This window comes from Imperialibacter sp. EC-SDR9 (assembly GCF_902498805.1).
Lineage (GTDB): Bacteria > Bacteroidota > Bacteroidia > Cytophagales > Cyclobacteriaceae > Imperialibacter.
Genome location: NZ_LR701575.1, coordinates 115,344 through 230,686, shown reverse-complemented (window position 1 = coordinate 230,686; position 115,343 = coordinate 115,344). Strand labels below are relative to the sequence as shown.

The window sequence follows — 115,343 nt, the reverse complement described above, 5'->3', positions numbered from 1 at the left end:
AGGAGCCTTCTCTAAGAAGAGACGCAAATAGCTTCAACTGGCCTGTAGTACGTCCTGTTTCTCCCATGAGTCTTCCTTCAGGCAGTCGTGACTCCGTCATGGCGAGGGCTACTAGTTCGCTCTTGTTTTCGTCGATTAGCTGAGCGATGCGCTCAAGGAAAATCGCTCTTTCTACTCCTGAGGTGTTTTTGTAGCTGCCAAAAGCCTTATGGGCAATGTTTACAGCCTGATCGACTTCTCCGACTGTTGCTTCGTGGAATGCGATGCCTGAGTGCCCGCCGTGTCCTTTGAAGCTTTGGGGATTGAGACTTGATAGTTTATTTCCGACTAAATTCTTTCCTGTTAATTGCATGAATAATTGATGGTGTCTTTCGTAAGTAAAATTAGTTAAAACTATTGCGGGATTCCATTCAACACTATTTCACAAGGTCTTTGTAGCTGATAAGCCGAATGCCCTTTTTCTTTATTAACGCCTTGATTTCTTCGTCTATCCATAGGTCGGTTACACCCTGGCGGTCTTCGGCCACGTTCTCATAACCAATGTGAGAAATAGCCCTCAGTTCCGGCGTGTCGATGCCCGGATGTTCTACAAACATGTAGGTTTTGCCCTTTTCCAGCTTGTTGAGCATTTTACTGAAGCTTTCTTTCTTTTCTGCGAGTGTAGCATGATCCCCATCGTACCTGGCACCCTGCACGCCCAATTGCTGCGTATCAATATCGATATCATATTCAATAGCCAGCTTTTTGGCAATGGCGGCCGCTTCATCGTTCAGGTTTGTGCAGCCCATATGGCCCGAGATGTGACTGAGCCTGGGAATCATTTTTTTTGCAAGTTCTATCTGTGCTCTCCACTCTTTTTCAATTTCATCGAGGCTGAATTTATTTTCAAGCACTGCTTGTCCCGGATAGTTTTTATTGGGCCATATCATTGGGAAGAAGTATCCGTCCTTGTTTCGAAGGCTTGGTGCGTCGGTCAGTGGCTGCCATTTCACATTGTCCCACTCGCTGGTGAGCACCAGATGAATGCCGACGTCAATACCAGGGTTTTCTGCCAGCATTTTAACGGCTTCAGGAAACCATGGCGATGGAACAATCACTTCGATTGATGTTTCTATTCCCTCCTTAAACGTCTTTATCAACGCTTCATTGCCACTATGAGAGAATCCCATGTCGTCTCCACGAACAATAAGGCGCTGCGCTGAAAGGTGGATGCTGCCGGTAAAAAGAAGAAAAAGCAACGCTGGTTGAAATAATCTGATCATGCTCAGTTTTGGTAGGTTTAGAAATAAGTAATGCTAAGATAAAGTATTAATGAGGTGTAAAATAATGGAAGTTTATTAATTTAGAGAATGCGCTGACACACAAAAGTGTGAACAGCTCATTGAAGAATACCCCAGTCATGATAAATAGCATGAAAAGAAGACAGCTTTTGAAGGGTGCACTAGGCCTATCTGCGTTATCGGCAGTGAACTTTGCTTCAACGCCAACGCTTGTGGCACAGCATATTGCGGGCAGGTCTGCAAAAGCTTCTCAGTTGAAAATCAGTCTCAATGCATTTTCCTTCAATGCGCCACTTACCGATGGCAGTATGGATGTGCACGATATGCTGGAGTACTGTTCAGAAGTTGGTTTTGCGGCTGTGGATATTACTGCTTACTATTTCAAAGGCTACCCCAATGTGCCGCCAGATGACTACCTGTTTGAGATCAAGAGGCACGCTTTTCGGTTGGGGTTGGACATAAGTGGCACCGGTGTTCGCAACGATTTTACGCTGGCCGATCCTGAAAAAAGAAAGGAAGAAATAAAGCTGGTAAAAAATTGGATTGAAGCTGCCGCTAAGCTCGGGGCTCCTGTGATCAGGATTTTTGCAGGTGCTAAAGTGCCCGACGGGTTTTCATGGAACAACGTTGCCGCCTGGATGGTGAAAGATATCCAGGAATGTATTGATCATGGCAAGAAGTTTGGCGTCACAGTGGCCATTCAAAACCATAACGACTTTATCAAAACGGCCGAGCACGTGACCAGGATTATGGATATGATCGACTCAGAGTGGTTCGGGCTTATTTTGGACACAGGCAGTTACCGGGTAGGAGACCCCTACGAGGAAATTGAGAAGACTATTCCTTATGCTGTCAACTGGCAAATCAAAGAGCTCATTTTTGAAAACGGCGAAGAAGTGGAGACAGACCTGAAAAGGCTGGTGGACATTATTAAAGCATCGAGCTACAAAGGTTATTTACCCATCGAAACACTTGGCACCGGTGACCCAAAGCAGAAAGTAAAAGCGCTATACGATAAGCTAAATAAAGTTTTGTCAACCTAAGTCTGGCAAACTCACTTTTCCCTTCCAAATACCATAATCCGCTAACGCCAGCCATCAAAAGAAAAAGGGGCGGGTAATTACCGCCCTCTTTCGATGTATTTATACTCGTTTATGGTTCTTGTTCGTTTACACCCAACACCGCCTTTTCGTAAACTAAGCCGGAGAGGAAGCCCTTTCATATTTAAATGTGGAAATATTCTTTTTAGGTAAAAAAGCTTAACGTGGTTTAGGGCTTTTTACCACTTGGGAAAGTTACAAATAGCTTTGCCCGGGCATTGGTGTCAACTTAGCCTTCGCTGACCTGCTTCCTAGAAAATAAAATGTCCAGTTACATTGTTACATCCGGCATCCACTCATTGACCGAATTGTATCCACCTTTGCCAGAGCAGAGGTGTTCTTGACTACAGAGGACATTTCTTTAGCCACTCCAGATCTGCCTGGCAATAAATTTTAAGAACAACACCATGAAAATTAGGCTACTACTATTAAGCTTTTTGCTTTCACTTGGCATGACAAACGCCCAAAGTCCCGTCGGAATATTTTCTGACCACGTGGATGTTGGCAACCCAAAAAATAAAGGGGGTGCTACCTACAACGAGCAAACACAAACCTATTCTATCAAAGGTGCGGGGTACAATATCTGGTTTGAAAGGGACGAGTTTCACTTTGCCCACCAAAAACTAAAAGGAGACTTTATCTTGACAGCCAACTTTGGTTTCAATGGCGACGGAGTTGATCCCCATCGTAAAATTGGTTGGATGGTGAGAGAATCGTTGGATGAGAGTGCGGCCCATGTCAGCGCCACTCTTCATGGCGACGGACTAACGGTGCTACAATGGAGGGAGTTACGAGGAGCGTTTATGCGAGATCCTCAGGATGAGATTTTTCCGCCGAAAAGTAATTATACAATCATCCAACTTGAACGCTCTGGTAAGGAGTTGATCATGAGGGCCGCCCATTTCGGGGAGCCACTTCAGTTGATTGGCTCACACATGATGCCGGATATGCCTGATGAGGTGTTAGCCGGCATTTTCGTGGGCTCGCACAACCCAGACGTAGTAGAGGAAGGAATAGCATGGAATGTAAGAATAGACAAGCCGCTGCCAGCCACTTACAATCCTTATAGAGAGGGCTGGCTCGGTGCCCGCCTGGAGACAATGACAATAGCTGATGGTAAAAGAACCGTGATTTACGAAAAGGAAAAGGGCTTCGAGGCACCCAATTGGATGCCCGATGGCAGGGAGCTTCTTTTTAACATGGATGGTTCTATTTATACTATTCCGCTCACTGGCGGAGAGCCTCAGCAGCTAAATACTGGCGATCTGAAGCGCAACAACAATGACCACGGCATTTCCTTTGATGGTAAAATGCTGGCGGTAAGCAGCCACAGAGACGGGTTGCCCGGTGGTGGGTCGACTGTGTATGTGCTGCCCTTGACCGGTGGAATTCCGGATCTGGTTACCGAAAAAACGCCCTCTTACTTTCATGGATGGGCTCCCAATAACAAAGAGGTGGTATATGTGGCACAACGGGGTGAAACAAAAGGCTACAATATCTACAAAGCCAATATTAAGACAAAGGTAGAAACTCAGCTAACCAATTTCACTTATGGCCATGTCGACGGATGCGAGTACTCCCCAGATGGTAAATACATTTATTACAACGGGTCGCAGTCGGGTACTATGCAGCTTTGGCGCATGAAGGCCGACGGCACGGGACAGGAACAGCTTACGTTCGACGACAACAACGACTGGTTCCCTCACATTTCCCCTGACGGGAAGTGGATACTTTACATTTCGTTTCCTCCAACGATTCCTGTGAATGACCACCCACCGTACAAAAGAGTTGAGCTGAAAATTATGGCGGCAGCCGGTGGCCAGTCAAAGGTACTTGCCTACATGTACGGAGGGCAGGGTACTATCAATACACCATCGTGGTCGCCCGATAGTAAATCAGTGGCTTTCGTGAGTAACTCAGGAAAAAAGTAAGCATCGCAGTTCGGTGAAATTGTAAATTCATCAGCTACAATGTGCTACTAGTAAGTTTGGTAAACATAAAATGTCGTTAACAAAAGTGCCCGGCTAGTTTCCGGGCATTTTTGTTTCTCTACATTGATACATAATATACTCAATACAAAGTAAACTATTGCATTACCCAAACTTGCCTACACTTCTTTCAAAAGACCACGGTATTTGTAACCTTCTGAAAAAAGCACTTGAAGTGATGCTTTTATTGGGGATATTATAAATGTTTTAAAAAAAGGTGCCTTTATGGGTCTGGATTTTTCCTGATCTTTACAGAGTGGCGAATTTTTCAATAACGATAGCAATATTGAAGAGCATGGGGTGGATAAGGTATTTCGTTTTGATTGCTTTGTGTCAGGTTGCGACCAAATGGGCCAACGCCCAAAACAACTCTGCGCTGACGAGCAATATTAAGTTTGAACAGCTGACTGACGGTCTTTCAGAAAAGTCAGTAACGAGCATCATCCAGGATCAGCATGGCTTTTTGTGGTTTGGCACCCGAAACGGACTGAATCAATATGATGGGATTGAGTTTAAGGTATATGAGTATATCCATGGAGACAGCACCTCGCTGAGCAGCAGCTTTGTAAACTGCATGGCAGAGGACAAGGATGGCAATATTTGGGTGGGAACAATGGACGCTGGGCTGAATCTCTACAACAGAAACTCCGACAACTTCACCCGTTTCCAAACGAAACCCGACGATCCAGAAAGCCTCTCCGACAATTGGGTGACAGATCTGTTCATCGATAGCCACGACAATGTTTGGATTGGCACTGAGGGTGGGGGGTTGAATGTGATGTATGCCGACTCAAAAGCTTTCAAGCATTTTAAGAATGACATAAAAGACCCCCTGAGTTTGGCCAACAACCACGTAAGGTCAATTTGCGAAGATAGCAACGGCAATATTTGGGTGGCGACTTACGGTGGCGGACTGGACAGGTTTGACACTGGCGGACAAAGGTTTATTCATCACCGTCATGAGCCTGGCAATGTAAAGAGCCTTTCCAGTAACTACCTGAACTCATTTTTGAAAGACAGTGACGGGCAAATTTGGATTGGTACACGAGAGGGTCTCAGCCGCCTGGTGCCAAAAGATAATGGTGTAGAGTTTCAAAGACTGATGCCCAATATTGTAGATCCAACTGGCTTGGTGCACAACATTGTGCTTAGCATCAGCGAGGACAACTATAACCGGCTTTGGCTGGGAATGGAGAACGGTGGATTGTCGATCTACGACAAGCAAACCGGGGAGTTTTCCAACTTTTGGCCCAATCCACTCGACCCAACAAGTGTAGGTGCTAACTCGATTTGGGCAGTTTACAAAGACAATATTGGCACCATGTGGCTGGCTGCCCGCAACAGGGGTTTGAATAAATGGGATCAGTATCAGACAAAGTTCATTCACCATATTTTGCCGCCATCCGGTGGGCATAGCCTGGCCAACAATGACATCATCTGCTTTGTGGAAGACAAGGAAGGCAACCTGTGGATAGGTACCGACGGCGGAGGTCTCAACCATTTTAACAGGAAAACCAACCAGGTAAAAAGCTATGTGCACGACATCAATGACCCCAAAAGCATCGGGAGTAATTCCGTCATTTCTTTAGAGATCGATAGCTACGGAGATCTTTGGGCAGGCACCTGGGAGGGCGGACTCAATAGGTTTGATAAAAAAACAGGCACCTTTCAGCGATTTGAAAGTGATCCAGATGATGCTTCAAGCATAGGATCCAACTATGTGTTTTCGATTTTTGAAGACAGTCGGCGTAGACTGTGGGTGGGTGCATTCTATGAAGGACTGGATCTGTTTGATAGGAAGACGGGCACATTTTTGCATTACGAAGTGAATCCTGATGACCCCGAATCTTTGAGTCACAACAGGGTATTTACGATGTTTGAAGACAGTCGGGATAACATCTGGATTGGAACTGAAGGAGGAGGCCTTTTACAAATGACATTTGCTGGCGATGGAGAGCCGGTTTTTAAAACCTACACCAACAACCCCAAGGACTCTACCACCCTCAGCAGCAATGTGGTAAACGCTATTTATGAGGACACCAAAGGCACCCTATGGGTCAGCACCTGGGCAGGTCTTAACAAGTTTGACTACGAAAAAGGAACCTTCGAAACTTTACGCAAAAATGATGGGCTTGCCGATAATGTAGTCAACGGAATTTTGGAAGATGAGCGGGGCAAGTTTTGGATCAGCACCAATCAGGGAATCAGTGAATTCGATCCTGAAAGAAAGAGTTTCAAAAATTACAGCACTGCAGACGGGCTGCAGGAACAGGAGTTTGTAAGGGGCGCTTATTTGAAAAGCCAGTCTGGCGAATTCTTTTTTGGTGGGGTAAATGGTTTTAATTCATTCTATCCGGGAGAGGTAAAGGAGAATCCACACATACCACCCGTGTACATCACCAACTTTTGGATATACAATGAAGAAGTGAGGCCGGGAGCAAAGGGCTCAATTTTGGCACAAAACATTGTTGATACAAAAGAAATAACGCTGACCTATCACCAAAACGAATTTAGCTTTGAATTTGCGGCGCTTAACTATTCTCAGGCATTTAAAAACAGCTACTCTTATAGGCTGGAAGGATATGATGAGCACTGGCACGAGGCTGGCACTCAGCGCACTGCCAGCTACACCAAGGTGCCTCACGGCGACTATGTTTTTAGGGTAAAGGCTTCCAATAATGATGGTCTTTGGAATGAAGAAGGGGCTTCGTTGAGAATAATAGTAACACCCCCGTGGTGGGCTACCTGGTGGGCCTATGCTGTGTATGTATGCATTGGGATTGGGCTGCTTCTATGGTATCGACAAGTGCTTATCTACAGAGAAAGACTCAAAAGTGACTTGCGACTTGAGCACATGGAGCTGACCAAAATGCAAGAAATGGACGCTATGAAGTCCAACTTTTTTGCTAACATCTCTCACGAATTCAGGACCCCGCTCACTTTGATGCTAAGCCCACTAAAGTCGATGTACTCAGGTGCCTTTCGTGGCGACGTAAGGAAACAGTACGGCGTAATGATCAGGAGCGGAGAGAGGTTGCTAAGATTGATCAATCAGCTGCTCGACTTGTCAAAGCTGGGCAGTGGCAGCATGAAGCTGGAAGCGAGCCGAACGGACGTAGTCGAGTTTTTAAAGCCAATCGCAGCGTCTTTTTCGTCTTACGCCACCCAAAAAAAGCTTTCCTATTCCTACAACCATCCGAACGCTCCCCTGGAAGCATATATTGATCATGATAAAATTGAAAAGATAGTAACGAACCTGCTGTCGAATGCCTTCAAGTTTACCATTGAGGGAGAAATCTCGCTCAATGTGAGCCGGATTTCGATGGAAATGACTGATAGCGATGCAGGCGGGGAGTTTGTGCAAATCACAGTCAAAGACTGTGGCGTGGGAATTCCAAAGGAACATCTGCAATCAGTTTTTGACAGGTTCTATCAGGCAGATATTGACCATCACGGCGACCAGGAGGGCACTGGCATAGGTCTTTCGCTTACCAGGGAGCTGGTGGAACTGCACAGGGGAAGGATATCAGTAAAAAGTACGCTTGGTGAGGGTTCGTGCTTCAAGGTGCTCATCCCTTTGGGTAAAGCTCATTTGGAGGACAGTGAAATTGTAGAGCCGGAAAAGGTCGGAGCCGTGAGCATCGGTCATGTGGTGGAAGAGTTGGAAGAAAGAGACAAGCATAGCACTGGTGAGGCTGCTATTGTGAAGACCGACCCCAAAGAGGGTAAACCGCTGGTGCTGATAGTGGAGGACAATGCAGACTTGCGTACCTACATGAAAGAAAGTCTGGAGCACAGCTATGAAATTATTGATGCTCCAAATGGGAAAATAGGGCTGGAAAAATGCATCGAGCTGGTACCAGACCTTATCATTTCTGACATCATGATGCCATTAATGGATGGAGTGGAAATGTGCCATTTGGTAAAAACGGATAGTCGGATAAGTCATGTACCAGTGATCTTGCTCACAGCCAAGGCTGATTTGGAGGATAAACTCATTGGCCTGGAAACAGGGGCCGATGACTACATCACCAAACCTTTCGATTCCAGGTTTTTGGAGATAAGGGTACGCAACCTGATCAAGACGAGGGAGCTGATGAGGGAGCGTTTCATGGGCAGCAGGAAGCTGGTGTTGGAGCCTAAAGAGATTACCATTACTCCTCTGGATGAAGTTTTCATGAAAAAGGTGTTGAAAACCATCGAAGACAATATTGGTGATTCGGAGTTCAGGGTGGAGGATCTGGGTAGAGAGGTGGCCATGAGCAGAATGCACTTTTACCGAAAGGTGAAGGCGCTAACGGGCCAAACAGCGGTTGAGTTTATCCGAACCATAAGACTCAAAAGGGCAGCCCAAATGCTGAAGCAAAATCAGCTGACTGTTTCTGAAATTACGTATGCCGTGGGCTTCAATGACCTGCAATACTTCAGGAACAGGTTCAAAAAATACTTTGGGGTAAGTCCTTCTGAATACGCCAGCCAGTTTGCAACCGACAAGCCTGAGGTTGAAAGCGAGGCTCGTGACTCTTGATCTACTCAATAGGTGGTGTTGTCTGTCAGGGGACAGACCACGGATGCGAATGAGAATAGGAATGATGGAAAGGAAACTAGTATTATCTAGTAACCCCCTCCAGTACCCTGGTCTGTCCCCCTCCAATACCCCGGTCTGTCCCCCGACAGACCAGTATAGGAAATTGAAGCTCTTTAAAGATAAAGAATGAACATAATTGACAAACGACTACCACATTTCCAGACATGAGTTTTACCTTTAACCAGCAGTAAAAAAACTGCACAGCGCCCGTCGCTTCAACGGTCATTTGAATATTTCAAAAAACACACCAAACAAATATGGAAATACATGACAAATCAGGATTGACCACTTACTTGCCCAGCGAGAGCAGATACAAAACAATGAAGTATCGGCGCTCAGGTAAGAGTGGCATTCTTCTTCCTGAGATTTCGTTGGGCCTGTGGCACAACTTTGGCCACAAGGACAACCTGCTCAATGCTCAGCTTTTGCTTCGCAAGGCGTTCGACATGGGCATCAATCATTTTGACCTTGCTAATAACTATGGTCCACCATTCGGTTCAGCTGAGACCAATTTTGGCCGTATGTACAACGACGACTTCAAGCCTTACCGCCATGAGCTGTTTATTTCCAGCAAGGCTGGGTACGACATGTGGCCTGGCCCTTACGGTAACTTTGGCTCACGTAAATACCTGGTCAATAGCCTTGATCAGAGCCTTAAGCGAATGAACCTCGACTATGTTGATCTGTTCTACCACCACCGACCCGATCCTCATACACCGCTGGAAGAGACAATGGGTGCCCTTGATTTCATTGTCCGGTCGGGAAGGGCTTTGTACGTGGGTATTTCCAATTACCCTGCGGCGGAAGCCAAAAAAGCCATTGCGATTTTAAAGGAGCTTGGTACGCCATGTTTGATCCACCAGGCCCGCTACTCGATGCTTGACCGTTGGGTTGAAGATGGCTTGCTGGACGTGCTGACCGAAGGTGGCGTTGGCTGTATTGCCTTTAGCCCACTGGAGCAGGGCATGCTGAGCAATAAGTACCTGAACGGTATTCCAGCTGATTCAAGGGCGGGGCAGGGCATGACCTACCTGGAAAAGGAAACGGTGGAGAAAAATCTCCCCAAGATCAAAGAACTGAACAAGATAGCTGTTGAAAGAGGCCAATCGCTGTCGCAAATGGCGATTGCCTGGTTGTTGCATAACAAAGCAGTGACATCTGTACTTGTTGGCGTTAGCAAAATTGAACAGCTGGTAGACAATGCTAAGACTTTGGAGAACACTTCGTTTTCTGATGAAGAAGTAAAAAAGGTTAAAGCCATTTTGACCGCATAAAACCTAAGAAGCCACTTCCCAGCAAGTCTTGGGAAGTGGCTTCTATTCTTCTAATTGCAATAAAACTGACTTGTATCAGAGCCCCTGTGTGATTGCCTTTACTTTCGCCAACCCTGTCTTACATACTTCAAGGGTATCCTGCGCCCAATAGTCTTTGTTGAATACTTCTAGCGATAGAATTAGCGGCCTTTTTGGCGATTGAAATGCCTGGAGTATTTTCTTGGTGGGTGCCAGCCCTTCTCCGGGATATATCCTGTCTCCATCTTTCACAACATCCCTTGGAATGTCGGTGTAGTCATTCACATGCAGCACCTGAACTGACAGTGGATTGGCTATTTGCAGCGTGTCGTAGCTGGAACCTCCTTTGTACAAGTGGAAGATATCCAGGTTGATACACGCAGATGCGTGACCCGACTCTGTTGCAACAAACAATGCCTGGCTGAGCTTGTGAAGGTTTTTGGAATGCCCCCAAATCTCCAGTTGAGGAACAACGCCCGACTGATCTCCCATTTCCAGAATGGTTCGATACCGCTGAGCTGCTTTGTACAAATCGAGGCCCGCCTCGGCCGTGGCACCCGACGGTGGCGCTGCAATACGCTTGCATCCTAGCTGTGCCAGCATATCCATTTCTTTCTTTAGCTGTTCCAATCCTTTGTTTCGGGTAGCTTCGTCGTCCACTATCCACTGCGCAAAGCCGATGGTATTTTCAACACTGATGCCAAGATCTTTGATGATTTTGGCCGCTTCTTTGATCGTTCCGCCACCATCGAGGTACTTCTGCAGGGTAGGAATCCATATTTCTACAGCCCGGAAGCCGCCTTTGGACGCTGTTTCGAGTTCCTTGACAAAACCCAGATTATGCCCCATGATCGTGGCCATGTTGAGGCACGGAATGAAGTCGCCTGCGGCACTCTTCAGAATGCCGGTGGCGCTGTCTTCAATGAGAGATGTAGTGGGGCTGCTAAATCCAACGGACGGCAATGCCATGAGGCCGGCGGTGCCACCAAGATATTTAAGTGCACTACGGCGAGAATAAGTAGGTGTTTTCATTTAGCTAATTTAAAATATTTGGCGGGATCAGGATAAGCCGCTTATCTAATTATTCAGGATTTAGCGATGTGCATTGTACTTTGACCGGAACCAGGGATGGTTTTAGTGGCAAAACAAAAAAAGGAGACCTTTTGGCCTCCTTCACTTTCGATATGCCATCCTTTCAGATTAGCAGCATCCTGTAGAGCTACCGCCTCCGCAGCAACCTCCACCACAACAATCGTCTCCCATAATTATACATGTTTTGGTTTACATAGAAGAGACGAGGGCATGGGGAGAAGGACGCTCCTTGCAGCGGCAATTTTTTTGAGGGATCATGTCCAGGATATTGCCATACTTGTCGGCTGGAATAGCGCAGCATTCTAAAAACAAGTCTTTCAGGTGAAGCCTTGCTCGCTGCACCCTCGATTTGGCAGCCGTATAGCTAATGCCCTCTTGTTCAGCAAACTGTTTTTGTGGCATCCCCTCAATGTCTACTTTTTTAATGGCTTCTTTGTGCAGAGGAGAAAGGTTGTGGATAAAAGGTGACATGCATTGGGCAAACGTGGCATTGAACGGATTCTCCTCATGCTGCAATACGAGGTCATCAGGCAGCTCAGTGAATTGCTTTTTTGTTCTGAAATGATCCAGCACTGTATTTCGTGTGATTTGCCACACCCAGCTCACCAGTTTCCCCTCATCTTTCAGTGTATGCCGCCTGGTATGGATTTTCAGGAAAACATCTTGCAGAATGTCCCAACTCGTATCTTTGTCGCTGATAGCGTGGCTGATGAAGGCCAGCAGTTCTTTGTGAAACGCTGCCCAAATACTTTCTGTCGTTGTTAGCATAATCTGTCCGGTTAATAAAGGTAGACGTAGCTGACGAAAAAAAGACGCACCAAACAGCGGAAAATTAATAAATGGCTGGGCGGCTTATTATGATTGATAACAGATAAACAGCATAGAAAAATGGAATTTGAGCTCGAAAAAGCCATCGAAATACTGGAGCGCACACCGGGAGTGCTTAATAGCATGCTGAGCGGCCTCTCTGCCGACTGGACTTCCACCAATGAAGGAGGGGAGAGTTGGAGTGCCTATGATGTAGTCGGACACCTGATTCATGGGGAGAAAACGGACTGGATTCCCAGGGCTGACATTATTCTCTCGCCTGGGACAGATAAGCATTTTCAACCATTTGACCGTTTCGCTCAAATGGGACAAAGCGGGAAGAAGACGCTGCAGCAGCTTCTGCAGGAGTTCAGCACGTTACGCAAGAGCAATATTGAGCGACTTCGTGCGATGGGTATCAGCGACGAAGACCTTACAAAAACAGGCATTCATCCGGCTTTTGGGGAAGTGACACTGGCGCAGCTTCTGGCCACCTGGGTGGCACACGATTTGAATCATATTGGCCAGATAGCCCGAGTGATGGCCAAACAATATAAAGCCGAAGTGGGGCCGTGGGTGGAATACCTGAGAGTCATGCAATCTTAGTGTCCGACTGCGCTGCAAGACTTTGTGTCCACAGCTTTGCAGGGGGAAGGGTTTTACAGTTAAATGCTTAAATTGACGTTACTTGCTAAATAGAAGACAATGAAAGCTCCCTTGCTATCCGTGCTGTGTCTGTTTCTGTTTCAACTTGCCTTTGGGCAGGCAACGGAAAATGACAAGGCAATCAACAAGCTCATCGACCAATACTCTCAAGCCAGGGAAACCAAAGACACGGTGCTGCTGAAGGACATCCTTGCTGAGGATATTGACCAGCTTGTGTCTAACGGAGAGTGGCGGCGTGGAATCAGAACAGCCATTGATGGCATGATGCGCAGCTCCAGCAGCAATCCTGGTTCCCGTACGCTTACCATTGACAAAATCCGATACCTGGGCTCAGCAAGTGCTATTGCCGACTGTCGCTATGAAATAAAGAACCCTGATGGATCAGAGCGGAAGATGTGGAGCACTTTTGTAGTGGTGAAGCAAAAAGGCAAGTGGCGGATTTCAGCAATTCGGAATATGCTGCCAGCCCAGTAGCGCCTTAGTCTGACGCAGCCATTTCTTCTAACTTGTGTCTGCGGCCTTCCGTCTTCTCTCACCCCAACTTCTCCTTAAAAAACTCTACCGTTCTTCCCCAGGCCAGCACAGCGGCCTCCTTGTCATATCGTGGTGTTGAGTCGTTGTGGAAGCCGTGGTTTACATCAGGGTATATGTACACCTGATAATCAACTTTGTTGGCTTTCAGGGCAGCTTCGTAAGCTGGCCAGCCTTCATTTACCCTTGTGTCCAGCCCTGCATACTGAATCAGCATGGACGCTTTGATCTGCGCGGTTTCCTCCGCAGTTGGTTGTCCGCCATAGAAGGGAACAGATGCTTTCAGTCCTGGAATTTTCACGGCCATCATGTTCGAAATCCAGCCACCGAAGCAGAAACCTACTACGCCAATTTTCCCATTGCACTCCGGGTGACCTTTCAGGTAATCATAGGCTGCGATAAAGTCTTCCAGCATTTCGTCACGGTCTCTTTTACGCTGAAGTTCTCTGCCATCGTCGTCGTTGCCAGGGTAACCGCCAAGGGGAAACAATGCATCAGGAGACATAGATATAAAGCCTTCCAGTGCAGCTCTGCGGCCTACATCCGCAATGTGAGGATTGAGCCCCCTGTTTTCGTGTACTACTACAATGCCAGGAAGTTTGCCTTTAGCCTTTACAGGCCTCGAAAGCTGCCCCTGCATTTTACCGGCTCCTTTGGGGGAATCGTAGCCCACGGTTTCTGTCTTCAACCTTGGGTCATCGACAGGCACCTGTAGGGTTTGCTGGTACTTGGGCATCAAAAAGTTGAGCATGGCAGGCACAGTAAGGCCGCCTACTGCGTAGAAAGAGATTTTCTCTACGAATTCCCTGCGGTCGATTTTGTTGTGCACATAGTAGTCGTACAAGTCAAATACTTCCTGCTTAATGTCTTCCTTTTTGATTTCGTCCATGACTGTAGTTGTAGGTGAATGATAGACAATATAGGGTTTATTCGGCTTTGATCATAGAGCGTTTTACGGTTGCCGCTGGCGAGTGAAGACACTCACCAGAACAACGATTTCGTTTTTGTGCACTCCATCTAGAGCTCATGATCATCTGCAATTTAAATATGTGTAAACGCTACGACCGAGAAGGGTCAGCCCACCGGTCACAGATTACTTTACTACTTACCCGTCACTATCCATCACCCCTCATCAATCACATACTTTCTTCTGGCCGACTTCGACTGCCTGATGCGGTAGTTCAGCGTTAGGTTTACCTGCCTTCTGCGGAACTGGCTCCTTCCATCCGTGAAGAAGTTAGGTCCGTTGGTGGTGTAGCGGCTTACCCGGCTGTTGAACACGTCCATGATATTGAGGTTCAGCGTGCCGTTGCCTTTCAGCACTTCCTTGGCAAACGACAGGTCGATGTAGGCCAGGGCCTTCCGTGTGCCTTGTGTTGTTTTTTGTGGTGCTTCAAAGTTGCCTCTTAGCTGTATGTCGAGGTTGCCAGGCAAGGTGAAGCGGGAGGTTTGGCGGGCAAACCAGCTGTAGGTCGTTGGCTTGTAGGTGTCGATGATGTTGGTGCCGTCAATTTCAGCGTGAAAGAAGTTGAAGTTGAGATCCAGCTTCCACCAGTCGTACGGGTTGTAGTCGCTGGTAAACTCAAGGCCGAACGACTTTTGGCCGATGAGGTTTTGGGGCAGCGTACGGGCATTTCCCTGGTCGTCCACCACTCTGATGCGGTCGATGGTTTCTTTAGAGTCTCTGTAATAAAACGAAGAGGTCAGAGAGCCTTTTTCAAAATACTTCAGGTGTCCAATTTCATAAGCGTCGGTGTATTCAGGATTCAGATCGGGGTTGCCGCTAAAGAAGTTCCTGCCATCGGCCAGTGTTACAAATGGGCTCAGGTCATTGTAGAATGGCCTCCTGATCCGGCGGCTATAGCTCAACTGAAACGAGTTTTGGTTGGCAACGGCATAAGTAAGGTGAGCGCTCGGGAAGAAGTTGAGGTAGTCTCTTGGGTTTTGTTCGTTAGTTTCCACCAGCCTTGTTCTCACATCAGTGTACTCTACCCTAAGCCCGGCCTGGTAGGTGAACTTATTGCTCTTGTTGCCAAGAATGGCGTAGGCTGCCTGGATATTCTCATCGTACAAAAAGATGTTTTTCAAATCAGGATCTACAGTTTCGACACCAGCCTCGTCCACGTTTGTCACAACATAATTGTTTTCCATGTTCCGAAGGCTGCTTCTAAGGCCAGTTTCGAACTTACCTTCCTTGCCAATGGGCTTGGTGTAGTCAAGCTGGAGCAAGTATTGCTTTTCAAACTCATCGTTCAACGCATGTTGTTTCTGGTTTGAGCCATCTATGGCGACGTTATTCTCGTCGTAAGATCGTTGCGTAAAAATTTGATCCGATCTTTCCCAGTAGTCGATGTATTTTAGGGTAGTGAGTAGCTTATGACCTTTTTCCTCGAAAGATTTTTCCCAGGTGAGCGTAGTCTCTGAGTTGGGTTCCGCTTCGTTTTCATTTTGCCGACGAGCCGTGTAGCCAAGGTAATTGTTTTCGTCATTGAGATAATCCCTGTAGGTGAGGTCAGTTATTCGGTTGCCATCGCTGCGTGTAAACAGATACGACGCCGTGAGGATGCTTTTTTCACTAAAGAAAAAGTCGAGCCCACCCTGAATGTTATTATTGAATCCCTTCAGGTGGCCGTCTCTGTCCTGTCTTGAAATGAAAGTGGTGTCGCCAGAATAGACCTCCTGATAAAGAGAGGCCACATTGGGTTGCTTGCGCCAGGCAATACCGTAGTTAACAAACCAATTGATCTTTTTGTGGCGATAGTTGAGGTTGGCAGCACCTCCAAAGTTGTAAGGGTAGCCCGTGATGCCCTGAAAGGAGCCATTGAAGCCCTGGTTACGATCTTTTTTCAACACGATGTTGATAATGCCTGCCATGCCCTCTGCCTGGTACCTGGCCGAAGGGTTGGTGATGATTTCCACTTTATCGACCATGCTGGCCTGCATCTGCTGCAAACCGCTGGCACCTTTAAGGCTCACCAGTCCGGAAGGTTTGCCATCAATCAGTATCATCACATTGTCGCTGCCCCGCAGCTTTACATTGCCCTCCGGGTCGACGGCAATAGAGGGGATATTGGTAAGCAGGTCGGAGGCAGTACCACCGGCATTGGCCAGGTCTTGCCCCACGTTAAATATCTTTTTATCGAGAGAAAGCTCCATGGTGCTTTTCTCTGCACGAACTTCCACTTCTTCCAGTGTGCTGGACGAAGCACTAAGCTGGACAGTGCCGATGTCGGTATTCGATGATGCCTGGAAGCTCCCGGTGCGGTGCGCTTCATAACCCATGAACTCCACAAGGGCATAGTAGCTGCCAGCGGGCACCTCAACAGTGAAATTCCCTTTGTCGTCGGTGACGTTTCCCCCAACAAACTGATCGTCCGGCCCAAAAACTCTGATGGAGGCAAAACTCATGGCTTCCCCCGATTGGCTGTCGACTACCTTTCCCTTGATATTCACTTTCTTTCCACCCTGGGCAAAAAGTGTACTTGTTGAAAGAGCTAGCAGAAAAAACAGACTAAAAATTGAGCGATAGTAAAATGCAGAAGAATTATAATTCATGAGCTGAAAATGGAAGTCGGGGTGGTGTATTAATGATTAATAATGGAAAATATTCTACCGAAAAAAACGAGTAAGACCAGGCGGGAGATTGAAACTCAGACCTGGTATTGATGATTATATTTTGAACCTTTGTTTGAGGTAACTAATGGCTTTTGCGTAGGCCTGTTTCGACGATTCTTCGTCGTACTTTGGATTGCTCGGGTTGGCAAAGCCATGAACGCCCGGGTATATTTTATACATCAGTGTTTTGTTGGCAGCCTTCATATTGGCAGCAAACTCTTCAACCACTTCTTTGGAAATTCGCTCTTCAGTAGCAAAAACACCCAGCACGTCTCCGCTGAGCTGCTTCAGCTTTTCCACATCTTTCACTGGCATGCCATAGTACATAACGGTGCCAACGGTTTGCTTGCCTCCAAGCAGCCCTGACCGGAGCGACCAGCCGCCACCAAAGCACCAGCCGACATTGGCAATTTTAGCTTTCGGCCCTGCATAGGCCAGGCCACCTTTGACAATAGCTTCCAAACGAGCTTCCTGAGCGCCCTGCACCAGCTTACCTGCTTCTGCAGGCACATCGGTCACTTTGCCGTCGTAGAGGTCGAGAGCAAGCACATTTACTTCTCCATCCAGGTCGTTGTAAAACGTGTCCGATTGCCTGCGGATGTAGTCGTTCAGGCCCCACCACTCCTGATAAACAAAAAGCCATTTGTCAGACTTCTTCTTTGCTTTCACAAGGTAGCCCGTTGCGTCTGTGCCATCAGGTGCTTTGAAAGTCACTTTCTCTCCCATGGCGTCGTATTGAAGGGAGAGTGGAGCAGGGTGCAAGGCAACGAAAGCCGGATCGGTGGCAAAAGAAGCCATGCTATCGTCCGATGAAGCGGTATAGCACAACGTAATTGGCTTCTCTGTCTTCGTTTCAACAGGCGCAAACAAGTAACTGATGAGACTAGTAATTGCGATACTCGTGGTAAGTAAAAGCTTCACCATATGGAAAATTATTTAAGTAGTTTGGGGTTGCGCCGCTGCTGCATCGCTATGATTAGTGCATATGCATATTAGGCAATTGACATAAAGATCGGATTTGAAATGGTTGAATAGGCTAAGTTTTACACGAACTGTTGTAAAAAGTTGTCATCATCGGGAAGAGTGATGGCATCTATTGTGACGTTTTGACACAAAGAATTACTTTCACCAAAACTAAGTCGACGTCAAAATCTGATAGTTTATCCTGATATTCTACCGGATTTTCTATTCTTCTTAGACTTTCATTTCCCTTTTCATGACCTTACCATCATAAAGTTCTGCCGGATCATGATAGGCAACTGTCGCATCAGTGTTTATACAGTCGGCGGAACTGACAATAAATAAAACAATATACCTCGTTTACATGGCGCTTACTTTAAAAACAACAAGCCGGTCAGCTTTGGCCTGGGTGGCTGCAGTCCTGGTGCTTGTGCAATCGTGCAAGCAGACAGAAACCCAAAACACCAACGAACCATCTGAAGACAATCGCTTTACCAAAGTGGTGCTGACGGAAGGGATGGATGAACCAATGGAAATGACCTTCCTTCCCAATAGCCGTGTGCTATTTGTGGAAAGAAAAGGAGGAGTGAAAATACTGGATGAAAACACCGGCGAAGTGACGCTGGTGGCTACCATTCCGGTGAATACCAAGTATACTAACAAGGAAGGTAGAGTAAGGGAGGCTGAAGAAGGCCTGATGGGCGTAATAGCTCACCCCAACTACAAGGAAAATTCGTGGATTTACATGTACTATGCTGATCCCGACACGCCGAAACACGTGCTGGCCCGCTGGGAGCTGAGAGGCGACTCACTTTATGCATCCACCAAAAAAGTGGTGCTTGAAGTGCCGACGCAGAGAGAAGAATGTTGCCATACAGGCGGCGGGATGGTGTTCGACAAAGAAGGTAATCTCTTCCTTACTGTTGGAAACAATACCGTGAACCCGAGAACGGGGTCTTCCAATCTTGACGAACGCCCCGGCATGGAAAGCTCAGATGACCAGCGTGCACCGGGAAACACCAACGACCTGAGAGGCAAAATTCTTCGTATTCATCCGGAAGCCGACGGTAGCTATACGATTCCTGAAGGCAACCTGTTTCCTCCGGGCACAGAAAAAACCAGGCCGGAGATATACACCATGGGCCACAGAAACCCGTGGAGACCGACTTTGGACAGTAAAACAGGCTACCTCTACTGGGGTGAGGTGGGACCAGATGCTTCCGTTGATTCCGTTTGGGGTCCGAAAGGCTATGATGAATTCAATCAGGCGAAAGGCCCGGGCTTTTTCGGCTGGCCTTACTTCATAGCCAACAACCTGCCCTACAATCACCACGATTTGGCCGCAGAGACCTATGGAGCACCTTTCGACGTGAATCATCCTGTCAACGAATCGGTAAACAATACTGGTTTGAAAGAATTGCCTACCCCGGTGGTGCCGGCTTTCATTTACTACCCATACGGCCCGTCGGATACTTTTCCGCTGGTGGGCACGGCAGGGCGTAGCGCCACTGGAGGCCCCGTTTTCCGCAAGGCGGACTTTGCTGGTGTGCCAAGGCCGTTTCCGTCTTACTTCGAAGGCAAATGGCTCATCGTAGAATTCATGCGGGGTTGGATCATGTCAGTAACCATGGATGAAAATGGCGACTACCAATCTATGGAGCGCTTCCTGCCCAACGAGAGCTTTGTGAGTGCCATCGACATGGACTTCGGCCCAAGTGGCGACCTTTATGTACTGGAGTACGGCAGCGCCTGGTTTAGGGGCAATTCCAACTCAAGAATCGTTAAAATCGAATACAATGCGGGCAACAGAAAGCCCATAGTAGCAGCCTCTATTGACAAAACTGCGGGCGCTGTACCTTTTACAGCTCAGCTGTCATCGGAGGGCACAACCGATTACGACGATTACGATCAGGGAAAATTGACCTATGAGTGGAAGGTAGTATCAGATGGCGGTGTCAATCAAACGCTTACCGATGCCTATCCGTCATTCAATTTTGAGCAGGCGGGCACTTACCAGGTGAGCCTGACAGTGACAGATACCAAAGGAGAGAAGAACAGGGCTTCAATGGAAGTAGTAGCAGGTAATGAGCCGCCAGTGGTGTCCATCGATTTCAAAGTGCCGAATAAAAGCTTCTACTTTGGTGAGAAGTCGCTTGCTTACTCTGTAAGCGTGACCGACAAGGAAGATGGTAGCAGCGCTGACGGCACTATCAAGTCCAACGAAGTGGCCGTTACTTTCGACTACGTGCCATCTGGCTACGACCCCATCGAAATGGCCTCAAAGCAACGTGGCGCTGAGTCGATGGCTGCTTTGAATATTGGAAAGAACCTGATTGAAACCAGCGATTGTAAGTCGTGCCACCAGTACGAGCAGGCATCGATTGGGCCAGCTTACAATGCAGTAGCTACTAAATATCCTAAGACTGACGCCAACATCAATATGCTGGTGGGCAAAATAATCAATGGCGGAAGTGGCGTTTGGGGTGAACATGCCATGAGCGCTCACCCGCAATTGAGCCAGGCCGATGCCAAAAGAATGGTGATGTTTATTCTCAACATGCTGGAGACCAAGCCAACTGTGGAATCGTTTCCGCTCTCAGGCACAGTTACTCCTCAGGTGCCGGAAGGAGAGGATGGACAGGGTGGATATCTGCTGAGAGCCTCTTATGCCGACAAAGGCGCTGGTACTGTTGGGCCACTCTCAGGCGATGATTTTGTGGCACTCAGAAACCCTTCGCTGGATCCTCAGCAGTCTGAGATCAGAAAAGGTGTGAATTTGCTAACCACGCCAGGTACTACCTTCAACATGGTGGGCAGTGGCTCTTACATAGGCTACAAGGACATAGACCTAACAGGTATTAAGCAGATTGATTTGTTTGTGCAGGCTTCTCCAAGGGTAAGTGCGGCCGGTGGATATGTAGAAGTGCATCTTGACTCTCCGACCGGCACATTGCTGGGAACCACTAATACGGTAGGTCAAAAGAATGTAGGGTTTGGCAGACCAGCGCCAGGGGAAGATATGGTCACCTGGAGAAGAAAGAGAAATTCGCAAGCCCAGGCTAAAATTCAGCCAACGGACGGTGTGCATGATGTTTATTTTGTCTTTAAAAGCGAAAAAGCGACACCTGATCAGGTGTTGGTGCAAATCGCTGAGATTTTGTTCCTAAATGAAGAGGCAGCACCGTTAGAGGCGGGGATGTAAATCGTTCCGTTAAGATGCTAAATAGAAAACCTCAGGCAGACCGGCCTGAGGTTTTTTGTATGTCCTATGTCAATATGTTTTATTGACGCATTGAAATTGACTTCGTTTCTGGTAAATTGATAGCTGAACCTGCTTATCACTATCCAACTACCTATGAAAACTGCTATCCTCTTAATTTGGTCTTTACTGCTTTGTCTTCACCCAACCATAGGACAAAATGCTGTCTCTTTGGTCCAGATCAAGTCAGGGAAGGTGTCGGGAGGCATCACAGCCGATGGAAAGATCACTAGCTTCAAAGGCATCCCTTTTGCTGCACCGCCCGTCGGTGATTTGCGTTGGAAAGCCCCTCAGCCTGTAAAACCGTGGGAGGGAGTAAAAGAATGTACCTCGTTTGGGGCAAGTCCTATGCAAGGCAAGCCGGTGCCGTTCAGTATGTGGAGCAAAGAGTTCCTGATCCCTGATGAACCGATCAGTGAAGACTGTCTTTACCTCAATATCTGGACTGGTGCAAAGTCCTCCAAAGAGAAACTGCCAGTGTTGGTTTGGATTTACGGCGGTGGCTTCCAAAGCGGGGGTAGCGGCGTGCCTATTTACGATGGCGAGGCCACCGCCAGGAAAGGAATTGTGTTTGTGAGTATCAATTACCGTGTAGGCGTGTTTGGCTTTCTGGCGCATCCTGAACTTACTGCTGAATCGCCGAATAAGGCCTCAGGCAATTATGGACTCCTGGACCAGGTAGCGGCGTTGAAATGGGTGAATGAGAATATTGCTGCGTTTGGGGGCGATCCTTCAAACGTAACGATTGCTGGCCAGTCCGCCGGGTCTATGAGCGTTAACTGCATGGTGGCCACACCCCTGGCAAAGGGTCTTTTTAACAGGGCGATCCCTGAAAGCGGCGCAAATTTTGGTAGAAACCAGCCGAGCCTACAGCAAGCAGAAGAGGCGGGAGTCAAATTGGCGGAGACGATGAGTGCAGGCTCACTGGCTGATCTGAGAAAGGTTTCCCCTGAAGAGCTTATGAAAGCACCCTGGGGCCTCAGGGGATCAATCATTGACGGTTATGTTTTGCCAGCGCACATAGCCGATATTTTCGCAGCGGGTAAACAAAATCAGGTTGACCTACTCACGGGCTGGAACCAGGACGAGGGCCTGCTTTTTGGGCCTGTAAAAAATGCAAGCGACTTCAAAGCACAGATCAGCCAACAGTATGGCGACAATGCCGGGAAAGTGTTGACCTATTACCCGGCGTCTGACGATGCGGAGGCGACCCAATCACAACTCAATCTTTCCCGAGACATGATCTTTGGTTTGCAAAATTATGCCTGGGCCAATGTGCAGGCAAAGCAGGGGAAGACGAATGTATATGTCTACCGATTCACTCGAAAAGTGCCGGGCACCGGTGAGTATGCTAAATATGGTGCATTTCACACTGGGGAAGTACCCTATGCCTACGACAACCTGGAGTTTGTGGATCGTCCATGGGAGGCCGTAGACCGGGAGCTCGAAGCAACGATGTCTGGCTACTGGGCGAATTTCGTTAAAACCGGAAACCCAAATGGTAAGAGCCTGCCCGAATGGCCCACTTACAAACCAGACGCCAAGCAAGTGATGCTATTGGGAGCTGAAGTTGAAGCAAAGCCGATTCCTGACGGCGCAGCGTTGGATGCGATGGCGGCTATTTTATCGACGAATAAATAACCCATGCTCGCATTCCTCGGCCTCTTAACGATAGTCCTGTTGCTTGTTTTGGTAATGAGCAAAAAACTATCTCCTGTAGTGGCACTCATCATTGTCCCCATTGCCACTGCGTTAATTGGCGGTTTCACGACTGAGATTGTTACCTACATTACCGACGGAGTGAAAACGATTTCTACCACGGCGGTGATGTTCATCTTTGCTATTTTGTTTTTCGGCATCCTGATGGACGCCGGTACTTTCGAACCGGTGATCAAGCGGCTCTTGAAAGCTGCAGGCAACGACCCGGCACGGATTACTGTCGTTACCGCCATTCTTGCCATGATCGTCCACCTCGACGGTTCGGGTGCAGTCACCTTTCTTGTGACAGTGCCTGCCATGTTGCCTCTTTATGACGCCATGGGCATGAAAAGAACGACGCTGGCCACGGTGGTTGCCCTGTCTGCTGGAACCATGAATATTTTACCCTGGGGAGGGCCGACTATCAGGGCTGCTTCAGCATTGGAAGTGCAGGTAACTGAGTTGTTCAATCCCATTTTAATTCCGGTCATTTGCGGGTTGCTGTCAGTACTGGGAATTGCCTGGTATCTGGGGAAAAAGGAGAGAAACTGGGTGAATGAGCAAGGACAGATAAGCGATTCCACTATGGCTATCGAAAAGGATACCAGTCTCCATCGGCCAAAATTAATCTGGCTGAATACGGCGTTGATTGTCATTTCCATTACTGCGCTCATTGCCGCCCTCGCTCCACCTCACGTCATTTTCATGATTGCCTTTGTCATAGCCATCACGGTGAACTACCCCAACCTAAAAGAGCAAAGGGAGAGAATTGATGCACATGCAAAAGCCGCCCTGTTAATGGCGAGCATTTTATTTGCTGCGGGATGCTTTACCGGCATTTTGAAAGGGTCGGGCATGATAGAAGCCATGACTGCAACCGCCGTCAATTATATTCCATCCGGTATAGGCAATCACCTGGCATTGATGACGGGAGTTGTGAGCATGCCTGCCAGTTTGCTGTTCGATCCGGATTCATTCTATTTCGGCGTGTTGCCGCTGCTGGGAACCACCGCCGAGCATTTCAATGGTGACGCCATCGAAGTAGCCAGGGCAGCCATTATGGGACAAATGACCACCGGTTTTCCGGTAAGTCCACTCACAGGCGCTACTTTTTTGCTGATAGGTCTCACAGGGGTGGACTTAGGCGATCATCAGCGGAAAACTATTCCGTGGGCTTTTTTAGTAACAATGATTATGCTGACAATGTCTGTGCTCATTGGAGCCATAAGTTTTTGAGCCATGAAGAAAAAAATAAGAATCGGCGGGGGGGCTGGGTTTTCTGGCGACAGGTTGGAACCGGCAGTTGTGCTGGCAGAAAAAGGCAGGCTCGACTACCTGATACTGGAATGCCTGGCCGAGAGAACAATAGCACTTGCTCAGAAACGAAAACATGCCGATCCGTCCAAAGGATATGACCCACTGCTTGAGCGGAGGATGAGGTTGCTACTGCCACATTTGGTGAAAAACGAAGTAAGGCTGATCACAAATATGGGTGCAGCCAATCCACTTGCCGCAGCCGACCGAGTGCTGGAAATAGCAAAGGAGCTCCACCTGTCAGTAAAGGTGGTAGCCGTAACTGGCGACGACGTTTTTGCGCAAATAGATCCGGCTCAGCAGGCGATGGAGACGGGGCGCCCCCTTAAGGAAGCAGGACAGCTCCTTTCGGCCAATGCTTACATCGGCATAGAGGCCATTCTTCCTGCCTTGCAGTCGGGTGCTGATATTATTGTTACTGGCAGAGTGGCGGATCCATCGCTGTTTCTGGCACCTATGGTACATGAATTTGGATGGAAAACGGACGATTATGACCTATTAGGAAAAGGAACCGTGATTGGCCACCTGCTTGAATGCGCCGGACAAATTACCGGGGGGTATTTTATGGATCCCGGTAAAAAGGAAGTGCCGGATCCGGCCCACCTGGGCTTCCCGTTCGCTGACGTAGATGCTGATGGCTCAGCCACCATTAGTAAAGTGGAGGGCACTGGTGGTGCTGTTAATCTGATGACTGCCAAAGAACAACTCCTCTACGAAGTGGTGAATCCTCATGAGTACTATACGCCGGATGTGATTGCCGACTTTACCAGCGTGAAGCTAAAGGAAATTGGCAAAGACATGGTGCAGGTTTCTGGTGGCGGTGGCAAGGCGAGACCTGCTACTTTTAAGGTGAGTGTAGGATACCAGGCATTTTGGCTGGGCGAGGGAGAAATTTCGTATGCCGGCACCAATTCACTTCAAAAGGCAAAGCTCGCCGGACAGATTGTTGAAGAGCGGCTGAAAGACCGAATGGATGACCTTAGGGTCGACTATGTCGGGTTGAATGCTATTTTTAGAGGAGCTTTTGATCAGCAAAGTGAGCCGGCTGAAGTGAGGTTGAGGGTAGCCGGCAAAGCACAGACGATGGAAATGGCTGCTTTGGTGGGTGAGGAGGTCGAAGCCTTGTACACAAATGGCCCGGCGGGAGGTGGCGGGGCCAGAAAATACGTCAATGAGGTTGTGGGAATCGTTTCGATACTAATGGATCGGTCAAAAGTTAAATCATACGTAACACTTAAGGAATCATGAAGCTTTACGACATAGCACATAGCAGGGCAGGCGACAAAGGAAATACTTCCACGCTTTCGCTGATACCCTACAGTGAGACGGACTATCCGATGCTTTGCGAGAAAGTAACCGTGCAGGCGGTGAGCAAACATATGGAAGGGATTGTAAAGGGTAAAATTATCCGGTATGAAATGCCCAACGTTTCGTCGTTGCTCTTTGTCTGCGAAAAGGCATTGCTCAGCGGTGTCACCACTTCTCTTGCACTTGATGCACATGGGAAGAGCCTGAGCAGTGCTTTGTTAGAAATGGAGATTTAGGGTATCTTTTTTAAGAGTTCTGAAAGTTCGTTGTCTGTCAAAGTCTCGTGTTCAGCTTTATCGTAGATGGCTAATAGGTATACAGATTTTTTAGAGACAACAATGTTCGATATTAACCGCCCGCCTCCAGATTTCCCTTTTCCCTTTGACGTGATGGCTAACCTGATTTTATAACAATTTCTTCCTAAAGCTGTGCCTTGTTCCGGGTTTCTTGGAGTGAACTCGCCAGACTAATAAAGTCATTTTTTAAAGAGGGGTATTTCTTCGAAAGACGTTTTAACTGCCTGTCGAACGGTGGAATTGAGTATACACTATAGCTCATTGATTAACTCATCAATAGGCTTGGCTTTCATCTTGCCGTCCAACACCAGTTTTAGGTTTTCAACAGCTTCGGATAATTCTGCCGACAGTTGCTGTTTATCTGATAGCACACACTGAGCCTTTACAAATGGAAGGTTTTTCAACAATTCCATGAAGAAATCGGCCTTGTCGTCTTTTATTTCGAGTAGTAGTTTCATTTCTCTGTAAAAGTTAAAACAAATATACAATTTGAAATTGTATACCAACAGAAATGAGATCTTTAAAAAGTTTACATAAACTGTTCAGCCTACAATGAATAGCCGAACTGAGTGTATGGGCGGACACCCGCCCGGCGACAAGGTAGGCCGACTCATCACAAAACGAACTAAACACTTTGCCCTTAATAATCAGCTGGTTATCTTTAGTAGGTACCTACCTACTTACCCATGAACCAGCTCAAAACATTACTTCCCGGCAGGCAGTCTATTCACTGCGCAATAGCCATTCTAGTCTTCTTTTCCGGCATTTACAGCGCCTGCCAGTCGGATAAAACGACGGCCGGTCTGGACGCAGACGATATCGGCGGCGTTGTTACAGGCCCCGGCGGACCAGAGGCCGGCGTCTGGGTGATTGCCGAAACGTTTGATCTGCCCACCCGGTTTGCTAAAATTGTAGTTACCGACGACCAGGGACGATATCTGCTGCCCGATTTGCCCGACGCTACCTATTCCATTTGGGTGAGGGGCTATGGGCTGATAGATTCACCGAAAAAGGAGGGAAAGCCCGGCTCGTCAATTGACTTAGAAGCCGTCGCAGCACCTGATGCCAAAGCCGCCGCTGCCTATTACCCGGGTGGCTATTGGTTTTCACTACTTCAACCGCCGGCAAAAAGTGAATTCCCTGGAACTGGCTCTGAAGGAAACGGCATTGCCAAAAGTATGCTCACACAAGCGCAGTACCTGGCAAGCGTCAAGTCGGGTACTTGCCTTGCATGTCATCAGTTGGGCAGCAAGGGTACTCGTGAAGTTCATCCGGATTTGGGGACTTTTCCGTCCTCAGTAGATGCCTGGGCGAGGCGATTGCGGTCAGGCCAGGCAGGATCCAGCATGGTTTCTTCCTATCATCGAATGGGGCCTGAAGGAACCCTAAAGATGTTTGCCGACTGGACCGATCGAATTGCTGCTGGCGAATTGCCTGAAGCACCATCACGTCCGCAAGGGATTGAGAGAAACGTGGTGATCAGCCAGTGGGATTGGGCGGATCCGAAAGCCTACATGCATGATCTGGTGTCGACCGATCGCCGTGACCCAACTGTCAACCCCAACGGAAAGCTTTATGGTGCCACCGAGTTGAGTACCGACTATTTGCCTGTGCTCGATCCCATGACCAGCACGACCGATCAGGTGCCCCTTACTGTAAGGGATCCCGAAACTCAGTCTGTTTCCGGCGAAGTGCTGGAGCCGTCAGTTTACTGGGGAGATGAAGCCATTTGGGACAGCAAAACCAACGTGCACAATCCCATGATGGACGAGCTGGGCAAAGTGTGGATCACGGCCAATGTTGGGCTTCCTGAGAACCCGGATTTTTGTAAGGAAGGATCAGACCATCCCTCGGCCAAATTGTTTCCGGTGGATCGTTCGTACCGACACCTTGGTTTATACGACCCTGATACCAAAAAATACACCACCATCAGGACTTGCTTCAGCACCCACCATTTGATGTTTGCCGAAGATGCTAACAACACACTTTGGACCAGTGGAGGCGGGCAGGTGATAGGCTGGCTGAATACAAAGAAATACCGTGAAACCGGAGATGAGCAGGCCTCGCAGGGCTGGACGGCGCTCATTCTCGATACCAATGGCAACGGCAAGCGTGACGATTACGTAGAGCCGGATCAACCCATCGACCCTAAAAAAGACAAACGCATCACCAAAGGGCTTTATGCGGTGTCGCCAGCTCCTGATGGCTCAGTATGGGGTTCTTCGCTGGGCTACCCCGGGGCAGTGGTTCGGCTTGACCCAGGTACTAACCCACCTGAGACAGCGCTGGTGGAGTACTACGAACTTCCATTGAAGGAGTCGGGTGAACCTATTGAAGGCTTTTCGCCCCGTGGAATGGATGTTGATAGAAATGGGGTGGCCTGGGTGGCATTGGCCAGTGGTCACATGGCCAGCTTTGACCGCCGCAAATGTAAAGCGCCGCTCAATGGCCCGGATGCCACAGGCCAGCACTGCCCTGAGGGTTGGACGTTCTATGCCGAACCACTGCCTCAATTCTCCAACATAGAAGCATCGGGAAGCGCTGAAGCCAGCTACTATACCTGGGTGGATCAATTCAATACACTGGGGCTGGGCGAAAATGTACCTATCAATACGGGTAATGAGTCAGAGGCTTTGTTAGCGTTGAAAGATGGTGAATTTGTACGGTTGAGGGTTCCCTATCCGCTGGGCTTTTTTACCAAATGGATGGATGGCAGAATCGACGACCCTGAGGCGGGATGGAAGGGGAGAGGACTTTGGGCAACGATTAGCACCCGAACCCCTTTTCATATGGAAGGCGGCAAGGGCACTACCAGCAAGGTGTTCAAATTTCAAATGCGGCCCGATCCATTGGCGAAGTAAAAATATCAGCAGGTACCTCCTTTTCCATTTATGTAATACGTCAGTTCGACACATTGAACAATCATCGGGATTAGGTAACTTAATGAGCAAAGTAAACGAAAAGACATGCCTACTATGAACACCAAAAGAAGAGACTTTATCCAAAAAATGGGGCTTGGAACGGCTAGCTTAGGCTTAGCTGCAGCTATGCCGCTTACTTCCTGTGATGCCAATGCCAATAAGGCAACGGCTGAGGAGCCAAAAGACGACGAACAATTTTTATTTATCGGCGACGATATTGCGGTAGCCAATACCACATCAGGAAAAGTAAGAGGCTATATACTGAATGGCGTCTATACCTACCTGGGTGTGCCTTACGGAGCAGATACGGCTGGCAAAAACCGTTTTATGCCACCGCAGAAGCCTGAACCCTGGACGGACGTGAAACCAACGATCTGGTGGGGTAATACCGCTCCTCAAATCATGGACAATCGCTACGCCAACGTGCACTACTCGTTTGCCGATCATTGGAACTACGACGATGTCAGTGAGGACTGCCTGCGTCTCAATGTGTGGACGCCAGCCATTGACGCCAAAAAGCGCCCTATAATGGTGTGGCTGCACGGTGGCGGCTTTACCAACGGAAATGGTATCGAACAGGATGGTTATCACGGCGAAAACTTCAGCAAAAAAGGTGACGTCGTATTTGTATCGATCAACCACCGCCTGGGACCCATTGGGTTTACCGACTTCTCGGGTGTAGGTGGAGAGAAATATGCTTCTTCCGGCAATGTGGGCATGCTGGATATCATCGCTTCTCTGGAATGGGTACGAGACAATATTGCCAGCTTCGGCGGTGACCCAGGCAATGTTACCATTATGGGGCAGTCGGGCGGTGGTGCCAAGGTCACGGGTGTCATGGCTATGCCGGCCGCTCAGCCACTGGTGCACAAAGGAGTGGCGCTGAGTGGTTCCATGCTCAAAGGTGTCGACCAAAGCTATTCCCGGAAGTTGGGCGAGTATGTAATGAAGGAGGCTGGGCTCACACCCGCCACACTTGACAAGATACAGGAAATTCCGTGGCGAGAATACCTGGACATTGCCAACAGAGCCATGGACAAAGCCAGAAAAGACAACCTGAATTCCGGAAGCGGCAGAGGGGGCTTCGGTCCTGTGGCTGATGGTGTTCATCTGCCAGCCGATGAGTTTTTCAGCGACCCCAACGGAGCGGCCGCCAACATGCCTTTGATGGTATGCACTACTTTTCATGAGTGGTCACCTACCCGCACAAGTCCTGAGCTTGAAGCGATTGATTTTGCTGGAGTAGTTGAAAAGCTAAAGCCAAGGTTTGGCGACGATGCCGAAAAAGTAGTCAACGCCTACAAAGCGAATTTTCCGGAGGCAAAACCGGCTGAAGTATGGGCACTTGCTGTTTCCAACCGGCAGGGAGCCATCAACACGTCCAATGCCAAGGCTGGCCAGCAGGCGCCTGTCTACCTGGCCTGGTTTGGCTGGGAGCCCCAACTGTACGATGGCCGCATGAGGGCCTTCCACTGTATCGACATTTGTTTCTGGTACGCCAATACTGACAGAATGTATACACATACCGGAGGTGGCAGCAGGCCAAGGAAGCTGTCGGAGAAGATGTCGGCTTCATTGCTCTCGTTCATGCGCACCGGCGATCCTAATGCTGGAGCCTTGCCGACTTGGGCTGCCTACAGCAAAGAGAATGGAGAAACGATGGTGCTTAACGACACCTGTGAATTGAAAAACGACCCAGACAGAGCCGCCAGAGAAGCCTTACCCGCCTAAGAATTTATTGTGTTAGAGTATGATGAAAAAAAGCCGGTGAAATCCGGCTTTTTTTATGTACCCCGAAACTTACTTTTTAATAAGCCTGGATATTTCTCCTATCCAGAGCACTGGTGAGGTAGCAGCTATGATGATTCCCCAGTCATTCAGCGAGATAGGTACCGTTCTGAAGACTTCTCCGCCAAACTCGACGATCATAAACTGCCCCACGACGATCAGAATACCCACGATGATAAAGCCAACCCCTTTATCCAACTCATGGAAGGCAGATTTGCCAGTTGCATACGCCTTAGCGTTGAACAGGTTCCAGAATTGCAGCATCACAAACACAGTGAAGAAAACAGACAAGTGGTAGGCGCTGATTTCACCATCTGTTTTGGTAAAGTAGAAAAGCATTCCTACTAACAGCACGACAAACGAGAACCCCACGAACAATATGTTTTTGCTCATGACAGGTGTAATGATAAAATCATCTGGATGGCGGGGCTTACTCTTCATCACATTGTGATCGGGTGGGAGCGAGGCCAGGGCTGCTGCGGCAAAGGTGTCCATGATCAGGTTGACCCAAAGCATTTGGGTGACGGTAAGCGGCAACTCAAAGCCCATGAGTGAGCCGAGAAATACAATTGATAAGGCAGCTACGTTGATGGTAAGCTGAAACAGGATAAACCGTTGAATATTCTGATAAAGGGATCGGCCCCACATAACCGCTGTGGCGATGCTGTTGAATGAGTCGTCGAGCAGTGTAATATCGCTGGCCTCCTTAGCGACGGAGGTGCCTGATCCCATAGAAAGCCCTACATGGGCATAGTTCAATGCAGGGGCATCGTTCGTGCCATCGCCGGTAACAGCCACCACTGAGCCAGTTTGTTGCAGCAACTGCACCAGCCTTTGCTTATCAGAAGGCCTTGCACGACACATGATTTTCAGCGCTTGTACTCTTTTAAGTGCCTCTTCGTCACTCAGGGCAGCGAATTCTAAACCAGTGATTATTTGAAGATCGGTATCGCCGTCGTTCCAGACTCCGATCTGCTTGCCAATTTCTTTGGCAGTTCCGGGGGTGTCACCGGTAACTATCTTTACATCAATGCCTGCATTGTGGCAATCTTTCACAGCACTGGGTACCTCTTCCCGCACCGGGTCGGAAATGGCCACAATACCGAGGAATGTCAAGTCGAAGTCAGCCAGGTCTTTGATACTGGCTGGCGTTTCATCCTCTATTATTTTGTAGGCAAAGCCCAGTGTTCGCATCGCCTTGCCCTGATACTCAATAAGCTTATTGTCTACATCACTCTTTACTTCTTTGATTAGCCTTGGCGTGGCATCAGAGGCTACATCTTTGCATTTGGACATCACAATTTCCGGAGCCCCTTTCACATACAGCACCTTTTTTCCAAGAGTAGGCGACTCAACGAGCGTAGCCATGTACTTGCGTTCTGTAGAAAACGTCAACTGTTCGATGACTTCAGCCTTTTCTCTTAGTTCAAGGTAGTCGATATCATTTTTGTGCAACCAGAAAAGCAGCGCTGCTTCCGTGGGGTTGCCAAGTGACTTGCTCTTATCAGGGTTAGAGTGGTCAAGATGGGCGGTTGTGTTGGCAGAAATACTTTCTTTAATCAGATTGGCTGCATTACTATTTTCCTTTGGTTGTTGGTCTCTTAAGCCAAAGAAATCAGTTTGGTAAATGGTCATCTGATTTTGCGTGAGCGTACCTGTTTTATCAGTGCAAATGACTGTGGTGGCCCCCATAGTTTCGGTGGCGTGCATTTTTCGCACCAGGTTGTTGGTTTTCAGCATGCGCCGCATGCTCATGGCAAGGCTTAGCGTAACGCTCATAGGAAGACCTTCAGGAACTGCAACGACTATAAGTGTAACTGCCACCATGAAATGCTGTAGAATGATTTTCGCCAGATCTATCGAGGCCCATGAATCAGCGCTGGTTACATCTAATCCGGCAGCGAAGCCGATACCGAGCAAAACGGCAAAAGTTACGACGCCATAGGCTAGCCATCGGAACCAGCTTCCGTTCTCAACGCTGTTTGGCACTTCTTTGTCATAGCCCATCAGCTGAATACCATCGTACACAATAGGTAGCCAAACTTTCACCAAAATCACCATTATCGCTATAATGACGATTCCTGCTGATCCAAGCTGTACCAACGGAACCTCGGTAGCTCCAAAAAACATGTCCTTGGCGAAAAGAACAGAAAAGGTAAGCACCGCCAGAATAAACCCAACTACTCCAATGAGCTTGGCCAGCCGATCCAACTGTTTGTTCAAAGGAGTGTCTTCCTTCGTCATTTCGGTGGCTTTCTTGGCTACCTGACCAAACTCTGTGGCGTCGCCGACTTTTTTAACCTCCACCGTGGCGTGTCCATCAATTACCTTGGTGCCCCTCATCACCCAATTGGATGGATAAGTGGAGTCAGAATGAAAATGAGCTGGATTCGTTGTTTTGTCTATGAGTGGCTCGCCGGTAAGCGTCGACTCGTCTATTTGGAGTGAAACGGCTTCCAGCAATTCTCCATCGGCGGGAACTTCCTCTCCGGTTTCCAGCACGATGATATCGCCAACGACGACCTCTGTCTTGGGTACCTCACCTATTTTGCCGTTTCTGATGACCTTGATCAGCTCCTGATCGTTGACCTTGTTGAGGATGTCAAACTTTTTGTTGGCGTCCATTTCGAACCAAAAAGCGACTCCGGTAGCCAGAAATATCGCACAGAAAATGCCTATCGTTTCAGCGTAGTCGTTATGAACAACGGAAATGATGAGGGATAGGAAGGCAGCGATAAGGAGTATTCTGATGATGGGATCCTCAAACTTCTCCAAAAAAAGCTTCCACAGCGGATCCCTTTCAGGAGGAGTCAGTAAGTTATTGCCGTACTTTTTCCTGCTTTCCTGAACTTGTTCGTCCGTCAGGCCGACGAAATGCTTCTTGTTCTCCATAGTATAACATTACAAATGTCAGTGCTTCCGGTTCTTGCAGCAAACTATGGTATAATGTTCAAAGGGTAGTCTACACTTAGCAAATTTGGGCATATTTTTTCAATTCGCCATTATTGGAATTTACAAGAGTTCTTTGTAAAAGAATATTTTCCAACGGAAAAATACACCCTGGCGAGATGATAATTAAGGGATAGTTCAGAAGCTGAAATTGTCAGGATCGGCGCCAACTCGCTGATGCTTATCTAGTTGGTCGATTGCAGCCATGTCCACCGGGGTTATTGTGAAATCAAAAATGTTTGCGTTCTCTTTGATCCTCAATGGGTTCGCACTTTTTGGGATGGTAGTTACGTCTTTTTGAAGGTTCCACCTCAAAACTAGCTGAGCGACCGATTTTCCGTATTTGCTGGCTAATTGCTGAAGGGCTTCAATTTTAAACACTCCACCTTGCATCAGCGGGCTCCAGGCCTCCACCTGAATTTTTTTCTCGGCGCAGAAATCCAGGAGGTTCTGCTGAACCAGGCTTGGGTGAAATTCTATTTGGTTGACAGCAGGCACCGTTGACGAGCTGTTCATCAAATCTTCAAGGTGATGTTGAAGAAAATTGCTAACGCCAATAGAGCGTATATAGCCGTCGTTCAGCAGCCTTTCTAGTGCTCTCCAGGTGTCTTTGTATTTTTCCTTCACCGGCCAGTGTATCAGATAGAGATCAACATAATCAAATCCCAGTCGCTTTATCGAATGGTCAAACGCTCTCAGCGTTGGCTCATAACCCTGCTCACTGTTCCACACCTTCGTGGTAACAAAAATGTCTTTTCTGGGGACGCCTGATGTTCTTACAGCATCGCCAACGCCACGCTCATTTCCATAGAGCGCAGCAGTATCTATGAGCCGGTACCCAGCCTCTACTGCATGATTTATGGAGTCAACTACCTCTTTCCCGTCTTTGGTTTTAAACACACCAAGGCCGAAGTAAGGCATTTGAATACCGTTGTTCAGCTTAACAGTGCCTCTTATATCTGTGATTGTCATCAGCGTCTATCAAAGGTTATTTTGCATGGCGACTGCCAAATTGCCTCAAAAGTTACCAAAGAGGGGGTTATTATGCTAATGAGATGGATCGAAGTGCTTTGCCATGCGTCTTTCAGACCTGAAAAACCCACAGACAAACTGCCTGCGGGTTTTGATTAACAAATGAAATATATGGACTTGAATGTAAGAGGATATTGCACTACCAATCGTCCTGTACAAGTATCGGTAATTCTCCTCGCTGCAACTATCGATTTGAAGCGGACTGTTACGATGTTGTAGTAAGCTGTATAATCAATTGACTGAAATACTTCCTTTGAAAATGAAGAGTTGCGTATATTGGATGCTCAATTAAACGTTCAAATAAATGAAATTCGGTTCCGTTCCTGACCCCGGTATTATTGACTTTACAATTCCCTCTGATCATCCTGATACTGCTAAAGTGCTCTCCAAAGGAAACGGCAGTTTTGAGGCCTTTGTAGGTTGTGCGAAGTGGAACAAGACTGATTTGAAAAACTTCTATCCAAAAGGTACAAAAGACGAGCTGAGCTATTACAGCACACAGTTTAATAGTATAGAGCTGAATGCTACTTTTTATAACTCTCCAAAAAAGGATCAGGTGCTGAAGTGGAAGGAGAAAACGCCTGATGACTTTAAGTTCTTCCCCAAGCTTACGAACTCCATCAGCCATTTTAAGCGGCTCATCGACACCAAGCAGGTAGTGGATGAGTATTGCGACGCCATTAGTGGGCTCGAGGAAAAGCTTGGGATGGTGTTTTTGCAAATGCACGACAACTTCAAACCAAAGGATTTCGACAGGGTCATCAAGTTCATCGATGAGTTTCCGAAAGTGATTCCGCTGGCTATTGAAGTGCGCAACGAAGACTGGTTTACCGACCCTGCTTCAGCTGAAAAATTCTACCAGTTGCTGGAAGACAAGGGGGTAGCCAATGTGCTGGTGGATACCGCCGGAAGAAGAGATATGATGCACATGCGACTAACTACCCCCCATGCATTTGTTCGCTATGTGGGAGCGAACCACCCGACTGACTATCCACGGCTCGACGACTGGCTGGTGAGGATAAAGGCATGGAAGGAGCAGGGGCTGGAAAAGCTCTACTTCTTTATCCATCAAAATATTGAATTGGAGTCACCTTTGCTGTCTGCTTATTTTATCAAGAAGATGAATGAGCAATTGGGGACGAACTTGACGATGCCGAAAACGTTGAACGACTAGCTGCCAGTTGCCTTCTACACAGACTTCTCCTATTTACCTGAGCGATGACGGCCCTTCCATAGGTGTCGGCAGGAAGCCTTTGTTATTTTTTTGGGGAAACTATGTGGCAATCAGACATGAGAATGGGATCGAAGCCTTCCCATCCGGGCATTTTACCTACAATCCGGTCAAGCTAAATGAAAGTAACGAGCCCGATGCATCAACCCGCTCAGCGCCCAAATGGCTGGTTGAGCTTTTTATCCGGGCAGTGAAATCTCCGTCAAAAGCAGGAGCTAGCTTTGAAGTAGAGGTGCTCAAGCACGTCTCAAAACCGGTGATCCTTGTCAATTGCCTTGACGGCTGTTATGGCCATTGCCTGTACAAGCTGGCTTATATACTACTCATCGAAAAGAATTCCGAAAAAGACATCGTGGTCATTATCCACCCGGCGTTCAGGCACCTTGTCCCCGATTCGGTGTCTGAAATATGGTCGGTCAGGGCACCGTTTAATATGCTGGATTTCAAAATCGGGGGCTTTCATGAATTTGTGACAAGCCAGCTTGAACGGTTACAAACGTTTGAGCTAGCGCATGTGCGGATGGATCTGCCGCTGGAAGAGTTCGATTTCACAAAACTCACTAAAATCCATCCTTTTGATTTTAAGGGATTGAAAGCCGGGCCTTTCAAGGTAACTTTGGTGCTCCGTGATGACAGGTTTTGGCTTCGCAGTCGTTTCGATTCGTTTTTTTATCTGGTTTGTATCAAATTTGGCTGGCTTCGTAAGATGAAGTGGTATTTTGCTCTGAGACAAAAAAGTTATCTAAGGTCATTTGTGAAGAAGCTTCACAGGCAACTAGACTTGGAAGTACAGGCCATTGGTATTGGAAAGATTCTTTCATTGCCTTTTCTGAAAGATGAGCGGCTGGACTATACTGATTTTGCCGCCCACGAGGAAAGATGGTTACAGACCTATGCTGGTTCCCATGTTTGCATTGGTGTGCATGGCAGCAACATGCTATTGCCCAGCTACCTGGCAGGTTCCTCTATCAGCTTGTTACCCGATTTTAAGATTCCCAATTTCAGTGAAGAGTTCATTCCAAAGCCAGGGCCAGCACAGCGGAATATGCATGTCAACAGAACATTGCCGTTGAACACTTCACCAACTCAACTGACAGCCCATACTGTCGGTATTATTAACGGCTGGAGGCATGGCGAGAAAGTGAGTGATTAATTAATTGACTGAAGTCGGCTTGTTAATTGTTTTTTCCATCACCACAAACTCAATACCGCCCTTCATATAGGTGGCGTTTGTCTTGTGAAGGCCGAACCGCTCATAGTACGCCGCTTTCTCCGTTCTCGCATTGCACCAAACGGATGATACCCGATGGCCTTCGATTTCTTTCAAAAGGTAATTGAGCAGAATGGTGCCGTAGCCTTTTCCCTGGTGTTGAACTTCAGTAGCGAACTTTCTGAACTGGGCTTTTCCATCTTTGAGAAAGAGTGAAACAATGGATACCAGCTCATCGTCAACAAAAAGACCATAATGGATGCCTTCGTGGTCTTCATCCACCTTCACAAAGTCAAACGGCTGGTTGGGCCACATCACTCTGTGCCGGACTGGCCATGTGTCTTCAGCTTTGATCTTTCTTATTTCCAATCAGCAATTGTCTTTGTGGGTATTCAAACACACATTGGCGTAGCCATCATAGATATGGTAAGACGGCCCGGGCTTTCCATAAAGAGTGACGATCTTGTCCAACCGAACCTTATGGCCTTTGGACGTGAGCAGGAATTCGCCTTCAGGCGTTTCGACGATATCCAAAATTTTGCCTTCAGCACTTTCCATTTCCGGTTCAGTAGTGAAGTAGTAAATCACGCCATCTTTTTCCTGCTTTTTTACTTCGTCCATCACCTCTCTGAAATCCCAGGGAACAGGTAGATAACTGTCTTTAGTCAGTGCCATAGTGTGTCATTTGATAATATGAAAGCAGTCTTTAAAGACTAAAAGTTCGATTGGCAGTGATTTTAAGGTCGCAAAGAGATCATTTGACATCCTTGCGACCTTTTTCAATTATTTCTTAGCCTGCCATTCGGCAATCGACTTGTCGTTGAGCCTTGGATAGTCAGCATTGCCAGCGACTTTTGATTTCTCAGTACTCACTTGTGCTGACGCAATAGCCTCTTTGTATTTGCCCAGGCCAGCGAGGATGAGCGCCTTGGTTCTGTGCTGCCAGAAAAACCCGTCGTTTACAGCGATGGCCTTATTAACCCACTCTAATGCTTTGTTCAGGTCTCTGCCAGTGTTCAGATAGTAGCTAGCCGCCTGGTAATAAGCGTTGGCCAAACTGGCTTCGGGGTTTTTGGCGAAGGTTTCTATTTGTGCCATTACCTGCTCGTCCGTCTTGAACGCCATCGGGATCGAGATCAGTGTCTTTTCCCAGAGAATTTGGAGGTCGGCTGAAGTCTCGGTGATCTTCTCAAACTGGATGCTCAATGTTTCGACGTGAATAGGATAGGCTGCAGGCGTTATTTTGAGACTCATCACCTTCTGGTCGTTTTGTGAGAAGGTAACCGCCCATTCCGTTTTGCCGGGCACCGATGAAATGACATAGCTACCCGCTGCTAACTCCTGTCCCCTGATCATTACTGGCTTGTCGAAAGTAAGAGTCGTAGGCGAGTTGGCACCCGTTCTCCACTCAACGCCATAAGGCAGTAAGTCACCAAAGATCGTTCTGCCTCTGGCGCTAGGTCTCGAATACTCCAGCGACAGGTTTGTTAGGCCTATTTGTTGAGTGATGCTGCAAGACGGACTCGCCGCCGGCGTACTGATTTGCGCATGGGACGACAGCACAGTAAAAATCAAGGCCACTGCAAGTGCAAAAATGTTTCTCATATTTTGACGAAGGTTTGTTTGAACGTTGTTTTGTATTGCTCGGCCGAAGTTATGGATTAATATTCAGCACGTAAACAACAAGAATCGAAATGGCAGCGAAACCGCTATCAAAAGACTTTTATGTGGTAAATGATGTAGTGCATGTAGCAAAAAACTTACTAGGGAAAGTACTGTGCACTTTTTTTGACCGAGAATTGACGGCCGGAGTGATTGTTGAAACAGAAGCGTATAGTGGTGAGGGCGATATGGCGTGCCATGCATGCCGGTTTGGAAAGACGAGCCGCACTGAAGTGATGTTCCAGGAAGGTGGCGTCGCCTACGTTTACCTGTGCTATGGCATCCACCACATGGTCAACGTGGTGACTAATGTGGAGGGTAATGCCGACGCAGTGCTGATCAGAGCAGTGGAGCCGCTGGAAGGTGGGCATACCATGATGGAGCGACGAAAAAAGAGCTCCCTCAAAAGGATATCGGCAGGACCCGGAACGGTAGGCGAGGCCCTTGGCATTAAAGTAGCCAACACAGGGGAGTCACTTTTAGGACCTGCCATCTGGCTGGAAGAAAGAGGAATCGCCGTGGCTGAGAAAGAAATAGTGGCCACGACCAGAATAGGAGTGGATTACGCTGGTGAAGATGCACTGAAACCGTGGCGGTTTTATATAAATGATAACCCATTTGTAAGCAGAAAATAGGCTATGTCGATAGTAATTATTGCACCAAACAAGGACTTAAGCCAGTGGATCAGGGAATTCAATAAGGCAGACAAAAACCTTGATGTTAGAATTTGGCCGGAGGCTGGTGATCAATCAGAAATAACCTGTGCAGTAGTGTGGGGCCATCCTGCCGGGTCGCTGACAGCTTTTCCTAACCTCAAACTTATTTGCTCCATGGGGGCAGGGGTTGACCATGTGCTCAAAGACCCGGAGCTGCCTGACGGTGTACCCGTCGTTCGCATTGTTGATGATGGCCTAAGCTTCTCGATGAGCAACTACGTCGTTTCGGCTGTGATGTATCATCATCGGCGGTTTGACAAATACCTCGCTGATAAAAAAGCACACATTTGGGATCAGCCGTCGCCGCCCGAAGTCGATTGCCGGATAGGCATCATGGGTTTCGGTGTGCTCGGTCAGGATGCTGGCAGGAAGCTGAAAGCCCTCGGGTTCGATGTATTTGGATATGCGAATAGCCGTAAGACGGTTGATGGAATTCAGTGCTTCGACGGAGAAAGTGAGCTAAGTGCTTTTCTCAGGGAAATAAATGTGTTGGTGTGCTTGTTGCCAGCTACAGCGGAAACTAAGGGCGTCTTGAACAAAAAGTTGTTTGAGGGCATGAACCGGGGCACCTATTTGATCAATGCCGCCCGGGGCCATCATCAGGTAACAGATGATATCATAGAGGCCATTGACAACGGAACGCTGTCGGGTGCCTTTCTGGATGTTTTCGAAAAGGAACCGCTTCAAACGGATCACCCAATTTGGGGCCATCCAAAAGTGTTCATTACTCCACATATAGCCAGCATCACCAATCCTGGGGCAGCGGCTCCCCAGATTGTGGCTAATTATAAAGCCATGAAGGAGGGACAGCCGTTGAAGAATACAATTGACAGGGATCGAGGATACTAGGTTTGACACCAGTCTTGTAAACATGCTTCGAAGGTATTTTCACCCGACCGCTCACCCAATTTTCGCCATACCGATTGCCTTATCCGGGCACGATTGTTCGTTATTCTATTAACTTTGCCGAAAATCCTGTTTAATGAAGTATTTAGCGCTTTTTATTGCTCCTGCCTTTCTGTTTTGTTCAGTGTTAGTCAACGCCCAAAACCTAACCATTTATGATGGTCAGGAGACAGTGGGAAATAATATCAATTCCCCTTCATTTGAAGAAAACCCTGTGATGCACCCTTCTGGAACAAAGTTGTTCTTTACCAGAGTGCAGCATGCTGCCAATGTGGGAGGCAAGGGAGACAAGGGCGATATCTGGATGAGTGAGCAGTCGGCTTCGGGGGACTGGCTCCCAGCGCAAAATATAGGCGCACCATTGAACAGCGACGGACTCAATGCCATCATTGGTTTTGCCGATGGTGGCAACCTGATGTATCTTTCCACTGACTACAAAGACAAGGACGGGATACTCAGAAAAGCCGTAGCTAGCAGCCGCAGAAACGACGATAACTGGACAGCACCGGAAAGGTTGAACGTCAAATACTTCAGCAACAAGAGCAGCCATCAAAGTGGCTGGGTAACAGCGGACGGAACAGTCTTGCTGCTTTCGATAGAAGCGCCCGGCGGCTATGGTACTGAAGACCTCTATGTATGTTTCAGAGAATCGGATGGCAGCTACTCTTCGCCCAGGAATCTTGGCTTTATGATCAATACGGCCTTTCAGGAAAATACACCGTTCTTAGCGGAGGACTATAAAACATTGATTTTTGCCTCGAACGGGATTGCGGGGCAGGGAGGAAGAGACCTGTTCTATTCTGAAAGACTTGACGACTCCTGGCGAAACTGGTCAGAGCCAGTCAGCCTCGGGAACAAAGTCAATACTGTGGGCACCGAGCTATCGTTTTCGTTTCAGCCTGGTGCCGATTTCGCTTACCTCACCAGCACGCAGAACTCCGAAGGCTATAGCGATATCAAAAGGATGAAAATCAAGTCGGACATAGTAGCACAAAGGCTGGATACTATTCCACAAACGCCGCTCATTGGTGCCGTTGTTAAACCGTCTGTCGATCCTGAACTTGTGCCGACAGTGACAGCCCCAACAGTGGCCACCACTCAGGTTTCCGGAATCGTGAGAGATGCCAAGACACTTGGAACGCTGTCTGCAGACATAGCAGTCACTGGGCAAACGTCGGATTATAATACCAATTACCAATCAGGTAGTGATGGAACGTTTAGTTTTGCTCTGGAGAATGGCCATTCTTATGCCCTCACAGTTTCCTCCAAGGGGTATCTGGAGGAGCAGCTGGTAGTTGAGACATTTGATGGAAAGGAAATCAACGAGACAGTGTTATTGCAGCCACTATCTGTCGGCAACACGGTAACGCTTTCACATGTGCTTTTCGAGCAGAGCACAGCCAATATGATCAAGGGCTCAGAGGCAGACCTTGAAAGGGTAAGGAAAATGATGGAAGACAACCCGGAGGTGGAAATACTCATTTCAGGTCATACCGACAACCAGGGGCCTATTAAACCCAACATCGAATTGTCGGAAAGCAGGGTGCAGACTGTGATAGATTACCTGGTTAGCAAAGGAGTCGACAAGAGCCGATTGACTGGCCAAGGCTTTGGGCCAACCAAACCTATCGCATCCAATGCGTCGGAGGACACTCGAAAGCTCAACAGAAGAGTTGAGTTCACTGTTGTGAAGGGTAACTAATTTTCCAGGGCTTCTTTTATCATTTGTTCACTTAGTATCCAGAGGTCTTCGGCGTTTTTATCGCTTGTGGCCTGGGTCGATGGAGTAGTCAGGCGCCTCGATTTGAAATAACCACCACTGTTTTTTTCAATTCCTTCCTTTGTGGCCAGGTAAACCGAAGTGGAAGCTCCTTTGGCAGGCGTGATCATGAAGAGCTGCGCAAATTTGATGACGCCACTCACAAAACCTTTCATGTTATGGCCGAAATTGGTTTTTACAACTCCTGGATGAACCGAGAAGCCTGTAAGCCCACGGTCACTGTATCGTTCATGAAGTGATTTAGTGAACAACAGATTGCATAGCTTGGCGTCGCCATATCCTTTAAAACCAGATGTCAGGCCTTTGTTCTTCTTTATTTGTTCAATGTTCAGGTATCCGATTTTATGTGCTTCCGAGCTCACATTGATGACTCTTGCCTTGGAAGCTAGTAGTTCATTGAGCAAAAGGTTTGTCAGGTAGAAATGCCCAAGATGATTGATGGTGAAGTTCATTTCAATGCCATCTTTACTTCGGTCGTCTGTGTCAATAACCCCACCAGCGTTGTTGATAAGGGCATCAATCCTGCGGGAGATATCTTTGATTTTGCCAGCAGCTTCCTGTATCGAACGGAGATCGGCAAGGTCAGCTACAATATGGTGAACATTCTCGTGGCCAGCGGCAGCTTTGATAAGGCTGTCGGCTTTTCTGGCTTTGTCTTTATTCCGGGCAAGGTGAATAACCCTGTATCCCTTTTGAGCCAATTGTTTGGCAGTCTCAAAGCCAATTCCGGCAGTGGCACCCGTAATAACTACAGTTTTCATGGTCAGGTCAGTATAGTTTCATTAAGATAGGAGAATAACGGTAGCAAGTAAAATTGCCAGTTGATTATATCTTTTTTATGCCCATTACTTCGCAACCGAATGGCACCCATGCCCTGGATTAGTCCTTGTAACCTATCCATCCCGGGCCTCTTACTGCTCTTCCGGGAAAGCTTCCTGTATGCTCACTGTTGCTAAGTACCTGTACGCCATTTACCCAAACGTCCGTTACGCCTGTGGAAAGCTGATGAGGGTTTTCAAACGTAGCGTGATCTTGAATCGTTGCAGGGTCAAAGATCACCACATCGGCATAGTAGCCAGGAACAAGTCTGCCTCTTTTTCTTATGCCCATGTTTTCGGCTGGCATCGAAGATAGCTTTCTGATGGCCTCTTCCAGAGAAATCACTTTCTCCTCTCTCACATACTTGCCCAATAGTCGGGCAAAATTGCCGTAGGTGCGTGGGTGAGTGCTCGACTCCAGCACTTTGCCCTCAGGCATCACTGATCCAGCGTCAGAGCAAAAACTCATGTATGGTAATTGAATCTGGCGTTTAACGTTTTCTTCCGACATCATGAAGTAGGCCGTGCCCACCCGGGTCTCATCGGCTATCACCAAATCGATGGCAGTTTCCTCTACAGACTTACCATGAATAGCAGCGGCTTCGGCCAATGTCTTTCCTGTGTAGATTGGCTTCAGCGAATCGTTCTTGAAGCCAAGTAGCACAACCCGTTCTGGCGAACCTGCAGATAGCAGCAGGTTTTCCCATTCATTGGTGGCAGTTCTCATTTCCTCGATCACTTTCTTTCTAACATCAGGATTCTGCAAACGCTCTCTCCATTTCTCCGGGCCACCTTCCTGCACCCAGGGCGGCATGGAAGCATCCAGACCTGTAGCACCAGCTGTGTAGGTATACATGTCCGTAGTCAACTGAATGCCCTCAGCTCTTGCCTCTTCTATCATGGAAAGAAGTGTATCCATTTTCCACCAATTGTCGGTGCCGGCAACCTTGAGGTGGTAGATTTCAGCAGGCAGACCAGCTTCCCTGGCGATCCTGATTGTTTCGTCAACCGCTTCCAGGAGCTGGTTGCCTTCGCTGCGCATGTGCGTGATGTACCGGCCACCATAGGGAGCAGCCACCTTGCATAGTTCTATTAATTCCTCCGTGCTGGCGTAAAAGGCCGGAGCATAAATCAGAGATGAGCCAATGCCTAAAGCGCCTTCTTCCATGCCCTGTTTTACCAGCAACCGCATGCTGTCTAATTCTTCTTCAGTAGGCGGACGGTTATCGTAGTCAACAGTATGAATGCGGAGAGTGGTGGCGCCGATAAAGGAAGCCACGTTGGGTGTTACTCCTTTCGTTTCTAAATATTCAAGGTACTCTCCCAGGGTGGTCCACTGTGGAGTGATATCTGTTTCTTCTTCAGCATTTTTTACCCACTCGGCCTTCATTTTGTCACTGAGTGGCCCCATCGATCCGCCCTCACCAAACACTTCCAGGGTAACTCCCTGCCTGATGTTGCTCATTGACCTGGGGTCGGTAATGATGCTTTCGGTTGCCCAGCTCAGCATGTTGATAAAGCCAGGGCTCACAGCCTTGCCTTCGGCATCAATTTCGGCAGCTCCCGACTTGTCCTTTAAGTCGCCTATGAACGCAATCGTATCTGCTTTGATACCCAGGTCGGCACTAATAGGAGCGCTGCCCGAGCCGTCATAGATAATGCCGTTGCGGATAATCACATCGTAATCAGGCGAAGAACATGAAATGATCGCCCCAAGTAGGGGCAGGAGGTAAGTTAATCTCTTCATTTAAGGTTGGTTTGTCTTCGTCAGCCAACCCTTTAATCTAAAAAAACGGCTGCTGTACTAAAGCACTACTAATCCATGTAAGTTAGAAAAATCGGAATCTACTTGCGAACCACTGGTACCAAATTCCCATTCGATACCAAATACGCCGAGGCCCTTGCTTCTCAATTTTTTGATAAGCGCATCATTCTCCGATGATTTTTTTAAAATGAGGGTAGTTGAGCCAACAATATATCTGGCCTCTTTGTCTTCCTCAGCCATATTCTGTTGAGGCTCCTGGCCGAGCAGGGTGGTCAGGTTGCGCATCATTTCCTTAAAATCAAGCGCCAGAAGAGTAATTGATTTGATGCCGGTAATGCCGTTTTTATGCGTTGTGGCTTCCTCGGCAAGAGTTGAGTGAGTAGAATAGGGGCCCCGGATAAAGGGCAGCTCAGTAAGTAAGGTCGATGCCATTTGCCAGGTGATTTTTTTTCCATCTGGCCTCTTCCTGGCCGCTGCCATTGGTTTGGTGACAAAAAGGCCTCCGTCGTTTATCCTTACCAAATCTGCTTTAATATCAGCTGACAAAATGCAGAAGTCGGTCACTCCTTCAGGCAGCGAAAGAGCCCTGTCGTAGAACCTGTGAAAAAGTCCCCATTTCTTTGAGTACTTGAGAGACCTGAAAGCCCGGGTTTTCGAATAGAGCTTCAGAAGAAATGGTTTGAAGCCTTTTCTGATCGCCAACAATTCCAGAAAGCTTCCGTCTTTAAACTTCACCAAGGCATTTTCAGAGAAGCCCCCCTTATGAATGCCTCCTTTTGTTACAACGAAGCCGCTTGCAGTGAACGTTTGCGTGGCTGTTTCTAAGTCATTCACCTTAATCACAAGGTGATCGAATGGTAAGCTCATAGATATAGGAAAATTTTGAGTTTTTGAGAAAAAACTATGCATATAATCCATTGAGACGGAACAACACCTCAACGGTATAATGCCTAAAGTACTTATGAACTTACGGTTGGTTGCAGATATGCTTTCGAAATATAATAAATTATTCCTTTACGGTGGGTTTGGGATAATTCACCTAAATGCCTACATTTCGGGAAAGTATACCTACTTCATTGCGTCGGATCACCGCCATATCGCTTCTTTTTCTGTTCCTTTTGAACATCATCGGATTTTACGGTGTGTTCATGGGGTTGAAATATAACCTTGAACAACAGGTAGTTAGCGACCTTGATTCCGACAATTTCAATGAAGATGAGTTAGTTGAGTTCAAGGTAGCCGTGTCTCTTGCCTACATGCCTGACCAGGCCGACTACGAAAGAGTGGACGGGCTTATTGAAGTGGAAGGAAAGTTCTATCGATTGGTCAAACAAAAATATGCAGGGGACACACTCTACATCGTTTGCCTTCCTGACCACAACCAACAGAAGTTGCATGAAGCCATTGAGGACTATGTGAGTACTTTCACAGCGCCGGATGCTTCTACAACTAAGCAGGTTGACCTTTCAAAATCACTTTCCAAAGATTACATGATTTCGAAAGTGGTAATGGAAAGGGGTTCCTACGGTGCTTTTTATTCCGTAGAGAATACCGACTACGTTGTCTCGGATTACACTTTTTACCTTTCGATCCAAAGCCCTCCTCCCAGGAGTATTTTAGTTTAAGGCAGAATCAGACCAATTCTGAACTTTCATCTCGTTGTTTCTTCATCGCCGACAAATCAATCATTTGCTGCGAAACCTTAGCTGGTTTCCTACAAACGAGGTTGTTTATAGTTGTTTGGTGCTTCAGTAAGTTACTGGCAGGTTTTCTGGTAAAGCTTTGTGGTGTCGATGATAGCAAGAGGTGACTAGCAGGACTTTTCAGAATTGGTCTATCCATACTTTTTCTTTCACTAAAATCATCTCAAAATGAAATTTACTTTTACTAAATATATAGTACTAATTTGCCTGTTTATAGGTATCAGTGAAGCCTTTTCGCAGGGCTGTATCGCAGTTAGGTCAGGTGCCGGTGTCAACGTTGGCGGTGGGGCCGTGCTGGGCAAAGGACAGTGGAATGCCGCAACCAATTTCAGGTATTTCCATTCATATAAGCACTTTCGTGGTAAGCATGAAGAAACTGAGCGTGTCGAAAATGGGACAGAGGTAATAAACGATTCTTATTTCCTCGACTTTCTGGTTGCCTACGGCATTTCAGACCGTCTGTCAGTAAATTTTGTTCTTCCTTTCGTTAATCACGCCAGGTCGTCGATGTACGAGCATGGCGGAAACCCACCCAATGGCCTCGGCGACAGGCATTTTACTTATTCAAGCGGGCTGGCGGATATAAGATTTGGTGCCAGCTACTGGCTGCTCGATCCTGCTTCTCATGCTGGATCCAATATTTCGCTTGGTTTAGGCATGAAGCTTCCTTCTGGGAATTACCGGGCAAAGGGAAAATTCTACAACCAGGGGCCTAACAGGGATCAGGTGATCACTTCCGGCCTGGATCAATCGATACAACCCGGCGATGGTGGAGTTGGCATTACATTCGAGTCACAGGCTTACCACAACATTTCAGAGAAGCTGGTGGTGAGCGCCCTGTTGTACTACATGGTGAATCCCAGGGAGAAATATTCGACAACTAATTTCCGGGGTTCTGCATCAGAATTATCTGTGTCTGATCAGTACGCAGCCCGGCTGGGTGCGTTGTATGTAACTTCTGTGCAGGGGCTTGGCCTCTATGGCGGAGCAAGACTGGAGGGTGTTCCAGCTAGCGACCTCATCGGAGGGGATGAGGGATTCAGGAGACCAGGCTATATTGTGTCGCTTGAGCCAGGTGTGAACTATGGCGTTGGAAACATGGCATTTAGCCTGACTGTGCCGATAGCGGTCGATAGAGCCAGGGTGCAAAATTTTTCCGACAAGCAAAGAACCAAAGAAACAGGGGAGTTGGTCAACGGCGATGCGGCATTTGCTGACTACTTGATCAATTTCGGTTTCACTTATCGTTTTGGAATGGCCAGACACACTGTTGATGTAAACGACTTTACCGGATCTCAAAACTAGTTTTTTCCAGCCGCTCACTTTCAAAACACAGCTACAGTATTTTTGGCTGAGGTAACTCCGTTGTGCCAAACAGGCACGTTGGAAATGCCATGGTCAATACTTCCCTATCCGGTGGCCTGTGATGCTGTGCCTTTACCGGAGGGTTGCCTGGCGACTTTTGAAAGGATAAGTGCGCCTTAAATTCCTTTACCTAATCACTTTAATCTAGAAGTTAATGAAAACCATTAAATATATTCTTTTTGGCATGTGTGCCTTTGTCGCCACTCTTGTGCAGGTAAAAGCGCAAACGCCGACCGACGCCATCATGATGAAACAAAGAGAGTCGTGTGTAGCGTTGATTTACGACATGAGCACTTTTGATCACTACTGGGAGGGCGACCTCTTAAGGGTTAATCAAACGATCGAAACAGTTACGAGAAACACCGTTTTGCCCATGATTGCTATAGGACTACACGACAAACTGAACCTCATCGTGGCGACGCCCTATGTAAAAACGAAATCCAGCGAACCAAATGGTGGCAAATTTGCCGGAGCCAAAGGGTTTCAGGACATCGGGATTTCACTCAAAGGAGAATTGATGAATAAACAACTGGGCGCTGGAAAACTAGCTTTGCTGAGTACTGTGAGCTTCTCGACACCAATGAGCAATTACCTGTCGGACTACATGCCTTATTCGCTGGGATTCGGAGCGCCGGAATTCGGAGCAAGGGCTATTGTACATTATCAACTCGATAAGGGAATGTATGCCAGGGTAACCGGAGCTCATTTATGGAGAGGGCAGACGGAAGCCGAAAGAGACTACTACTACAACAATGGCAGCTACTATACAGCTTTGATGGACGTGCCCGATGCATGGGACTATCAGGCAGTGGTAGGTAGCTGGTTGTTGGATTATTCCCTCAAAGTAGAAGCTAATTATCAGAGGCTGGTTTCAACCTCTGGCGACGATATCAGAAAGTACAATGCCGCACAGCCCACAAATAGAGTGGAGTTTGGTCAGGTTGGTGTCACCGCCCAGTATTATCCTAAGGCAGCAAAAGGCCTCGGGGCTTTGCTGTACTACAGCCAGAGAATAAGCGGAAAAAATACAGCCAAGTCAAACAATTTCGGTGTTGGACTCACCTACCAATTCAAAATCTAGACCTTTAAAACGACCTCAATGAATAAGAATATAACTATTGCAGTTGCCAGCCTTTGCATGGTACTGGCGATTACGGCCTGCGACGACGAATTGCCCACCATGGCAAACTTTACTGACTACGCCTATTCCAGCCTCGATGAGGGTGGGGGATCGTGGACACCCATTTTACTTACTTCGGCAGATCAGGTCGTTATCGATGCACCGGCCGATGTGGCGTCAACAGAGTACATGGCCGAGCTAACAGACCTGAAGTCTGCCTCTGCCAACCTCACAGCTGATCAACGTAAAAAAGTGGAGTACTGGACCAACAACTCGCTGATCCGTTGGAATGAGATTGCCCTCGAACTGGTTGCCAAATATAACCTCATTCCGGGGCCAAACGAGGACGACACTTACACTTTACCCAATCCGGCAAGCCCTGATGGCCCTCCGGCGTTTCCATTTGCCCATCCGCCGTATGCATGCAGGGCATTTGCTTACCTGAGTGTGGCACAGTTCGACGGACTTATAACAGCCTGGCACTATAAATACACCTTCAATCGGGGGGCACCATACAATGTCGACAATGCGATTACACCCGCCTATGAAAAGAGCAGTCTTCCATCGTATCCGTCGCACGGAGCTGTAATAGCAACCAGTTCCAGAGATGTTCTTTCAGCTATGTTTCCTTTGGAAAAGGAATATCTGACAGCGATGGCTGAGGAGCACTTACAGAGCTTGATTTGGGCTGGAATCAACGTAGAAAGTGACATAGATGCAGGCAAATACATAGGTGAGGAGGTAGCTAAAGTGGCACTTGCAAGGGCCGCTGGTGATGGTATGAAAAAGGCTCAGGCACCAAAAGCAGTGTCAGACTCAATTAAAGCGGCTGCATTTGCCAGATTTGGCTGGCAGTGGGACAACCTTGAACTGCCCACCAGGCCAGTAGGCCTCACACCCTTGTTTGGCCAGGTGAAAATGTGGAATGTGGCAACTGTAGAAGAGGTAAGACCTATTGCTCCTCCTGCGCCGGGCTCAGCTGAGTTTGAGGAAAATGTGAAAGAACTCAAACACTATGCCGACAACATGACCGACGAGTGGCGGGCTATTGCCAATTTCTGGCAGGATGGCTTGGGAACCTATACGCCGCCGGGGCATTGGAATCGTTTTGCGAAAGATTTTATTATCAAGTACAAGCAAAATCCCATTCGCTCTGCACGAACCTTTGCCTATATGAACATGGCCATTATGGATGGTGGAATCAGTTGCTGGGATGCCAAGTATTACTACCACTACCCACGTCCGATTCAAACCATTCCTGGCTACAAGACCATTGCCGGAACACCAAATTTCCCAAGCTACACTTCGGGCCACAGTGTGTTTTCTGCCGCCGCCGCCGCCGTGTTGGCGTATATTTTCCCTCAGGAGGCTGAATTGGTCAATGCATGGGCCGAGGAAGCAGCTATTTCCAGGGTGTACGGTGGTATCCATTACCGGTTTGATGCTGTGGTTGGTACCGATCAGGGCAGAAAAGTGGCTCAATATGCTATCGAAAGAGCAAAACTCGATGGAGCAAACTGATTATTTAGCTACCGGTCTTTACAGGGTGTTTCGTGTGACGAATGTATAACTGCATAGCCATGGAAACTCCAGGGTCTTAGTAAAAACTTTTAAAGAACATGAAAAGCATAATATTAGGTGTGGCACTTGTTGTTGGCATTTCACAACTTCTAAGTGCGCAAACTAGAACAAAGGAAGACAGTCTAAAAGTAATTGAACTCAATGAGATACTAGTCGAAGACCTGGCCCAAAGGGATTTGGGCCGCCTTCCTGATGTTCAGGGTACTTACATCTTTTCAGGAAAGAAAAGTGAGGTGGTTACTCTGGAGGAGATGAATGCCACTGTAGCACTGAAGACACCCAGACAGATATTTGCCAAAATTCCCGGAGTGTTCGTGTACGACATGGACGGCTCTGGTAATCAGGTAAATATTTCGACAAGAGGACTTGATGCCCACCGTGGATGGGAGTTCAATATCCGAAAGGATGGAGCACTGACGAATTCTGATATGTATGGCTATCCAGCAAGTCACTTTAGTATGCCCTTCGAATCGATTGACCGAATTGAATTGGTTAGAGGAACAGGTTCCCTTCAGTATGGAGGGCAGTTTGGAGGAATGCTTAATTACATTACGAAGAGACCAGATTCGACGAAAGCAATTAGTATAGAAACGAGCAATACCATCGGTTCGTTTGGCTTGTTAAGCACATTCAACTCCATTGGGGGGCGAGTAGGGAAGGTTGAGTACTACGCATATGCCAGCAGGCGTGTCAATGACGGATACCGGGAGAATAGCCACACCGATTATGAAGCGCAGTCAATTGGGCTGCGCTATTTTGCATCGAAGAATCTCACCGCACGTGTCGAATGGGCTAGGTCGAAATATGTTTACCAGCTTCCTGGCCAGTTGAACGACAGCATGTATCACGCAAACCCAAGAATGTCTACGAGGGGCAGGAATTACTACAGCCCAGATATTCACGTGCCGTCTGTCACAGTCGACTGGGACATTTCCAAGCGATCCAAGCTGCGGGTGCTTTCTTCGGCAGTCCTGGGGCAAAGGAGTAGTGTAATGTTCGACAATCCTTCAACCGTGGTTGATTCAATTGACCTCTCCACTGGAACATACGCCAACCGGAAGGTGGATATTGATAGCTACCATAGCTACACCACTGAATTACGGTTCTTGCAGGACTATAACCTGGGGACTGTCGCTAACACACTTGTGGTGGGGGGGCAGTATATGAACAACAACCTTCACAGGAGACAAAACGGAAAAGGAACTACTGGCAGTGATTTCGACTATTCTCTGGTGGAGCAAGGATGGGGTAGAGACCTGCGTTACAAAACTGGTAACATTGCTTTTTTTGCAGAGAACAAAGCGCAATTGACATCGGCGCTCAGCTGGAATTTAGGGCTCAGGCTTGAGTCCGGCCGAACCGAACTGTCAGGAGAAACCAACTATTATCCAGGTGAAGAATTGCCCAAAGCTGTCAATCATAAGTTTCCTTTATTTGGCTCAAGCTTTAACTACAGGCTCAGCAATAATATGGGATTCTATGGTGGCTGGTCGCAGTCGTATAGACCTGTTGTGTTGAAGGATATAGTCCCCGGGGCAGTTTATGAAATATCGGATGACGACTTGAAGGACGCTTCAGGAAGCAATGCGGAGATAGGCTTTCGGGGCAGTCATAAATTGCTGAAATGGGATGCTTCCCTTTTCAGCATTGTCTACAACAATCGAATGGGTAACCTGGCCCAGCAGGCTGTGGATGGATCTTTTCAAATCCTCAGAACCAATGTAGGAAACTCAGTTACCAGGGGCATTGAGCTGTTTGCTGAGGCTTCAGTAGTGAACAGCAGGGACCTGAAGGTAAGTGTATTCACCTCTACATCATTCATGGACGCAACTTATCAAGACGCCGTTATTCGGTTCGGGACGGATAATGTGGACATCAGTGGGAATCAGGTGGAGAGTGTACCGCCGTGGATCAGCCGAAACGGATTAAACCTGGCTTGGAAGACAGTTAGGCTTTCGTTGCTTTATAGCTATGTGGCTGAAAACTATGCTGACCCGCAAAACACGGTTACACCAGACGCCAATGGAGCCGTTGGCCTCGTGCCTTCTTACCAGCTCGTGGATATCAATGCCACCATACACTTGAACGGGAAAGTTAGTCTGAAAGCAAACCTGAACAATGTACTGGACGAGACCTACTATACCAAACGTCCATTGTTCTACCCTGGCCCGGGAATTTGGACATCTGATGGGAGAAACTACGCAGTCACTTTACAGGTCAAATTGTAATGGACGAGTACTTTATTGTAGTATGAAGTATTGATACGAAACAGAGTGAAGAGCAGATTTTTGACCAGTTTTATTTTTTTGGTGCTCTTCCTCTCTTCTATTTTTTTATTTTTCCGCTCTTTTTTAACAGATCCATCACCTTATCCTTTGGAAGTGCTTCAACGGTATGGTTTTGGTAGCCTGTCATAGTGTTCGCTGCCCAAAGAGAATTCACAATGGCTTCTTCTGTTGCTTCTATCACCCCCATGAACAACGGAGTCATGCTGTCATTGGCCAGTACATTTTGTTGTAGCACTGGTGTCGGTGGGTCATAAGGCACTCTCAATCCTTCAGCAGTGGAGAAAGCTATCACGTAGTCACCGCTGCCATTGGACGCAATCCCACCTGTTCTGCCAAGGCCAAGAAGAGCCCTTTTGGCCAACCTTTCGAGGTTTCTTGCATCCAGTGGGGCATCGGTGGCTACCACTATCATGCAGGAGCCATCTACAGAACCAAGAATTTGCTTCCGGTAGGGGTATTGCTCCAGCATTTCATCAATCGCCTCTCCGTCAATGGTCAGATTGCCTCCAAAGTTGGTTTGCACCAGCACACCCACTGTGTAGCCTCCGAGGCTTTCGGGGAGTTTTCGGCTGGAACTGCCAATACCACCCTTGTACCCGAAGCATACGGTGCCAGTGCCAGCGCCCACATTTCCTTCTTCAACTTCCCCTGATTTTGCTGCATTAATGGCCGCTGCAAAATGGTCTGTCTGGAGAGGAAAACTGCGAATATCATTGAGGTAGCTATCGTTGGTTTCACCCACGACCGGATTCACTGACCTTACATTTTCATTACCAGGCAATGCTAAAGTGTATCTTACCAAAGCCTTGGAAGCATCTGCCACAGCAAGTGTATTGGTTAGTAGGATGGGCGTTTCAATATTGCCAAGCTCTTTTACCTGCGTGTATCCGGCTAGTTTCCCAAAAGCATTACCCAGGTAAATAGCCGCTGGTACTTTCGACTGAAAGATATTTCCATCATAGGGTAGGATAGAAGTCACTCCAGTCCTTACGTCATCTCCCTGAATGAGCGTGAAGTGCCCGACTTTTACACCTTTGACGTCTGTGATAGCATTGAATTCCCCTGATGGCAGAACACCAATTTTCACGCCTACCTCAACTGCTCGTTGTCTGGCGTTAGCCAACAGGGCAGTCATGCAAAAGAGTAGAAGTAGCAGGCGACTCATTCTATTTGTTTGAGGATGAAGTACTTAGTAGCCAACAGCGGTATCATCACCTCTTGGATCTGCGCCGCCCTCCAGCATGCCGTCAGGCAACACGAGAATGGCGTCAACCCTGCCAATATTTCCAGCATCTCTGAAGTGATGGCCCATGCTATCCAGTTCAGAGGTAATCTCAGACGTGAGTGCATCGGTTTCAGTGAGTATCAAGTCGGGTAGCCACTGATGGTGAAATCTTCTGGCAGTCACAGCTTCCTGCATGCCCATGCCGTGGTCAACCACATTGAGGATTGTCTGAAATACGGAAGTAATAATGGTAGACCCGCCTGGCGTACCTACCACCATCATTAATTGCCCTTCTTTTTCAACAATAGAAGGGGTCATTGAGCTAAGCATCCTTTTACCCGGCTCAATCGCATTGGCTTCACCACCCACCAAGCCATAGGCGTTGGCGTAGCCAGGTTTCACGCTAAAGTCGTCCATTTCGTTGTTAAGCAGAAAGCCAGCACCCGCCACAAACACTTTACTCCCGAAGCCTCCATTAAGTGTGGTGGTTACGGACACTGCGTTGCCCTCAGCATCTACTACCGAAAAGTGTGTGGTCTGATCCGATTCTAAAAGAGCAACAGGGTTGCCTTCGGTAACTTCTGAGGATAAAGAGGCCTTATCTGGATTGAAAGAAGACATTCGCTTTTTGTTGTAAGCAGGATCTACCAGTCCGGCCATAGGCACATCGAAGTAGTCAGGATCTCCAAGATATTTTGCCCGATCAGCGTACACACGTCTTTCGGCCTCAGTGATCAAGTGGACCGTTTTGGTTGTGTTCCAGCCCCATTCATTGATTGGGTAGGGCTCTACAGACTGTAGCAGCTGTAGCAATGCGATGCCGCCGCTGGAAGGAGGTGCCATAGAAATAATCTTGTGCCCTCTATAGGAGCCAGTTACCGGTGTTCTCCAAACAGCTTTATAGTTTTTTAGGTCTTCCAGTGTGATGATGCCTTTTCCACGTTGCATTTCTGCTAAGATGAGATCGGCAGTTTCGCCTTCGTAGAAACCTGCCTCTTTTTTATCACGAATGAGCGAAAGCGTTTTGGCCAGATCCTTCAAAAATATGGTGTCGCCTGCCATCCACTCACCGTCCTTTAAAATAAAGTCCGGACTAACGGTATTGTATTTTATAAAATTGTCTTTTCCCCGATTGAGTCCGCCGGCTTCTTTTTCGGTAAGAGCAAAGCCGTTGGCTGCCAGGTCAATAGACGGCTGCACTAACTCTTCCCAGCTCAGGCTGCCATATTTTTCATGCGCCTTCACCATCCCATCCACCGAGCCTGGCACGCCAGAGGCCAGGTGCCCCAGCCAACTCAGGTTTTCGATAACTTCTCCGTTTTCATCGAGGTACATATTTCTCGAAGCCGCCGCAGGCGCTTCTTCTCTGTAGTCTAAGCCATCAACCGATCCGTCGTTTCTGCGGATAACCATAAAACCACCACCTCCGATATTACCTGCCCCTGGATAAACAACAGCCAAGGCAAACTGTACTGCAATGGCAGCATCCACAGCATTGCCACCTTTTTTGAGTATGTCAGCCCCCACTTGTGATGCCAATGGGTGTGCTGAAACGACCATCCCATTTTTAGCCATCAGGCCACGATCAATGACCCGCTGAGGGTCATTGGCTTTTGGAGAGCAGCCATACAATAGAACAGCAATAAGGATCAGGTTGGTAAGTCTTTTCATATAGTTGACGGTTTTGAGTTCCAAAGTAAAAAAAGAAATGCAGAATCAAAGACAGATTGTGGAGAAGGGTAACTTCAGAAAAATTATATCATTCATGTAAGGTTTTTCAGCTTTGTTGATCTTTCCAATCTGGTGGTTGATCGAATATATAGCCCTGGTCGTAGTAATAAGGGTAGTGAGCCTTTCAATAGCCATGGTTTATGCGTACCTTCGAAGAGTAATAAAAGTAAAAGCGAAGTGAAAAAGGTTTTTTTAGTTATTTCTTTCTTAATGTTGGTCGGGTTTGTAAACGCCACACCTTCTCTCAAGAAGAGTGCAAAAAAAGCCTACTACACATCGCCAATAAGAGAATTTAGAGGAGCTACCTTTTATCAGTGGAAGAACAACGACACCGTGAAAGTGGCTAAAATCTCAACCACTGAGGATAGTGGAAAGAAGGCCGTTGCGAAGAACGAATCAAACACCCCTGGTAAGCCTACTGCCAGCAATCGTACCAATTAATAGCGACTAGGTCGATTTCATTTTAACCTTCTTGACCCTGCTTTTATGTTTGTCCTTTTTAGGATTGTAATAGCGGTGATGCACTTTCGGCTTCACAGTTTTTATATTGTAGGAATGGCTTGAACATCCCTGAAAGGAGGGTGTTAGTAGAAAAAAAGCCAGCATCCACATGCTGGCCCTCAGAAGTGATGCCTTTCTGTACACTTATTTCACGTCATCAAAGTCAAACATATAGATGGGATCAAGTTGAGTATTTGGATCCATCCTAAATACTTCGTTCAAAATGCCATCTTTCAATCCGTATACCCACCCATGCAGCATCGGACGCTGCTCCTTTTTCCAGGCGTGTTGCACTATCGACGTTTTGGCTAAATTATGGACTTGTTCAATCACATTAAGCTCCACCAGTCTGTCTGCTTTTTTATCCTCATTGGGTAGCTGATCTATTTCCTCTTTGTGAATTCGATACACTTCTTTTATGTTTCTCAACCATTTATTGATCAGGCCAAAATCTTGGTTGGTCATGGCAGCTTTTACCCCCCCACAGCCGTAGTGGCCGGTCACAATAATGTGATCGACTTTGAGGTGCTCAACGGCATACTGCAAAACACTCAACATGTTGAGGTCAGTGTGCACCACCATATTGGCAATGTTTCTGTGAACAAACATCTCACCTGGTTCAGTGTTCGTGATCTCGTTGGCCGGCACACGGGAGTCGGCACAACCAATCCACAGAAACTGCGGGGATTGTATTTCAGACAGATGGTTAAAGTAGTTAGGGTCGGATTGAACACGTTCACGTGCCCATGCTTTATTTTCAAGTAACAGTTTTTCGTAAGGCTTCATTTGTACTATTTCTTAAATAAGTGATTGTAACTGGTGGAAGACTTTTTCAATTCAACCGTTATGTTTCTGTTTTCTGATGTTTCAACGAAATCCTCAATAACTTCAGATATGTCGTTGTCGATAAAAATTGATTTGGTGCCATCAATTATCACATAGGCTCCCTTCGGAATAGTTTGCAAGGTGGTTCTCAGGGCCGACTTATTGAGAAAGGTAACATCTTTGTTCAATTTCACTAGATAGTTAGCGTGATCTTCAGTGACAATAATCGCTTCGTGGAAATTGCTCTTGATCACAAAGAACAAGCCGATAGCCATTCCAATAGAGATGCCAATAAGTAAATCTGACAACAGAATCGCTGTGATTGTAATAACAAATGGTAGGAACTGCCCCATTCCCTTTTGAAACATGGACCTGAACAGCGATGGCTTCGCCAGTTTGAAGCCAACCATTATCAATATAGCTGCAAGGGCAGCCAGCGGTATCAGGTTAAGGATATGTGGAATAACAACCACACTAAGAAGGAGCAAAGCACCATGGATAATTGCTGACATTTTTGTGTGTGCCCCCGAATCTATGTTGGCGGAGCTTCTAACAATAACAGCCGTAATAGGCAGACCTCCTATGAGACCCGACACCATATTGCCAATGCCCTGTGCTTTGAGCTCACGATTTTGAGGGGCGACTCTTTTGTAAGGGTCAAGCTTGTCGGTAGCTTCCAGACTCAATAGAGTTTCCAAACTTGCAATAATGGCAAGCGTAATGGCTACGACATAGATTTCAGGATTGCCAAGCTGGCTAAAATCCGGGAACGTGAGTTCGTTCGCAAACTCACTCAGGTTACCAATAATAGGCAACGAAACAAGATGGCTCTGACCGAGAGCCATGTCAGGAAGAAATTTGATGAAGAGCTGATTAACGCCTATTCCCAGGAGTACTACCACCAACGGTGCCGGTACGATAGAGAAGAATGCCTTTTTCTTGATACCAGGTCTGTCCCAGAGAAGGATGATAGCCAGCGAAATAAGGCAGATAGCAATCGCTCCCACACTCAAATTTTCGAGGGCAGTGAAAATCTCGGTAAAGGTGTTTTGTCCGTCGGGTTGGAAAAATTCAATATCACCCTCAGGATCTGAATCGTAGCCGAAAGCATGGGGTATTTGTTTCAGTATCAATATAAGCCCTATAGCAGCAAGCATTCCTTTGATTACTGCAGAAGGGAAGAAATTACCAATAACACCAGCTTTGAGAAAGCCCAGCAAGAGCTGGATAGCGCCTGCAATGACGACTGCAAGAAGAAACGACTCGAAGGAACCTAAGTCATCTATAGCGTTGAGAACGATGATTGTCAGGCCGGCAGCCGGGCCACTGACAGCTAGTTGAGAGCCACTGAAAGAGGCTACCACCAAGCCTCCAACAATTCCAGCAATAACGCCTGAAAAGAGCGGCGCTCCAGATGCGAGCGCAATACCTAAACACAGGGGCAAAGCAACAAGAAAAACTACCAGGCCGGCAGGGCCATCGTATTTGAAGTGCCCGAAGATGTTAGGGCTTGAGTTTAAAGAATTCTTATCGGACATTGTTTAGAGTTTGTGATTTTGATGATGCAAAGATGTAACAGGAAATACTTAAATATAGAAAATTTGTTGCAATGATTTGATAAGGGGTTGATTAGCCTTTTGAGTTGTGATCGTTGTCGCCAACTGCGCCGACCTTACTTTGCCTGCTTGTCAACACTCGCTTTGAAACCAAATAGATGATAAAAGATGCCAGAGGGGCCAATAGCAGCCATCCCAAAAGCATATTGACCGCAATGAAAAGCAAATCTCCGGAAATTTCTGCCAGACTATTGAGTGAAAAAGAAAACTCCCCAATTTTGTCAATGGACGAACCGTTGATGGTAAACCCGGTGAAAGGCGCTCCGATGTAAAAGTACGGAAGCAGAAGGGCCAACTGTATAGGATAAACGATGTAATTAACTGCCTGAATAATAGCCATGTTTAGCTTAAAGAACAGTGAACTGGCGGTGCAAAGTATCGTAGAAGTGCCTACTAGTGGAAAGACGCCCCAGAGAAAGCCAAGACTGATTGACAAGGAGACCTTCGAAGGTTCCATCCCTCCGGTTACAAAAGTATTTGCCAGTGACTTTAGCCTATAACTGAGATTTGTTTTTGTTTGATTTTGCATTAAATCTTACATGAGGCTGACTGGAAAAAAGATAGAAGAATTCTCTTCGTGAGTAAGTAACATCTTTGTTGAAAATATCAATAAAGTGAATAACGCTCACACTTAAAGTAATACTTTAAATTAAATAGGAGGTGAGTAAATCTAGGGGTATTGGATGAATGCAAGTTTAATAAACGGTAAATAATTCATGTTAATTTGTTGACTACTGGCTTTATTACATATTGCGGATCATATTTTTTAACCAAACTTTGCTTGTGTGCTATTTTTTTGATAATATTTCCAATCGGTAGCTGACTGGCCTGGTTAGCGGATTATTCGAAAAGTAATATTTTGCTGTATTTACATTATAAGTATTAGGAATCAGTGTAGAATTGTGTAACCAACCAAAAAGATGAATGAAAACCTCGAGCTAAGGAAAAGTGCAATTGACAACCCAAAAGATTGGAGAGTATATAAGATAAGTGGCGTTGAAAGGACAATCATAGCAAGAAAAGGAGGCCCTTCTGCCAGCGACATCAAAAGTAAAGAGTCATACCAGGAACTTAGGAACAATCAAAAGGAATTCGGTGTGGCCAGCATGATGGCCAGAACCATGCGCATGACTATGACCGGCGATCTGGGTGATATATGCGAAACTTATTCCTCTGGAAAATTGACAGCTAAATTCAGAGGCTTGGTAAAAGGTGTTGATGGCCCGACTGGTCGACGCCCCTTGACGCCGAGTAAATATGGCAAGCAGGTAGAAGGCTTTGAATTCAACCCGGAGTTCCCTTTTGGCACTACTTTCTATCCGAAATACTTTGTCCATCCGGGGCAGGGTCGGGGACATGTAATCCTCCACTTCCCAGGTTTTGTCCCTCAAAGCAATATCTCCTTCCCGGTAGAAGCTACTCATTTCAAACTAACAGCAAAGTTGGTCTCTATTTCAGATTTTTATTTCGATGAGGAGGAAGCTTCTTACAGGCCGTGCAATCCTGATCACCATGGCTTAACCGATTCATTTGAAAGCAACATGTTTCCTGATTTAAAAATAGCTATCCAGCCGATTACCGCCCAACTCTCAATAGTACCCCCAAAAGGGTTGCCCGAAAAAGTGGGCGTATTTCTCCTGATGGGTGTGAAATTTTATAAATACGAGAATGCAAAGTATAGGTTCGTGAAGAATGGATCCTCATGTAAAGTATTAAAATCTTTTTGATCTTTAGTTAACTAATAGGAAGCATGCAGGGTTATACCGTTAACTGCATGCTTTTTTTATGGATTTAGAAAAATTTAGGCTCATTGGTGATCCTCCCGCCGACGCTGTTGTTGAAGTCATTCAACGAGATATGCCTGAGCTTTGGGGGTCGGGCAAATGGAAGAACTTCTCTCTTAATAGCCAGCAGCCCGATGATACCTGGCCCAAAGAGCTTATAAATTTCATCAATCAAAATGAGGCGCTACCTCAAAATAGCCTGCCGAAGCACTTAAAGAGTGCTCAGGAATTTTTCTCCAAACATCAACCTCTGATTCTGCTCTGCCTGGGACTCTATTCGCTTCCGTACTGCTATGCGGCCGCCAACGGCGCTAAAGTTTTGTATCACTCCAAACGGCTTAGGGAAGCCCCGGGCAAGCGGCTAGTCGAAACCGGCTCCTTTGTGATTGATGTGTCTGAGCCTGGAGCATTTGATGCCCATGGAAGGGGCTTCAGGAGTATTCTCAAAGTAAGGCTTATGCATGCACTCACCAGGTATTACATAAAGAATCAACCTTTTTGGCAGGCCAGTTGGGGACTTCCAATTAACCAGGAGGACATGGCTGGAACAAACTTAGCGTTCTCGTTAATAGTGTTGCGTGGGCTACGAAAGTTGGGTGTCGACGTAAAGGGCGCAGAAAGTAAGGACTTTTTACAATACTGGAACCTGATAGGGCAGTGGCTGGGGATTGAAAGAGAACTACTAAAGGGTAGTACAAAGGAGGCGTTGGCGCTGGAAAAGCACATAGTGAAAAGGCACTTTTCTAAATCTGTTGAGGGGACTGAACTAGCAACCGCACTTAGAGGGCATATAGAAGTTGAAATGCGAAATAACTCCGCTAATTTACCTGTTTCCGCTCTTATGGAGTATTTACTTGGAGATGAGATTAGCCGAATACTCAATATTGAAACTGCTCCGTTTGATAAGGTAGTTGCAAAATCTTTTGTTAGCTTAACCAAAATTCAGCAATTGATCGGGAGAAATTTTCAATGGCAAAGGCAAGAAATTGACAGGGTAAATTTGTGATATGCAACTAGAACTAAGCACTCCGGCACTGTTGTTTCCAGCCATCACTTTGTTGCTTTTGGCGTATACCAACCGGTTTTTAGCGATTGCCAGCCTGATCAGAGGGCTCCACAAAAGACAAGCTGATTCTCACGGCGAAAACAACGTGCCCATCCGGGAGCAAATTAAGAACTTACGTTTGCGGCTTTTGCTCATCAGAAACATGCAGGCGTTCGGTATTTTAAGCTTCCTGGGTTGTGTGCTTTCGATTCTGTTCTTATACCTCGACAATGGCCAACTCGGCAACTACTTATTTGTCGCTAGCCTCGTTCTGCTTTTGGTTTCTCTTGGGCTTTCATTTTACGAGACGCAAATATCTACAAAGGCATTGAGCATTGAATTGAGTACCTTAGAGAAAGATGAATAAGGGGTTAACAGAGTCACCATGTTTTCTAAACTATGAAAATCGGCTTTTTTGTTTTGATAATGATGGCAGCGACATGGCAGGCACTATCGCAGGCTGTTGATTCGCTTGCTGTTGATTCTGTCAAACTGCAAACGAAACAAATCAATAAACCGGAAAGGAAATATGGTGTTTGGGTTGCGTGCTACGTTGAACCCGCCTACCTCCGGCAGGCAAACGGTGTTAATCTGGGCGGTGGTTTGGGCTTTTTGTTCTACGGTCACTACCATGTTGGAGCTTACGGATCTGTTTATATGGGAGACTACAATCAAAGACTGATTTTCCCTAATGAATTCAGTATGAAATACAGCCATGTAGGCTTGTGGACCGGATACAAAACAACTTTGGAAAAGCCCTTTCAGTTTACATTTGATGCAAGAGTGGGGCAGGGGAAGGTGTTTTGGGAACGGCGGGACAATTTCTATAACATGTTCGAAGACTATGCGCTATTTGTGCAGCCATCTGCTGGCTGCGACTACAAATTTCTTCCTTTCGCCATTTTGCATGGCGAGGTAGGCTATCGATTGGTCAAAGGATTGGATATTCCAGAAATATCCGATGATGACTTCTCAGGACTCACATTGAATGTCATGATTAAAATAGGGCTGTTTTGATGCGTCGAATCCACTTTCTTATTGTCGCCGTCTTCATGCTCCTTCCTCAGAGCTGCAAATGGAATGATGACGTACGGCCCGATGACTCACCATGGGATTACGAAGATCCAAGGATATCGGGTTTCGATGAGCCTTTGCTTTTGGCATTAGACAGCCTTTTTGATGCGGGTCGCCTTGGTGGCATTGGCAGTATGCTGGTTTTGAAAGACAACAAGGTGGTTTTCGAAGACTACTATGGTTTCTACACAAGAGACTCGCTTCAGGGCATAGGAAGTATGGGTAACATCATTGTTTCTCTGCTGGTAGGTATTGCTATTGACGGCGGTTTCATTAACGGAGTTGAGGACTCGGTTTACAAGTATTTGCCCGAACGCCAGTCGTATTTCGAAGCTGACCAACTAAAGAAGAGAATCCGGTTCAAGGATATTCTCACCATGAAATCGGGACTTTCGTGGAACGAAACGCTGTCAGGAGTCAACTCCTCGTCCAACGATGTGAATGTGATAAAGACGGCCCCAAGTGCGGTGGAGTTTTTGCTTAAAAAACCAATGGAGAGCATTCCGGGCCAAAGGTTTTCTCAGAATTCGGCGGGCAGCCTCATCGTACTCGAGGCGCTCGAATCTGCTACTGGTTTGTCGGTCGACGAGATGGTGAATGAGTGGCTCTTTAAACCTCTGCAAATCAATGACTGGACGGTGAGAAAAGATGACGATGGGTTGAGTGACCTTTCGCTGGGACTTGCTATAAAGCCGCTTGATTTATTGAAGATTGGAGATCTTATGCTCAACAATGGAAGCTGGCTCGGCAATCGAATTGTGAGTGCCAGCTGGGTCGGGTTGTCGACAAATACTCAGCATCGGATTTCCAGCTTTTCGGATATAGGGTATTTATGGTGGAGGTTTTCTGATGACAGCTCATGGTCGGTCTATTTTCCTGAGAACAGAACCTTTTATGCGCTCAGCGACGAAGATCACTATATGTTTGTATTGCCTGAATACGACATGGTTTATTTGCTTACGACAAGCGGAAGAACGTCCACCAGCACTAACTTAGGCTACTACGTGCTCTCCAATTATTTGCTGAGCACTCTACAACCAGTTGGGGGTAGTTAGGGTCTTTAAGCTCAAGGTTGTTAAAATAGAAATGAGGACTCAATATTTCAAAAAAGTCTTCGTTGAACTAATAAACATTAGGTTTGGTTGGTTGTTAAGGAAATGCCTCGTTTTACGGGGCTTTCCTTTTTTAGTATTCCACACCAATCATTAATTTCGGCTGTCTTTGTAGAGTTTTATAGATTTTAAAATTGAGCCAACTGCTTCCTGATAACTTATCTTCACTAGAAGTACTCTTCAAACAGCATTACACGGAATTGTGTCGGTATGCGCTGAAACTGACCCGCAATAATGAAGTGGCAGAAGAAGTGGTTCAGGAAGTTTTCGTGAACTTTTGGGAGCGGCGTGAAGAGATCAATATTAGCTATTCTGTTAAAGCCTATCTCGTAGCATCCGTTCGCAACAGGTCAATCAACTACCTCAAATTGCAACTGCCCAAGGAGTTGAAAAAGGAGGATGTGGATAATTTAAGTGAAAAGGCTGACCTGTCAGATCCAACTCAAATTGAGTACAATGAGCTGTATTCAATCGTCCAGAAGGCTATTGATTTATTGCCAGACCGATGCAAAGTTATTTTTGTGCTCAGCAGGGAAGAAGGGCTTACCTATCAGGAGATTGCTGAAAAGCTGGAACTGTCAGTAAAGACAGTAGAGAATCAAATGAGCATAGCGCTCAAAAAGCTCAGAGTAAGCCTGAAGCCGTACGTTGATAAGCTGGGAGTAATTTTGCTGGCCTTAATCGAAAACTTTTTGTAGATAGCTTGGGGGTTAGGATGAAAATCCTTGACATCTAATTGAATACACCTGATTATAATGCAACGAGACTTAGTCGAATATTTTAACGGTAAAGCAAAAGGTGCTTCTGAAGCTGAGAAGAACGTTGATGTTCATCAATCAGTCGAGCTTCAAGAGACGATTAAGGTATGGGAGCATGCATCCCTTGACACCTCGGACTATTGCCCTGATGTGGAATGTGCATGGGGTAAAGTAAAGAGCAGACTTAGTGTGGAAAAGAAGGAGTTTGCTTTGAGGTACTTCTACTGGGCTGCTGCAAGTCTTGCTCTCATCGTTGGCAGCTATTTTGTGTTTCAATCGACTGTCACTAGTCAGGCTTTTTCCGAAACCGCCGTAGTTAATGCCAATGAGAAGGTAAAGGAGACTACGCTACCTGATGGCTCTTCAGTTTGGCTCAACGCCAATAGCCAGATATCTTATTCTGAGGATGAGCCCAGAAATATCAAGTTGAAAGGGGAAGCTTATTTTAAAGTAACTCACGATGCTGAGCATCCTTTTGTTGTGGAGTCGAACGGTATGACGGCTAAAGTGTTGGGTACAGAGTTTAATCTGAAAAACACGAAGGAAGGGGTCAGGCTTGCTGTGATTGATGGAACTGTGGAAGCCTCAGCTCTGGAAAAGGTTCTTATGCTCCAAAAAAATCAACAGGTGGACGTACTAATGAAAGATAACGTCATTAGGAGATCCGATATAACCGACATGAATTTTCTTTCCTGGAAAACAGGCATGATGACTTTTTCTAATCGGCCACTGGATAAAGTACTGAAACAAGTACAAGATCACTACCAGGCTAAAATCACACTGGGCAATGAAGCATTGAATGCATGCAAGGTAAGTGTAACCCTTGATAACCTCAGCCTTCAGGAAAGTCTGAACGTGATAGCTACGCTACTGAATGGATCAGTGGAGCAAAAAGGTGATTCATATGTAATTCTTGCGGAGCCCTGCGAAAATTAGACCAGGGAACTTCCAACCTCTTTTTTTATTTATTACTCCTATAGTTACCTTTTATAGACGAAACATGTCTTTATTTAGAGGTCGCTTTCGGGAGTATGCCAACGTTTTTAAGAGTCTGTTTTATCTTTCACATTTGCTTGCTGTCGGCAAGCTCAGCATTAGTCGCTCAGAGTAGTCACACTGACGTGGTTGTGATAATGCCTGACGGCGAAGCTAGCCTTTCTGTCAGGCAAGCTTTGCGCCTGATAGCTGACCAAACCTCTTTCAAACCCTCCTACGTTGATCAGTCGATTCCATTCGACAAGAAGATCAAAGTCAATGGAAGCACTATTTTGCTGGATGATTTGCTCGACAAGATAGTGCTTGCTGAAAATCTGAAGTATCAGTTTGAAGGCAACCTAATCTTGCTGATAGCCGTCAAAAATAAGGCTCCGCTAAAAAATGACAACGTAACCATGAAAGGCCAGGTGCGAGAGGCCAGCACTGGCGAGGCCCTGATTGGTGCCACAATCTGGATTGATTCTCTTAAAACTGGGTCTTCTACCAACTCCTACGGTTTTTTCTCGCTCTCATTGCCTAAGGGAGTTTACGATATTCGTGTCTCATTTGTAGGCTATAAGTCAATCGAGACCAGGTTGACTTTGGCAGAGTCGACAGAAGAAAACTTTTCTCTTGAGTCGGCAGAGGCCAATTTGCCCGAATTGGTCGTGTCTCCAAAGGACTTTGACGTTTTGCTGACAGCTAAAAACACTGGTTATCACAAGATAAGCCGAAACATCTTTGGCAAGATTCCCTACTTTCTCAGCGAAGTAGATGTGCTGCAGGGGGCATTGCTGCTGCCAGGCATCAGAAACGTTGGGGAGGACGCCACTGGTATTAATGTAAGGGGCGGATCGGCCGACAATAACCTGATACTGCTGGATGAAGCCGTCATTTTCAATACATCTCATTTTTTTGGACTAGTGGGCGTTTTCAACCCTGAGGCGATCAACGACATAGAAATATATAAAGGTGATATACCGGCGTCCTACGGTGGCAGAACGTCTTCAGTGGTGAGTGTGAGACAGAGAGAGGGCAACAAGGAACGATTTGCTTTTTCAGGAGGACTTGGGCTTTTGTCAGGTAGGTTGGTAGCGGAAGGGCCATTTGTAAAAGGAAAAAGCTCATTCCTGGCATCGGTGCGGTCTTCATTGTTTAATATCAATTATGAACTGGGCGACAACAATGTAAGGAGGAGTACCCTCAACTTTGCCGACTTCAATATGAAACTCAACTACGATTTGAACTCCAAAAATATGGTTTATCTATCTGGCTATGTTGGCAAAGACCGTAACAAGGTTGGAGAAACATTTCAACGAACCTGGGGCAATAGTGCGCTGATCGCCCGGTGGAATCATATTTTTGGAAATCGTCTATTCAGCAATCATACGTTCACGCTGAGCGAGTACAGTTATAAAACGGAAGACCCTTCCGAAATTTCCAATTTTATAGGAACGTCTTACATTTTCAACTACACTTTTAAGTCCGATTTCAATTTTTATTCAAACCCTGACAATACCTATAATTTTGGCTATTCGTCTATTATCCACAGGCTCAATCCTGGAGACAGGATACCGCTTACTGAAGACGCTTCGGTGGTGGAAATAAAGCTGAGTTCGGAGCATGCTGTAGAGCCAGCCCTGTATGGCAGTTGGGAGAAGAAGTGGAGCAGAAGGATTGAAACTGTGGCAGGAGCAAGGTGGTCTCGTTTTTACTACCTGGGCCCGTCAAATGACTATATTTATGTAAACGGGTTACCAAAAAGCAGAACGTCGATTGTCGACACCGTGCAGTATAAATTTGGTCAAATTATCGACTTTTATGAAGGGTTTGAGCCCAGACTCGTTGCAAGCTATAAATTAAGCAAATAACAAGAAGTTCAGTGCCATAAGCCCTGCCAATACCAGCAAGCACCTCTGTTTCAATAGTTTCATTTAATAGTAAGTCGGCCCCATTCTTAAATGCTATTGTATTTGACAGCAACTTAAAATATGCTTCAAGAGAGAGTTCCAGATTTCCATTAAACATATCTCTGTAGTAGCCTAGGGTCCATTGATTCGACACTTGCGGCTTAATATACCTGTCACTGAGTTTCCATATGTCGGTAGGTGCAGGCGAGATACTATTAGTAATTCTGTGGATGTATTGATAGTTTTTGTTGTAACTGGCCTTAAGCATCGAGGCTTTGGCCTGAGGGGGTGCTTCGGGGCTGGATAAGTTATACCCTGGCGAGAGCGGAGACACAGATAAAGGGAGCAACAGTGGAAGAAACACTAAATGATGGAGATTTTTTCCCCAGCGATTATGACAGAACGCATGACGTTTCAGTGGTGAGTATTTATGACGAAGGCAGACAATGGAGCTTCTCTGCTACGTTTAATTTCAGCACAGGGCGCCCCGTAACCCTGCCAGACGCAAAATACGTTTATGATGGTGTGATAGTGCCAAATTTCTCAAAACGTAATCAGGGCAGGCTTTCCGACTACCATAGGCTGGATCTGTCGACAACTTACGTGAGCAGAAAAAGTCTTGAAAGAAAGTTTAAAAGCAGCTGGACGTTTTCCATCTACAATGTATACGCCCGGCGGAACGCCTATTCTTACCTTTTCAGGCAAAGCGCTCTAGACCCAAGCCAAACAGAAACCATAAGGTATTCTGTGTTGGGCACAATAATCCCATCAGTTTCCTATAATTTCAAATTCTGACGGATGCGTAGATCAGCCCTGCTAGCTATTATTTTAAGCTCCTTTGTGCTACTGGCATGCGAAGACCCTATCTCGATCGATTTGCCTTCCGGTAGCACTTACCTGGTGGTTGAAGGATGGATTACCGATCAACCAGGCCCTTACCGTGTTAGCCTTTCTCAGACTTTACCCTTTGATTCGCCTGAGACAAACCCAAGAATATCCAACGCAAAGGTTTACATCAATTCGAAGGGGGTCAACTATTTTTTGACTGAAAATCCGGAAAAACCCGGCGAGTATCTAACAGATTCAGCAGAGTTTGTGGGTGTGCCTGGCGTGAACTACAAACTTGTGGTGGAATGGGAGGATAAGATCATTGTTTCAAACGAAAACTCTTTTAAACCAGCTCCGCCAATAGACACACTTACCTATACGTTCGTACCGAACATTTTTGTGCCCGAAACTTTATCATTTACTTCGGGCTATTTGGTGACTGGTTTCGTGTCGGATCCTGCGACTGAAAATGACTACTACCGTTGGAAAGTAGCGGAGAACGGAATTTCGTTCAGCGGAGCCGAAGACATGATTCTCATTACTGACCGATTTTTCAATGGAAAAAAATTCGGTTTTGAGCTATCAAGCCTGTTATTCCAGATAGACGACACTGTCACTGTTAGTCAATATACAATTGACGCAGCTGCTTTTGAATACCTTAAAAACCTTAACACACAGGCTATTGGCCTCGGGAAGTCTACCAGCACGCCACCTTCGCTGGTCAGGGGAAACTTAAAATACCTGAATGATGATGAGGGAGTAATACTCGGCTACTTCGGCATGAGTAGCGTGTCCAGTGCGCAGGTCGTCATCAAAAAAAATCAATAAAGTCATTCTTTTTTTAAAACAGCATGGGGGTAAACCGCCTTTTTGTTGACAATAAGTAGAGGAAGGTTACTACACGCAGCGCTGCTTTGCGCAAGTAGGCTTCTTCACCTGACTAGATTTAGCCAGAAAAAAAGTAACAAAAATGGGGGGTAGTAACGTTAAGAGCTAATGTTGCTTTCCTGAAAAGTAAAGACCTATAATTATTATTGCCATGCTATTAGATAACAAAATTTCGGAAGGACTTCTCAAATTGCTAAAAACAAAGGAAGTAAGACATTTTAATAAGGCAAAAGACGCTTTTCTGGACGAGGAGTCAAGGGAGTTGTACTTCAGGCAGTTTTATCTTGCTCAGGTGCTTGAATTGGCTGAGGTAAAAGCGCATTGATAACGTAAGCGCTTATCGAAGAATTATTTTTTTGTATTGAGGGAGTTCATTTTTTAGTTTGAACATCATCACGTAAACTCCGGGTTGAAGAAAAGAGGTCACTGCACGGTACCCATTAAGGCCCTCGTTGATTAGTCCAATGGACTGTTTTTGTCCGCTCAATGTTACCAAGTCAACAGCTTCAAGCTCCGTTTCCTTGGGTAGTTCAATGAGCACATCTCCTTCACTTGGGTTTGGATAAAACGTAACGGTGCTTACCACCAGCGGATCACTACAAGCCTGCAAATTTGCAAAGACATCCTGCCGTATTGTTTCTAGTTTTTCAAATACCTTGTCGCCAGGGCATTGTGTGGCGCAGCCCTGTCTGTGTCCCGCAATAGTATTTAGATCACCGTTGAGCGGATGTGGCGTGCTCCCCAGTACATCCAATATGTCTTTTGATGCTTTCCATGTGAGTAGTGCTTCCAGCGAAGAAATAGCCTCTTCCTTCGGCTCTGTGGTACTGTAGTCGCCCATCATGCAAACGCCCATGGTGGTGGAGTTTTTTCCACAAAAATGAGCCCCAAGCACAAGGTCTTGCTCACCATCAGCCGGATCTCTTCCCTTAAAAATGGTACCGTCAGGTGCCACCAAATAGTTGTAACCAATGTCGGACCAGCCGTTTACTTGCGTATGGTAGATATAGATGTTTCGAACCACATTGTAATAGTCTGTAAGCGAATTGGAGGTAGCGGAGTGATGGACAATGAGATGTTCTGTTTCTGTGTAGCTCCTCGAATAAGACGGTGCGGAAAGCCCTTTTCTCCATTCAGATTGATCGATAGTTTCGGGCTCTTCACAGCTACCTGGTGTTGTGACCAACGGTTTGAGCTCACCGGCTGTGCGGGCAGAAGATGGCAGCTCACCTGCACTAATATAATAAACTGAAAATGGTTCAGTTACGTTGGGTAGTCGCAATCTGGCATTTTGTCCGGGTAGGTCGAAGATGACAGGAAGACTCTGAAGTTCTCCATCTAAGTCTGTGTGCTCATCAACCTCAAGGGGATAAGAATTCCCTTCGGCGGCTATAGAAGAAGTTTCGAAAGAATCGGAACCTGATATTTTAACCACTAGCGAGGTAAAATATTTTTCGCCGGATGAAAGCTCATATTCACCTTGATTGTTGGGGATTACTCTTTGTACCGAAAGCTCGGGGCTTACTTCTAATACCCTACTGTTGTTTCCCACAGGACTCTGGGCCGACAAACTCCCTGCCACCAGAAAAACAACGGACAACACGCAAAATCTCATCATCAATTAGCCGGTCTAATTTCTTTCCTCATCGAAACGAAAAGATTTTCAAACAATTGCAACCCCTTTTCTAAATTTCGGTCTTTCACCAAAGCACTAATTAACGAAACTATACTGCACACATGAAACATCTTATTATACTACTTTTTGTCGGGCTCATTTCTTTTCAGGTGAATGCCCAGATGAAGGAAACCAGAAGGTTACCGGCCTTCAGCCAGCTGTCTGTCTCTCAATCTATTGAGGTCGAGTTGGTTAAGGGCAGTGAGGAAAGGGCGGAAATTACTTCTGACGAGGTTGATCTTGAAGATATTCTGACTGAAGTATCGGGTAGCAAGCTGAAGATACATCTTGATGGATGGAACAGAAACTGGAGGGGCAGTATAAAAATCAGGTTGACCTATCGGGAGCTTGAAGGGGTGTCAGTGGGCTCGTCAGCCAGAGTCACTGCCGAAGAAACTATTAATGCGACTTCTTTTTATGCCGATGCCAGTAGCTCAGGCAGAATGTCGTTGGTGGTAAATTGCAGTGATCTTGAGGTAGATGTGTCGAGCAGTGGCCGGGTGACACTCCGTGGCCGGGCCACATTTCAGGAAATAGATGGGAGCAGCTCAGGTTACTACGATGGGTTTGATCTGGAAAGTGAAAAGGTGAGAGCTGATGTCAGCAGCAGCGGAAAGGTAAATGTGTCGGTAAGCAGGGAGCTAATGGCAGACGTTAGTAGTAGCGGCAGAGTGACATACAAAGGAACGCCTGACAGACTAATTGCCGACCAAAATAGCAGTGGCAAAGTGGTGAGGTATTAGCCGTCACAAACAAATAATGATATTTAAAGCAGGGAAACCTGCTTTTTTTGTTTTTAAATAATACTTTTCAGGAATTCTTAAGTCGAACTATGCCGAATAGAGAAACCAATTTGCCAAAACTGTTTCCCGGTCATGGAAATATTTCTTTTCTAGAGATCATTCTGGCCTAATTTTCGTTGGATACATTATTATTGACAAAACAAAATTATGAATAAAGCATCATTCTTATCGGTCGCCCTTTTGTTTGTGCTGTTGGGCACTGGTATTCAAGCTTCAGCCGGAAAAGCCGAAGTTATTGCTGACACAACGAAGCTGATAGTGCCAAATGCTGAACACGGCAAAGAGGCACTCCTGATCACTCGTCTACTTCTTCAGAATCATTACAGAAAAACACCTCTGAATGACTCTCTCTCTAATGTGATATTTAACAATTATATCACTAACCTGGACAACAACCGGATGTACTTCGTTGCGTCCGATATTGAATATTTCAAGCGCTACAAGGACTATTTCGACAACTACTTGCTTACCGGAAATATCGATGTGCCATTTCAAATGTTCAGGCTGTATCAAGAAAGAGCCCTGGATCGAATCAGCAAGGTGAATAAGATATTGGAGACCGAGCCTGACTTCAACTCAGATGAGATGTTTACGCCAGACCGGGAAAAAGAGCCATGGGCTAAGTCGTTTGACGAGTTGGACGAACTGTGGAGAAAAACCATCAAGTACCAGGCACTGGGGTTGAAGCTTGAAGGCAAGGAGTGGAAAGACATCAAGACCACCCTGGCAAGCCGTTATGGACGCTATCACAAAATGATTGAACAGTACAATAGCGAAGATGCTTTTCAAATGTTCATGAATTCATTTACAGAGGCCTTTGACCCACATACTAACTATTTCTCGCCCATCACATCAGAGAACTTTCAGATTGACATGGCACAATCCCTTGAGGGCATTGGTGCAAGGCTGACTCAGCAAATGGATAATACGCAGGTGTATGAGGTAATTCCTGGCGGACCGGCTTATAAGAGCAAGCAGATTTATAAAGACGATAAAATTGTAGCGGTGGCTCAGGGAGACAAAGAAGACTTTGTTGATGTAATCGGCTGGCGACTTGATGATGTCGTTCAGCTGATCAGAGGACCGAAGGGAACAGTTGTTCGTTTGAAAATTGTTCCTCACGATGCGCCTGATGGCTCTTTGCCCGTTGAGCTGCGCCTTGTAAGGGACAAGGTGAAGCTGGAGGAAGAAACGGCCTCTAAAAAGATTGTACCTTATACCGAAGGCGGGACGACCTATAAGCTTGGTGTCATTACCCTACCGTCTTTCTACTTTGACTGGGAGGGGGCTCAAAAGGGGGAGAAGGACTTTAAGAGTGCTACAAGGGATGTGAAAAGACTTCTTGCTGAGTTGGAGGCTGATGGTGTAGACGGCGTGATGATGGACCTGAGGTTCAACGGGGGTGGATCGCTCCAGGAAGCCATTAATTTGTCTGGTCTTTTTATCTCTAAGGGGCCTGTAGTGCAGGTAAAGAATGCTGACGGATCCATTGACGTAGGAACTGACAAGGACAGCGAGATAGCCTACAACGGGCCCCTGGCAATTTTGGTCAACAGATTTAGTGCTTCGGCCAGCGAAATTTTTGCAGGGGCTATTCAGGACTATAAAAGAGGTATAGTCATTGGTGAAAACTCTTTTGGCAAAGGCACAGTACAACAGCTTGTTGATCTTGATCAGTTTTTGCCGCAGGAAACTGCCAAACTGGGGCAGGTAAAACTTACGTTGTCCAAATATTATAGAGTCAACGGGAGCAGCACACAACACCTGGGAGTGAAGCCTGACATCGAATTCCCGTCTGCATATGATGCGGATAGTTTTGGTGAAAGCTCGCAGCCAAGTGCATTGCCCTGGGATCAAATCAGAAGCTCCAGTTTTACTCCGGTAAATAAAATTGACAGCAAACTTATAGAGCAGCTAACACGCATTTATTCGCTTGACTTGCAGAACAATGCAGAGTTCAAAGAGCTACAGTATGACATAGAAGAAGCAAAAAAAGCACGCTCAAAAAATGAAATTTCTCTAAACTACACTATAAGAAAGGCTGAAATAGATGATGTGAGAGCAGCCAGAGAATCTATCAGAGACCTAAGTACTCAGATAAACGACTCAGAGGTGAAAGAAGCTGGCACAGATAGAAAGGAACCAAAGGACGTCTATCTCGATGAAAGCCTTAAATTATTGGCCAACTTGATTAAAATTCGATTGGGTTAAAAAAATGAAATACCTTTGGGCATGCCTGAAGGTTTGGAAGTTACTACATGCAGTGTAAAGTACCCCGGGGTTGAGACAAAAGCACTCTCGAAGCTTAGTTTCAATGTGCCCCGGGGTTCTTTTTTGGTCATCTCTGGCGCCAGTGGATCCGGTAAAACAACATTGCTGCGTTCGATAGCAGGCTTGGTCGATTTAAGCGATGGAAAAATCACCTGGGGTGGCGGTCTTATCCAGGGGCCCATCGACCGCTTAGTTCCTGGCTACAACCATATAAAACTGATTACTCAGGAATTGGAGCTTCAGGAGAAGATGACGGTGCGGGAAAACCTAAGGCATGCACTGAGGGCCTTCAGTGACCCGTACAAATCGCAAAGGGTAGATGAACTCATCAAAATTTGTCGACTAAAAGACCTGGAGGAGCGACGGCCCGATCAACTGTCTGGAGGACAAAGGCAAAGAGTAGTATGGGCGGTTAATCTCGCCGATGAACCCGAGTTGCTGCTACTGGATGAACCGTTCAGCCACCTTGACGTGATGCTTAAGAGCGAGATGACGGCTGTTTTAAAGGAGATCCATAGAGAGCTCGACATTACTGTTGTCATGGTCACTCACGACCCGGCAGAGGCGCTTTCCATGGCGGACAAGATACTTCTTTTACGGCTTGGCAAAATGGACATGTTGTCCAGCCCAAAAAAGATGTACAACCAGCCAGCCACCGCCTATGGTGCTTCTTTTTTTGGCGAGGTAAACATCTTCACCAGGAAAAATCTGGAATCAATGGGAGTGAAGGCCAGCGAGGTAAATGGCAAGTGGATGCTACGACCCGAAGATCTGGCTTTGGCAGGAGATGGGAAAGGTGTGGAGGCTACGGTAACTGAGGTTCAGTTCCGGGGCTTTTATTACCTGATTCATTTGAGAACACATCAACACGTAGAGATGAAAACCATTCTCAACAAAGCTTTGAAGTTAGGCACTACATGGCGCCTGAAATGGCCAGCTTCCAGGCTCCATCATCTGAGTAAGTAGTTATTTAATTGGGTTTAGTATCGATCTCAGCTGTTTCCGGCTTTTGAAATAAGGTAGCACCTGGAGCGCTTTCCTGAAAGGATACATCTTTTATCAAGGTAGAGCCTCTTTTGCCTCCCAGGGAGTCGTTTTCCCATTTGTAGGAAGTCCATTTTGAAGGAACTTTTAGGCCATTGACAGTTTGCCATTCTTCGTAAACCATAGCATTGAATTTACTGGCATTGGCAGGATCAAAATAGATGACTGAGTAATTGATCATACTTAGCAGTTTGTCTGATTTTCTGAACCAAAGTATGTACTGATCATCAGGAGACTCGCCCACATTACTTCCAAAAGTAATGCTGATCCTGCTGTAAGCCACTCCGTCAAATGTGATGTCTGGTAAAGCGTGGTGATTCACCCCAGGGTCGGCAACGACAAAAGGAAGGGAAAAGAAATAGAATACAAGATTGTGGTAAAAAGTGGCTGAGGAGCCTGGATAGGCTGCCAGGTTTGGGCTTACCCAAACATCCTTCCCATCAAAACCCATTGTGAAGGTGCTGTCGGTGGTGATCAGCACTTTTCTACTATTCAGGTCAATCAGATGCTTTTCCGGGATGCTTTTGGAGGCTACGGTATAGCTCAGCGTGCCGTATTTTGCCCATTTTTCAAGGCCTCCATGGGCCTTAAGGCCTTCCTGAAGTGCGGAAGGTATTTGCTGAAAGCGGGTTGAAAATGACTGTTCGCTCGAAGATGGGCTGTTTTTTGAGTCACAGGATACTACGAGAAGTGATGCCCAAATAACGAGGACCAGGGTAGTTGCTTTATTCATGGCTAAGAACTTGACGCAAAGCTAAGTCGAAACCTGGATTGAGAAAGTAAACCGGCCGACAATTGTGGATATACTGTTGATATGGAGGTGAACAACACTGGTCAGGGTGTTGATAATGTCGTGTATAAGTTGTTGAAAAGTAGGGGCTTGCAAAATTGTTATTGCAAAGGTTTATACGGAAATTCATTTCATCAAGTGAGAGATAGTTTGCTCGGCCAGCAGGGCCCAGGGAAGAAAAAGAAAAGTCGAGAGATCGGCGTACTTTGAATCTTGTCAAGAGTAGTGCCACCTAGGTGACGTTGCGATTGAGGCGGATGAACAATAGCTTGACGTTGTTCACTGGTTAAGGCTAGTGAAGAATGAAGCGGGCAGCGGATGACTAATCCCTGCCCGTTTTGCTTTTTAGACTGCATCAGTTAGCAATCTCCAGACCGCACATTATCATTTTCTCAGGCTTGTGGCAATTCAACCTTGAGAATTGCCATTCGAAATTGCACTTTATTGGTGTTTCGATTGTTTAAGGGTTAAATAATCGAAAACAAATAGTGCTAACTAAAGGTATTGACTTTACCTTTGTATATAATTTCAGAAATTGAATCAGGCTCAAACGATAACGCTCTATCAACCCTTGCTTCACAGGCTTGCCATGAAGATGGTAGGCTCATGGCAAGACGCCGAAGACATTGTGCAGGACACCTTTTTGAAGTGGTTAACACTAGATCACGAAAAAATCAAGAACACAAAAGCTTATTTGATCAAGTCGGTGACCAATAGTTGCATCAATCATCTCAATTCGATCAAACGAAAGAAGAACGAATACCTTGATGCCATTAACCCAATGGAGTTTGTGGAGAAGCTGGATCTTTCTCATATCGATATAGAGCACGAAATTTCCACCGCCTTGGCAATGTTGCATAAAAAGTTGGAGCCTGTGGAGAGGGCAGTCTACCTGCTGCGGGAGGTGTTCAATATTGAGTACGACGAGCTTCAGCAGATTGTCAATAAAAAGAAAGAGAACTGTCGCCAGTTGTTTTCCAGAGCTAAGGAGAAACTTGCAATAGATACCAGCAAGATAAATTTCGATATGGTAAGCTCAGCTCAGCTTATTGAAAGTTTCAAGAAGGCCTGCTCATTTGGGGAGCCCAAAGAGCTCATTGAGGGTTTGAGACTTGAGATCAGCCAAAAGGCTTAGTTGGCCGGGAAAAAGGCTATGTTGCCACTACGAAAAAAAATATTTTATTAATTCTGTCACAAATTAAATTTGACTTTGTCTTAAGGGAATAGATCACAAACAGGTCAAATCTAAACCGTAAAAAAATACTACTAACAAGATGGAAGTTATCATACCCTTTTTTATTGCCCAGTGGTACTTGTCATTGTTCTTTCAAACGTTCTTCCTACATCGTTATGCAGCTCATGGTGCGTTTACGATGAGTAAGTTCACTGAGAAAGTATTCTTTGTACTTACCTGGATATTTCAGGGGTCAAATTACCTGAGCCCTTATGGCTATGGCGTAATGCACAGGATGCACCACGCTTTTGCTGACACAGAAAATGATCCCCACTCTCCAAAGTATGATGAGACCATTTTCAAGATGATGTGGAAAACAAAGACCATTTACTCAGACATTGCCAGTGGAAGAGTGGTGCCGGAGAAGAGGTTCACCGAAGGAGTTGCAAAATGGGATGCCTTTGATAAATTCGCTCGTTCATGGTACTCAAGAGTATTTTGGGGTGCGTTGTATGTAGGAGTGTACTATTTGTACGCTGATGCATGGTGGCTGTGGCTGTTTCTGCCATTGCAGTTTATTCTTTCGCCAATTCATGGAGCGATTATCAACTGGTTTGCGCACAAATATGGATACAGAAATTTCGAGGTTGGCGATACTTCCCGAAACTTCTTGCCCGTAGACTTCCTGATGATGGGCGAAAGCTATCACAATAACCACCACAAATATGGCAATCGTGCAAATTTTGGTGGAATTCGTTGGCATGAAATAGATCCAACTTATTATATTATCAAGCTGCTGGATAAAATGGGTGTTATAGAGATCAAGCCCCACAAGGCGGTATCATTAGCTGACGCCAAAAAGGTAGCTGCTTAAGTCATATTCATTATATCTGCAAAAAGAAAGGCCTGCTGCGAAGCGGGCCTTTCTGCTTTTAGCTATTGTGCTTGCCGTTAGGTACTTTCCTAAAGCACCGAGACTCTGACTTTTATCTTCTTTATTTTTTCTCCACTCACTTTCATGGCTGTTTTCACAGCTTTCTCTCTGTTCACAGCAGCATAAGCAGCCTTGTCCGTCACGTCTATCAAGCCAATGTCTCCCTTTTCCAAAAGACCTTTTTTGAAGAGAAGGCCTACAATATCTACTTTATTGATCTTATCCTTTTTACCGGCGGAAAACTCAAGGGTTGACCACGCAGGAGCAGGGGGGGTGAGCAACGTTTCAGGCAGGGTTACCAGTTGAGGCTTTTTGGTCAGGTACTTTGGTGGTTTCTCCGATTGAAGCAGTAAAAGGTAAGAGCTGCCAGAAGCATTCATTCTGGCCGTTCTGCCATTTCGGTGGATAAAGGCCTCCTGCGTTTGCGGAAGCTGGTAGTGTATCACATTTTCAATTTCTGCAATGTCAAGCCCTCTGGCTGCCAGGTCGGTGGCGAGCAAAACGTTGACGCTACCGTTGCGAAATTGGGCTAATACTTTTTCACGAGCATCCTGTTCAAGCTTTCCATGGTAAGTCCTGTGTTCCACACCTTTGACGGACAACAGCTCTCCAATTCTGTCAACAGCCTCCCTGTGGTTGCAAAAGATCAGACTTTTCTTGCTGCCCAGGAGGCAAAGGAGTTTAAAGAGAGCGTCAAGCTTGTCGTTGCCCTCTGCCACTACCATTTTTTGATCTAATTTGCTTTCCTTGTTCTCATACCTGGTGGTGAAGTCCAGGGTATATGGCGCAGACATTTTAAGAAAAGAAGGGATTTTAACAGCCTGTGTGGCAGAGGTAAGAAACCTGGTTTTAAGGTTTGTCAGGTGCTCAAGGATACTTGACATCTCGCCACCGAAACCCATTTCGAGCGACTTGTCAAACTCATCCAGGATAAGGTGCTTAATACTCTTTGTGTCGAAAGCCTCTTTTGTGATCAGGTCGAGTAGCCGACCCGGTGTGCCGATAGCGATGGCTGGAGGGTTGCTGAGGTTGTTCAGCTCTGTTCTCAGCGAATGACCACCGTAGAAACTATTGACACGGAAGCCGGTACTCATGCCTCTCGCCACTTGCTCTATTTGAATTGCCAGCTCTCTGGAGGGTGCAATGATGAGGGCTTGCATCCCTTGCTGATCCTTTACCAGACGTGGAAGAAGGGAAAGCAGGAAAGCCAGGGTTTTGCCAGAGCCTGTGGGGGAAAGTAAGATGAGCTCTTTTTCTTTTCCAGCGGCTTTTATTGTAGCCTCCTGCATTTCGTTGAGCTTAGAAATGCCCAGATTGCTTAAGTATTGATCGATCATTTTGAGAATCTTGAGCACAAAGGTAGTTGATATAATACTTAGTTAGGGATATTCCTGCGCACATTAACAAGCAAGCTGACAAGTCAATCTCAATGTTAGCAGGTCAGAAAAGAGCGTAATTGTCATGGCGTTGCTGCAGGGAAATTGAACCAACTAATTTCTAGTGCTATTTTTTGGCGCCACGAAACGGTTTTGAGCCTTATCTTTGCCACCTATGGCAAAATACCGTACCCTAACAAGGGAAGAACTGACAGCACTTGAAAAGGAGTTTATTGACTATTTGATCGTCAACGGAATCACCGCAGACGACTGGGAGAAGTTGAAGAAGGAAACTCCCGCCAAGGCAGGCAAAATAGTGGATTTGTTCAGCGACGTGGTTTTCGAAGACGTATTGAGAAAAACTGAGTTTTTGGAAATCAGGACAAGGTCTCATGTAATGACCTATCAGTGCCTTCAGGACAAAATTGTGCTTTGCGGGATGTATGGAGGGGAAGCGGCCGATTTTACCGATCCGGCTTTTTTGCAAAAGGCCTTAGCCAGTCCTCCGTCGGATATTGAGCTATTCACCTCCGAAAAGCGTTACAACAATGCACGAGAAGAGGAGCTTTTTCTAATGCTAAGCAGCGGTCACCTCGTCTCCGATGGAAAGCTTTTTAAAACACTGGCCCTGGTTATCGCCGATCAGGCATAGAGTTCTTCTCTCTGCGCTGTAATCTTTTCGTTTTCCACGTACTCATCGTAAGTCATCAGTTTATCAAGGCAACCATTTGGCGTTAGCTCAATGATCCGGTTGGCAATTGTTTGGGTAAACTGATGGTCATGAGACGTGAAAAGCACTGTGCCCGGAAAATCTGCCAGTGCGTTGTTGAATGCTTGAATGGATTCCAGATCGAGGTGATTGGTGGGTTCGTCCAGGATCAGCACATTGCCCTGAGCCAGCATCATTTTGCTGATCATACAACGCACCTTTTCGCCACCGGAAAGAACGCTTGCTTTCTTGAAGACTTCTTCACCAGAGAAAAGCATCTTTCCGAGGAAGCCTCTGATAAACACTTCGTCTTTTTCTCCTTCTGAAAACTGACGCAGCCAATCAATCAGGTTGTCGCTTGTATTAAAGAACTTGTCGTTTTCGTTGGGTAGGTAGGCGGTAGTAATGGTTTGGCCAAATTTAAATTCACCTTTGCTTGGCTTCAGTTCACCCATAAGCACTTTAAAGAAGGCGGAAATGGCCATGCTGTCTTTGCTCAAAACAGCTATTTTATCTCCCTTGTTAACAAAAAGATCCAGCCCGGAAAAAAGGTTTGTGCCGTCGGTGCTGTACCCCAGATTTTTTACTTCCAAAATTTGATCGCCAGCCTGGCGGCTTTGATTGAATATAATGGCTGGGTATCGCCTGGTGGAGGGCTGAATGTCGTCGATATTGATTTTTTCGAGCAGTTTCCTTCGGCTGGTGGCCTGCTTCGACTTAGAAGCATTGGCACTAAAACGGGCGATGAAATCCTGCAACTCTTTCTTTTTCTCTTCAGCCTTCTTATTGGCTGAGCCTCGCTGCTGAAGGGCTAGCTGGCTCGACTCGTACCAGAAGCTATAGTTACCAGTGTATAACTTTACCTGGCTGAAGTCAATGTCAACCACATGTGTACATACGGTGTCCAAAAAGTGTCTGTCGTGAGAAACCACGATGACTGTGTTCTTGAATTCCAGCAAGAAGTCTTCCAGCCACGACACCGTACGGATGTCTAGGTCGTTGGTAGGTTCGTCAAGAATAAGTACATCAGGATTACCGAAAAGGGCTTGTGCAAGCAACACTCTTACTTTGAGGTTGCCGGGCAATTCCTTCATCAGCTTGTAGTGGTCGGCTTCTACGATGCCAAGGCCACTGAGCATGGCTGCAGCGTCCGATTCGGCGTTCCAGCCATCCATTTCTGCAAACTCAGCCTCCAGCTCGGAAGCTTTGATGCCATCTTCTTCAGAAAAATCAGGCTTTGCGTAAATGGCGTCTTTTTCCTTTATGATAGTCCATAGCTTTTTGTGCCCCATCATTACCGTTTCAATAACAGGCACCTCGTCAAACTCGAAGTGATTCTGATTCAATACGGCCATTCTTTTGCCAGGCTCCATACTTACCTGGCCAGCGTTCGCAGCCATCTCGCCTGATAGAATTTTAAGGAAAGTGGATTTACCGGCGCCATTGGCTCCGATCACACCATAACAGTTACCCTGAACGAACTTGATGTTGACCTCATCAAATAATACACGCTTTCCGAACTGGAGAGAGACGTTAGAAACAGAAATCATAAATGGAATTTTTGCAATTGAAGCCGCAAAGGTAGGGAAAGAATGGTATTTAACTAAACACTTGCACCAGGATACTTTATTATCACCCTTTCTTCTTTTTTCCTTCAACCTCAACTTTTTTATTGCTACCGGCCAGGTAGGGGTAGTCACTGAAGATTCGTTCGACAGCATCGGGGATGATGCTGTCTTTCTTTTTGGAATTACGTGTGTAGCGAAGGTCGAGGCTACCCTGCCACACGGTTTTGCCTGTGGTGGCGTCCTTCATTTCCACAATAACAATGCTTTCGGTGTAGTTGGTCTGTGACACATTGTAATAGTTTCCATAGTACCACGGGTTATAGTAGTAGGGGCTTCTATTTACATTGGTATCCCGTTGTCGGCTCGAAACGATATCGTAGCTTACCTCCAGGTCAGGAGAGTAGGTGAGGTCATAACCTCTCTTTTTCATCTCGGAATTAATGGCGTCTTCGAAGCTGGCGATGAATTGCTTGCCTTCAGGTGTCAGATCCTTGTTATCGGCCATTGGCCGCTTTAAAGTGTACTCCTCAAATTTTCCAAAGTTTGTTCTGGGGTTCTCGAAAGACACCACCTTTACCGAGCAGCCGAAGTAAATGGCAGATAGTAAAAGAAACAGACTGATCTTTTGCATCATTTTGATTGTATCGTCAGCGTTAATATACAAGGACTTTACCGGGCATTGCAAATGAATAATGAAATGATGACACGTGTTGACCAAAACGAGTTGTAACCCGTCGTGTAAAGCTGTGCTTACTGATGTATAAAAGCAGTATGGATAAACATAAAAAATCCGTAAGATTGGGTTATGAAAAAGAACATAGCAGCTATTTCCATTCTCTCGGTATTTGTCTTATTGCTTTCCTGCGGCCCGGCTACGAAGGATACTTCTGAAAACAAGGCAGCTGAAAGCGCTACTCAAAAGCAAATGATTGTTTATGGAGTTAATACTTGTGATCACTGTATTAATTTCAGAAAGAAGATGGACTCTCTCAATATAAAGTACACCTTTTACGATGTGGATGCGGATCAGGATAAGGCAGATGAGATGCTGAGAAAGCTTGAAGCAGCTAGGTTCATGGGGAATATCTCATTGCCGGTAGTCGACATTGAAGGCAGGGTACTAGTTAGCCCCGAGCTGCCACAGGTACTGGCGTTCGTGAAGCGATAGAGGAAGGACTACTCAATCAATGTGCAAGTGGTGGATGTGATCATTAATATGGTCCATCAGTTTCGTAATATTTTTTACATACTTGTCGAGAGTAGCCTCCAGCAAAATTACCTGACTGTCGTACGAGTTCATGCCGATGTCGTTTCTTAGCTCATCTGAATTCTTCTCAAGAGACCTTTGATCGGAGCATTCCTCCGAGAGTGTTTTTGAAAAGTTGGCAGCTTTGTACTTGGTTTCAAATGCCTCAATTTGATGAATTACTTTCTTGATTTCATGGTTGTTGCTGAACCTGGCCTTTACAGTTAGTCTTTCATATAAAAGGCTGTCGTAATGGTGGATGCCATTGAGGGTCTCTGCTACATTCCTTCTAAAGGAGTGATCTGCGCAATACTTCTTAAGCCCGTCGTACGTCCTGAGGTCGTAAGAGATCAAAGCCCACTGGTTGGTAAGGTCGTTGAATTTACTGACCAGAAGGGCGCTTTCATTTTGGTCAACAGTGGCGTATGTACTTCCAGCCAAAACGAGGCAAGAAATGGCAAGAGCGAGACGTCTGAGCATAGTATATGTTTAGTTGTGCAATGGCAATGCCTTTGTAAACAAACTAGTACAGAACATGTGGTAGTGTTGCAGGAATACAACAAATGTAGGGAACGGAATTGGTGACCAAATATTGGCGAGCTGACAATTTTGGAAAATTACGTATTTCCCACATCGGATTCCTGCCCTACTTAATCTGCGTCGAGGTGATGGAAGTGATCTTCTATGTTTTCCATGATTTTGTTGATCCGGTCAACGTGCTTTTTTAAGAAGACTTCTGTAACTACAATCTGGTTGTCGAAGGAGTGAGCGCCAAAATAGTTTTTTACCTTTTTGTACTCTCTTTCGAGCTGTCTTTGGTTGTGGCACTCACTGTACAACGTCTTCGACAGCGAGAGGGCATTTAGTTTGTGTTCCAAATGGCCGATTTGTCTCAAAGTCTTTTTCAGCTCCTTGCTCGGTTCCTCCTTTATCATCGAAGATACACGAATATAAAGGGCGCTATCGTAGGCGTGAATCTCCTTTAACACACTTTTCACTTCATCTTGAAAAGTGGGATCGCCGCAGTATTTTGACAATCCTCTGTAAGTTACAAGCTTATCCGAGACGAAATACCACTTGTGGGTTAGCTCTTTAAAGTCTTTGAAAACCCCGTTTTCACTGTTGTTTGCCTGCAACGGTAGTAGCGGAACTGTCGCAGCAATTAGTACAAGCAAATATTTTTTCATCTATATCTAGTTTTAAAACAGCCATGGATACACCAGGTGAATTAACTAGAACAGGCTTCGGTTGGAAGGATGCAGGAATATACAAATATACGACAGGCAGGGCGTCAGGTTGACCGAAAAAGGGCCGGATTTCAGAAATTACGTATTTGCCACATGGCGGCTATTCAAGATGCAAATGGTGGATATGCTCCTCAATATGATCCATTAACTTGGTGATGTGTTGGATATACTTATTAAGATCCGCTTCCAGAACAAGCACTTGCCCATCGTAGGAGTTCATGCCGATGTCATTCCTGGTTTCTTTGTAGTCTTTCTCTATTTCTCTCCGCCCGACACATTCATCGTGAAGTTTTTTCAAAAAGCTGGGTCCTTTGAACTCAGTTTCAAACTCTTCTATTTGTTTGAGCGTTTTTTTGAGCTCAGAACTCTTGTCGTACCGTGCTTTCTTTGCAAGCGTTTGGTAGAGCAGTGTATCATAATGGTGAATTTCTTCAAGCGTCTTGATTACATTGTCCTGATAGGGCTTATCAGTGCAATACTTGTCCAGGCCTTCGTATTTGCCAAGCTCAACGGCTAATAAATCCCACTTTAAAACCAATTCATCAAACTTCCTGACGATGCTCACACTGTCCGTAGATTGTGCCGACAGTCCGGTAATACAGGCAGATGCGAGAATTGATATCAGGGTTAATTGAACAATTCTTAATTTCATACACAAAAATAATTTACACACCTAACGCAATTATTAAGCCAATTGGCATTGTAAATATAAGAAATCTTGGTTGTTTTTGTATTTACATAAGTGCAACGGCTCCGTTCGGGGGGTTAACGGCCTCTGTAACCTATGGGTTTCTGTGGATTTTTTTTAGTTGATTGAGCAGGTCGGTCAGCCCATTGAGCCGAATTTCATGCATGGTAGAAAGCATCATGCCCAGCCTCCCCTGCGGAAAGCCGGCACTCTTGAACCACTCAAGGTAGTTTTCGGGTAGGTCACATATTAAAACATTCTTGTATTTGCCGAACGGCATTTTTGTCTTAACTATGTCAGTCAGGATGCTGGGATCAGGTGAATTCACGTTAATAGCATTTAAAAAAACTATGTGATGAGGTGGGCTTTCAAAATAGGCAATCAAATTCGAGTTTCTGTCATTTTAGCAATAATAGTTGCCTTGCTTGTGATAAGCAACCTCGTAATGCAAAGAGACATAGACAGCATGGACAGGTCATTCACCTCCATTTATAATGACAGGCTTATGCCAGCGACTGAGTTTTTTTATATCACGGAAACTCTTTATCAAAAGCGGTTGCTCCTTGAAAAGAATGTGTTGGCCCCGAGTATTGAGAAAACGGATTTAACCGACAAGCTCGATACCTATGATAGCAAAATTGACTCACTGTTGACTGAAATTGAAAAAACCTATTTTGTACTGGATGAGGCGAGTCTTTTGAGTGAGTTTAAGGAAAGAAGGGAGGCTTATGACCAACTCGAGAACAAGGTGATAGACCTGGCGTACGCAAATGATTCAAGGCAGGCACTGGCAATGCTGGAAAACGAAGGAGGGGATCGCTTCAATGCTATGCTAAGTGACCTGCACCAATTAACAGAAATTCAATCGAACAATGGCAGGGAGTTGCTCAATGATTCTCACCATATTAAAGCGAGTGTTCATATGCTCACATTTTTAGAGGTAGGCGTGGCTATTGTGCTCAGTTTGCTTGTTCACGTGATTCTATTAACAACAATAACAGTGCAAAGAAAGAGTAATCAGCCCTTTCATCTTAATTAAGATCAGAGATTTGATTGACTCTTCAGCAGCCTACTGGCCCTGTTCAGGTCGTCGGTTGCTTGCAATATCTTTCCTTTCAGTTTCAGCGGATAATTAGGGTGGGCCAAAAGAAAGTCGTTGACGATTGATGCTGCTTCCTCGCTTTGGTGGGCCCCGAAAGAAGCGCTTAGCCAGGCAGTCGGGAAAAATATATCGCCAGTAGCCTGTATGTCAGAAAGCAGCTCAAGGCTTTCTTTCAAGTAGCCGATAGAGACATGCTGCCTTTCCGGATGATGCAGATAAGATACTGCACTGCTCACCCACGATTCCTTTTCCCTGTTTTCGGCTAGTTTCAAACTCTCAAAAAAAGTGTTGCGGGTTGCGGTGTCGCTTGATAGCGCAGGAAGAAGAAATTCCCAGCGTTTTTTCCGATCACCATTATTAATTCTTGCAAGCTGTTGCTGTTGAATTTCAACAGATTTTGGGTGACTCAGCAGGCTTAGCGTGGCTGCCAGGCCAGTGTAGTCGTCCTCAGATAGTCTAACCTCCTTTGGTGGCGTTTCCGACTTCCAAATGCCATACAGCTTTTCCATTGCTTTTTCTGAGGTGGCAATCTCCTGGAATGTTCCGAATAGCATCTTCTTAATGCTGGCAGATGGAGCTTGTTCCATTGCTGCCCAAACATCGCCTTCCAATGATTGGCTGATCAGCTTCCTGTTTGATGGGGTAATAAACTGCCAATAGGTCGCACTTAGCTGACTGGTAAGTTGTCGAACCGAAAGCTCCTCTGTTTCCTGAGAGAGCAGAGCAGTATTCAGTGCTAGCAGCTCGGTGGGCGTAATGCCGTTGCCATTGAGCATGTTTTCGTAATTGTTGATATAGGCTGATGCTCTCGCAACCGGATCGTTCCATGTGCCTATGTAAGGAAGCATGGCCGAGTCGATTGGGAACACACCGTACCCTTCGCCAGAGGTGTTGAAAACGATATAATTTGGCTTAGGCCTGCCTGTTGCCTGGCTGACGTCCGCAACCGCTCGGTAGCTAAGCGCAGGCACCTGAATGAGGCTGTCGCCGTAGCTCAGGCTAACTTTGAAGTATTGCGACCAAACTTTATCACTGTAGAATGTGGTATTCGTTTTTTCTTCCTTTTGAGAGATAGTTAAGGCCGCTATCAAGACTTCATTGGTCTTCAGATCATAACTAAAAACGGGCCTGAATGGCTCTTCTACCCACACTTTATTCCATGCCAGCAGGTCTTCATCGGTTAGTTGATCCAGTATATTGATCAGGTCAGTCCAGGTTGCATTTGAAAAGGCAAACTCAGACAAGTATTGCTGCAGACCTTGTTGGAACTCCTGTTTTCCCATCAGCATTTCCAGCTGTTTCATCACAATGGGGGCTTTATGATAGATGATGGCTCCGTACATGCTGCCAGCGTCCTTCAGGTTATCAAGCTGCTGGCGCACAGGGTTAGCACCAGGAGTACGGTCGACGGCATATGCGGCGGGGTAGTGAGCCAGCAGAAATTTGAGGTCGCTACCGGTATCCGGGAAGGTTACCTCGGACACCTTGTCGGCCATGAAGTTGGCAAACACCTCTTTCATCCACACATCGTTGAACCAGTCCATGGTGACCAGGTCGCCAAACCACATGTGAGCCGTTTCGTGCGCAATGAGATTGGCTCTGCCAATTTTACGGCTCTGAGTAGCGGTTTTATCCAGGAAAAGAGACGAAGCACGGTACTGAATGGCTCCCACATGCTCCATTCCACCATACTGAAAGTCGGGAATGGCAACAAAGTCGAACTTTTTGAATGGGTAGGGTATGACCGTATACGCTTCGAGAAAATCGAGAGCTTTGTCGTGCAGGTAAAATATTGTGTCAATGCTTTCGGAAATCTTTTCCTCGTCGGTTTCACGGTGAAAGAGGTTCATCGTGCGGCCATCTATCATGCGAGTTACCTTCTGAAATTCGCCTGCCGCAAAAGCAAACAAATAGGTGCTAATGGTATCCGAAGGCATGAAGTTAAATGTCTTTCGCTCTCCGGAAATCACCGAATCGGCCAGGGGGCCGTTGGAAAGTGCCTGCCATTGGCCAGGCATGGTGAGACTCAGTTGATAAGAAGCCTTCAGGTTGGGTTGATCGAAGCAGGGAAAGACTGTGCGGGCTCTGTCAGGCACTAACAGTGTATAAAGATATTCGTCGTTGCGATTAAGGGAGAGGTTGCCTGCAACGAACGTGATTTTGATGCTATTGGAGCCTGGCCTCAATGCGCTTTTCGGAACGATGATATGCTCCTCCCGGTGGTACACAGGAATAGTGGTGCTGTTAACAACTACTTCTAAAACATGATCGGAATCCTCTTTGAAGTCTATCTGGAGGTCAGCGTCGTTCTTACTTAAGTTGAAAGTGATAACTTCCGAGGCCGGGATGTCTTCTGATTTGTCGTCCGGGATGTCGAATGATAGCTGGTAGCCAAGTGCGCTGATGACTGTTTTCCGATAGTTGGCCAGTTCGAGCGATACGCCGGTTTCGACAACTGGCGGCGTGTCAGTGGTGCTGGCACATCCGTACCAAAGTAAGGAGGAAACGAACAGCACTGCCGGGGCGAGACTTCGCTTGGTCATGGTTGAGTCTTTTAAGTAAGTAATATTACTAAAAGCCCGCAGAGAGGGGAGAACCTTTGGTGTAAATACCAGGTTGCTCTTGCGAAGAGTATGAGTCTTGGATTCTGCAGGCGTCAGTCGACAAACACTTTTTGAGGGTTTGCGACAAACATCCGGGTGCTCTCGGTGAATTCATTTCCCGTTGTGTCTAAATACTTCAGGTCAACGTAAAATGCTTTGAAACCGGAAGCAGGGTAGGCTTCTTTCACCACTACTGCCTTTGCCTTTGATGCATTCAGGCTTTTCCCCACCCATACTTCATTCCTGAAGTCCCGGTCATCGGATGTTGCCAGCCAAAGCGTGGCATCGACCAGTTTTTTTGGTGAAGGAGTGACTGTCAGCACAATTTCTTTTCCCTTAATGTCGATGGCCCAATCACATGCCGGATAAGCTTTCTCATGGGCAGTGAAGCTGAAAAATGCGTTTAACGCTTTAAAAGTCTGTGGGTGATCGTCAATGTCGTGGCCGGCATTGGGCACATAGTGGATGAAATTTTGCCCAGGAATGCTGTCGATATAGTGCTTGATAGCATCCACTGGCCAATAGGGGTCGTTGGTGCCAATGAAGATCATCTTGGGCTTGTTAAGCTTTGCCCGGTAGGAGTATGGATCAACCATCGCATTGATTTTTTGCCCTGACTCGGTAGCCGAAGCCTGTGGAATACCCAGGCTCACGTAGTCATTTATTTCGGGACTGTACTCATTCCACGCCTCCAGATGGTATTGCAGGCTTACCGGCATGTTAAGCACGTCAATCACCATAGGAGCGATGGCAATTACCCGGTCGTCGTTGGCTCCGGTGAGCCAGGTTGTCCAGCCACGTTTGGATAGCCCCGATAGCACAAATTCGTTCACTGGGTGCTGCAGTTGTTCGTTCGAAAACTCCTGTACCGCCTGCATTCCTTTTACCACACTCTTTACCATGGGAAACAACAGGGGCCAGGTATAATCACGTGTCTCGGTGAAGTTGTGCAGGGTGTAGGAGATAAGCACATCCTCTGTCTTGTCGCCGTAGAGCGGCTGATTAGGTACCTGGCGGATAAGAGACACGATGGCGCTATTGGTGGCCGCAATATTGGCCATGGCTTTGCTAAGTTCGTCCTGGTTGCTCCTCAGATTGGGCTGGCTGTCTTTGTTCGAACCACCGGAGATAAAGAGGAGACTTCCAGTTTGGGTCATCTTTGCGGGAGCAAACACTGTTAGCTGGTGCTTCCAGGTGTATTCCCTCCATTTTTGAGAGGTTAAAATGAGCTGATATCCCCTTACTCCTTCAGTTTCGAAGGTATCGGTCACCATCCATTCGTAAGTTTGGTCGCCGTTGTTCAAATAACTCTCCAGTGCATTGTCGGCAGTTAGGTTGCTTTGGGCAACGACCGTAGCGGATAAGCCAACAGCGAATAGCAGAAGAAGGAGAGGGAATGGACGTTTCGGTGTCATTTTTTTATGGGGTGTTGGTTAAAACAATGTCAAAACTTAGCCATTTATTCCGGAATTTCTTGCGACAATTTCTACTGCTTCTCTTCCTGTTAACAAATCTTCATATTCGCAGGAAGAAAAAATAATTACTTTAGGCCAGGTAAAAGGCAAAGAGATTATCTTCAACTAACAACATCATTGCAATGATCTTAAGTAAATTGATTCGGTTCGGCCCACTCGGTATTATGATGCTAGTCGCTGTGGTTGTGCTTTTTAGCTGCCAGCAAAACAGCGCTGAAGACCACCACGCCCACGAGCATAGTCATCAACACAGCCCAGCCGACAGCCTCCCGAATGCGAAGCTGCTTTTTCCAGGCAACGAACCTGACCGGGTCATTCTTAATCTGTCTGAAGATCCTATTCATTCGGTAGCTGTTAATTGGCGCACCTCCCCCAAAATCACCCAAGGTACTGTGGAGGTAGCTGTTGCTTCTGATGGCCCTGAGTTCAAAGACAGTGTTAGAACCATCGCAGCTGCTACGGAACCTCTGACAGTCGCACGGGAAGAAGAACCCGAAATATCAGCTAATTACCACTCAGCAGTTATTAATGAGTTGCTGCCGGGAGGTAAATATGTGTACCGGGTGGGTTCCGAGCCTTATTGGTCAGAATGGTACCAAATCGAGATGCCGCAAGAAAATGGCCCGGTGTCTTTTGTCTATTTCGGTGATGCCCAAAACGACGTGAAGTCGATGTGGTCGAGGGTGATAAGGGAGGCTTACCACACCCTGCCAGACGTCGACTTTATGTTGCACGCAGGCGACCTGATCAACAGGCACGACAGGGATGTGGAATGGGGCGAATGGTTTTATGCAGGAAGCTTTATTCACGCCATGGTGCCTGCGGTGATGACACCAGGCAACCACGAGTACAAAGACGTGGTGCTTTCGCCGCAATGGCGCCCCCAGTTTAACCTGCCAAAAAATGGCCCCGCTGGCCTTGAAGAAACCTGTTATGTAATTGATTTTCCGCAGATGAAGCTGGTGTCTCTCGATGCTGAACAGATCGACGAATCGGAACACTTCAGAGCCTTGCAGGCGCAGTGGCTGGATTCTGTACTCACCAATAACCCCAAAAAGTGGACGGTGATCACCTTTCATTATCCGGTGTTTTCCACCAAACCCAATCGGGACAATCTGACGCTTAGAGAAATCTTTAAGCCGTTGTTCGACAAACACCGGGTAGACCTCGTGCTACAGGGGCATGATCATGCTTACGGAAGAGGAATGGTGAGCAATGTGTCGACAGGGGCAGGCGTGAGGGAGGATCGCTCTGGCACAATGTACGTGGTGTCGGTGAGCGGGCCCAAGATGTATGACATAAGCGATGATAAATGGATGGAGCGAAAGGCTGCCAATACGCAGCTGTTTCAGGTGATAAAAGTGGGAGGAGATACAGCGTCGTACAATGCGTTTACAGCGAAGGGGGAGTTGTATGATGCCTTTGATTTAGTGAAGAAAGCCGGTAAGCCAAATGTACTGATCAACAAGATTCCCAATACTCCGGAAAGGACTGAGTAACTAGCGCTAACACCCTGTTAATACTATTGTTATGAAGCATAGATGCTTTTTTTACTTGCTGGTGGCGACTTTCAGCACCTGGCCGGCAGCAGCACAAATGGCAGACGAGCCCTATGTCCAGTTGGTTGGGCATCATTATGAGGTGCCTGGTGGTTTTGGTGATGCCCGACTCAAAAAGGTAGTGGTCGACTACAACAGCATAGTGCATGTTCTCACCGATAAGGGGCTCTTTCGTGACTTCCCTGATTACCAGTTGGCGCCTGACCACACCTACCAGTCGCTGGCCGATAAGGTACCGGTTGATATCACCACGCAAGAGAGCACTGGCATCATTTTCTATCTGTACAAAGACAAGTTTCTCACCAATGGATACGCAGGTACGCTGGATACAAAGCTGGAGCCAGGGCTGTACAACCGCATCAGTGTCAGCAAAGACCTGAAGGTGCTGCTGACGGGCGAGGAGAAGGCAGCTCTTTTTGACAAAAATAAGAAGGTAGCAGATTTGGCATTGCCGAAAGAGGCAGTGATTGACATCTATATTGCTCAGGGACAATTCTTTGCGCTTACTGCCAAAGCTATTTACAAACTCGAAGGCAAGGCTTGGAAGACCATGCATGAGGGGCTTGATATGACGTCTTTGGTATTTAGTGAAAGCAAAATCACTGTCGGGACAAAAAATGGCTACTACGCAATCGACGGTCAGGGAAAAAGGGCGACAGACACCGAATCAAGCCTGCCGGTGCCTGACATAAGGAAGATGTTGCTGACCGGAAACAACGAGCTCTGGTTTTCAACTGCCGACGGAGTTTTTAGAAAAGAGAGTGACAGGTATCGATATTTTGCTTCTAAACGATGGCTGGATGTTAACGAAGTGATCGACATGGCAGCGGATGCCAATGGCAATATCTATCTGCTCACGCCCACGGGGCTCAATATGATTGAACAAATGCCCTTTACGCTCGCTGAAAAGACAGAACTCTTTCAGAACCGCATTCGCAGGTACCACATGCGGTACGGCTTCGTCTGTGCGCCACAGTTGCCTGTAGCTTACGATTTAACCTCTGAGGAAATCATTGACCACGACAACGATGGTCTGTGGACGTCCTTTTACCTGGGCAGTCAGGTGTTTCGTTATGCTGTTACTGGCGAAGAGGTGGCCAAGCGATATGTTTGGGAATCGTTTGAAGCTTTCGAACGGCTTTTGACTGTCAACCAGTTGAAAGGCTTCCCTTCCAGGACCTTTGAGCGGGAGGGCTATAAAGTGAATGACCCCGACAGATGGCGAAAGTCGCCGGAAGAGGGTTGGGAGTGGAAGGGCACCACCAGCTCCGATGAATACATCGCCTATCTGTTTGTAGCGTCACTGATGGATCAGTTCATTGCGAAGGCACCGGAGGAAAAGAAAAGGGTGGCCGATTTCATCGACGCCATTATGACGCATATTCTTGATAACGACTACTACTTCGTAGACCTGGATGGTAAACCCACTACCTGGGGCAAGTGGAACCCCGAGTATGTGAATATGTACCCCTCAGAAGTGTATGATAGAAAGCTCAACAGTATGCACCTTGTGGCTGGTCTGCAGTTGGCCTATGCACTCACCAAAAAGGAGAGCTACAAAACGGAGATGTTCAAAGTGATGAACGAGCTTGGCTATTTCAAAAACATGTTGCCCAGTATGTACGATATGAAAGAGCACATTGTGATGTACGAAGGCCACACCATGGGAGACGGCTGGAACCATTCCGATGATGAGATGGCGTTCCTCACTTACTGGCCTCTTTATCATTATGCGCTTAACGATACCCTGAAGCAGCATTATGCAGACATAATCACCGACCACTGGAAGATAGAATTGCCAGAGAGGAATGCACTTTGGAATCTGTTAGCTTACGGCACCGCTGGTGATATCAATCTGGAAGATGTACGCTGGCACTTGCAGGAGTTTGGCCTCGATCAGATGTCGTATGCAGTAAAGAATTCTCATCGCAAAGACCTGGAACTGCTCGAACCCAACTTTCGTGGTCAAACAACAAAGGTGCTGCTAACCCCCGGCGAGCGCCGGACGCACCGGCACAACGCCAATCCCTTTGAGTTGGATGGTGGGAGTGAGGGCAACTCGGTATTAGCCGGGGACGAATATTTGTTGCCGTATTGGATGGCGAGGTACCTGGGCGTGCTGAAGTGACCTTGTGGATAATTCCAGGCGGGGCTGGGGCATGTTCCGTTGGCAAGTAATGAGGTTTTTATCCTCTTTACTTCCAGAATTCATCATCCTTCAGGTCAACAAAACTATGTTCTTCATGAAGGGAGCTGATTAGTGCCAGTTGCTCCGACGATGCCTTTTGCTGGATTTCGTTGAAAAGAACCCTTTCTTCAAACCGGATATGTTTTTCCAGCTCTTCTTCGATCAAACTCAGGGATCTTTCTGCCTCGTCGTCATTGAACAACCTGGTAAGCCTTCGATGCTCCATTAATGCCTTTTTTACCAGCTCGTTTTCACTGCCAAGTATCGGAAAGATATAACTCTCTTCGGCAACGAAATGCGGTAGAATGTGATTTTCAAAGAACCAGTCTGCATATTTTTTAATGCGCTCAGGTGCTATTTCCTTAGCGAAGCCTTTTCTAATCTTCCAACACAACAGCAAGGTATGATGATGATCACGGCTCAGGGGCTGAAGCTGCTTGGCTCTTTTTATGGGCGTGCGCTCTTTCATGGATGACAGTTTTGAGTTATGGCGTGTTTCACCGTTTCGGGTGTAAGATAGTCAGCTCACGAACACATTTTCACCTGATCGTGAGCTGTTTTTTTATAGAATCAGTGCATTTGCCTGTTCAACTGAGCTGCTTCTCCAATGCTATGGATTTAGGAAACAATATATTGTTCTCCAGATGAATGTGAAGGTGTAAATCTTCCTCAAACTCCTTTAACATGGCATAGGTGACCCGGTAGGTGTTGCAGGCATCGTCCGGCAGTGAGTAGTGATTGCTCAATTCGCTGATTTGCTGGAAGCGATCTCCCTCAGTTTCATGCTCCTCCATCATCATCCTGACAGGACTTTGCACCGTATCAAATTGGGCAAAGGTTATCTTTTCGCCACTTTTTTTCACTCTTTCCATTTTGCGTACAAAAGGAAACAGGATAAATTCTTCCTTTTTCATGTGCATAGCCAGTTCTCCTGCAGAGGCAGTGAACAGCCTGGTTATTTCAAATAGTTCCGGGTGACTTTTCCCATGCACCTGGCACAGCTTCTCAAGATATTGCTTGAGTATAGGCATTTTCTCCTCAACATAGCGGTGATGCTTTTGCTCTATATGATCGGCCAGCTTATCCAGTGGCCACGACTGGTAGTCGTAGGATGCGGTTTCGCCTTTGTTCAAGATGGCTTCAACCTCCGCAGTGAGTTTTGCCTGATCAATATTGGCTTTGGTGCATGCTTCCTGAATGCTGCGGTTGCCTTTGCAGCAGAAGTCAATGCCATGGTTCCCGAATACCTCTGCTGTGCGGTAGTCTTCGGCTACTATTTCTCCGATTGTTTTGTCTAAAAGATTATTCATGATAATTGAAGTTTAAACTCATACTAAGGGCTTTGTTCCGCTGGTTTTGAAGTACTCGATTTTGTAAAGAAACATTTCAGCCATTTTCTCCGACCTCCATTTGGCTTCCAGGGCTCTTTCTCCTTCGAAATGCTCATCAAGGGTTTGATGGAATAACTCGATCCATCTCTCGAAATGGGCTTTGTTTACCGGTAAATGTGCGTGAGGTGCGAAGGGGCTGCCATAATAGGTGTGCTCTTCCAAAAGGACGGTTTGCCAGAATTTGTACATCTTTTCCAGGTGCACAGGCCATCTGTCTTGTATCACGCCATTGAAGATGTCTTTGAGCAATTCATCCTCCCTTACTTTTGAGTAGAAGTCGTTGACCATCAGTTTGATGTCATCTATGTTTTGAATGTCGTTGTTCATCAGAATGAAGATTTGTAAAGTTCAGGCCCCCAATACATGATAAGGTAGAAGAGGGCAAAGCCAATAAAAGAGATGACGAGTGCCCATATCCAGGCGGGAATCGCTTTCGGTGTTTCTGAGCCCCTGATGACAAATTCGTCCTTTGTTTCACTGCCATAGGCATTGATGGTGATCGGAATTTGTGCATCCACCACCTCGTTTTCATTTAAGCCAAGCACGGAAATCTCTGGCCCGTTGCGCACCTCAAAGGCAATTTTTTTCACACCTTCCACTCCTGAGGACGACCTGGCAACGATCTTCAGCTCATGTTTTCCATCGGGGATTTTGGTGGTGTCCAATACAAATTTCACCGGTGGGGCAAATTCTGCAAAGGGTCGGGGGCCGTCATCCATGAAAAGCTTTATCAATCTATTGTCCTTCATTTCTTTATTCAGTTAGTTCAGCACGATGTTTTTGATATGATCGGGCGCAGATTCCTTTGGCCAAATCAGGTATTTGAAACTGAGGAATAGGGTAACAGCCACGATGCTGATTGCCGTCCAGGTGATGATGTAGTCGACGGTGCCGGTGGGCCCTGCCCCATGAGTAACATTCTCCAAACCTGCCGGCTGGTTTTCTTTGCATAGTTCGCAAGCTTTAGCCGCTGACCAACCAAGCATACTGAACACAACTAACAGTGTGAAAAGCTTCTTTCTTACCATATCTTAGTCATTTGCGGGTGTTACCATCTCTCTTATTTTCTTCACGTCTTCTGCCGAAATTTTTGCGGCACTGTTTCCCCAGCTGTTTCGCTCATGGTTGGCAATGGCCGCTATTTGCTCGTTGGTAAGCTGGCTGGCAAAGGCTGGCATTTGACCGAACTCACTCCGTGCGTCGTACCCCTGCAGGATGATCTTGACCAGAAGCTCATAGTTGGCATCATTCACAATGCTGCTACCAGACAAGGGAGGGAAGGCGCCCGGCAGTCCCTTGCCCGTGGTCTGATGGCAGGCGGCACAAGTTTGGGTGTACAGGCTGGCGCCGTCGGGCAGGTCAAGTGCCTGCTCCGCAGTCGCATTCGCAGGTGCCTTCTTTGCGGATGCGATAAAGGCCGGAGTAGTGCCACCAGGTAGTTCTGCTTGCTTCAGCGACTGTAGATAAGCGATCAATGCAAGGGCGTCTTCGGTGGCCACTATTTGCTGGCTGGCGTCGTTAAAAAACTCCTTACCAACAGGGACTGTCACATCATTATCCGAAATTTCCGAAGCATCCTTTGTTTCAAAAAGCCATGGATATGCAGGCATCACCGATTCGCTCACTACGGTTCTGGGGTTGTACAGGTGCAGCAAATGCCATTGCTCTGCAGGCTGTCGTTTACCGATATTAGTCAGGTCGGGGCCGGTGCGCTCACTGCCGAGCAGAGAGGGCGATTGTCTCCAGATGTCCATCCTCTGTTTGCTGAAGTAGTAGTCGGAGGGCATCGATGGCCGGCCACCCCACATCTTGTCCATTTCTATACTGCGAACCTGCTGTGTGTGGCAGGCTACGCAGCCCTCCGATATGTATATGCTGAGTCCCTTCAGTTGCTGCTCCGTCAACAGCGGTTGGCTGGGAAGGGGTTCCACGTCCTGCATCTGGTAGGCAGGCAGCACCGCTATACCGAGGCTGAGGAGCAGAAAGCCAGCCAGTGCTGTGTTGATAAGTGTTCTATGGTCTTTATGAAAATTGAACATGGGTGCGTCGTTTTAGGCTACTATTTTCTTCAGGTGATTGGAGACTGGCAGCTCCGCAGGGGCTTCTTTCTTTACCATATAGTAAAAATTGAGGGCGAAGATGATGTGCGACACAAACATGAGGGAGCCACCAATAGCCCGCCAAACCCAAAAGGGTTTCATCAAAATCACTGACTCGATAAAGGGATGCCCGTCGATCCAGCTTAGCCCTTTCAGCGTGCCACCAGCCATCAGAGAAACCATGTAGGCGAACAGGCCGATGAAGGCCATCCAGAAGTGTGCACCAACCAATATTTGAGGAGGCTCCTTGTCTGTTAGCTTGGGCAAAATATGGTAAATGCAGCCCCACAGGATAAAGGTGATGATGCCATACATGGTCATGTGCGAATGGGCCACGTTGAAATCTGTGAAGTGCCAGACAAAATTGGTGAAGCGAAATGCCTGCAGGCTCCCCTGGGTAGAGCCCACAAAGTAGAAGATGACACCGACAAGAAAGAAGGGCAGCACGTAGCTTTTGGAGATATGGTTCCAGCTTCCTTTCATCGTCATCAGGAAGTTGGTGGTGCCCGTTACCACCGGAATAAACATGCCTGCGCTAAACACAATGGCTACTGTTTGCAACCACCAGGGCAGCGGACTGAATACGAAGTGGTGCGTGCCAATGAGGGTGTAAAATAGCATCTGTGTCCAGAAAGCCAGCACACCCAGCGAGTAGGAGTAGATGGGTTTGTTCAAAGAGAAGGGAAGGTAGTAGTAGACAAGCCCCAACGAGAAGGTCATGAACCACATGCCCACCCCCTGGTGCATGTAATAGCCCTGTATGATGGTTTCCCCCAGGCCATTTTGATAAAATGGCAGGTAGGCTATCAGCACCAATATGATCGTCCAGGTGAGAGAGGCCAGAATGAACCAGTTGGAAATGTAGATCTCCGATATTTTGCGGTGAGCTACGGTAAGGTAAAAGTTTCGGAAAGTAATGAACAGCCCGGCAGCGAATAGCAACATGACAGGCCAAATGAACTCTCGGTATTCCCCGCCACCGTTGTTGATGCCAGCCATCAGGCAAATATTGCCAAGCAGCACCGATAGATTGAACAACCCCCAGGCGATCCAGGCCTTCTTATAGCTATGAATGGTGGTGTTAGATGTCCGTGCTATTACGAAGTAGGCCAGCCCTATCATGGCCATGGAGGCCCATCCCCAAAACACCGTGTTGGTATGCACAGGCCTCAGTCGCCCAAACGAGAGCCACGAAGTGTGCTCCATGTCTGGCCACACGAACTTCATACCTGCATACTGGCCGACCAGCGTGCCCACCAGCAGCCAGCAAACAGCAGCGCCCAGGTAGTAAATGATAATCTTCTTGAGCTCCCAGGGAGTTTCAAGGCTTATCGGCGTCTTTTTTTTTTCGTCAAAAAATGGATTTTCCGGCTCGCTGGTAACTTTGTCAATTAGCCCGTGGCTGTCTTCTGCGTCCAGATCGCTGCCAAGTTCATTTCCCTCAAGATGGTATTGCAGGGCAGCTTTTCGTTTTTGAAGGATCGCATCTATTTCTCCAGCTTCCAGGCCAATGAGCTCCTCAGCAAACGCCAGCCGCTGCCTGGCCTGCTTTCTTTTCTTCAGCTTGCCAACATAGTCATTCAGCCGGGCGGTTAATGTGATCACGGCAATGAAAAGGACAATGGTAATCAGGATGAACGTGCCGATAATACCGGGACTCATGTACCAGTTGTCGGTCGTTACCGATTGTGCTGCCAGAGGAGTGCTGGAAGCAAGACAAATGAATAGGGGTAATGACAGCTGCTTGAATTTCATTATTAAGAATTTAAGACCTTTTTATCTTGTTAAGAATCAAATTTTTTTACCGTTTCAGAAAAGTGAGACCAACATCAAGGCCTTTTGTTAGTTCATACAGGCTGGTTGTTTCCAGCATTTCCTTCAAATCGTTACGTATCAGTACAAATTTTTCGTGCAAGGGGCAGGGCTTCAGTGCATTGCACTCTTTAAGTCCCAAGCCGCATCCCCGATAAATGCTGTCACCATCTATCGCAAATACAATTTGGCTCAGTTTGATAGACGCTATTTTATCCTTCTGGATTTCAAAACCACCAATAGGCCCTTTCACCGAATCGATGATGTTGTTGCGGGCTAGCTGTTGCAAAATCTTGGCTGTGAAGGCAACCGGAGAGTCGATGTCTCTGGCGATATCCTTCAGGCTTACCCTCACGCCATCCATCGACAAAAGGGCGATGTGCAAGGTGGCTCTGATTCCATATTCACAGGCTTTTGAGAACATTGTGGTTTGTTTGTGTCAAAGATATAAAACAATTTTTTAATTCGGATAAATTTATCCGAATTAAAAAATGCTGAGAAAAAACTATCGTTGCGATAAGCACCATAGAGTAAAATGCTACCAGACAATAGAAGCTAAAAAGTGGTGTGGTCAGTCTTCGCTGCTTTCAAACACCCTGGCAAGCTCAGTAAACCTCTGCATTGTTTCAAGAGGGCCCCTGGTAATGAGCATATTGACAAGCCAAACAGGTATCTCTCCTCCTGGGTTAGCCAAGGCAGTGTAAACAATATCCACCCTGCCATCGTTGCTTGGCTTTATCTCCCATTTCGACTCAAATTCTGTTATTCGTACAATTCCCTTTTTCTGCGGAACAGCGTTGGCAGCGGCGACTGAACGAGAGTGGTAGACACCAGTTTCCCTGTTCCACCATTGTACGGAGTGCACCGACAAGTCCCTGTTGCTGAAAGGGTAGGGAAGGGCCGTCTCAACGTAGTAGTGAAAGTCGTTAGCTGACGTCGTCTTGATCCTTTTGGCATCATTGCACTTATATACCCAAGCCTTGTAGTTGGGGACATCGCTGAGCAGGTCGGTCACCCTCTGCATAGTGCTTTCAATGGTAGTGACGATCTGAATTTCCTTGATCAATGATCCGTCGGATGCTCTGGTGTAAATGCTTAATTGTTTTTCACTGCTCACAAGCTCCCAGCTAGCTTTTTCTATTTTTTGTGCAGTGAGAGGCAGCACCGAAATGGCGAAGAGGGTGGCAGTAACCTGGTAAATGCGCAGGAGCATAGATGGAAAATAGGAAAAATCTTGCATCAATTTACGATCTGATTCTGTAGAGATTTTGAATTAGTACTCTTTTATTTTTGAACAAAGGGTATGTTCCATAATTAGCTTATAGTGTTACTTTTTTTCAAAACCGAAAAATCGGCTAGATTGTCAGCCTGGTGGCACACATATTCGGTAAAATGGCCATTGAAAAATGAAAGTCTTTCGAAATATTCTCCCCGCATTGAAAGAAAAAACCAAATGTTCCTCCTGAATGGCGAAGAGAAGTTTTAAGATAGGGTTTTCAGACATTGGAGGCATTTTTATAGGAAAGAACATCCAGTCTGATTTTCATAAGCACTACGCAGTCACAGTGATTATTTCATTTGGCGAGACTTTCAGTATTAAGCTAGCAGGACATAATGAGGATGTCTACAGCGCTGCCTTAGTACAGAAGAATGTTAGCTATAGCCTTAAGAGTGGAAACACGGACTATCTGGCATTTATTCATATTGTACCGTACACGAGCGAAGGCTTGAAATTGTCAGACAGTCAGTGTGCTGTCAGAGTACTGGATATAGCTGATTTCGATTCAGTTGTCGGGCAAATAAAAGACTGGTTTTATCAGGAAGGAAATGATCCACAAAAGATCAAAGAGCTGTTACATGCTGTTTCGTCGATTCCGCTGTCAAACTGTGATCATATTGATATTGACAGCAGGGTAATGGAGAGTTTTCAATTGATTATGCAGAGCGAGGCAGAGAAACTATCGGTAAATGATGTGGCACCTCAGGTTTGTTTGTCCGTAAGCCATTTTAACCGATTGTTTAAAAAGGAAACGGGGCTGACATTTAGAAAATTTGTCCTCCACAGCAAGCTGATAAAGTCAATTTTTGCCATGTATGAGCAAAATAGCTTAACCCAGGCAGCATTTATTGGCGGATTTGCAGACCAACCGCACCTCACCAGAACGTTCAAGGACAATTTTGGAATAAAGCCTTCGACAAGTTTGAAATAGTCCGTTTGTTCAAGTTTTCCACTCGCCGAGAAGGGAGCTTTGCGGTCATATATTTTACAGCTTACTAACTGATATGACTATGAATGAGATTTCAACAAAGAGCAATGGAAAAACACTGAAGTGGTTTATTGCCTCTGCACTATTAACCGGACTTGGCATGTGGGTAGTAGGGGGGCTCTACCACAATTTGATATTGCCAACCGTTAACAAGGACATGCATCCGCACCACGAAGGGCTGGGTACCACCTTGATCGCTTATTTTATTTTGGCTTTTTTAATGACCTATATTTATTCAACTACGGAAGGGAAAAACTCCTGGGCAAAAGGGATAAGGCATGGCTGCATCATTGGGGTTTTATGGGTGTTTCCACATGGCTTGGCAATGGCAGCCACACACGAGACATCGATACTTTATGAGGTGAAAAACACGATATATCACGTTGTCGAACAAGGTGTCGGAGGGGCTATTATTTTTTACGTAAGTAGATATTTCATGAAAATGCAGGTGCGGGTAAGGAAATAATAGAGCCTGCCAGCTACAACGATTGCTCGGAAGTATATCTGAGATAAGGGCTGTTACGTATATTGAGCTGATTGGCGAGAATTAAAAAAAGGCTGAGCATGTCCATATATCAAACAATAGCAAAAATAGGCTCTACGTACGTAGGTAAATCCAAACTCTTCAAATACGGGTTCAACCTATCACCGATGTACAGAAGAAGCACCGCTAAGATTATTTATGTTTCCAATGATCTAATGGAGGTGAGCATCAAGCTGCCCATTAGTTACAAGAACCGAAATTATGTCAACTCCATTTTTGGAGGGAGTATGTTTGCGGCAGTGGACCCGATTCCGATGGTGCAGTTAATGAACCTCATCGGTGACGACTTTGTGGTTTGGGACAAATCGGCACAAATTTTCTTCAAGCGCCCGGCCCGGGAAAACATCTACGCCGAATTTTCATATTCATTGGAAGAGGTCGATGAAATCAAAAAGAGAGTTGGCTTAGAGAATGAAATCGAAATAGTAAAAACCACGTCACTTACCAACAGAGACAAGAGCATAGTCTATTGTGAGGTGAAAAAGACCATTTATGTAGCTGACGAAGCATATTTTAAAGACAAACGAGAAAAGTCAAAAAAGCGCTAGCGAAGTCAGGTTAGGCGTGTCCAAGATTAAAGAGGTTACTCCGTGCGGTTCAGCACAGAGTGACCTCGTTAATTGCCGACTATTTTGTTCTCTCAATCTCCTTCAAATTCTCCATCTTCTTGTTCCGCAGGAAGCCATTGATGTCTTCGAAGTGCTCTTTTACCCGCTTGTTACCAAATTCAAACACTTTTGCCGCCAGTCCGTCGAGGAAATCACGGTCGTGAGAAACGAGGATGAGTGTGCCTTCGAACGCTTTCAGTGCATCTTTCAGGATGTCTTTGGTTTTGATGTCGAGGTGGTTGGTAGGCTCATCGAGGATAAGCAGGTTTACCGGCTGTAGCAGCAGCTTGATCATCGCCAGTCGGGTGCGCTCACCACCTGAGAGCACTTTCACCTTCTTGTCGATGGTGTCGCCGCTGAACATGAAGGCGCCCAGCAGGTCTTTGATACGTGACCGTATATCGCCTTTGGCGATTTCATCCACTGTTTCGAAGACGGTCAACTTTTCATCGAGCAGCGAAGCCTGGTTTTGAGCGAAGTAACCAATCTCACTGTTGTGGCCTACCTGCAAAGTGCCGTCGACGGGAATCTCGCCCATAATGGCCTTCACCAGGGTCGACTTTCCTTCACCATTTTTGCCAACAAAGGCAACCTTCTCTCCACGGGCAATGGTCAGTGTGACATCTTTGAACACGACATGGTCGCCATACGACTTGCCAAGATCGGTGGCGATCACCGGATAATTGCCCGACCGTGGGGCAGGAGGGAACTTGATGTTCAGCGCTGAAGTATCCACTTCATCCACCTCCACTATCTCAATCTTCTCCAGCATTTTCACCCGGGACTGCACCTGCAAAGTCTTGGAGTAAGTGCCTTTGAAGCGGTCGATGAAGCCCTGGATGTCGGCAATTTGCTTCGCCTGGTCGTCGAACTGGCGCTGCTGCTGTTCCCGGCGCTCTTTACGCAGTTCCAGGTAGTGGGAGTAGTTGGTTTTGTAATCATAAATGCGGCCACGGGTGATTTCGATGGTGCGGTTGGTCAGGTTGTCCACAAAGGCTTTGTCGTGGCTGATGACCATCACACCACCGGCGCTGTTTTTTAGGAAGTCTTCCAGCCACTGCACTGACTCTATGTCGAGGTGGTTGGTGGGCTCATCGAGTAGGATGAGGTCGGGCTTTTGAAGCAGAATCTTGGCCAACTCGATGCGCATGCGCCACCCCCCGCTGAACTCGCTGGTAGAGCGGGTGAAGTCACTCCGAAGGAAGCCGAGGCCCAGCAATGTCTTTTCTACTTCCGCATCAATATTGATCTCTTCAATGCTGTAGTACTTTTCGCTCAGCTCAGACACCTCTTCTATAATCTTGCTGTAGGCATCTGATTCGTAGTCGGTGCGGGTTTCCAACTGGTGATTCAGCTCTTCCATCCTGTTTTTCATGTCCAGGATTTTGGAAAACGCTTTTGATGTTTCTTCAAACACCGTGCATTCGTCGGCCGTGAGCAGGTGCTGCGGCAGGTAAGCGATGACTGCCTCTTTTGGTGCCGTTACCTTGCCTTGGGTGGGTTTGCTTTCTCCGGCGATGATTTTGAGGAGGGTAGACTTGCCGGCGCCGTTTTTACCCATGAGGGCAATGCGGTCGGTGGGATTGACATTGAAAGTGATATTGCTAAAAAGGGTAGTGCCGCTAAATTCGACGCCCACCGCATCAACTGAGATCATATTTTACCGAATTAGGCCGCAAAGGTATTAATAAGTTTGGTAGAAGGGAGGGGGGGTGTTGATTTTGATAAAGAACTTGCCAGTTCTGCATCTATCAAGTCATTCGAAGAAAGCATCGCAGGAAGGCTGCTGCAAGCAATATGCTCTGCACCAGGTACACTGAGTAGTAGGGGTTCCAAAGTTGGTCATATCAACCATCCTGGTGAATGATACTTTTTCAACGATAATCCGAAATTGCTTTCTATATTGAGTTTGATGTTCAAATGCAACATTTTACTTTTTGTTCTACTACTCTCTTGCGCTTGTTACGGACAGATTGATCCTGTGTACAACAACTATGTGCATTACGAGGTAGAAGACGGGCTGCCGCAGAATTATGTGTCTTACCTGGCCCAGGATGGTGACGGGTTCATCTGGTTGGCTACGCTGAATGGCCTTGCCCGGTTCGATGGGCACCAATTTCTCCAGTTCAACAGTAATTCGCCTGACCCCAACAGACTGTCTACCTCTCAAATTCTCGATCTTATTATCGACGACGCCAACAATCTTTGGATACTGAACTTTAATTACAAGGTTGATCTGATGAACCCCAGGACTTTCGAAGTACAAAGGGACGTACAGCCCTTCATGAGATCCGATGACCTGCACTTCAAGTTTAACATGGGGCCAAAAGCTGCCCGGTTTGTCTATTTTGTAAGTGACAATGCAAAGAAAAACTGGTTCGTAAAGAATGGTACTGAGTACTACCATATTGACTCCACGCTGACACAGGTAAGTGATATTTTCGCTTCGGAGGATAGCACGGAGTTTGGGTATGGATTTGACATCGATGAAAAGGGTCGCTTTTGGTACATGACGGATAGGGGCCTTGCTGTGGCGAAAACCACAAAAGATTCTTTGACACTGATTCCCATTCCGGCTGATTTCAACTACGAGCCCGGAATACGAAACAAATGTCCCGTTGTGTGCTTGCCCGACAGCAAAGTCTTGTTTGCCTACGAAAATAGAATGTTCATGTACCATGAAACGACCAATAGGTATCAAGAACTTTCTGTGCCAAATGTGCCGGTAATAAATAATTCGAAGATTTTCAATTTGACAACCGACCTTCAGCAAAGGCCGGTTTTTCAATATCAGGGGTATATTTTCAGAGTGGAGAAGGACGACCGCATCACGGTGCTGTGGGCTTACCCTGAGCGGGAAAAATTTGTCGTAACAGGCCTTTTGGTTGATCGGTCAAATACGCTGTGGGTTGGAATTAATACAGGAGGATTGTACAAAGTGAACCTGCTTACCCCTTCTTTTCACTCCAGTGAATATAAGGTAAATTTTGTGGCCGACATCCTCATGGGAGAAATTGGTGTTCCGGCCAAGGAATTGCCAGCTAGCTGGAAAGCCAATCAATGGGCATATGATTTCCGATACTTTTCTACAGGAAAAGAACAGATGTATTTAAAGTACGACTACTACAACTACGACGGTCCCAGGCAATTATTTAAGCTGAATAACAAGAAGTTAGAACCGGTTGAAACCGGGGAGAACAGCATTGAATACTTTGTCGGGCTTGGTGAAAGCAGCGATAAACGCTGGGCACTCGGAAAGTATGGTTGGATGTACAGTTGGGTCAATGACCTCTCACCTCCGGAACAAGTTAGAATGAAGGAAATCAACAGTCTGGCTGAGGAAGTACTTTCGGATATGATCGTCGACAATGATTTTCAGTGGGTGATCTCGGTGAACAACACCCTCTACCAGGTTAAAGATGGAGAAATCATTCAGCGTTTTTCCCCGGCAAGTGACAATGCAAGCCTCATCGACATTGTTCAAGACCCCGATCAATCCGATATCCTATGGATTGCTACGCTAGGAGATGGCCTCGTTAAATGGGATAAGTCGACAAAGAAAACAAGCTACGTTTATAATGCCAAAGATGGGCTCTCAGACAACAGTGTGGGGGCAGTTGTGCCGGACAGTTTGGGCAACTTATGGATGGCCACTTTTAATGGCATCAGCAGATTAAATAAAAAGGCAGGAGTGATTACTGCCTATTATAAGCAAGATGGGCTGATAGAGAGTGAATTTAACCGTCACCATTCGTTTACACTGCCGGATGGAAGAATTGCGCTTGGCGGTACCATAGGTTACTCTGTTTTTGATCCAAACGAATTTGTGGAAGATGATTTTGAACCTGAGCTGAAAATCACCAGCCTTTCAATCAACAACCAGATACAGTCTTATTCCAAAGACCATCCGATTCTTACCGCTCCATTGAACGAGTTACAAAAGCTTCAGCTTGGCTATCAGGAGAATTCGCTTTTGCTGGAAATGGCTGCCATGCAGTTCAATGGCCCCAAAAAGAACCAGTATCGTTATAAACTGAGTGGTTATAACCAGGACTGGGTTTACAACGGTACCGACAGAAAAATAAAATTCGACAAGCTACGGAGTGGGACTTATACCCTCGCCATGAATGCTTCCAACACCAATGGAACCTGGAGTACCAATGTCAGGGAACTGACGATCAAAGTACTTCCGCCGCCCTGGCTGAGTTGGTGGGCTTTTACACTATATGGCCTTGCTCTTTCTTCGTTGGTTTACATCTACTGGAGGGGCTACCGAAAAAAGATTATAAAGCAGCAGGAAGAGGAGTTTAACAGGCGGGAGAATATTCGTTTGAAAGAGGTTGACGACATGAAAACGAGATTTTTTTCAAATATCACACATGAGTTTCGCACTCCTCTCACACTGATCCTCTCACCTTTGGAGAAACAACTGCGAGACAAAAATTTCCCCAAAGAGGTCCAATCCATTCTGGAAAATAACTATCGCCACGGGAGCCACCTTTTGAAGCTTGTGAATGAATTGCTTGATATCTCCAAACTGGAATCAGGATTTATGCAATCTCATCCTTCTACCGGGCGATTGGACACGTTCGTGAAATCTTGTGTCGACCAGTTTCAGGAAATTGCACAAACAAAAAACATTGAGCTTGCAGCTGAATCCAAAAACCTTGATGGCTTCTATCAGTTTGATAAAACTCATTTGGAGACAGTGTTGCAAAACCTGCTAAGCAATGCCATCAAGTTTACTGAACCTCATGGTCAGGTTCACTTTGCGGTGGAGGTAGGACAGGGGGATCAACTCAGAATAGAGGTGAGGGACACAGGAATTGGCATCCCTGAAGAGCAGTTGCCCAGGTTATTTGATCGTTTTTATCAGGTAGACGAAACATCCACCCGGGTGCATGGTGGCACGGGCATCGGGCTGTCACTGGTAAATGAGCTGGTCAGCCTGATGGGTGGCGAGGTAACTGTAGAAAGTGTTGTTGGACAAGGGTCTTGCTTCACGGTGTATATGCCGGTGATAAAAATGCCGCTGCATGATGTGGAACAACACGACATTAGTTTTACTCCGGCAGAGTCAGGGGAAAATGTCCCGCTGGTACTGGTTGTTGAGGATAATGATGAGCTCCGGGCCTTCATTGTGGAAAGCCTCTCGGAGAATAACGTTGTCGTTTCTGCAAGGAATGGAAAGGAGGGATGGGAGATACTTTTGGACAGGCTGCCTGATGTGGTTATTTCAGACATAATGATGCCCGAAATGAATGGCTATGAATTATGCAGGCAATCCAAGCAAGATCTTCGTACCTCCCACATATATTTTATCCTGCTCACGGCCAAAACGGCACAGGAATCAAAAGTTGAGGGACTGGAAGCTGGCGCTGATGGCTACATTGCCAAGCCTTTTCACCTTTACGAATTAGAATTGCGTATCCAAAATGCAATGATTCAACAACGTAATTTGATTAGTCATTATCAGCAACAACTCCTGGCTACTGAACTACCGACAGCAGCATTGAGCGTTGGCGACGCCTTTATTGATAAGTTCTATCGTTTTCTGGATAGAAGTTTGCATGACACTTCTCTGAAAGTTGAAACAGTGGCAAGGGAGATGGCGATGAGCAATAGCACGCTCAATCGAAAAGTAAAATCGCTATTAGGCATTACAACAAATGAGCTGATAAAGCGCTATCGACTACAAAAAGCTGCGGAGTTGATCCGGGCGGGTGAAAGTATTGCCACAGTAGCGTTCAACGTTGGTTTTGAAACCCACTCTTATTTTTCGCAAAGTTTTAAAGAAGTGTATCAGGTGACGCCCACAGAATACCGTGAACAAACCAATGGCGCACAGGACTAAGCTCTTCCAGGTCGTCGTCGAAGCCATATTGGTAAACGCTATTAGGCATTTTGACACGCTACCGACGATGTCTTTTGTGATTGCTAAAATGTTAGTTATCAATGTGATAACTATTTGTGGTAATGGGGCTTTAAAAGAGTTTCATTTCTGACAAAATCGTTATTGAATAGCTAAGGAAATAGATACTTCATCGACCGCTCAAGCGGCGTGTTTATCAAAATTGTCGCTTGTCGGGCAGGGGAAAATTAAAAACCCGCACCGGAAGCTTTTTTGGCTGTGGGGCCTCCTTTCAATGCACTCCACAACGGAGGCAACACACTGGCGGGGCATTTGGATTGTCAACTTTAAGCCTGAACCTGTGAATTATGTAACTCTTTTCCAGGAACGTGAAACACTTCACGGCGGAGTTTGGTCCAAATTTACTGTATCATTTGAAACCCTTTTCGAGGTGTTTCTTGGCTACTCCGGTCTTTTCGTGGTCAAAGTGATATCAATTTCATCGTTTTATGCTGCCACTATGAATATCAACGTTTTTCTCGGAGTCGTTTCGTTTGCGGTTTGGTCTACCCTCAGCACCTGGCTGTATGTGAACTACATCAAAGTGTTTGACACTGACTCACAAAAGGAACTGGTGATGCTGCCCAAGAAAGCAGCAGAAGTCACATCTATGGCTGCGGAAGACAAGTCAGCGGCGGAAGTGCCAATGCCCATCGAACTGACAAAGACCTTCACCTTTCACATAAACACGGCGGACATGATACACCCCGGGGCGGTCAAGCAGTTTGCTGATAGCCTTCAACCCTTGCTGGCTGGCCGAAAGGTAGACGTGAGCATCATGGGCTATACCTGCGACCTGGGGACTGAAGCCTACAATATGAAGCTGGGCCTCAGCAGGGCCAACTATGTGATGACGGCCTTAAAGGCCAGCACCATCGATTGGCCAGCGTTGACATTTACCTCTCAAGGGGAGGCCAATCCACTGGTACCCAATACCTCAGAACTGAACAGAATTAAAAACAGACGAGTAACCTTACTCATATCCTCAAAACCATGATCCTGGCCATCTTAGAAATACTCGCATTGCTTACCGTTTCGTGCCTCATAGGTGTCTTTTTCACCTATCGATTTTGGAAAGCCAAATATTACAGACTCCAGCGTCATAACGATCAGCTTGGCAAGGAAGTAAACAACCTGAAGCAAGAACTAAAAACAGCACACTCCATCACCAACGAAAGAGAAAGCGAACTAGAACAACTCCGTGAGCAACTTACAATGGCCAAGGTCAGCGCAAACGAGCAAGCCTCAGGAAGACATGATGTATCAAAGGCGGACGCTATCGCATCAAAGAATTTCAAAAAGGAAATAGCGCTGTTGAAAGTTGAAATGGCTGAGAAAGAAAGAGAACTCGAAGAGGTCAGCAAAGAGCTGGCGCTGAGGAAAATCTCCTACTACCGACATATTGATGGCCACAGGTACAAAGCTGCCACACTCAACATGGCCGATGAGGCTATTGCTGGTCAGGGAGATGGACGCATAAGCAAAGCGGATGCGGAGAAGATTTTTGGTACAATTTCAGACGGACAAGATTACACACAGGTGGAAAAACATACGATCAGATACTTAAGGGATAACTACAACTGGACGGAGGAAGCCGATGCACTATTCAGATCCAGGGTAAGAAGCTGGGCAGCCAGTGATCATGAGTTCGCTTGATTGCCAGCTTTTGCCGATGGTGGGTGTGCACTGAAAAATAGTGTGCAAAGGCTTCACTTGAAGAACAATGGGCCAGTCGTTGATGTGGCATGAAGTGATTGGGCATCCTTTATCCCCATAAAAGACGATGGGGCAATCGCAATGCCTCCAAAAAGCATGAGATTTCTTATATTTCTGCACAACATACGGAAACAATGAAGACTCGTCTACCCAACATCCAGGCCCTTTTTTTACTCCTCATCGGTGTTGCAGCATTTTTCGGCTGCACTTCACCGGAATCAAAGCAAGTCAATCTTTGGCCCGACGGCACTGAAATACCCGAGTGGTTTTCGGATACCACCAAGGTGAAATTGGCTGACCTCGGAACGCCCTATACCATTACCGACTATGGATTGGTTAATGACAGCACTGTTTTACAAACTGAAGTCATTCAACGAACCATCGACGAAGCCAGCAGTAATGGCGGAGGCGTTATAATCATCCCGAAAGGTACTTTTCTAAGCGGAGCGCTGTTTTTTAAGCCCAAAACACATTTGTATGTGTCTGAAGGTGCTATCCTCAAAGGCTCTGACAATATTGCTCACTATCCTAAAATGGCCTCCAGAATGGAAGGCCAAAACCTCGACTACTTTCCAGCGCTGGTGAATGCCTATGGTGTGGATGGTTTTACCATTTCCGGCAAAGGCACTATTGATGGCAATGGACTGAAATATTGGGAAGCTTTCTGGAAACGCAGAGAGGAAGACCCCAACTGCACCAACCTGGAGGTATCACGGCCACGCCTGGTGTTTATTTGGGGTAGCGACAATGTGCAGGTGCAGGACGTGCGTTTGCACAACTCGGGCTTCTGGACCAGCCACTACTACCAGTGCAACAATGTGAAAATCCTTGACCTGCACATTTCTTCTCCACATGCGCCGGTGAAAGCGCCCAGCACCGATGCCATTGACCTGGATGTTTGCTCCAATGTGCTGATCAAAGGTTGCTACATGTCGGTGAACGACGATGCCATTGCTCTCAAGGGAGGAAAGGGGCCATTTGCTGACACTGATGCCAATAATGGAGAGAACACCAATATCCTCATTGAAGACTGCGAGTTTGGCTTTTGCCACTCAGCGCTGACCTTTGGCAGTGAGTCTATCCACGACAAGAACGTTGTGCTGCGCAATAGCCACGTAAACGAAGCCAGGAGGTTGCTATGGCTCAAAATGCGGCCTGATACACCTCAGAAGTATGAGTATGTGACCGTTGAGAATATTACCGGCAATGCCTACAGCTTTATCTATGTGAAGCCCTGGACGCAGTTTTTTGACCTAAAGGGCAGGGAAGAGGTGCCATTGTCGTACTCAGATCACATTACCATGCGCAATATCGACCTCGACTGCGAGATCTTTTTCGATGTGGCCATTACCGAGCACGACCGGCTGTCTAATTTCACTTTCCAAAACCTGACGATCAAGGCTGTCAACCCAGCTTTTGACAAGAGCCTGGTTAAGGATTTCACGTTGGAGAATGTGAAGGTGAATGCCGACATCCTGCGGTAAGGCGAATACTCTGGCATCCCTTCATACGAATCAAGGAAAGTTTATCGGAAGTTTATATCAATCACTACCACTGCGATAAAGCTTCGCTGGTGACTGATTGTGCCTTGAACCCCAACCAGGTATAAAAAAACTAAAAAAAAATTGCGTGAATCAAAAGTTACATATATAATTGCGTAACTTTTGATTCACATAACATAAAAACGCATAGCAGTATGAACAGGATCGACGTACTATCAGTGCCGGTGTCAGACCAGCAGCGAGCAAAGGAATTCTATTTGAAAATGGGACTTCATATAGTTGTAGAAGCGCCATTTCAGGGTGATCAGCTGTGGATACAGATGGGTTTTCCCAAAGGAGAAACGAGCATCACATTGGTGACATGGTTTCCGAAGATGCCTGCGGGCAGCCTTCAGGCGGTGGTGATTAACACCGACGATATCGCTGGCGACGTTAAAAAGTTGACAGCCAAGGGCATTCTAGTTGGTAAGATAGACGACACGCCTTGGGGTAAGTTTGCTTCGATTGAAGACCCCGACGGCAACACATGGAGTTTGAACCAGAAAAACGCATAATGCAATGAAAAAGGAAATACACTTAAAATGGTTTTATCCGCATTCCATCGATACTATTTGGGAATACCTGACCGACGCAGATTTGTTGAAACAGTGGAGTACTATTCATAGAGACGAGCCTTTTCAGGCGGAGCCAGGGTTTCAATGGACATCAACCCAAAAAGCCCGCCGGGGCTGGGACGGCATTATGTACCTGGAGGTGCTTGAAGTAGTGCCAAAAGAGAAATTGGCTTACGCTCTCAAGGGTGGCCCACGACCTGGCGAGCTGTCGCTGGATACCGTTGTTACTTACAAACTGGTGGAGAAGAACGGCGGCGTGGAGCTTCAGCTTTCTCATACAGGCTTCCAGGGACTTAAAGGGGCCTTTACTGCCTTTATCATGGAAAAAGGCTGGGGTAAATTCTTCAGCAAGCGCCTGATGAAAGCGCTTAACGAAATACAACATGACACACACACAGTACGATAGTTTTCTGGCCCTTGCCGACAAAAACCGCAGGGAGATACTGATGCTGCTCACCAAGGAAAAGAGCAGCATCAATACCCTGGCGGATGCTTTTGAGATAAGCCGACCAGCAGTGTCAAAGCACATCAAAGTGCTGGTAGATACGGGCTTCATCAATATCGAAGAAAGGGGTAGGGAACGGCTTTGCAGCCTCAATGCTAAGGGTTTCGAAGAGGTTCAGAGTTGGATAGGCCACTTTGAGAAGTACTGGACGCAACACCTGAGTAGCCTAGATGAGTTGTTGAAGAAGGGAGAGAAAAAGTCTGAACATGGCAAATAGCAAGTAGGTTGCCTGCAGGTAAATGCATTTATATCAAGAGCAGGGCTTATGGCAATATGGTAATCGAACCTTCAATTTGAAAAAAGATTCAAAGAGGTGTAAGGTTTTTGTGCGCTGGCCACTAACCAGAGAAAACGATTATGAAAATAGCTGAAGCCATTGATTTACTTAAAGCCGAGGAAGTCCAGACTGAGAAAAAGTCTGAGATAAAGGTTTTACAAAACATGATTGGTATTCTGTTGGACTTGCAACACCGACAATTATCCGCTGAGGATCTTGCCACAGTAGAAAGCGAGTTGGACGTTATGGAATTGAATGCCTACCAGGAAAACAGAAAAAGACACCTAAGAAAGAAGCTGGCTAAGTTTCAGCAATTTTTGAAGGACAAATTTTCCCTTATCGCAAAAGGCCACTACACAGCACTGGGGATTGCCTTTGGCGTGGCTTTTGGTGGCATGTTTGGAATGATGATTGACAGAACGCTCGGCAGCTCTCTCGGGATTAGTTTTGGAATCACTTTTGGTTTGGTTGTTGGGAGGTATCTCGACGCTCAGGCCGAAGCACAAGATAGGGTGTTAAATGTTGAATTTAAATAACTGAGCGCAAACGCCACTTGTAGACGCTGTGATCAATAACAGTTGATTCCACCTCCGCTCTTCAAAAAACATCAAAAAGGGAATGCCCCGGGTGTAATAATCCCCAACTTTGGCCACCAACCAAGGTAAAAGATTTGAGCAGCGACTTTTATACGTCCATGATTTTGCCGTTTTCGGGCATCATCATCAAGATTTGCCGGGCATATACCAATACTCAGGAAGATTTTGAAGATTACTATCAGGAGGTGTGCCTACAGATTTGGAGGAGTCATGCCAACTTCAGAGAGGAGTCGCAGTGGTCGACCTGGGTGTATAGGGTTGCCCTGAATGTTTGCCTCACCTTATTGAAGAAAAGGAAGAACGACCCGCAGCATTTTGCGTCCGACTATCTGCCCGATGAGGCTACCGAAGACAGCCGGGCATTTGCCAACGAGTCGCTCAACGAATTATATGCTGCCATCAAACAGCTTTCTCAGGTTGATAGAGGAGTGGTTTTGCTCTACCTCGACGAAAAGAGCTATCAGGAAATCGCCGAGATAACCGGCACCAATGCCAATAATATTGGTGTGCGGATTAAACGAATCAAAGATCGACTAAAAGTAATATTAGATGGAAAGGTCAATTGAAGCCATTTGGAAGGAAGGGTTTTTAGTGAGCGATGCTTTGGTGGCACCGAAGATCAATCGGTTATACAGCCAAAAGTCGAAGCATATTGTTGATAAGTTTAAAAGGATGTTTGAGATTAATCTGATCGCCATCCTCATTTTTTCTGTTGTGTTGTTGCCGGTAAGTTTTTTGTTCGGCATGCCTTATATGGGGGTACCCATGTTTTTGCTTCTCAATGCTGTGGCAGTCGTTAACAAACGGCTTTCGAATGGATTAAAGAAAATTGATAAAAGCGTAAGCAGCTATCAATACCTCAAAGCTTTCGATGCCTGGATGCAGAAGCAAATTTCCATCAACACAAAAATGTCGGCATTTAACTACCCCTGGGCGTTTCTTTCTCTTCTGGCTGGTTTTTGGTTTTTTGATGTGGATGGAAGGACGTTGGGTGAGGCACTAATGAATAAACTAATGATCCATTATCCTCAAACCTATTTGGTTGGCGGGCTTCCCCTCATAGGGATTATTGGCGTAATGCTGGTAGTTGTCCTTCTGGCTTTCTTTGGTGGCCGCCTTTACAAGTTTGAGCTTAAGCTGGTTTATGGGAACGTGATGAACAGGCTACAGGAGATGTTAGCTGACATGGAGGAACTGAGAGCTTGAGGCATTGCTTATAGTTTTTGCTTCATTATCCGGTTTAAATTTTAGCTGTTAACTTAGGCAGCTAAAGAAAATCGTCCAAGACTCCAATGATGAGACAAAGCATTTTTAGCCTATTTGCAGTTTTTCTGGTAGCATGCAATAGTCAGCCAAAAGAGACAGATGCATCTTTTGAGGAAATTGTAACCAACCCTATTGTCGACGCTGGAGCTGATCCATGGATCATCCGGCAGGACAGCACGTTTCACTATTGCTACGCCAAAGGTGGAGGCATTTATGTGAAATCGGTTCAGAAGTTCTCTGATTTGAATACGGCTAAGGAACACATGATTTGGCAGGCTCCTGACTCAGGCATGTATTCAAAAGAGGTGTGGGCTCCTGAGTTGCACAGGTTGGATGGGAAATGGTATATCTACTTTGCGGCTGATGATGGAGACAATGCCAATCACCGGATGTATGTGCTTTCGTCTGAGGCGAAGCTGCCTCAATCGCCTTTTGTCTTCGAGGGTAAAATCTCTGACGAGACAGACAAGTGGGCCATCGATGGCACAGTGTTCACCCATCTGAATAAAATGTACTTTGTTTGGTCAGGCTGGGAGGGCGATGTCAACGAAGCTCAGCACTTGTACATTGCTGAGATGAGCAGCCCGACGCAGATAAGCTCGGAAAGGGTGAAAATATCGAGCCCGGAGTTTGAATGGGAAAAGAGAGGCTCAAGCGACAACTTACCCACCATCAACGAAGGCCCTCAAGTTTTGCAGAAAGGTGGTCGCATGTTTATTGTCTATTCTGCCAGCGGCAGCTGGTCCGACAGTTATTGTTTGGGTTTGCTTGAACTGAAAGGAGGCGATCCTATGCTCCCAGAGTCGTGGGTCAAAGGCGAAAACCCTGCCTTTTCTGGAACAGAACAAGTGATCAGTCCAGGGCATGCGTCATTCGTAGAAA

Annotated in this window: 101 protein-coding genes (2 of these 101 cut by a window edge); 59 read left to right on the top strand and 42 right to left on the bottom strand. The window is 46.5% G+C overall.

What is annotated here, in order from left to right:
* Both GC130_RS03885 and GC130_RS03880 read right to left on the bottom strand, forming a co-directional pair.
* Positions 1 to 352: the 5' portion of an aldehyde dehydrogenase (NADP(+)) gene (locus tag GC130_RS03885; protein ID WP_151996944.1), read on the bottom strand. Its footprint begins 1,223 nt before the window's first position; only the first 352 of its 1,575 coding nucleotides appear in the window; it begins with the start codon at positions 350 to 352; its stop codon lies beyond the left edge, outside the window.
* Positions 353 to 416: 64 nt separating this feature from the next.
* Positions 417 to 1,262 carry a polysaccharide deacetylase family protein gene (locus GC130_RS03880; RefSeq protein WP_151996943.1) on the bottom strand — a complete coding sequence of 282 codons (846 nt, stop codon included), beginning with the start codon at positions 1,260 to 1,262 and terminating at the stop codon, positions 417 to 419.
* A 149-nt stretch (positions 1,263 to 1,411) separates the two neighbouring features.
* On the opposite strand from GC130_RS03880, the gene GC130_RS03875 reads away from it, so the two are divergent.
* The 4 genes from GC130_RS03875 (at position 1,412) to GC130_RS03860 (ending at position 10,230) form a co-directional block, all read left to right on the top strand.
* Positions 1,412 to 2,323 (top strand): sugar phosphate isomerase/epimerase, encoded by a 912-nt coding sequence (locus GC130_RS03875; protein ID WP_226940374.1) that lies wholly within the window; start codon positions 1,412 to 1,414, stop codon positions 2,321 to 2,323.
* A gap of 464 nt (positions 2,324 to 2,787) precedes the next feature.
* Positions 2,788 to 4,311 carry a TolB family protein gene (locus GC130_RS03870; protein ID WP_151996941.1) on the top strand — a complete coding sequence of 508 codons (1,524 nt, stop codon included), beginning with the start codon at positions 2,788 to 2,790 and terminating at the stop codon, positions 4,309 to 4,311.
* Between the two features lie 352 nt (positions 4,312 to 4,663).
* A complete protein-coding gene (locus GC130_RS03865; RefSeq protein WP_151996940.1) occupies positions 4,664 to 8,896 on the top strand; it encodes a two-component regulator propeller domain-containing protein in 4,233 nt (1,410 codons plus the stop codon).
* Positions 8,897 to 9,213: 317 nt separating this feature from the next.
* On the top strand, positions 9,214 to 10,230 hold the full coding sequence (locus GC130_RS03860; RefSeq protein ID WP_151996939.1) for an aldo/keto reductase: 1,017 nt from the start codon (positions 9,214 to 9,216) through the stop codon (positions 10,228 to 10,230).
* 75 nt (positions 10,231 to 10,305) lie between these two features.
* On the opposite strand, the gene GC130_RS03855 is transcribed toward GC130_RS03860, so the two are convergent.
* Both GC130_RS03855 and sigZ read right to left on the bottom strand, forming a co-directional pair.
* Positions 10,306 to 11,280, bottom strand: coding sequence for a sugar phosphate isomerase/epimerase (locus GC130_RS03855; RefSeq protein WP_226940373.1), 975 nt, complete (start codon positions 11,278 to 11,280; stop codon positions 10,306 to 10,308).
* Between the two features lie 249 nt (positions 11,281 to 11,529).
* A complete protein-coding gene (gene sigZ / locus GC130_RS03850) occupies positions 11,530 to 12,108 on the bottom strand; it encodes an RNA polymerase sigma factor SigZ (RefSeq protein WP_151996938.1) in 579 nt (192 codons plus the stop codon).
* A gap of 120 nt (positions 12,109 to 12,228) precedes the next feature.
* Here sigZ and GC130_RS03845 point away from each other — a divergent pair, with 120 nt between their 5' ends.
* Positions 12,229 to 12,753: a DinB family protein gene (locus GC130_RS03845; protein WP_151996937.1), complete on the top strand. Its 525-nt coding sequence runs from the start codon at positions 12,229 to 12,231 to the stop codon at positions 12,751 to 12,753.
* A gap of 99 nt (positions 12,754 to 12,852) precedes the next feature.
* The gene (locus GC130_RS03840; protein WP_151996936.1) at positions 12,853 to 13,287 is read left to right on the top strand and encodes an SgcJ/EcaC family oxidoreductase; all 435 of its coding nucleotides are present in this window, start codon (positions 12,853 to 12,855) and stop codon (positions 13,285 to 13,287) included.
* Between the two features lie 58 nt (positions 13,288 to 13,345).
* Here GC130_RS03840 and GC130_RS03835 read toward each other — a convergent pair whose 3' ends face one another.
* From GC130_RS03835 to GC130_RS03825, 3 genes are all read right to left on the bottom strand, one after another.
* The gene (locus GC130_RS03835; RefSeq protein ID WP_151996935.1) at positions 13,346 to 14,233 is read right to left on the bottom strand and encodes a dienelactone hydrolase family protein; all 888 of its coding nucleotides are present in this window, start codon (positions 14,231 to 14,233) and stop codon (positions 13,346 to 13,348) included.
* A gap of 233 nt (positions 14,234 to 14,466) precedes the next feature.
* Positions 14,467 to 16,899 carry an outer membrane beta-barrel family protein gene (locus GC130_RS03830; protein WP_151996934.1) on the bottom strand — a complete coding sequence of 811 codons (2,433 nt, stop codon included), beginning with the start codon at positions 16,897 to 16,899 and terminating at the stop codon, positions 14,467 to 14,469.
* A gap of 114 nt (positions 16,900 to 17,013) precedes the next feature.
* Positions 17,014 to 17,883 (bottom strand): dienelactone hydrolase family protein, encoded by an 870-nt coding sequence (locus tag GC130_RS03825; RefSeq protein WP_193217762.1) that lies wholly within the window; start codon positions 17,881 to 17,883, stop codon positions 17,014 to 17,016.
* Between the two features lie 400 nt (positions 17,884 to 18,283).
* On the opposite strand from GC130_RS03825, the gene GC130_RS03820 reads away from it, so the two are divergent.
* The 5 genes from GC130_RS03820 (at position 18,284) to GC130_RS03800 (ending at position 25,734) form a co-directional block, all read left to right on the top strand.
* The gene (locus tag GC130_RS03820) at positions 18,284 to 21,121 is read left to right on the top strand and encodes a PQQ-dependent sugar dehydrogenase (protein WP_151996933.1); all 2,838 of its coding nucleotides are present in this window, start codon (positions 18,284 to 18,286) and stop codon (positions 21,119 to 21,121) included.
* Positions 21,122 to 21,349: 228 nt separating this feature from the next.
* A complete protein-coding gene (locus GC130_RS03815; RefSeq protein WP_370455732.1) occupies positions 21,350 to 22,819 on the top strand; it encodes a carboxylesterase/lipase family protein in 1,470 nt (489 codons plus the stop codon).
* A gap of 3 nt (positions 22,820 to 22,822) precedes the next feature.
* The gene (locus GC130_RS03810) at positions 22,823 to 24,112 is read left to right on the top strand and encodes a CitMHS family transporter (protein WP_151996931.1); all 1,290 of its coding nucleotides are present in this window, start codon (positions 22,823 to 22,825) and stop codon (positions 24,110 to 24,112) included.
* A gap of 3 nt (positions 24,113 to 24,115) precedes the next feature.
* Positions 24,116 to 25,438 (top strand): acyclic terpene utilization AtuA family protein, encoded by a 1,323-nt coding sequence (locus GC130_RS03805; RefSeq protein WP_151996930.1) that lies wholly within the window; start codon positions 24,116 to 24,118, stop codon positions 25,436 to 25,438.
* Entirely contained in the window at positions 25,435 to 25,734 is a 300-nt protein-coding gene (locus GC130_RS03800; RefSeq protein ID WP_151996929.1) for a hypothetical protein, read from the top strand. The genes GC130_RS03805 and GC130_RS03800 overlap by 4 nt, the downstream gene beginning before the upstream one ends.
* Before the next feature lie 311 nt (positions 25,735 to 26,045).
* Here the strand turns inward: GC130_RS03800 and GC130_RS03790 are convergent, their stop codons facing one another.
* Positions 26,046 to 26,252, bottom strand: coding sequence for a hypothetical protein (locus GC130_RS03790; RefSeq protein WP_151996928.1), 207 nt, complete (start codon positions 26,250 to 26,252; stop codon positions 26,046 to 26,048).
* 228 nt (positions 26,253 to 26,480) lie between these two features.
* On the opposite strand from GC130_RS03790, the gene GC130_RS03785 reads away from it, so the two are divergent.
* Positions 26,481 to 28,655 (top strand): hypothetical protein, encoded by a 2,175-nt coding sequence (locus GC130_RS03785; protein ID WP_201568307.1) that lies wholly within the window; start codon positions 26,481 to 26,483, stop codon positions 28,653 to 28,655.
* Positions 28,656 to 28,769: 114 nt separating this feature from the next.
* Positions 28,770 to 30,446 carry a carboxylesterase/lipase family protein gene (locus GC130_RS03780; RefSeq protein ID WP_151996927.1) on the top strand — a complete coding sequence of 559 codons (1,677 nt, stop codon included), beginning with the start codon at positions 28,770 to 28,772 and terminating at the stop codon, positions 30,444 to 30,446.
* Positions 30,447 to 30,515: 69 nt separating this feature from the next.
* On the opposite strand, the gene GC130_RS03775 is transcribed toward GC130_RS03780, so the two are convergent.
* A complete protein-coding gene (locus tag GC130_RS03775) occupies positions 30,516 to 33,395 on the bottom strand; it encodes a calcium-translocating P-type ATPase, PMCA-type (RefSeq protein WP_151996926.1) in 2,880 nt (959 codons plus the stop codon).
* Between the two features lie 195 nt (positions 33,396 to 33,590).
* Positions 33,591 to 34,424, bottom strand: coding sequence for an aldo/keto reductase (locus GC130_RS03770; protein ID WP_151996925.1), 834 nt, complete (start codon positions 34,422 to 34,424; stop codon positions 33,591 to 33,593).
* 364 nt (positions 34,425 to 34,788) lie between these two features.
* Here GC130_RS03770 and GC130_RS03765 point away from each other — a divergent pair, with 364 nt between their 5' ends.
* Both GC130_RS03765 and GC130_RS03760 read left to right on the top strand, forming a co-directional pair.
* A complete protein-coding gene (locus tag GC130_RS03765) occupies positions 34,789 to 35,658 on the top strand; it encodes a DUF72 domain-containing protein (RefSeq protein WP_151996924.1) in 870 nt (289 codons plus the stop codon).
* 7 nt (positions 35,659 to 35,665) lie between these two features.
* Positions 35,666 to 36,868, top strand: coding sequence for a hypothetical protein (locus GC130_RS03760; RefSeq protein ID WP_151996923.1), 1,203 nt, complete (start codon positions 35,666 to 35,668; stop codon positions 36,866 to 36,868).
* Here GC130_RS03760 and GC130_RS03755 read toward each other — a convergent pair whose 3' ends face one another.
* The 3 genes from GC130_RS03755 to GC130_RS03745 form a co-directional block, all read right to left on the bottom strand.
* Positions 36,869 to 37,294, bottom strand: a complete 426-nt coding sequence (locus tag GC130_RS03755; RefSeq protein WP_201568309.1) for a GNAT family N-acetyltransferase — start codon at positions 37,292 to 37,294, stop codon at positions 36,869 to 36,871.
* A complete protein-coding gene (locus GC130_RS03750; protein ID WP_151996922.1) occupies positions 37,295 to 37,600 on the bottom strand; it encodes a hypothetical protein in 306 nt (101 codons plus the stop codon).
* 108 nt (positions 37,601 to 37,708) lie between these two features.
* Positions 37,709 to 38,530, bottom strand: a complete 822-nt coding sequence (locus GC130_RS03745) for a DUF2911 domain-containing protein (protein ID WP_151996921.1) — start codon at positions 38,528 to 38,530, stop codon at positions 37,709 to 37,711.
* An 89-nt stretch (positions 38,531 to 38,619) separates the two neighbouring features.
* Here GC130_RS03745 and GC130_RS03740 point away from each other — a divergent pair, with 89 nt between their 5' ends.
* From GC130_RS03740 to GC130_RS03730, 3 genes are all read left to right on the top strand, one after another.
* On the top strand, positions 38,620 to 39,222 hold the full coding sequence (locus GC130_RS03740) for a DNA-3-methyladenine glycosylase (RefSeq protein ID WP_151996920.1): 603 nt from the start codon (positions 38,620 to 38,622) through the stop codon (positions 39,220 to 39,222).
* Positions 39,223 to 39,225: 3 nt separating this feature from the next.
* Positions 39,226 to 40,152 (top strand): glyoxylate/hydroxypyruvate reductase A, encoded by a 927-nt coding sequence (locus tag GC130_RS03735; RefSeq protein WP_151996919.1) that lies wholly within the window; start codon positions 39,226 to 39,228, stop codon positions 40,150 to 40,152.
* Positions 40,153 to 40,285: 133 nt separating this feature from the next.
* Positions 40,286 to 41,911, top strand: a complete 1,626-nt coding sequence (locus tag GC130_RS03730; protein WP_151996918.1) for an OmpA family protein — start codon at positions 40,286 to 40,288, stop codon at positions 41,909 to 41,911.
* On the opposite strand, the gene GC130_RS03725 is transcribed toward GC130_RS03730, so the two are convergent.
* From GC130_RS03725 to GC130_RS03715, 3 genes are all read right to left on the bottom strand, one after another.
* Positions 41,908 to 42,750 carry an SDR family NAD(P)-dependent oxidoreductase gene (locus tag GC130_RS03725; protein ID WP_151996917.1) on the bottom strand — a complete coding sequence of 281 codons (843 nt, stop codon included), beginning with the start codon at positions 42,748 to 42,750 and terminating at the stop codon, positions 41,908 to 41,910. The two genes, GC130_RS03730 and GC130_RS03725, sit on opposite strands and share 4 nt — an antisense overlap.
* A 118-nt stretch (positions 42,751 to 42,868) precedes the next feature.
* The gene (locus GC130_RS03720; protein ID WP_151996916.1) at positions 42,869 to 44,554 is read right to left on the bottom strand and encodes an amidohydrolase family protein; all 1,686 of its coding nucleotides are present in this window, start codon (positions 44,552 to 44,554) and stop codon (positions 42,869 to 42,871) included.
* Between the two features lie 57 nt (positions 44,555 to 44,611).
* Positions 44,612 to 45,439 (bottom strand): VOC family protein, encoded by an 828-nt coding sequence (locus tag GC130_RS03715; RefSeq protein ID WP_193217761.1) that lies wholly within the window; start codon positions 45,437 to 45,439, stop codon positions 44,612 to 44,614.
* Between the two features lie 176 nt (positions 45,440 to 45,615).
* Between GC130_RS03715 and GC130_RS03710 the strand changes: the two genes are divergently transcribed.
* From GC130_RS03710 to GC130_RS03690, 5 genes are all read left to right on the top strand, one after another.
* Positions 45,616 to 46,197, top strand: coding sequence for a hypothetical protein (locus GC130_RS03710; protein WP_151996914.1), 582 nt, complete (start codon positions 45,616 to 45,618; stop codon positions 46,195 to 46,197).
* Between the two features lie 246 nt (positions 46,198 to 46,443).
* Entirely contained in the window at positions 46,444 to 47,580 is a 1,137-nt protein-coding gene (locus tag GC130_RS03705; protein WP_201568311.1) for a transporter, read from the top strand.
* Between the two features lie 214 nt (positions 47,581 to 47,794).
* A complete protein-coding gene (locus GC130_RS03700) occupies positions 47,795 to 48,721 on the top strand; it encodes a transporter (protein WP_201568314.1) in 927 nt (308 codons plus the stop codon).
* 18 nt (positions 48,722 to 48,739) lie between these two features.
* Entirely contained in the window at positions 48,740 to 50,281 is a 1,542-nt protein-coding gene (locus GC130_RS03695) for a phosphatase PAP2 family protein (protein ID WP_151996913.1), read from the top strand.
* 98 nt (positions 50,282 to 50,379) lie between these two features.
* Positions 50,380 to 52,569, top strand: coding sequence for a TonB-dependent receptor domain-containing protein (locus tag GC130_RS03690; RefSeq protein WP_151996912.1), 2,190 nt, complete (start codon positions 50,380 to 50,382; stop codon positions 52,567 to 52,569).
* Between the two features lie 97 nt (positions 52,570 to 52,666).
* Here the strand turns inward: GC130_RS03690 and GC130_RS03685 are convergent, their stop codons facing one another.
* The gene (locus tag GC130_RS03685; protein ID WP_151996911.1) at positions 52,667 to 53,794 is read right to left on the bottom strand and encodes a P1 family peptidase; all 1,128 of its coding nucleotides are present in this window, start codon (positions 53,792 to 53,794) and stop codon (positions 52,667 to 52,669) included.
* Positions 53,795 to 53,818: 24 nt separating this feature from the next.
* Positions 53,819 to 55,525: a gamma-glutamyltransferase gene (ggt, locus tag GC130_RS03680; RefSeq protein WP_193217760.1), complete on the bottom strand. Its 1,707-nt coding sequence runs from the start codon at positions 55,523 to 55,525 to the stop codon at positions 53,819 to 53,821.
* A 270-nt stretch (positions 55,526 to 55,795) separates the two neighbouring features.
* On the opposite strand from ggt, the gene GC130_RS03675 reads away from it, so the two are divergent.
* Positions 55,796 to 56,026, top strand: a complete 231-nt coding sequence (locus tag GC130_RS03675) for a hypothetical protein (protein WP_201568316.1) — start codon at positions 55,796 to 55,798, stop codon at positions 56,024 to 56,026.
* A 204-nt stretch (positions 56,027 to 56,230) separates the two neighbouring features.
* Here the strand turns inward: GC130_RS03675 and can are convergent, their stop codons facing one another.
* The 3 genes from can to GC130_RS03660 all read right to left on the bottom strand — a co-directional run bounded on the left by can (position 56,231) and on the right by GC130_RS03660 (position 58,984).
* Positions 56,231 to 56,872: a carbonate dehydratase gene (can, locus tag GC130_RS03670; RefSeq protein WP_151996909.1), complete on the bottom strand. Its 642-nt coding sequence runs from the start codon at positions 56,870 to 56,872 to the stop codon at positions 56,231 to 56,233.
* A 5-nt stretch (positions 56,873 to 56,877) separates the two neighbouring features.
* On the bottom strand, positions 56,878 to 58,449 hold the full coding sequence (locus GC130_RS03665) for a SulP family inorganic anion transporter (protein ID WP_151996908.1): 1,572 nt from the start codon (positions 58,447 to 58,449) through the stop codon (positions 56,878 to 56,880).
* Positions 58,450 to 58,540: 91 nt separating this feature from the next.
* Positions 58,541 to 58,984, bottom strand: coding sequence for a DUF2062 domain-containing protein (locus GC130_RS03660; protein ID WP_193217759.1), 444 nt, complete (start codon positions 58,982 to 58,984; stop codon positions 58,541 to 58,543).
* A 463-nt stretch (positions 58,985 to 59,447) separates the two neighbouring features.
* Between GC130_RS03660 and GC130_RS03655 the strand changes: the two genes are divergently transcribed.
* The 11 genes from GC130_RS03655 to GC130_RS28530 all read left to right on the top strand — a co-directional run bounded on the left by GC130_RS03655 (position 59,448) and on the right by GC130_RS28530 (position 69,226).
* Entirely contained in the window at positions 59,448 to 60,254 is an 807-nt protein-coding gene (locus GC130_RS03655; RefSeq protein ID WP_151996906.1) for a hypothetical protein, read from the top strand.
* Positions 60,255 to 60,312: 58 nt separating this feature from the next.
* Positions 60,313 to 61,317 (top strand): oxygenase MpaB family protein, encoded by a 1,005-nt coding sequence (locus GC130_RS03650; RefSeq protein WP_151996905.1) that lies wholly within the window; start codon positions 60,313 to 60,315, stop codon positions 61,315 to 61,317.
* A 1-nt stretch (position 61,318) separates the two neighbouring features.
* The gene (locus GC130_RS03645; RefSeq protein WP_151996904.1) at positions 61,319 to 61,723 is read left to right on the top strand and encodes a DUF2721 domain-containing protein; all 405 of its coding nucleotides are present in this window, start codon (positions 61,319 to 61,321) and stop codon (positions 61,721 to 61,723) included.
* A gap of 32 nt (positions 61,724 to 61,755) precedes the next feature.
* Positions 61,756 to 62,373 (top strand): hypothetical protein, encoded by a 618-nt coding sequence (locus tag GC130_RS03640; protein WP_151996903.1) that lies wholly within the window; start codon positions 61,756 to 61,758, stop codon positions 62,371 to 62,373.
* Positions 62,373 to 63,485 (top strand): serine hydrolase, encoded by a 1,113-nt coding sequence (locus GC130_RS03635; RefSeq protein ID WP_151996902.1) that lies wholly within the window; start codon positions 62,373 to 62,375, stop codon positions 63,483 to 63,485. The genes GC130_RS03640 and GC130_RS03635 overlap by 1 nt, the downstream gene beginning before the upstream one ends.
* 191 nt (positions 63,486 to 63,676) lie before the next feature.
* Complete coding sequence (locus tag GC130_RS03630; RefSeq protein ID WP_193217758.1) at positions 63,677 to 64,240, top strand: RNA polymerase sigma-70 factor; 564 nt, start codon at positions 63,677 to 63,679, stop codon at positions 64,238 to 64,240.
* Positions 64,241 to 64,297: 57 nt separating this feature from the next.
* Complete coding sequence (locus tag GC130_RS03625) at positions 64,298 to 65,236, top strand: FecR family protein (RefSeq protein WP_151996900.1); 939 nt, start codon at positions 64,298 to 64,300, stop codon at positions 65,234 to 65,236.
* Positions 65,237 to 65,433: 197 nt separating this feature from the next.
* Positions 65,434 to 67,146: a TonB-dependent receptor gene (locus GC130_RS03620; protein ID WP_193217757.1), complete on the top strand. Its 1,713-nt coding sequence runs from the start codon at positions 65,434 to 65,436 to the stop codon at positions 67,144 to 67,146.
* 390 nt (positions 67,147 to 67,536) lie between these two features.
* Positions 67,537 to 67,980: a hypothetical protein gene (locus GC130_RS03615; RefSeq protein WP_151996898.1), complete on the top strand. Its 444-nt coding sequence runs from the start codon at positions 67,537 to 67,539 to the stop codon at positions 67,978 to 67,980.
* A 3-nt stretch (positions 67,981 to 67,983) separates the two neighbouring features.
* Positions 67,984 to 68,841, top strand: a complete 858-nt coding sequence (locus GC130_RS03610; protein ID WP_151996897.1) for a DUF4249 domain-containing protein — start codon at positions 67,984 to 67,986, stop codon at positions 68,839 to 68,841.
* A 211-nt stretch (positions 68,842 to 69,052) separates the two neighbouring features.
* Positions 69,053 to 69,226, top strand: a complete 174-nt coding sequence (locus tag GC130_RS28530) for a hypothetical protein (RefSeq protein ID WP_193217756.1) — start codon at positions 69,053 to 69,055, stop codon at positions 69,224 to 69,226.
* Between the two features lie 12 nt (positions 69,227 to 69,238).
* On the opposite strand, the gene GC130_RS03605 is transcribed toward GC130_RS28530, so the two are convergent.
* Entirely contained in the window at positions 69,239 to 70,519 is a 1,281-nt protein-coding gene (locus GC130_RS03605; protein WP_151996896.1) for an N-acetylmuramoyl-L-alanine amidase, read from the bottom strand.
* A gap of 119 nt (positions 70,520 to 70,638) precedes the next feature.
* Between GC130_RS03605 and GC130_RS03595 the strand changes: the two genes are divergently transcribed.
* The 3 genes from GC130_RS03595 (at position 70,639) to GC130_RS03585 (ending at position 74,616) form a co-directional block, all read left to right on the top strand.
* Positions 70,639 to 71,319: a head GIN domain-containing protein gene (locus GC130_RS03595; RefSeq protein ID WP_151996894.1), complete on the top strand. Its 681-nt coding sequence runs from the start codon at positions 70,639 to 70,641 to the stop codon at positions 71,317 to 71,319.
* A 207-nt stretch (positions 71,320 to 71,526) separates the two neighbouring features.
* Positions 71,527 to 73,590, top strand: coding sequence for a carboxy terminal-processing peptidase (locus GC130_RS03590; RefSeq protein ID WP_151996893.1), 2,064 nt, complete (start codon positions 71,527 to 71,529; stop codon positions 73,588 to 73,590).
* Between the two features lie 21 nt (positions 73,591 to 73,611).
* Positions 73,612 to 74,616: an ABC transporter ATP-binding protein gene (locus GC130_RS03585; protein ID WP_151996892.1), complete on the top strand. Its 1,005-nt coding sequence runs from the start codon at positions 73,612 to 73,614 to the stop codon at positions 74,614 to 74,616.
* Between the two features lie 4 nt (positions 74,617 to 74,620).
* Here the strand turns inward: GC130_RS03585 and GC130_RS03580 are convergent, their stop codons facing one another.
* Positions 74,621 to 75,427, bottom strand: a complete 807-nt coding sequence (locus GC130_RS03580) for a hypothetical protein (RefSeq protein WP_151996891.1) — start codon at positions 75,425 to 75,427, stop codon at positions 74,621 to 74,623.
* 592 nt (positions 75,428 to 76,019) lie between these two features.
* Between GC130_RS03580 and GC130_RS03575 the strand changes: the two genes are divergently transcribed.
* Together GC130_RS03575 and GC130_RS03570 are read left to right on the top strand one after the other, a co-directional pair.
* Positions 76,020 to 76,619, top strand: a complete 600-nt coding sequence (locus GC130_RS03575) for a sigma-70 family RNA polymerase sigma factor (RefSeq protein ID WP_151996890.1) — start codon at positions 76,020 to 76,022, stop codon at positions 76,617 to 76,619.
* A 139-nt stretch (positions 76,620 to 76,758) separates the two neighbouring features.
* The gene (locus tag GC130_RS03570; RefSeq protein WP_151996889.1) at positions 76,759 to 77,532 is read left to right on the top strand and encodes an acyl-CoA desaturase; all 774 of its coding nucleotides are present in this window, start codon (positions 76,759 to 76,761) and stop codon (positions 77,530 to 77,532) included.
* 89 nt (positions 77,533 to 77,621) lie between these two features.
* Here GC130_RS03570 and GC130_RS03565 read toward each other — a convergent pair whose 3' ends face one another.
* Positions 77,622 to 78,929 carry a DEAD/DEAH box helicase gene (locus GC130_RS03565; RefSeq protein WP_151996888.1) on the bottom strand — a complete coding sequence of 436 codons (1,308 nt, stop codon included), beginning with the start codon at positions 78,927 to 78,929 and terminating at the stop codon, positions 77,622 to 77,624.
* Positions 78,930 to 79,143: 214 nt separating this feature from the next.
* On the opposite strand from GC130_RS03565, the gene GC130_RS03560 reads away from it, so the two are divergent.
* Positions 79,144 to 79,620 carry a DUF6495 family protein gene (locus GC130_RS03560; RefSeq protein ID WP_151996887.1) on the top strand — a complete coding sequence of 159 codons (477 nt, stop codon included), beginning with the start codon at positions 79,144 to 79,146 and terminating at the stop codon, positions 79,618 to 79,620.
* Here the strand turns inward: GC130_RS03560 and GC130_RS03555 are convergent.
* Positions 79,611 to 81,227 (bottom strand): ABC-F family ATP-binding cassette domain-containing protein, encoded by a 1,617-nt coding sequence (locus GC130_RS03555; RefSeq protein ID WP_151996886.1) that lies wholly within the window; start codon positions 81,225 to 81,227, stop codon positions 79,611 to 79,613. The two genes, GC130_RS03560 and GC130_RS03555, sit on opposite strands and share 10 nt — an antisense overlap.
* Positions 81,228 to 81,309: 82 nt before the next feature.
* Positions 81,310 to 81,879, bottom strand: coding sequence for a DUF4136 domain-containing protein (locus tag GC130_RS03550; RefSeq protein WP_151996885.1), 570 nt, complete (start codon positions 81,877 to 81,879; stop codon positions 81,310 to 81,312).
* 171 nt (positions 81,880 to 82,050) lie between these two features.
* Here GC130_RS03550 and GC130_RS03545 point away from each other — a divergent pair, with 171 nt between their 5' ends.
* Entirely contained in the window at positions 82,051 to 82,413 is a 363-nt protein-coding gene (locus GC130_RS03545) for a glutaredoxin family protein (RefSeq protein WP_151996884.1), read from the top strand.
* Positions 82,414 to 82,425: 12 nt separating this feature from the next.
* On the opposite strand, the gene GC130_RS03540 is transcribed toward GC130_RS03545, so the two are convergent.
* The 4 genes from GC130_RS03540 to GC130_RS03525 all read right to left on the bottom strand — a co-directional run bounded on the left by GC130_RS03540 (position 82,426) and on the right by GC130_RS03525 (position 84,754).
* Positions 82,426 to 82,971 (bottom strand): hypothetical protein, encoded by a 546-nt coding sequence (locus GC130_RS03540; RefSeq protein WP_151996883.1) that lies wholly within the window; start codon positions 82,969 to 82,971, stop codon positions 82,426 to 82,428.
* Positions 82,972 to 83,141: 170 nt separating this feature from the next.
* Entirely contained in the window at positions 83,142 to 83,678 is a 537-nt protein-coding gene (locus tag GC130_RS03535; protein WP_151996882.1) for a hypothetical protein, read from the bottom strand.
* 160 nt (positions 83,679 to 83,838) lie between these two features.
* Positions 83,839 to 84,390, bottom strand: coding sequence for a hypothetical protein (locus GC130_RS03530; RefSeq protein ID WP_151996881.1), 552 nt, complete (start codon positions 84,388 to 84,390; stop codon positions 83,839 to 83,841).
* A gap of 130 nt (positions 84,391 to 84,520) precedes the next feature.
* Complete coding sequence (locus GC130_RS03525) at positions 84,521 to 84,754, bottom strand: DUF3820 family protein (protein WP_370455731.1); 234 nt, start codon at positions 84,752 to 84,754, stop codon at positions 84,521 to 84,523.
* 27 nt (positions 84,755 to 84,781) lie between these two features.
* Here GC130_RS03525 and GC130_RS03520 point away from each other — a divergent pair, with 27 nt between their 5' ends.
* Entirely contained in the window at positions 84,782 to 85,465 is a 684-nt protein-coding gene (locus GC130_RS03520; RefSeq protein WP_151996880.1) for an MCP four helix bundle domain-containing protein, read from the top strand.
* A gap of 2 nt (positions 85,466 to 85,467) precedes the next feature.
* Here GC130_RS03520 and GC130_RS03515 read toward each other — a convergent pair whose 3' ends face one another.
* Both GC130_RS03515 and GC130_RS03510 read right to left on the bottom strand, forming a co-directional pair.
* Positions 85,468 to 88,071 (bottom strand): M1 family aminopeptidase, encoded by a 2,604-nt coding sequence (locus GC130_RS03515; protein WP_151996879.1) that lies wholly within the window; start codon positions 88,069 to 88,071, stop codon positions 85,468 to 85,470.
* Positions 88,072 to 88,184: 113 nt separating this feature from the next.
* Positions 88,185 to 89,546 carry a PhoPQ-activated pathogenicity-related family protein gene (locus GC130_RS03510; protein WP_151996878.1) on the bottom strand — a complete coding sequence of 454 codons (1,362 nt, stop codon included), beginning with the start codon at positions 89,544 to 89,546 and terminating at the stop codon, positions 88,185 to 88,187.
* Between the two features lie 182 nt (positions 89,547 to 89,728).
* Between GC130_RS03510 and GC130_RS03505 the strand changes: the two genes are divergently transcribed.
* Positions 89,729 to 91,105, top strand: a complete 1,377-nt coding sequence (locus tag GC130_RS03505; protein WP_226940372.1) for a metallophosphoesterase family protein — start codon at positions 89,729 to 89,731, stop codon at positions 91,103 to 91,105.
* Positions 91,106 to 91,136: 31 nt separating this feature from the next.
* Positions 91,137 to 93,293 carry a hypothetical protein gene (locus GC130_RS03500; protein WP_151996877.1) on the top strand — a complete coding sequence of 719 codons (2,157 nt, stop codon included), beginning with the start codon at positions 91,137 to 91,139 and terminating at the stop codon, positions 93,291 to 93,293.
* Between the two features lie 67 nt (positions 93,294 to 93,360).
* Here GC130_RS03500 and GC130_RS03495 read toward each other — a convergent pair whose 3' ends face one another.
* The 9 genes from GC130_RS03495 to GC130_RS03455 all read right to left on the bottom strand — a co-directional run bounded on the left by GC130_RS03495 (position 93,361) and on the right by GC130_RS03455 (position 99,895).
* Entirely contained in the window at positions 93,361 to 93,822 is a 462-nt protein-coding gene (locus tag GC130_RS03495; protein WP_151996876.1) for a hemerythrin domain-containing protein, read from the bottom strand.
* Positions 93,823 to 93,940: 118 nt separating this feature from the next.
* A complete protein-coding gene (ric, locus tag GC130_RS03490) occupies positions 93,941 to 94,663 on the bottom strand; it encodes an iron-sulfur cluster repair di-iron protein (RefSeq protein WP_151996875.1) in 723 nt (240 codons plus the stop codon).
* A gap of 18 nt (positions 94,664 to 94,681) precedes the next feature.
* A complete protein-coding gene (locus tag GC130_RS03485) occupies positions 94,682 to 95,071 on the bottom strand; it encodes a group III truncated hemoglobin (protein WP_151996874.1) in 390 nt (129 codons plus the stop codon).
* The gene (locus GC130_RS03480; RefSeq protein WP_151996873.1) at positions 95,071 to 95,493 is read right to left on the bottom strand and encodes a cytochrome C; all 423 of its coding nucleotides are present in this window, start codon (positions 95,491 to 95,493) and stop codon (positions 95,071 to 95,073) included. The genes GC130_RS03485 and GC130_RS03480 overlap by 1 nt, the downstream gene beginning before the upstream one ends.
* Positions 95,494 to 95,505: 12 nt before the next feature.
* Positions 95,506 to 95,772: a hypothetical protein gene (locus GC130_RS03475; protein ID WP_201568320.1), complete on the bottom strand. Its 267-nt coding sequence runs from the start codon at positions 95,770 to 95,772 to the stop codon at positions 95,506 to 95,508.
* 3 nt (positions 95,773 to 95,775) lie between these two features.
* Positions 95,776 to 96,783: a cbb3-type cytochrome c oxidase subunit II gene (locus GC130_RS03470; protein WP_151996872.1), complete on the bottom strand. Its 1,008-nt coding sequence runs from the start codon at positions 96,781 to 96,783 to the stop codon at positions 95,776 to 95,778.
* A 12-nt stretch (positions 96,784 to 96,795) separates the two neighbouring features.
* On the bottom strand, positions 96,796 to 98,598 hold the full coding sequence (locus GC130_RS03465; RefSeq protein ID WP_151996871.1) for a cbb3-type cytochrome c oxidase subunit I: 1,803 nt from the start codon (positions 98,596 to 98,598) through the stop codon (positions 96,796 to 96,798).
* A 46-nt stretch (positions 98,599 to 98,644) separates the two neighbouring features.
* Positions 98,645 to 99,079, bottom strand: a complete 435-nt coding sequence (locus GC130_RS03460) for an Rrf2 family transcriptional regulator (protein WP_151996870.1) — start codon at positions 99,077 to 99,079, stop codon at positions 98,645 to 98,647.
* Between the two features lie 147 nt (positions 99,080 to 99,226).
* Positions 99,227 to 99,895: an START domain-containing protein gene (locus GC130_RS03455; protein ID WP_151996869.1), complete on the bottom strand. Its 669-nt coding sequence runs from the start codon at positions 99,893 to 99,895 to the stop codon at positions 99,227 to 99,229.
* Positions 99,896 to 100,121: 226 nt separating this feature from the next.
* On the opposite strand from GC130_RS03455, the gene GC130_RS03450 reads away from it, so the two are divergent.
* From GC130_RS03450 to GC130_RS03440, 3 genes are all read left to right on the top strand, one after another.
* Complete coding sequence (locus GC130_RS03450; RefSeq protein ID WP_151996868.1) at positions 100,122 to 100,865, top strand: AraC family transcriptional regulator; 744 nt, start codon at positions 100,122 to 100,124, stop codon at positions 100,863 to 100,865.
* Positions 100,866 to 100,944: 79 nt separating this feature from the next.
* The gene (locus GC130_RS03445; RefSeq protein WP_151996867.1) at positions 100,945 to 101,388 is read left to right on the top strand and encodes a hypothetical protein; all 444 of its coding nucleotides are present in this window, start codon (positions 100,945 to 100,947) and stop codon (positions 101,386 to 101,388) included.
* 98 nt (positions 101,389 to 101,486) lie between these two features.
* Positions 101,487 to 102,014, top strand: coding sequence for a DUF4442 domain-containing protein (locus GC130_RS03440; protein WP_151996866.1), 528 nt, complete (start codon positions 101,487 to 101,489; stop codon positions 102,012 to 102,014).
* Between the two features lie 79 nt (positions 102,015 to 102,093).
* Here the strand turns inward: GC130_RS03440 and GC130_RS03435 are convergent, their stop codons facing one another.
* A complete protein-coding gene (locus GC130_RS03435) occupies positions 102,094 to 103,731 on the bottom strand; it encodes an ABC-F family ATP-binding cassette domain-containing protein (RefSeq protein ID WP_151996865.1) in 1,638 nt (545 codons plus the stop codon).
* A 255-nt stretch (positions 103,732 to 103,986) separates the two neighbouring features.
* Here GC130_RS03435 and GC130_RS03430 point away from each other — a divergent pair, with 255 nt between their 5' ends.
* The 11 genes from GC130_RS03430 to GC130_RS03380 all read left to right on the top strand — a co-directional run.
* Entirely contained in the window at positions 103,987 to 107,928 is a 3,942-nt protein-coding gene (locus GC130_RS03430) for a hybrid sensor histidine kinase/response regulator transcription factor (protein WP_151996864.1), read from the top strand.
* Positions 107,929 to 108,286: 358 nt separating this feature from the next.
* On the top strand, positions 108,287 to 108,982 hold the full coding sequence (locus GC130_RS03425) for an OmpA family protein (RefSeq protein WP_193217755.1): 696 nt from the start codon (positions 108,287 to 108,289) through the stop codon (positions 108,980 to 108,982).
* Complete coding sequence (locus GC130_RS03420; protein ID WP_151996862.1) at positions 108,979 to 109,641, top strand: hypothetical protein; 663 nt, start codon at positions 108,979 to 108,981, stop codon at positions 109,639 to 109,641. Before GC130_RS03425 ends, GC130_RS03420 begins: the two co-directional genes overlap by 4 nt.
* Before the next feature lie 194 nt (positions 109,642 to 109,835).
* Positions 109,836 to 111,185 (top strand): glycoside hydrolase family 28 protein, encoded by a 1,350-nt coding sequence (locus GC130_RS03415; RefSeq protein ID WP_151996861.1) that lies wholly within the window; start codon positions 109,836 to 109,838, stop codon positions 111,183 to 111,185.
* Between the two features lie 212 nt (positions 111,186 to 111,397).
* Complete coding sequence (locus GC130_RS03410) at positions 111,398 to 111,757, top strand: VOC family protein (protein WP_151996860.1); 360 nt, start codon at positions 111,398 to 111,400, stop codon at positions 111,755 to 111,757.
* A gap of 4 nt (positions 111,758 to 111,761) precedes the next feature.
* Complete coding sequence (locus GC130_RS03405) at positions 111,762 to 112,223, top strand: SRPBCC domain-containing protein (protein ID WP_151996859.1); 462 nt, start codon at positions 111,762 to 111,764, stop codon at positions 112,221 to 112,223.
* Entirely contained in the window at positions 112,201 to 112,539 is a 339-nt protein-coding gene (locus GC130_RS03400; RefSeq protein ID WP_151996858.1) for a helix-turn-helix transcriptional regulator, read from the top strand. The genes GC130_RS03405 and GC130_RS03400 overlap by 23 nt, the downstream gene beginning before the upstream one ends.
* 140 nt (positions 112,540 to 112,679) lie before the next feature.
* Positions 112,680 to 113,135, top strand: a complete 456-nt coding sequence (locus GC130_RS03395; protein ID WP_151996857.1) for a hypothetical protein — start codon at positions 112,680 to 112,682, stop codon at positions 113,133 to 113,135.
* 134 nt (positions 113,136 to 113,269) lie between these two features.
* Positions 113,270 to 113,761: an RNA polymerase sigma factor gene (locus GC130_RS03390; RefSeq protein ID WP_151996856.1), complete on the top strand. Its 492-nt coding sequence runs from the start codon at positions 113,270 to 113,272 to the stop codon at positions 113,759 to 113,761.
* The gene (locus GC130_RS03385; RefSeq protein ID WP_151996855.1) at positions 113,745 to 114,401 is read left to right on the top strand and encodes a hypothetical protein; all 657 of its coding nucleotides are present in this window, start codon (positions 113,745 to 113,747) and stop codon (positions 114,399 to 114,401) included. Before GC130_RS03390 ends, GC130_RS03385 begins: the two co-directional genes overlap by 17 nt.
* An 86-nt stretch (positions 114,402 to 114,487) precedes the next feature.
* A protein-coding gene (locus tag GC130_RS03380) for a family 43 glycosylhydrolase (protein WP_151996854.1) crosses the window boundary here: on the top strand, positions 114,488 to 115,343 show its 5' portion. The gene runs 158 nt beyond the window's last position; 856 of the gene's 1,014 nt are visible here — the first part of the coding sequence; its start codon is at positions 114,488 to 114,490; the stop codon falls past the right edge of the window.

Bases quoted from the DNA above. Each gene is read 5' to 3' on its own strand.
- GC130_RS03530 (WP_151996881.1), bottom strand. From the start codon at position 84,390: ATGAAATTAAGAATTGTTCAATTAACCCTGATATCAATTCTCGCATCT.
- GC130_RS03415 (WP_151996861.1), top strand. From the start codon at position 109,836: ATGAAGACTCGTCTACCCAACATCCAGGCCCTTTTTTTACTCCTCATC.
- GC130_RS03480 (WP_151996873.1), bottom strand. From the start codon at position 95,493: ATGAAGGACAATAGATTGATAAAGCTTTTCATGGATGACGGCCCCCGA.
- GC130_RS03810 (WP_151996931.1), top strand. From the start codon at position 22,823: ATGCTCGCATTCCTCGGCCTCTTAACGATAGTCCTGTTGCTTGTTTTG.
- can (WP_151996909.1), bottom strand. From the start codon at position 56,872: ATGAAGCCTTACGAAAAACTGTTACTTGAAAATAAAGCATGGGCACGT.
- GC130_RS03515 (WP_151996879.1), bottom strand. From the start codon at position 88,071: ATGACCAAGCGAAGTCTCGCCCCGGCAGTGCTGTTCGTTTCCTCCTTA.
- GC130_RS03700 (WP_201568314.1), top strand. From the start codon at position 47,795: ATGAAAACCATTAAATATATTCTTTTTGGCATGTGTGCCTTTGTCGCC.
- GC130_RS03660 (WP_193217759.1), bottom strand. From the start codon at position 58,984: ATGGAACCTTCGAAGGTCTCCTTGTCAATCAGTCTTGGCTTTCTCTGG.
- GC130_RS03420 (WP_151996862.1), top strand. From the start codon at position 108,979: ATGATCCTGGCCATCTTAGAAATACTCGCATTGCTTACCGTTTCGTGC.
- GC130_RS03775 (WP_151996926.1), bottom strand. From the start codon at position 33,395: ATGGAGAACAAGAAGCATTTCGTCGGCCTGACGGACGAACAAGTTCAG.
- GC130_RS03560 (WP_151996887.1), top strand. From the start codon at position 79,144: ATGGCAAAATACCGTACCCTAACAAGGGAAGAACTGACAGCACTTGAA.
- GC130_RS03405 (WP_151996859.1), top strand. From the start codon at position 111,762: ATGAAAAAGGAAATACACTTAAAATGGTTTTATCCGCATTCCATCGAT.
- GC130_RS03790 (WP_151996928.1), bottom strand. From the start codon at position 26,252: ATGAAACTACTACTCGAAATAAAAGACGACAAGGCCGATTTCTTCATG.
- GC130_RS03475 (WP_201568320.1), bottom strand. From the start codon at position 95,772: ATGGTAAGAAAGAAGCTTTTCACACTGTTAGTTGTGTTCAGTATGCTT.
- GC130_RS03485 (WP_151996874.1), bottom strand. From the start codon at position 95,071: ATGAACAACGACATTCAAAACATAGATGACATCAAACTGATGGTCAAC.
- GC130_RS03520 (WP_151996880.1), top strand. From the start codon at position 84,782: ATGAGGTGGGCTTTCAAAATAGGCAATCAAATTCGAGTTTCTGTCATT.
- GC130_RS03715 (WP_193217761.1), bottom strand. From the start codon at position 45,439: ATGAGCTTACCATTCGATCACCTTGTGATTAAGGTGAATGACTTAGAA.
- GC130_RS03395 (WP_151996857.1), top strand. From the start codon at position 112,680: ATGAAAATAGCTGAAGCCATTGATTTACTTAAAGCCGAGGAAGTCCAG.
- GC130_RS03385 (WP_151996855.1), top strand. From the start codon at position 113,745: ATGGAAAGGTCAATTGAAGCCATTTGGAAGGAAGGGTTTTTAGTGAGC.
- GC130_RS03880 (WP_151996943.1), bottom strand. From the start codon at position 1,262: ATGATCAGATTATTTCAACCAGCGTTGCTTTTTCTTCTTTTTACCGGC.
- GC130_RS03725 (WP_151996917.1), bottom strand. From the start codon at position 42,750: ATGAAAACTGTAGTTATTACGGGTGCCACTGCCGGAATTGGCTTTGAG.
- GC130_RS03505 (WP_226940372.1), top strand. From the start codon at position 89,729: ATGATCTTAAGTAAATTGATTCGGTTCGGCCCACTCGGTATTATGATG.
- GC130_RS03780 (WP_151996927.1), top strand. From the start codon at position 28,770: ATGAACACCAAAAGAAGAGACTTTATCCAAAAAATGGGGCTTGGAACG.
- GC130_RS03410 (WP_151996860.1), top strand. From the start codon at position 111,398: ATGAACAGGATCGACGTACTATCAGTGCCGGTGTCAGACCAGCAGCGA.
- ggt (WP_193217760.1), bottom strand. From the start codon at position 55,525: ATGAAAAGACTTACCAACCTGATCCTTATTGCTGTTCTATTGTATGGC.
- GC130_RS03400 (WP_151996858.1), top strand. From the start codon at position 112,201: ATGACACACACACAGTACGATAGTTTTCTGGCCCTTGCCGACAAAAAC.
- GC130_RS03865 (WP_151996940.1), top strand. From the start codon at position 4,664: ATGGGGTGGATAAGGTATTTCGTTTTGATTGCTTTGTGTCAGGTTGCG.
- GC130_RS03645 (WP_151996904.1), top strand. From the start codon at position 61,319: ATGCAACTAGAACTAAGCACTCCGGCACTGTTGTTTCCAGCCATCACT.
- GC130_RS03860 (WP_151996939.1), top strand. From the start codon at position 9,214: ATGGAAATACATGACAAATCAGGATTGACCACTTACTTGCCCAGCGAG.
- GC130_RS03620 (WP_193217757.1), top strand. From the start codon at position 65,434: ATGCCTGACGGCGAAGCTAGCCTTTCTGTCAGGCAAGCTTTGCGCCTG.
- GC130_RS03455 (WP_151996869.1), bottom strand. From the start codon at position 99,895: ATGCAAGATTTTTCCTATTTTCCATCTATGCTCCTGCGCATTTACCAG.
- GC130_RS03740 (WP_151996920.1), top strand. From the start codon at position 38,620: ATGGCAGCGAAACCGCTATCAAAAGACTTTTATGTGGTAAATGATGTA.
- GC130_RS03675 (WP_201568316.1), top strand. From the start codon at position 55,796: ATGTTGGTCGGGTTTGTAAACGCCACACCTTCTCTCAAGAAGAGTGCA.
- GC130_RS03695 (WP_151996913.1), top strand. From the start codon at position 48,740: ATGAATAAGAATATAACTATTGCAGTTGCCAGCCTTTGCATGGTACTG.
- GC130_RS03640 (WP_151996903.1), top strand. From the start codon at position 61,756: ATGAAAATCGGCTTTTTTGTTTTGATAATGATGGCAGCGACATGGCAG.
- GC130_RS03585 (WP_151996892.1), top strand. From the start codon at position 73,612: ATGCCTGAAGGTTTGGAAGTTACTACATGCAGTGTAAAGTACCCCGGG.
- GC130_RS03605 (WP_151996896.1), bottom strand. From the start codon at position 70,519: ATGATGAGATTTTGCGTGTTGTCCGTTGTTTTTCTGGTGGCAGGGAGT.
- GC130_RS03690 (WP_151996912.1), top strand. From the start codon at position 50,380: ATGAAAAGCATAATATTAGGTGTGGCACTTGTTGTTGGCATTTCACAA.
- GC130_RS03750 (WP_151996922.1), bottom strand. From the start codon at position 37,600: ATGGCACTGACTAAAGACAGTTATCTACCTGTTCCCTGGGATTTCAGA.
- GC130_RS03460 (WP_151996870.1), bottom strand. From the start codon at position 99,079: ATGTTCTCAAAAGCCTGTGAATATGGAATCAGAGCCACCTTGCACATC.
- GC130_RS03730 (WP_151996918.1), top strand. From the start codon at position 40,286: ATGAAGTATTTAGCGCTTTTTATTGCTCCTGCCTTTCTGTTTTGTTCA.
- GC130_RS28530 (WP_193217756.1), top strand. From the start codon at position 69,053: ATGCTATTAGATAACAAAATTTCGGAAGGACTTCTCAAATTGCTAAAA.
- GC130_RS03595 (WP_151996894.1), top strand. From the start codon at position 70,639: ATGAAACATCTTATTATACTACTTTTTGTCGGGCTCATTTCTTTTCAG.
- GC130_RS03495 (WP_151996876.1), bottom strand. From the start codon at position 93,822: ATGAAAGAGCGCACGCCCATAAAAAGAGCCAAGCAGCTTCAGCCCCTG.
- GC130_RS03820 (WP_151996933.1), top strand. From the start codon at position 18,284: ATGGCGCTTACTTTAAAAACAACAAGCCGGTCAGCTTTGGCCTGGGTG.
- GC130_RS03745 (WP_151996921.1), bottom strand. From the start codon at position 38,530: ATGAGAAACATTTTTGCACTTGCAGTGGCCTTGATTTTTACTGTGCTG.
- GC130_RS03450 (WP_151996868.1), top strand. From the start codon at position 100,122: ATGGCGAAGAGAAGTTTTAAGATAGGGTTTTCAGACATTGGAGGCATT.
- ric (WP_151996875.1), bottom strand. From the start codon at position 94,663: ATGAATAATCTTTTAGACAAAACAATCGGAGAAATAGTAGCCGAAGAC.
- GC130_RS03805 (WP_151996930.1), top strand. From the start codon at position 24,116: ATGAAGAAAAAAATAAGAATCGGCGGGGGGGCTGGGTTTTCTGGCGAC.
- GC130_RS03720 (WP_151996916.1), bottom strand. From the start codon at position 44,554: ATGAAGAGATTAACTTACCTCCTGCCCCTACTTGGGGCGATCATTTCA.
- GC130_RS03610 (WP_151996897.1), top strand. From the start codon at position 67,984: ATGCGTAGATCAGCCCTGCTAGCTATTATTTTAAGCTCCTTTGTGCTA.
- GC130_RS03545 (WP_151996884.1), top strand. From the start codon at position 82,051: ATGAAAAAGAACATAGCAGCTATTTCCATTCTCTCGGTATTTGTCTTA.
- GC130_RS03655 (WP_151996906.1), top strand. From the start codon at position 59,448: ATGAATGAAAACCTCGAGCTAAGGAAAAGTGCAATTGACAACCCAAAA.
- GC130_RS03580 (WP_151996891.1), bottom strand. From the start codon at position 75,427: ATGAATAAAGCAACTACCCTGGTCCTCGTTATTTGGGCATCACTTCTC.
- GC130_RS03590 (WP_151996893.1), top strand. From the start codon at position 71,527: ATGAATAAAGCATCATTCTTATCGGTCGCCCTTTTGTTTGTGCTGTTG.
- GC130_RS03855 (WP_226940373.1), bottom strand. From the start codon at position 11,280: ATGAAAACACCTACTTATTCTCGCCGTAGTGCACTTAAATATCTTGGT.
- sigZ (WP_151996938.1), bottom strand. From the start codon at position 12,108: ATGCTAACAACGACAGAAAGTATTTGGGCAGCGTTTCACAAAGAACTG.
- GC130_RS03770 (WP_151996925.1), bottom strand. From the start codon at position 34,424: ATGACAATCACAGATATAAGAGGCACTGTTAAGCTGAACAACGGTATT.
- GC130_RS03735 (WP_151996919.1), top strand. From the start codon at position 39,226: ATGTCGATAGTAATTATTGCACCAAACAAGGACTTAAGCCAGTGGATC.
- GC130_RS03570 (WP_151996889.1), top strand. From the start codon at position 76,759: ATGGAAGTTATCATACCCTTTTTTATTGCCCAGTGGTACTTGTCATTG.
- GC130_RS03875 (WP_226940374.1), top strand. From the start codon at position 1,412: ATGAAAAGAAGACAGCTTTTGAAGGGTGCACTAGGCCTATCTGCGTTA.
- GC130_RS03705 (WP_201568311.1), top strand. From the start codon at position 46,444: ATGAAATTTACTTTTACTAAATATATAGTACTAATTTGCCTGTTTATA.
- GC130_RS03800 (WP_151996929.1), top strand. From the start codon at position 25,435: ATGAAGCTTTACGACATAGCACATAGCAGGGCAGGCGACAAAGGAAAT.
- GC130_RS03830 (WP_151996934.1), bottom strand. From the start codon at position 16,899: ATGAATTATAATTCTTCTGCATTTTACTATCGCTCAATTTTTAGTCTG.
- GC130_RS03550 (WP_151996885.1), bottom strand. From the start codon at position 81,879: ATGATGCAAAAGATCAGTCTGTTTCTTTTACTATCTGCCATTTACTTC.
- GC130_RS03845 (WP_151996937.1), top strand. From the start codon at position 12,229: ATGGAATTTGAGCTCGAAAAAGCCATCGAAATACTGGAGCGCACACCG.
- GC130_RS03435 (WP_151996865.1), bottom strand. From the start codon at position 103,731: ATGATCTCAGTTGATGCGGTGGGCGTCGAATTTAGCGGCACTACCCTT.
- GC130_RS03440 (WP_151996866.1), top strand. From the start codon at position 101,487: ATGTCCATATATCAAACAATAGCAAAAATAGGCTCTACGTACGTAGGT.
- GC130_RS03535 (WP_151996882.1), bottom strand. From the start codon at position 83,678: ATGAAAAAATATTTGCTTGTACTAATTGCTGCGACAGTTCCGCTACTA.
- GC130_RS03565 (WP_151996888.1), bottom strand. From the start codon at position 78,929: ATGATCGATCAATACTTAAGCAATCTGGGCATTTCTAAGCTCAACGAA.
- GC130_RS03710 (WP_151996914.1), top strand. From the start codon at position 45,616: ATGCCTACATTTCGGGAAAGTATACCTACTTCATTGCGTCGGATCACC.
- GC130_RS03540 (WP_151996883.1), bottom strand. From the start codon at position 82,971: ATGCTCAGACGTCTCGCTCTTGCCATTTCTTGCCTCGTTTTGGCTGGA.
- GC130_RS03635 (WP_151996902.1), top strand. From the start codon at position 62,373: ATGCGTCGAATCCACTTTCTTATTGTCGCCGTCTTCATGCTCCTTCCT.
- GC130_RS03465 (WP_151996871.1), bottom strand. From the start codon at position 98,598: ATGAAATTCAAGCAGCTGTCATTACCCCTATTCATTTGTCTTGCTTCC.
- GC130_RS03650 (WP_151996905.1), top strand. From the start codon at position 60,313: ATGGATTTAGAAAAATTTAGGCTCATTGGTGATCCTCCCGCCGACGCT.
- GC130_RS03825 (WP_193217762.1), bottom strand. From the start codon at position 17,883: ATGGTGAAGCTTTTACTTACCACGAGTATCGCAATTACTAGTCTCATC.
- GC130_RS03500 (WP_151996877.1), top strand. From the start codon at position 91,137: ATGAAGCATAGATGCTTTTTTTACTTGCTGGTGGCGACTTTCAGCACC.
- GC130_RS03665 (WP_151996908.1), bottom strand. From the start codon at position 58,449: ATGTCCGATAAGAATTCTTTAAACTCAAGCCCTAACATCTTCGGGCAC.
- GC130_RS03470 (WP_151996872.1), bottom strand. From the start codon at position 96,783: ATGTTCAATTTTCATAAAGACCATAGAACACTTATCAACACAGCACTG.
- GC130_RS03430 (WP_151996864.1), top strand. From the start codon at position 103,987: ATGTTCAAATGCAACATTTTACTTTTTGTTCTACTACTCTCTTGCGCT.
- GC130_RS03555 (WP_151996886.1), bottom strand. From the start codon at position 81,227: ATGATTTCTGTTTCTAACGTCTCTCTCCAGTTCGGAAAGCGTGTATTA.
- GC130_RS03840 (WP_151996936.1), top strand. From the start codon at position 12,853: ATGAAAGCTCCCTTGCTATCCGTGCTGTGTCTGTTTCTGTTTCAACTT.
- GC130_RS03765 (WP_151996924.1), top strand. From the start codon at position 34,789: ATGAAATTCGGTTCCGTTCCTGACCCCGGTATTATTGACTTTACAATT.
- GC130_RS03510 (WP_151996878.1), bottom strand. From the start codon at position 89,546: ATGACACCGAAACGTCCATTCCCTCTCCTTCTTCTGCTATTCGCTGTT.
- GC130_RS03685 (WP_151996911.1), bottom strand. From the start codon at position 53,794: ATGAGTCGCCTGCTACTTCTACTCTTTTGCATGACTGCCCTGTTGGCT.
- GC130_RS03870 (WP_151996941.1), top strand. From the start codon at position 2,788: ATGAAAATTAGGCTACTACTATTAAGCTTTTTGCTTTCACTTGGCATG.
- GC130_RS03625 (WP_151996900.1), top strand. From the start codon at position 64,298: ATGCAACGAGACTTAGTCGAATATTTTAACGGTAAAGCAAAAGGTGCT.
- GC130_RS03835 (WP_151996935.1), bottom strand. From the start codon at position 14,233: ATGGACGAAATCAAAAAGGAAGACATTAAGCAGGAAGTATTTGACTTG.
- GC130_RS03445 (WP_151996867.1), top strand. From the start codon at position 100,945: ATGAATGAGATTTCAACAAAGAGCAATGGAAAAACACTGAAGTGGTTT.
- GC130_RS03785 (WP_201568307.1), top strand. From the start codon at position 26,481: ATGAACCAGCTCAAAACATTACTTCCCGGCAGGCAGTCTATTCACTGC.